The following is a 114,237-nucleotide window of genomic DNA, read 5'->3' on the forward strand; positions in this document are numbered from 1 at the left end:
TCAGGCCCTAAACTGGGCTGTCGCTCCGGGGCAACTTGTCTAACTTAGACCCTCTAACCAGTCCCTGTCAAATCGAGGAAACACCCAGTTTCAGGCGCAAAACAGCGACCAAAACCACGGAACTCAACCAAGCAGAAACAGCAAGAAGGACTTACAATCCTAGCCCAACAACCGAGAACGTGAAACACGAACCGTGAAGCTGATATAGCTAGAAGATGGTCCCACATGAGGCCGGGAAGCACTGCGGCTTTCCGCACCTTTGGGGTACGTATAGATACATTACGGCCAGACCACCCACCCGTCAAAACGCCCCCCACCCGGGCGTGTCGCACCGGTCCGCACCCAACTCCCCATACCTAGCTCGGAAGCCGGGCCCACCCTACGGAACCGGGCCCACGATAGAACATGGGCCCAGCGTCCGGGCCCGGGCCCGGACGCAATGCCGTGCTCGGTATCCACCCGCCCCAACGGGCCCTCGTCATTCACTCACACACCGGGCCCACCCGGTGAAGGCGGGCCCCGGTTATCGGCTGGGCCCGGGTTCCAGGCCCGGAACGTAAGTGAGGCGGAATTGGAACTGCGGATGTCGGGGGCTTGCGGGAGACTGGGGACGTGAGCCGATCATCGAAGACGACGCAGCAGCATCCGCTTGAGCATCGCGCTTGGATTCTGCGTCTCGGGTTTCGGCGAAGCCTGCTGCGGCCGGAGGACACCGAGCGCAGCGAGCGCGTCACCTACATCGAGTTGTTTTTCGACCTCATTTTCGTCTTTGCTCTGACTCAACTCTCGCGCTATCTGTATGCCAACCAGTCCTGGGTAGGTGCACTGGAGTCGATCATTCTCGTGCTCGCCCTGTGGTGGCTGTGGGTGTATACGACCTGGGTGACAAACTGGCTCGATCCGGCCAGGCTGCCGGTGCGCGGTGTCGTCATCGGCCTCTCCCTCGTGGGTCTCGTCATCAGTACCTCGATCTACGATTCCTTCGGTGACCAGGGGCTGATCTTCGCCATCGCGTATGTGGCCTTGCAACTCGGGCGCACGGTGTTCATGGTTCTGGCCCTCGCCCGGCACGATCCGGCCCTGCACGCGACCTTTTTGCGCATTCTGCTGTGGCTGTCGGCAGCCGGCGCCTTCTGGATCGTCGGGGCGCTGCTGCCGCTGACCTATCGCCTGCCGGCCTGGCTCATCGCCCTCGCCATCGAGTACGGGTCCGCGAGCCTCGGGTTTCGCGTTCCCGGGCTGAAAGCACCCGGTGTCGACGACTGGGATGTCTCCGGCCCGCATATTGCCGAGCGCAGCGCCCTGTTCGTGATCATCGCGATCGGCGAGTCCTTTTTGGTGACCGGGTTTGCATTTGTCGACCAGGAGGTATCCGCTTTGGGGATTGCCGGTCTGTTTCTCGCCTTTGTGAACGGCGTGGCCATGTGGTGGCTCTATTTCGATCACGGAGAGCGTGCCGGGAGCAAGGCAATCGCCGCGTCGAGCGAGCCGGGCCGCATCGCTCGACTCGCCTATACCTACGTGCACGCGATCGTCATCGCCGGAATCGTGCTGACCTCGGTCGCGGACAAATCAGTGCTCGAGCATCCGGAGGATGTCATGACGCTTCCGGTGGCCGTCACGCTGGTCGGTGGGCCGCTGTTCTACCTCGTCGGGCTGCTGCTGTTTCGCTGGATCGTCGCGCGCACCGTGCTCATCTCGCACGTCGTCGGAATTGCCGTGCTCGCCGTGGCCGGTGCGGCCGCCGCCCTCGTGACTCCGCTCGGGCTGGGCGTCGCGACCTCGGTCATTCTGGTTGCCGTGGCGGCGTGGGAGACGATCGCGCGCGTTCGCGCCGGCACCACAGACGACGACGCCGGTTGAATCACGCTAGTGCTGAGCGGATGCCGGGCCCACCTTACGAACGCGGGCCCAGTTTGTAAGCTGGGCTCAGGTTCCGGCCCCGGGCCCCGGACGAACTGGGGGGGCAGGTGGGGCCGTTGGCCTCTAGTGCTCTCCTGGCGCGGCCGAGATACTGAGATGAGCGACATTGCTGAATTTGATTGGAAGGCATTCATGGGCTCTCTTACCTATGACCGAGTCATCGTGGAGATCGACGACCGCACCCTGGCACACCTGCAATTGGTGATCGTTCAGAAGCTGCGCCGCGGCGAGAGCTTTCTGCTGTCCTGGCGCGATTCCGCTGAGGTGGGGTCCGGGCGCAGTTCGATCTGGCTCAATCCCGCTATTCCGCTCTACTTCAAGTTTGTGGGAGGTAGGGCGGCCACCCTCAACCGCCAGTGGATCGAAGACCTGAGCCGTTCGGCCAACAGCGCCCAGGGACTGGTCATAGTGAGCGAGGACGACTCCATGCCGGCCGCTCCTCTGTCGCCGCGACCCAGGACCACCGTCAACGCCCGGGCGTCCACGCGCGGAACCACCGTGCCCCTGCCCGTGTAGCGAGCGGGCTCGATCACGACCGAGGGGCGCGCCCGACCGCGGACCGAGCTCACGACTGCGGGCCCGCGCTCGATGCGCGGGCCCGCCCGAATTCCCTGGTGGAAGTTAGTGCTTGGCAACCAGGGTGAGCACGTCGTAGGACGCCACCAGCTCGTCGTTCTGGTTGGTCAGCACGGCATCCCAGCGCACCTCGCCATAGTCGTCGGTCTCGCGCGGAGTGATCTGCTTCGCGGTGAGCGCGACGCGGATGCTGTCGCCGGGCGAAACCGGCGTGACAAAGCGCAGGTTCTCGAGGCCGGAGTTCGCGAGTACCGGTCCGGGGGCCGGATCGACGAACAGGCCGGCGGCCCAAGAGACGAGCAGGTAGCCGTGGGCCACCCGGCCAGGGAAGAACGGGTTCGCTGCGGCGGCCGCTTCGTCCATGTGGGCGTAGAAGGTGTCTCCGGTGAACTGGGCGAAGGTTTCGATGTCGTCGAGGGTCACCGTGCGCGAGGCCGACACGATCTGATCGCCAATCACGAGCTCGGCCAGGCTCTTTCGAAACGGATGCGTGGAGCCGGCTCGCGCAGTCGCCCCCTGGTGCCAGATTCCGGTGATCGCCGTGAGCATCTCGGGTGAGCCCTGAATGGCGGTGCGCTGCATGTGGTGCAGCACCGCGCGGATGCCGCCGAGCTCTTCGCCGCCGCCGGCCCGGCCTGGGCCGCCGTGCACGAGCTGCGGCACCGGCGAACCGTGCCCGGTAGAGGTGCGGGCGTCGTCACGGTCGAGCACGAGTACCCGACCGTTGAAGGCCGAGATGCCGGTCATCAGGGCGACGGCCACTGACGGGTCGTGCGTGGCGATGCTGGTCACGAGCGATCCGCCGCCGCGCCGAACGAGGGCGATGGCCTCATCGATGGTGTCGTAGCCGAGCACGCTGGAGACCGGGCCAAAGGCCTCGACCTCGTGCACGGCGGCGGCCGACGCATCGTCGAAGCGCAGCAGCAGCGGCTCGACGAAAGCGCCGTCGGGAGCAAACCCGGTCGTGCCGTCCGCGTGCAGAACGGCGGGGGCATCCGTTTGGCCGACGACCAGCTTGCCGCCTGCCTCCTGCAGGCGAGCGACCTGCTTGAGCACCTCGAGGCGCTGGGCAGTGGAGGCGAGCGGTCCCATGGTCACGCCCTGGGCGCGCGGGTCTCCGAGCACGATGCGTTCGCTGATCCGTGCGTGCACGGCCGCGACCACGTCGTCCATCACCGCGCGCGGCACGATCACGCGGCGGATGGCGGTGCACTTCTGGCCGGCCTTGACCGTCATTTCGGTGACGACCTGCTTGACGAACGCGTCGAATTCGGGGGTGCCCTTGGCCGCATCCGTTCCGAGGACGGAGGCGTTGATCGAGTCGGTCTCGTTGGTGAAGCGCACTCCCCCGGTCTGCACGGAGTCGCTCGCGCGCAGCTTCTCGGCGGTAGAGGCCGATCCGGTGAAGGCGACGAGGTCGCCGAGGCGCACGTCGTCGAACAGGGTCGGCACGCTGCCGGAGACGAGCTGCAGCGAGCCTTCCGGCAGCAGGCCGGATTCGGCGAGGATGCGCACGAAGGCCTCGGCAAGGTAGCCGGAGGGGGTCGCGGGCTTGACCAGGGTCGGCACGCCGGCCAGGAATGCCGGCGCGAACTTCTCCAGGGCACCCCAGACCGGAAAGTTGAAGGCGTTGATCTGCACGGCCACGCCGGGCAGGCGGGAGTAAATATGGCGGGCGATGAAGGAGCCGTCCTTGGAGAGCGGCTCGACCGGTCCGTCGACGTAGACACGGGCGTTGGGCAGTTCACGGCGGCCCTTGGAGGAGTAGCTGAACAGCACGCCGATTCCGCCGTCGATGTCGACCCAGGAGTCGACCTTGGTGGCGCCGGTGCGGCTGGAGAGCGCGTAGAGCTCCTGCTTGCGCTGGGTCAGCAGCAGCGCCATCTGCTTGAGCAGCACGGCACGCTGGTGAAACGTGAGCTCCCCGAGCGATTTTTGGCCGACCGTGCGCGCGTATTCGAGCGCGGCGGCCAGATCGAGGCCGTGGGTGCTGACGCGGGTGACGACCTCGCCGGTCGAGGCGTCACAGACGTCGGTACCGGTCGAGGCATCGGTCGGGGTCCACCAGGCGCCCTGAACGTAGCTGGGCAGAATGGTCGTCATGGGCGCCTCCTTGGCGGTGGGATGGGGTGCGTTTTCGAGGATGGGTCGCGTTGTCGGAATGGCGGTCTCGGCAAGCTCGGCCAACGGATTGGGTGCGTTTTCGAGATTGCCTTGCGTGGTCCGGGCGGGCATCAGGCCTCGTCCCAGCGGTAGAAGCCCTGGCCGGACTTGCGGCCGAGCTTGCCCTCGGCGACGAGCCGGCGCAGCAGCGCCGGCGGTTCGAAGCGGGCGCCGAGCTGTTTGTGCAGGTATTCGGCGATTCCGAGCCGCACGTCGAGCCCGACCAGGTCGGTCAGTTTCAACGGTCCAACCGGATGCTTGTAGCCGAGCATCATGGCGGCGTCGATATCCGAGGCGCTCGCGACCCCCTCTTCGAGCATGCGGATGGCCTCGAGTCCGAGGGCCACTCCGAGCCGGGAGGAGGCGAATCCGGGGGCATCGCTGACGGTGATCGGAGTCTTGCCGAGGGCGGAGACCCAGCTTTGGGCATCCGCTACCAATTCAGCCGAGGTCGCGCTGCCGGTGACCAGTTCGACCAAGTTCGAGGCGGGAACCGGGTTGAAGAAGTGCAGGCCGAGAAAGCGGGCCGGACGTTTCAGCTCATAGGCGAGGTCGTCGATCGATATCGAGGAGGTGTTGCTGGCGAGCGCTGCGTCATCGGGAAGCTCTGCTTCGACCCTTTGCAGGGCGTCGACCTTCAGCGCGCGTATCTCGGGGACGGCCTCCACGACAAGTTCCCGGTCGCTGAACAGACCGAAGTCGGCGCCGACGGCGAGGCGGGCCTCGAGTTCGGGACGGGTTTCGCCGGTGGCCCCGCGGGCAATGCTCGCGTCGACGGCGCGCAGCACACGCTCGCGCGCGGCATCCGCTTCGATGTCGTTGCGTTCAACCAATACCACGCGGGCACCGGCCAGCAGGAAGGCGTGGGCAATGCCGGCGCCCATGCGCCCGCCGCCGAGCACGCCAACCCGGTCGGGCACGCCGTATTCGCCGCGATCACCGAGTTCCAGGTCAGAAACAGACATCAGACATCCTCCACAGTGACGATTACGGCGGTCGTGCCTTTCGACACTAGACCCGCTCCAGAATGAGGGCCGAGCCCTGGCCGACGCCGATGCACATCGTGGCGAGGCCATGCCCGGCATTTTCCCGTTCCATGCGGGCCAGCAGGGTCACGACCAGGCGCGCTCCGCTCGATCCCAGCGGATGCCCGAGCGCGATCGCCCCGCCATCCCGGTTGACGATCTCCTCATCGAGGCCGAGGCGACGGATGCAGGCGATGGACTGGGTGGCGAAGGCTTCGTTGAGCTCGATCGCCCCGAGGTCGGCGATGTCGAGGCCGCTGCGCTCGAGGGCACGCTGGGTGGCGACGACCGGGCCGAGGCCCATGATCTCGGGGGCCAGGCCGACGCTCGCGCCGACGACGACGCGGGCGCGCGGCGTCAGGCCGTACTTTTTCACGGCCTCACCGCTCGCGACCAGAATCGCCGAGGAGCCGTCGTTGAGCGAGCTCGCGTTGCCGGCCGTGACGACGGAGCCGCCCGCGACGATGGGGCGCAGGGCGGCGAGGCCCTCGAGGGTGGTGTCCCGGCGCAGGCCCTCATCGACGAGTACCTCGCCTTTTTGGGTGGGCACGCCGACGATTTCGTCAACGAAGTGGCCCGCATCGATCGCGGCAGCGGCGCGCTGATGGCTGCGGAGGGCGAAGGCATCCGCTTCTAAGCGGGTAATGCCGTCGAGCCGGGCGACCTCCTCGGCCGTCTCCGACATGGAGAAGGTGGCCTTGTCGCGGGCGGCGAGTTTGGGGTTGACGAACCGCCAGCCGATGGAGGTGTCGAACTGGGCGCCGGGCTTGGCCCAGGGGCGCTCGGGCTTGGCCTGAACCCAGGGTGCGCGGGTCATTGATTCGACGCCGCCGGCGATCATGAGATCGGCGTCGCCGGCGCGGATCGCCTGGGCGGCCATCGTGATGGCGGACATTCCGGAGGCGCAGAGCCGGTTGACGGTAATTCCGGGCACGTGGTCGGGCAGCCCGGCGAGCAGCCCTGCCATGCGGGCGACGTTGCGGTTATCTTCGCCGGCCTGGGTGGCGGCGCCGAAGATGATCTCCTCGATCAGGCCGGGGTCGATGTCGGCGCGGCGTACGACCTCGCCGACGACGAGCGCGGCGAGGTCGTCGGGACGAACCGTGGCCAGCGCTCCGCCGTAGCGGCCTACGGGGGTGCGTGCTCCTCCAACGAGGTAGGCCTCGGCCATATTCTCTCCTGACGACGGTGTCTGCGTGTGGCTGCGGGTGCCTGCGGGAACGATCGCGAACTTACCGATCGTTCGGAAAGTAATTCTGGCAGACGCGGCCGGGTTCGCACAACCCACTGGGCGCCGGGCGCGAAAAAGGGGCACCCGCCGTTGGCGAGTGCCCCTTTTAGTTCAAACGGATGCTAGATGTTGGCGAGTTCGCGTACAGCCGCGTCACCGGGGGTGGCGGAGGTGTAGCTCGCGTCAATCTCGGCACGGTCGAGCAACTCGTCCATGCGGCGCTTGCGCTGCTTGGGGATGAGCGTCACGACGGTTCCGGTCTTGCCCGCGCGGCCGGTCCGGCCGGCACGGTGCAGGTACGTCTTGTACTCGTCGGGGGCGTCGGCCTGGATGACCAGGTCGATGTCGTCGACGTGGATTCCGCGAGCAGCGACATCCGTTGCGACGAGCACGTTGACCCGGCCACTCGTGAGCATCTGCAGGTTACGGGTACGACGGGCCTGGTTGAGGTCACCGTGCAGGCTGGTGGCCTTGACTCCGGCGTCTTCGAGCTGGTCGGCGAGCTGCTCAGCGTAGGCCCGGGTGCGGCTGAAGATGAGCGTCTTGCCCTCACGGTTGACGAGCTCTTCGATGATGCGGCTCTTGTCGCGGTGTTCGATGACGAGCACGCGGTGGTCGATCGTGGAGGACGCCTGGTCTTCGCCGGCGACCTCGTGCACGGCCGGGTTGGTCAGGAATTCCTTGACCAGCGAGGCAACGCCCTTGTCGAGGGTGGCGGAGAAGAGCAACTTCTGGCCGCCGGCCTTGGTCTGACGCAGGATGCGCTGTACGGGCTCGAGGAATCCGAGGTCGCACATGTAGTCGGCCTCGTCGAGCACGGTGATAACGACTTCGCTCAGGTCAAGGCGACCCTGGTCGATGAGGTCTTCGATGCGTCCGGCGGTGCCAACGATGATGTCGACGCCGCGCTGGAGGGCGCTCACCTGACGGTACTGCGGAACTCCGCCGTAGATCTGGGTGGTGAAGAGGCCGACGCTGCGGGCGATGGGCTGCACGGTGCGGTCAATCTGCAGCGCGAGCTCACGGGTCGGGGCCAGGATGAGCGCGCGCGGCTTGCGGGCGTGCTTGCGGTCCTTGGCGCCGTTGTTCTCCATGAGCTTTTCAACCAGGGGAGCAGCGAAGGCGATGGTCTTGCCGGATCCGGTCTTGCCACGGCCGAGCACATCGCGACCGGCGAGAACGTCGGGGATGGTCGCGGCCTGGATCGGGAACGGGGCCGGAGCGCCGAGGGTGGCGAGCTCGCGAACGATGTTCTCGCCGAGGCCGAGATCGCCGAAGGTTACGCCGACAACGTCGGACGCGGTCGTTGCAATGGCTTCGAGACGCTCGAGGACGACGTCTTCGCCACCGGCGAAGGTGGGCTTGACGCCCTCTTCGCTGCGCTTCGGGTAGAACTTGCTGTCGCCGTCGCTGGGACGGTCGTTACCGAAGTCGCGACGGGGCGGGCGGTCATCGTTGGAGCGGCGCGGGGCGCGGTCTTCGAAGCTGCGCGGGGCGCGGTCTCCGTAGGACGGACGCTCGGTGCGGGGAGCGCTGTTGCGGTCACCGTAGGAGGGACGTTCGGTACGAGCCGGACGGTCGTTGTTGTAGGCGGGACGGTCGGTACGCGGAGCACGGTCACCGTAGGACGGACGCTCGGTACGGGGAGCGCTGTTGCGGTCACCATAGGACGGGCGGTCGTTGTTGTAGGCCGGACGGTCGGTGCGCGGAGCACGGTCACCGTAGGACGGACGCTCGGTACGGGGAGCGCTGTTGCGGTCACCATAGGACGGGCGGTCGTTGTTGTAGGCCGGACGGTCGGTACGCGGAGCACGGTCACCATAGGACGGACGCTCCGTACGGGGAGCGCTGTTGCGGTCACCATACGACGGACGGTCGTTGTTGTAGGCCGGACGATCGGTGCGCGGCGCGCGGTCACCATAGGAGGGACGCTCGGTGCGAGCCGGACGGTCGTTGTTGTAGGCCGGGCGCTCGTTGCGCTCGGTGTTGGTGCGGCCGCCGTTTTCGGGGCGAACGGAACGCGAGCCGTAGGCCGGACGTTCGCTCGAGGGACGCTCGTTCGAGCGCGCGGCGCGCTCGTCTGCATTCCAGCGCTGCTTCTTGGGGGCACCCTCGTCAGCGCGGTATCCGCGGTGTCCGGGGCTCTTACTGCCGGCGTTGTTGGAACCGCCGTGGCCCGATCCGCCCTTGGAGGCGTACTTGGGATCGAAGTTCTTACCGCCACGACCGACGGTGGAGTTGTGCGAATTGCCTTGAGGCATAAAGATATCTCTGGGTTGTGTTCAGTACATGGCAGAACAACATCGCACACGCGACGTAACTGAGAACCCGAGCAATCTGTGGTCGGGGCCGTTCACATACAGTGATTTTTCACCAGCGGATTACTGGGAAACCGGCCCAACTTGACTTACAAACCCATCCGCGCACAGCGCGGTGTCAAGAGCCGACCTATAAACGTTACCCTATGCCTCCTGAAAAGTCACGCAAATGGGTACACATTGCCTCGCTCTATTCTGAGGACATGACCATTTCGATCAGTATCGAGCCGCCGCGTCAGGCCGACGTTGAGGCGCTGTTGGCGGCCGGCACCGTCTTCGCGCACTCCCTCTACCCGGAGGAGAACAGCTTTCTGCTCAGCACCGACCAGCTCGAACGCCCGGGCGTTGCCGTCTACGTGGCCAGGAACGAAGACGGCGCAGCCTGCGGCATGGCCGCCCTGGTTCCACTCGGCTCCGATCTGACTGCCGAGCTGAAGCGACTGTTCGTTTACGACGAGGTTCGGGGGCGCGGCATAGCCGGCCTCCTGCTCGACCGCATCGAAGCGGATGCCGCTGGCCGCGGCATCCGCTCTCTCGCCTTGGAAACCGGCCCACTACAACACGCGGCGATGGCGCTGTACCGCGGTCGCGGCTACGAACAGATCGATTTGTTCGGCCAGTACGTCGGCGAAGAGTTCAGCGTCTGCTTCGCCAAGAGCCTGTAACTCAGGCGGCGCTTTCGAGCACCCAGGCGGGGAACGGGTCGGCCAGGGTGTTCCAGAACATGGGTCCGGCGAGAAATTCAGCGTCGGTGAGCAGGCAGGCATCGAGGTTGGCGCTGAGCAGACGGGCGTTGAGGTCACGTCCGAAGAAGGCGATCTCCTGGCCTAGCGGGGAATCCGGGTCATGGCTCTGCATGCCGGTCGGTTCGAAGGTGATCGTGGGGCCGGCACTGCTCCACGAGCCGACCGTCGACGGCCGAGTGGCGAGGCGAAACAGGCCACGGGAACGCAGGATCTCACCCGACTCCTCGGCGCGGTCACGAAAGAATTCGGCCAGGCGCAGCGGATGGAACGGGCGCACGTCACGGTAGACGACGCAGATCAGCCCCTGCGGACTGCGTGAGAGCAGGGCGTCACCGTTGAGCTGGCGTACCCAGCCGGGACTGCGTTGCAGCCAGGCGAACATGTCCCGGCGCGGCACCGGCCAGCCCTCGGCGCTGCCGCGGCCGTGTTCGGCAAACACGACGTGACTGGCCGGGTTGAGCAGGCGCACGAAGTCCCGAATATCGGCAGCGTCGCGGGCGTGCACGAGGTCGGTCTTATTGATCACGACGATGCTGGCCCACTCGACCTGCTCGATCAATACGTCACCGACGGTGCGGTCGGGATCGTCGTGGGTATCGGAGAAGTTGACGTCGTGTTCTTCCGGGACCGGCGCGAGGGCTTCGCTGCGCAGGTCGGCCCAGAATCGCCCGGCATCGAGCACGGTGATGAGGTCACCGAGCCGCACCGCATGCCCATTCGCCATTCGCTCCGGCGAGTCGCCGGTTTCAACGAGGGAACTGGCAATTTCCAGCGGGCCCACGGCGGTTGGCGCTTCGACGAAGACATCAATGGCGCATGCCTCCCCCCGGCCGCCCGGCACCGCGTCGGCAACCTCGGTGAGCACCGTGCGCAGGGCATCGGACACGGAGGTGGTCAGGGCGAATGGCTGCCGCCCGAGGGTCAGGGCCACCGAGGATTTACCGGCGCCGGCCAGGCCGCTCACCACATTCACCCGAAGATACGTTTCTGTCTGCATGCCTGTTACTCTAAGTGATATTCGTTCTCAATAAGCAATGGAGAAATAAATGAAGGTACGCAATTCCCTCAAGGCGCTCAAGAAGGTTCCGGGATCGCAAATCGTGCGGCGCCGCGGTCGAACCTTTGTGATCAACAAGCTCAACCCCCGCGCGAAGGCCCGCCAGGGCTAGCCCGTCGCAGCACCTGCGGGCGGAACCGGGCTCGTGGCACTCGTTGTAGACCGAGGCACCAAATGGAACGAGTGCCCGCATCTCTAAAAAGTGCCGCGAGGCGCGGCGTGAGGCGCGGCGTGAGGCGCGGCGTGAGGCGCGGCGTGAGGCGTTAGCGCGGGCGGCCACCGATGCGGCGGGACAGCTCGGCGGCCGTCGCCGCCACGGTTGCAGCGAGCGCCGGCCAGTCGTCGTCCGGGAAGCGGTCGTGCGCAAAGGTCACCGCGATCGCGGCGGCGGGCCATCCCGCATGATCGCGTACGGCGAGCGCGACCGAGGCGATGCCCGGCGTGATTTCGCCATTTTCGGTGGCGTAGGTATCGGTTCGCACTCGATCGAGTACCGCCCGCAACTCAAGCCGGGAGCGCGGGCCCCGGCCGTCGCGCTGCTCGAGCGCGGCCTGGCTGGGGTACAGAGCGCGCAATTGGGCCGCCGGAAGCGCCGCCAGCAGGGCGCGACCGCTCGCAGTGAGGTGCGCTGGCAGCCGCACGCCGACGTCGGAAACGAGCGAGGGGCGGTGCGCGGCGCGCTCTTCGACCAGGTAGATCACGTCGCGGCCGTGCAGCACCACGAGGTGCGCACTCTCCCCCAGCCGGTCGACAAGCTGGGCAATCAACGGGCGACCGAGCCGGGAGAGTGGCTCCTGGCGGCTGAATCCCGTGCTCAGCTCGAAGGCGGCGATGCCGAGTCCGTAGCGGTGTTCCTCGGGCAGGTGCACGACGAATCCCTGCGCCACGAGCACATCGAGCAGCTGGTAGACGGTCGAGCGCGGCAATCCAAGAGCGCTGGCCACGGCGGCCGCCGGTGTCGGTCCGCGCTGCGCAGCGAGGTGGGTCAGCACGCGCAGCGTGCTTTCGGCGGCCGGAACCTTCGATGCGGTCGCCATGGCGTTCCTCTCGCGTCCTCGCCGAGCGGCTGCCACTTCGAGTCGAAGAAAATGCTGCCGCGTTCGTTCAGGACGATTACCTCTGTCCGGTATGCCGGACACGAAGCAGCCTAGCGCCCTATCGTCTGGGGCCCTGGGGGTGTCGAATCGAACCATGACCCTCACGACCACACCTCAGACTTCCGCATCCGCGCACGACCAGAGCGGGGCATCCGTTATCGCAGCCACCGTTGTCGTCGGAACCGGCGCCCTTTCCTTCGCCGACGTGATCGCCGTCGCGAGGCACAATGCGCGCGTCAGCCTCGATCCGGCCAGCCTCCAGCAAGTGGCAGCGACCCGCACCATCATCGATGCCCTCGCGGCTGACACCGAACCGCACTACGGGATCTCGACCGGTTTCGGCGCCCTCGCGACGACGTTCATCACCTCCGACCGGCGCGCGCAGCTGCAGGCGAGCCTGGTGCGCTCGCACGCCGCCGGCAGCGGCCCCGAAGTGGAACGCGAGGTCGTACGCGCCCTCATGCTGCTGCGGCTTTCGACGCTGATGACCGGGCGAACCGGCGTGCGCCCGGCCACCGCCGAGACCTACGCGGCCGTGCTCAACGCGCAAATAACCCCGGTCGTGCACGAATACGGCTCGCTCGGCTGCTCCGGCGACCTCGCGCCGCTCGCCCACTGCGCGCTCGTCGTGATGGGCGAGGGGCAGGCGCGCGATGCCAGCGGCGCCCTGCTCGGCGGCGGTGACGCCCTCGCCACAGCCGGCATCAGGCCGGTCGTGCTCGCCGAAAAAGAGGGCCTCGCCCTGATCAACGGCACCGACGGCATGCTCGGCATGCTCGTGCTCGCCCTCGACGACCTGGCCCGCCTGCTCGTGACCGCCGACATCGCCGCGGCGATGAGTGTCGAGGCTCTGCTCGGAACGGATGCTGTCTTCGCGGCGGATCTGCAGCAACTGCGGCCCCAGCTCGGCCAGGCCGACAGCGCCGCCAACCTGCGCCGACTGCTGCAGGGCTCCCCGCTCGTCGCGAGCCACGCCGGCCCCGAGGATCCCTCGGTGCAAGACGCCTACTCGTTGCGTTGCGCCCCGCAGGTGCACGGCGCCGCACGTGACACCGCCACCCACGCCGCCCTCGTGGCCGGCCGCGAGCTGGACAGCGCCATCGACAACCCGGTTGTCACGGTCGACGGCCGAGTTATGTCGAACGGCAACTTTCACGGCGCCCCGCTCGGCTACGTGCTCGATTTTCTCGCCATTGCCGCAGCGGATGTCGCGAGCATGAGTGAGCGACGCACCGACCGTCACCTCGATGGGAGCCGCAGCAAGGGCCTGCCGCGGTTCCTCGCGCACGAGGTAGGCGTGGACTCCGGGCTCATGATCGCCCAATACACAGCGGCCGGGATCGTGTCGGAGCTCAAGCGGCTGGCGGTGCCGGCATCCGTTGATTCGATTCCCTCGTCGGCGATGCAGGAAGACCACGTCTCGATGGGCTGGCATGCGGCCCGCAAGCTGCGCCGTTCGCTCGACGGGCTCGGCCGGGTGCTCGCGATCGAGATCATGACGGCGGCGCGCTCGCTCGATCTGCGGGCACCGCTTGAGCCGGGCGCCGCGAGCGGCGCGGTACGCGACCTCGTGCGCACCGTGGCCGCCGGGCCCGGCCACGATCGCTTTCTCTCCCCCGAAATTGAGGGAGTGGTGGCGCTCGTGGCTTCGGGTGCAGTGCGCGCGGCAGCGGAATGCGAAGCGCCCGAGCTGGTCTAGTGCGAACCGCACCTTATAGGCACCTTGGACTGCTCGTTTGACCCGTTGTGAGCGTGGGGCTGGCGTGCCATACTGTCGCCACGCCAGCCCGCCCGCGTTAGTCCATACCCGAATGGATCAGGTTTGCCGATGTTGTTAGCCCCAAGTCACGGTCCCGCTGCGCTTCTCCTGCGAGCACGGCAGTGGGCCGCGACACATCGGGGGCCAAGCGGCCCGCTGGCGATCATTATCGTGACCGCGCTGCTCCTCTTCGGCGCCCCGATCGCGGCGAGCGCCGGTGAACTTCCAGCCGGTTCGACCGACACGTCCACGCCGACCGTGAGCGCGAACCCGGAACCGAGCGCTGAACCGACCGCCGAACCAACCGCCGAACCAACCAGCGAACCAACCAGCAGCCCGACGCCCACGCCGACGGCAGAACCGACCGCGGAGCCCACTCCCGAGCCCACGACCGAAGCGACCCCCGAACCGACGCCGACGCCAGAACCCACGACTGAGCCAACCCCGGAGCCCACGGTCGAACTGACCCCAGAACCGACCCCAGAACCGACCGTCGAGCCGACCCCGGAACCCACGGTCGAACCGACCCCAGAACCGGACAACGAACCAGTTCCCGAGCCGACAGACGGACCGATCCCGCCCGTTGTCGATCTACCCGATCTACCCAAGGTAGCGCCGACTCCCAGTGACACTGGCCTCGAGGCGCAGGCGGCAGCCCAGGCAGCGGCCGCAGTCGTTCGCGCGACAGCCGCAACCGCCCTCGCCGAGAGTCAGGCGGCCGCCATGCTGGCGGCCGCGCAGCGCGCATCCGCTCAACAAGACTCGACACAAAGAGCCGCGGCCTTGGCCCTGGCGCTCACCCGGTCACAGTCAACGGAGGCGGTGCGGGCCACCGCCCAGCGTACGCTCGAGTCGACGCAGGCGAGTCAGACGCTCGCGCGCGGTCGCTCCGCACTGGTGCACCGGCTCGCCGTGGAAGCCACGCAGCAAGCCGCCGACTCCAAACGAAGCTTTGCCGTGCTCGCGCGCAAACTAGCGCAGCAGCAATCCGGCGCTGTCGTGACCGAGGTCTTCCTCGGCGGCAATTCCCTCGGCAACGTGCTCGACCAGCTCAGCACACTCGACCAGCTGGATCATGTCACCGACAATATCGAGACGATTCAGGCCCGCGCCGAGGCCGACGAAGCCCGAGCGCAGCGGCTGAACGAGCAAGATGCCGAGACTCGTGCTGCCGCGAGCAGCCTGTCGGTCGACGCAAGCCGGGCCGCGCTCGACGCTGCCCAAAACGACGTCGAAGCTGCCGGCCTGGCCCTGGTCGACGCCGCAGCTCAGGCCGCGAGTGCCGCTGCCAGCCTGGCCGGACTTGACCTGCGTCCGATCACTCCAACCGACTACGGCCAGCTGAGCGATCAGGGCTGGGCAAATCCAGCTAGCGGCCCCACAACGGATGTCTACGGGCCCAGGCCGGTCCGCCCCCTCCCCGGGGTGGGCGCGTTCCACTACGGCACCGACATTGGAGCGGGTTGCCTGGCACCGGTCTTCGCGGCCACCACCGGCACTGTGCGCGCCGCCGGAGCGGTCGGCAGCTACGGCAACTGGATACTGATCGACCACGGCGAAGGCATACAGACCGGTTACGCCCATTTGGCCGACGATGAGACCCTGGTCAATGTCGGCGATCGGGTCGGCGCCGGCCAACAGATCGGACGGGTCGGCAGCACCGGCCTGTCCACCGGCTGTCACACCCACGTCGAGGTTCGGGTTGACGGCGTCAGGATCGACCCCCAGCCGTTCTTCCTCAACCGCGGAATCATCCTCGGCCGCTGAGCCCCACAGGGACCGGTGGCCGACGTGGGCGCCGAGCGGCATTTAGACTGAATTCTCGTGACTCGTCGTGTGATTCAACTGCTGATTGGCCTGTTCCTCTACGGAATCGGCATCGCGTTGATCGTGCGCGCCGCCATCGGCGTCGCCCCGTGGGATGTTCTCGCCCAGGGCATCGACAACCACACGCACCTCGGCTTCGGGCTGATCACGATTCTGCTGAGCGGTGTCGTACTCCTGCTCTGGATCCCCATCCGCCAGAAGCCCGGTGCCGGCACTCTGCTCAACGCGCTGCTCGTTGGCCCGTCAGCCGATGTTGGACTGTGGCTCATTCCGGCCGACCTCGACCTCTGGGCCCGCATCCTCCTGTTCGCCGCGGGACTCCTGCTGATCGCCGTCGCCACCGGCCTCTATATCGGGGCACACTTCGGCCCCGGCCCGCGCGACGGCCTGATGACCGGGCTGCACCAGCGCACCGGCTGGAAAATCTGGATCGTGCGCACCGGCATCGAGGTGATGGTGCTCGGCATCGGCTGGGTGCTCGGCGGCAACGTAGGAATCGGCACCGTGCTGTTCGCCGTCTTGATCGGCCCCCTCTGCCAGCGCACGATCCCCTTCTTCGCAGTCCGCCGCCCCGCGGCCGTCTCGCCGGTGCCTGATCCTGATGCCGAGCGCGTTGCCGGGTAGCTACTGCGCGGTGCGTTAAGCCCTCTTGTCGGTGCCGAGAGGTAGCGTTCAACGCATGGCAACATAGCGAGAAATTGAAGCGGATGCTCCGCAGTTCGCAGCGCGGGTACGCTCACGATTCGACGCGGGCACCAACAAGACAATGGCCTCCCTGCGCCGGAATGGTGCCCCGCGGATCAGCGGCACCGAGCTCGTGATCAACAACGGGCGCATCACCCTGGGCATGATGCCCCATTCGCTCAAGCTGCACGATGTGCTGCGGGACCCGCGGGTGGCCATCCACTCGCCAACCCTCGAGCCGCCAGTCGGGCAGCCGTCGGAGTGGGCCGGCGACGCGAAACTGGCCGGGGTGCTGGTGGTGACCGATCCGGAACCGACCGATCCGCCGGATACATCCAGTTTCGAGCTGCACGTACACGAGGTCGTGCTCACCTACATCGACTCCGACAACACGCATCTGGTCATTGAATCGTGGCACGAGGGCCGGGGGTGGGAGCGAATCAGCCGACTGTAGGCCCGCAGAACTGGGTGATCGTGCCCTCAAGAATCTCGGCGAGCGCGCGCACCGACTGCGCGTCGACCCATTCCGTGTCGGCGTGCAGGCCTTCACCTTCGGCACCGAACACCACACACGGGATACCGGCTTCGAGAATAAGTCCGGCGTCGGTCCAGAACGGTTCGCCGCGCGTTTTCGCCGGGTGGCCGAGCACCCGCTCGGCATTGCCACTGAGCGCGCGCAGGATCGGCCAGTGCGGCTCGGCCTCAAAGGCAGCCCGCGCCACCAGCCGGGTCAGCTCAAACCGAAACTGCGGCTCCGTGCGCGCCAGCTCGGTGAACAGTGCCCGCAGCTCGGACTCGACGCGCTCCGGGGACTCGCCGGGCAGCATCCGTCGTTCCAGGGTGAGCACGCAGCGGGCCGCGACCGTGGCGGCATCGTCACCACCGACAATCTTCGACACCCGCACGGCACCGTGGCCGAGTGTGGCATGCGCCGGGGCCGAGTTCAGCTGCTGCCGCAGCTCGTCGAGGGCACGCAGCGCGAGCCCGGCATGCCAGATGGCATCCACGCCGAGCTCCGGCTGCGATCCGTGCGCGGCCAGGCCGGTCAGGCAGAGCTCGAACCAGGCGAATCCGCGGTGCGCTGTGGTCAGTTCCAGGCTGCTCGGCTCGATCACTAGGGCGGCATCGGCGCTCAATGTGCGCAGCACCTCTTCCGTTCCGATGCTGCCGAATTCTTCGTCGGCGACCAGCGTCACGATCACATCCCCGGCCAGCCCGACAGCGGATGCCCGCGCTGCCGCCACGAGGATGGCCGCGAGCCCGCTCTTGGTGTCGACGGCCCCACGCCCGTACACCCGGCCGGCGCGAAGGTCGCCGCTGAACGGATCGCCCGCGTAGGTGGCGACGCCGACCGTGTCGAGGTGGGCGTTGAGCATGAGCGAGCGTCCGCCGCCGGTGCCGCGTTTAATGCCGACGACCGAGGGCCGCCCGGGAACCTGCTCGAGCAGGGTGACCTGAAAATCCTGCTCGAGCAGCCATTCACTGCACCAGATTGCGATCTGGGCTTCACCCGCCGCCCCGGGAACCAGGTCAGGATTGACCGAATCGATGCGCACGAGGTGCTGCAAGATCGCGACCGGGTCGCTGGGAAAACGCTTCATCCCTCGAATCTAGGCCCTCCCCGCGAGAGCGGGAAAATCGCTGCCTCCGGGGTGCCGAAGCAGCACTTTTTCCGCTCTCGTTAAATTGGGAGGTGCTCTGGGTAGGGTGCAGCATGGGTACTAGACCGCGGTGGGGGCTGATTCCGGCGGCGCTGGTGAGCGCATCCGCTGTGCTGCTGTTTGCGCTGCGGATGCCGGTGGCCGGCTATGGCGTGCTGGCGGCGGCCCTGGCGCTCGCGTTCCTGATCAATCGGGCGCTGTTTCGCGATCTGCTGCTGATTGCCGTTGGGCTGGGGATCATCAGCACCATCTCGGTTGAGGCGAACATCAGCTACCCGAATATCGCCCTGATGGGCACGGTGCTCAGCCTGTCGGTGCTCGTGCCGTATCTGCTCTCGCGGTACTACTTCAAGGACCACGCGATCCGGTTTCCGATTCGCACCGGGCAACGCTGGACCCGGCTCGAACGCGCCTACCTGCCACTCGTAGTGCTGCTCGGGTACCTGATTCTGCCGAGCTACTTCATCGGAAGCGGCGCGTACCAGAATTGGCCAGCGGTGACCGCTCCCGATGAGATTGCCCGACTGTTCGTGGGCGTGGGCTTCGTGGGGATCTGGGACGAACTCTTCTTCATCTGCGTCGCCTTCACCTTGCTGCGGCGGCACTTTGCCGATTGGCAGGCCAATATTTTGCAGGCCGTGATCTTCGCGTCGTTCCTCTGGGAGCTCGGCTACCAGGCCTGGGGGCCGCTGCTGACCGTGCCGTTCGCGCTGCTGCAGGGCTACACCTTTGCCCGCACTCGCTCGCTCACCTACGTGGTCTGCGTGCACCTTCTATTCGACGTCGTGGTGTTCGCCGTGCTGGTACACGCCCACAATCGCCAGTGGCTGGATATTTTTCTGTACTGATTGCAACTTTCAGGAACGCGATATATCGTGTCTTTCAACACACGCGATATAACGCGAGTTCACTCTCCTGAAAGGACAACCCAGTGTCATTGGAAAAATGGCTGGTCACCCCCGGGCAGACCAAAATCATCGATGTCGAATTGGTGCGGAAGCTCAAGGTCAGTCTGATCGGCGGCACGGTCGACATCATCGGCCACGACGAACCCGGCGCCCGCATTGAAGTGCACGGCGTCACCGGCAAAGACCTGAAGATCTCGATGGACGGCGACCGCCTCGAAATCGACCACCCCCAGTTGCGCTGGGATAACTTTCTCGAGGTGTTCGCCTCGTTCCGCGGCACCGCCCGCGCCGAGGTGAGCGTACTGGTCCCGCGCGACGTCGCCCTGCGCTTCGGTGTCGTCTCGGCGGATGCCCTCGTGTCCGGACTGCGCAATGACGCCAAACTCAGCACCGTCTCCGGCGATGTCGTAATCGATGACGTCGAGGGTGACCTCGAACTCAATGCGGTTAACGGCGAGATCTCGGTGCGCAACCACGTCGGAGCACTGGCCGTGCACACCGTATCGGGCGATATCACGGCGAGCGGCAGCATCCGTCGTTTCACGCTCGACGGGGTTGCGAGCAACGTGTTTCTCGACCTCGCGGGCACACCAGACCAGATCGTGACGAACTCGGTCAGCGGCAACCTCACGGTGCGGCTCGAGCCGGGCGTTGCCGCGCGGTACCACCTCAACACCCTCTCCGGAACGCTGCAGCTCGACGACCAGACCGTGCGCACCGCGTTCGGCAAGGGCTACGAAGGCTCCACCGGCACCCTGGACGGCAGCTGGCTCGACCTGCGTGGTAATTCGGTGTCCGGCGATATCTCGGTCGTGCGGCGGGAGAGCGGCGGCAGCGCGCCGGGCGGTGCAGCGTCGACGAGTGCAGCGTCGATGAGTGCAGCATCAGCTCCGGCAGCATCCAGTCAAGCGGATGCCGCAGCGCCCGCCGCGGCCGACATTACCCAGGCAGACCCGGCATGAGCGCCATGTTCGCCCACGGGAGCCTGCGCCTCTACCTACTGAGCCTGCTCGCGGAGCGGCCCCGGCACGGCTACGAGCTGATTCAGGCGCTCAGTGACCGATTCGGCGGAACCTACAGCCCCAGCGCTGGAACGATCTACCCGCGCCTGGCCAAACTCGAGGCAGAGGGCCTGGTCACCAAGCAGGCCGACGGCCGCAAGACCGTCTACGAGATCACCGATACCGGTCGCGCTGAGCTGCTCGCCCGCGACGGAGAACTCGGCGCGATCGAAGACGAGGTGACCGACTCGGTGCGGCGCCTCGCCGACCAGGTGCGCAGCGGCGTCAACTCCGCCATGAAGTCCCTGCGCGCCGACCTGGCCTCCGCGGCCCGGCAGGCCCGCGACGCAGGGTCACCGGCTTCGCGCGGCTACGACGGCACGCCCGAGTCCTGGGATGCCCCGGATGCACCAACGGCGGCCGAGGCGCCATCGTCGACCAGCGACGAGACATCCGCTCGCCTGGATTCACGTCTCGCCCTGCACGAAGCCGGCATGGTGCTCAACGAGTTCCGGCAGCAGCTGCGCACAGACCTGCGCACGCAAGCGGCCCGCTCGGTTATTCCGCCCGACACGGTGCCCACGCTGCGACGCCAGCTCGCCGACGTGCGCGCGAACATCCTCGCCACGCTGCACCCGTAGGCTCCGCTTTTCGAGACCGCCAGCGCGAGTCGGTGGTGGTCTCGAAAAGCTCGACCAGCGGATGATTGTGCCGCCCAGGCCGCCCACCCGCATCCGCTTAAAAAAGCCACCCGATTTGACAGGGGCCAGCTTAGGTGTAATGTCGTCCCTCGTGACACCCGAGGCGAACGCCCCAGTACCGGAAAGCCGATCACCCAAGCGGTGGATCATCGGCGATCCGCTCCCCACCGAGCAGTTGGACGGCCAGCTGCTACCCAAGCACCTCGCTCTTCCCATTTTTGCCAGCGACCCACTGTCGAGCGTGGCCTACGCGCCGCAAGAGCTCCTGATGATTCTGACCCTCGGCGGGCTCGCCTTTTTGAGCTTCGCGCCGTGGGTCGCTGCCGTCGTCGTCATGCTTCTCATCGTTGTCGTAGCGTCGTATCGCCAGCTGATCAAGGCCTACCCATCTGGCGGCGGCGACTACGAGGTCGCCCACAAGAATCTGGGCGAAAAGGCTGGCCTGGTCGTCGCATCCGCTTTGCTCGTGGACTATGTGATGACCGTGGTCGTCTCGGTGGCCAGCGGCGTGGACAACATCATCTCCGCCATTCCAGCTCTCGCCCCGCTCCGCGTGGAGCTCGCGGTGATCTTCATCATTCTGCTCGCGGCGGTGAACCTCCGCGGCGTGCGCGAGTCGAGCAATGCCTTCGCTATTCCGACCTACCTCTTCATCGGCAGCGTGCTGCTGATGATCGTCGTCGGCCTCGTTCGGGCGCTGATGGGCGACGCCCCCGTCGCCGAGTCGGCCGGGTACGACGTGCAGGGCGAGAACCTCGCGCAGGCCGCGTTCATTCTGCTGCTGCTACGCTCCTTCGCAAGCGGATGCTCCGCCCTCACCGGCGTCGAAGCGATCGCCAACGGGGTACCGGCGTTCAAACACCCCAAGGTCAAGAACGCCCAGCGCACCCTGACGCTCATGGGTGGCATTGCCATCGTGTTGTTCGTCGGATTGACCGCCCTCGCGCTGATCTCCAAGGTGCACTACGCCGAGGCTCCCTGCGACCTGATCGGCTGGGCCGAGTGCGCCACTGCGCCCCAGCGCAGCCTCATCGCGCAGGTCGCCGCTGCCACGTTCGGCAACTTCTCGATCATGTTCTTCGTGCTGCAGGCAGCGACAGCAGCGGTGCTGTTGCTGGCCGCCAACACCGCGTTTAATGGCTTTCCACTGCTCGGCTCCGTGCTCGCACGCGACAAGTACGCACCGAAGTCGCTCAGTACCCGCGGCGACCGCCTGATCTACTCCAACGGCGTCGTGCTCCTGGCCCTGGCCGCCTGCGTGATCATGGTGGTTTACCGGGCCAACCTGACCGTGCTGATTCAGCTCTACATTATCGGCGTCTTCGTGTCATTTACGCTCGGCCAAACCGGCATGGTGCGGCACTGGCTGAAACTGCTCAAGAAGAATCCGCCAAACCGCGGGTCGATCATTCTGAGCCTGTCGATCAACGGTTTCGGCGCGGCGCTGACCGGTGTCGTGCTCATCGTTGTCACCATCACCAAGTTCACCCACGGCGCCTGGCTCGTGTTCGTGATGATGCCGGTGCTGTTCTTTCTCATGATGGGCGTCAACCGGTATTACCGAGACGTGGCCAAGGAGATCGAGGTCGACCCCGTCACGACGTTCGGTTCGCAGGGCGATCATGCCATCGTGCTGGTCGGCAAGATGCAGAAACCGGTGCTCAAGGCACTCGACTACGCGATCGCCGCCCGCCACGTGAGCCTCGAAGCCGTGCACGTCTCGATCGACACAGCCGAGACCAAGGAACTCAAACGCGCCTGGGTGAAGCAGAACATTCAGGTGCCGCTGCGCATCGTCGCCTCACCGTATCGCGACATCAGCTGGCCGCTGATCAGCTACATTCGGGGTCGCCGCGACGATCACGGCTCCGAGGTCATCACCGTGTACACGCCCATCTACATCGTCGGCCACTGGTGGGAGAACCTGCTGCACAACCACAAGGCCCGCCGACTGCGTCAGAAGCTGATGATGGTGCACGGCGTCACGATCGCCCTCGTGCCCTGGCTGCTCGACTCGTCTGAGCTCATCTATGGTCGCCGCTCGCGGCCGATCCCCGGCCAGGATCGACGCGGTGAGCCGGTGCGATCCCGCCCGGTGTCGCGCCGTCCGCTCGCACCGCCCACCGGAGCCCCCGACGCGGCGACGAAGTTGAGCCCGGTCGTTGTGCCGTCGCAGTCTCGGCCGACGGCATCGCGTCGCCGGAAGCGCAAGTAGCGGCTGGCCAGCGCCCGGGACCAGCCAGCCAGCGGCATCCGCTCGCCATGATTTGCGCGACCAGGCCGGGCCGGAGAACCGATCCGCTATCCATTCTTACGGTCTGACCGGCCCGTTTGATCTTTGAGCAGCGTCAGTGGGCGGCAAGGCCCGTCATGCTAAACTAAACTCTAGTTTTTACACATTCCGTTCGGCAAATCCCGAGTGTCTCGCGACTCGCTCGGCCTGGCATCGTAAGGGGGTCACGCATGGGGCGCGGCCGTCAAAAAGCAAAGCACACCAAGGTAGCTCGGGAGCTGAAGTACTTCAGCCCGGATACCAACTACAACGCGCTCGAACGCGAGTTGACCGGGCATCCGTCCGATCCTCGCCTCGACGAAGACCTCGCCAAGTGGCCGGAGTATGAAGCGGACAAGGCCAAGAAGGCCACCGGTGGTGACACCGTTGATTCCGCTGACGATGACGACGACGATCCGGATGACGACGACCGTTACGTCGACCACTACGCCACCGAAGACGAGAAGAAGCGCGCCTAACGCCGCCAGCAACCTCGGTCGCGATGCCTGGTGTATCGCGCGCTTCTTGGGGTACACGCGGTTCGTGCTGCCATTTGTGGCCCGCGCGCTCGGCATGCCACGCGCGCGATCACCACGAGGCACCCCGTGCAACAACCGGCCACGCCGCTCTTGGCGCGCACGGACGCGCGTGCAGCGACCGGCCGTGCTGCTGCCGCCCCGCGAGCCCCCGGGGCCCCCGGGCAACAAGCCACCGGGTGAGTGCCCCTGAGGAGGCGGGAACCCTAGTTCGCGTAGGCGCCGACGAGACGCACGGCGCCGCCGTTGACGCCCTTGGCGCCCTGTTCGAACCCGGTCAGGTCGTGCTCGGCGCGCGAGACGCGGCCGGTGACCCAGGCGGGAATACCGCTCCGAGCCAGCCGTGCGATGACCGATGAAGCGGATGCCGCATCCACGACCGCGAACATGCCGACTCCGAGGTTCCAGGTTCCTTCAGCGCTTTCGAGCGTTGACCCGGCCATGTCGCCGAGCACCCGGAACACGGGGGCGGGCGACCAGGTAGACCGGTCAACCTCGACCCAGGAGCCAACGGGCAGCACCCGAGCGAGGTTGGCGGCGATGCCACCGCCGGTGACATGGCTGAGTGAGTGGATGGCACCGGCCAGCTCTGGGTCGCCGAGCACGTCGCGCAGCGGGCCGGTGTACAGTCGGGTCGGTTCGAGCAGAACTTCGCCGACTACGCCGCCGAGTTCGGCGGAGGTATCGGTGTAGCCGATGCCGCGCTGAGCCAGAATGTGGCGCACGAGCGAGTAGCCGTTGGAGTGCAGGCCGCTCGAGGCCATGGCGATGACGACATCACCGGAGAGAACCTTCTCGGCGCCGAGCACCTGGTCGGCTTCGACCACGCCGGTGGCCGCGCCGGCCACGTCATAGTCGTCCGGGCCGAGCAGGCCCGGGTGTTCGGCGGTTTCGCCGCCGACGAGGGCCGTTCCGGTCTCGGAGCAGGCGCGGGCGATTCCGGCGACGATCGAGGCGATGCGCTCGGGCACGACCTTGCCGCAGGCAATGTAGTCGGTCATGAACAGCGGGCGGGCGCCGACCACGATGATGTCATCAACGACCATGCCGACGAGGTCCTGGCCGATGGTGTCGTGCTTGTCGATGGCCTGCGCGATGGCGACCTTGGTGCCGACGCCATCCGTTGAGGTGGCCAGCAGCGGCTGCCGAAACTTGGTGAGGAAAGACACGTCGAACAGTCCGGCGAAGCCGCCGACCCCGCCCCAGACCTCGGGGCCGTGGGTCTTCGATACGGCGGACTTCATGAGCTCGACCGCAAGGTCACCGGCTCGGGTATCGACTCCGGCCGCTGCATAAGACGCGTTGGAGATACTGGACGAGTTGTTGCTCATTCTGGTCTTCCCGGATCACCGAACGGTACCTGGCCCAGGCGGGCGAGGGCTTCTTCTTGTCGTGCGGCGGGTGCCAGCACGGCTTCCAGATCGGAATCGGGACCCGGGTCACATCCGTTTGATGCGGCCGGACGCTCGAGCAGGTTCTTGCCGAGGTGTTGCGATTCGGGCAGCGCGATCGGGTACACGCCGGTGAAGCAGGCGGTGCAGAGACGCTCCCGCGGCTGCTCGGTGGCTTCGATCATGCCGTCTTCGGAGAGGTAGCCGAGCGAGTCGGCGCCGATCGACTGGCGCACCTCGTCGACCTCGAGGCCGGTCGCGATGAGCTCGGCACGACTGGCAAAGTCGATGCCGTAGAAGCACGGCCAGGTGATCGGCGGGCTTGAGATGCGCACGTGCACCTCGGCGGCGCCGGCCTCCCGCAGCATGCTCACGAGCGCGCGCTGGGTGTTGCCGCGCACGATTGAGTCGTCGACCACGATGAGGCGCTTGCCCTTGATCACGTTCTTGAGCGGGTTCAATTTCAAACGGATGCCGCGCTGCCGGATGGTTTGCGACGGCGCGATAAAGGTGCGCCCGACGTAGGAATTCTTCACGAGACCCTGACCGAACGGAATGCCGGACGCCTGCGCGTAGCCGATGGCTGCCGGAGTGCCGGATTCCGGCGTGGGGATCACGAGATCGGCTTCGACCGGGTACTCCGCCGCGAGCTTGCGACCCATTTCGACCCGTGCCTCGTGCACGCCACGACCAGCGATCGTGGTGTCGGGGCGGGCGAGGTAGACGTACTCGAAGACGCAGCCCTTGGGGTCGGCCTTGGCGAACCGCTGGGTGCGCAGCCCGTTCTCGTCGATCGTGATGAGCTCGCCGGGCTCGACCTCGCGCACGAAGCTCGCGCCGACAATGTCGAGGGCTGCGGTTTCGGAGGCGACGACCCAGCCGCGTTCGAGGCGGCCGAGCACGAGCGGGCGAACGCCCTGGGGATCGCGAGCGGCGTAGAGGGTGGTTTCGTCCATGAACACGAGGCAGTAGGCCCCACGCAGCCGCGGCAGCACCTCGAGCGCCGTGGCCTCGAGGGTGTGGTCGAGGTCGCCGGTGAGCAGGGCGGTGATCACTGCGGTGTCGGTGGTGTTGCCCCTGGCCAGCTCACCGTCGACCTTGGGGTAGCGTTCACGCACGAGTTCGAGCAGCTCAGCCGTGTTGGTGAGGTTGCCGTTGTGGCCGAGGGCCACCGTTCCGCTCGAGGTGCGGCCGAGGGTTGGCTGGGCGTTCTGCCAGCTCGAGGACCCGGTCGTGGAATAGCGGGTGTGCCCGACGGCGATGTGCCCGAGCAGGGTGCTCAGCGAGGCTTCATTGAAGACCTGCGAGACCAATCCCATGTCTTTGTAGATGAGGATCTTACTGCCGTCACTCGTGGCAATTCCGGCCGATTCCTGGCCGCGGTGCTGCAGGGCGTAGAGGCCGAAGTAGCTGAGTTTGGCCACCTCTTCGCCGGGAGCCCAGACCCCGAAGACCCCACAAGCGTCTTGTGGGCCCTTCTCGTTGGGAAGAAGATCGTGATTTAACAGTCCGTCGCCACCGGGCAAGCCGCAGCCTCTTTACTTCTCGTTGAACGTGGGGAATTCGTCATCGGGGGTGCCGGAGCCAGGCTCAGCGGCACGCAATTCGCTTGTGGTACTGACACCGTTCGTGCCCAGTCTATCCGCGACGACCGACATCTTGGAGCGGCCAATGATTCGGTCGATCACGAGGGCCACCACCGCGCCGAGCGCAGTGCCGATGGCGACCCCGCCGAGCAGCAGAAAGCCGAAGATTTGCATCCGTTCGTACTCCTCGGTCTCCGGGAAGGAGACGGTGAGAATGAGCGCGACCAGCACCCCTACGATGGCGCCGAGCAACATGAAATTGCGGTACCGCGGGGCCCGGTGCAGGGTCACGGTCGCCTCGGCGCGCACGATCTCGTTCTCGGCCGACGGGTTCTGGGGCTGCTCAGAAGAACTCACGCCTCTATTGTCCCATGAGCGGATGCGAGACTGACTCTATGAACTCGATTGCGGTACTCGGAAGCGCCAACATGGACCTCGTCGTGCGGCAGTCGCGCCTGCCCCGACCAGGCGAGACGATTTTCGGGGCTGGCTTCAGCACGGTTCCCGGTGGAAAAGGACTCAACCAGGCGGTCGCCGCGGCCCGGTTGGGCGGGGCCGTGAACTTTCTGGGAGCTGTGGGAGCGGATGCCTACGGGAGCGAGCTGCGCGCGCTGATGCTGGCCGAGGGCATCCGTGCTGATGGCCTCGCGACAGCGGATGCCCCCACTGGCACCGCCCACATCTCCGTCGTGGACAGTGGCGAGAACTCGATCGTGGTGGTGTCGGGCGCGAACGCCGCGGTCACGACGCTGAGCGAGGTGCAGCGGGCGGCGATCGCGGAGTCGGCGTTTCTGGTGATGCAGTGCGAGCTGCCGATCTCCGTACTGGTCGAGGGGATCGCCGCGGCCCACGCCGCCGGAGTGTTCACCGTGCTGACCCCGGCGCCGGTCATGCCGCTGCCCGAGGGGTTTCTCGCCTCGGTCGACCTCGTGGTTCCCAACCAGATCGAGGCCGCCGAACTCACCGGGGAAAGCGACCCGGTGCGAGCCGCCGAGGTACTCAGCGCTGACCAGACCTGGGCGATCGTGACGCTGGGTTCGGAAGGTTCGGTCGTCGCCTATGACGGCGAGGTCCTCGGACTCGCCCCGGCCCGGCCCGTGACGGCCGTCGATACGACCGCGGCCGGCGACACCTTCGTCGGGGCGCTCGTGGCGCGCCTGGCGGCGGGATACGTCCGTGGCACGGCCGTGACGCCGGACGAGATGGTCGAGGCCGTGCGTTTCGCGACCGTCGCGTCGTCGATCGCGGTGACCAGGGCGGGGGCGACCTCGTCGATGCCTACCCGCGACGAAGTAGAGGCAATCCTCGTGTAGCACGTTCGCGAAAGCGCACAAACGCCCGTTTGGCAACGAGACCTGAACCTCGCCCAGGGGCCAAGATGGCATCTCGCGCCATCAAGGCGCGCCGCTAGTGCAGGGGCAGCACGGGCACGTGGCCGGTCAGGTCGGCGCGGGCCCCGGAGGCGTGGATGGCCCCCGACGCGACACCATCGGCGAAGGCGAGGGTGCCGGTGGCGAGGCCAAGCCAGGTGGCGACATCCATTTCGACCACATTGGGCGGCGTGCCACGGGTGTGCCGGGGGCCCTCGATGCACTGCGTGGCGCCAAATGGCGGCACGCGCACCTCGAGGGTGTTTCCTTCGGCCTGTTCGGCCAGCAGTTGCAGGGTGTAGCGCACCGCTTGGGCGCGGATATCCCGGCTCGCGGCGCGGCCGCCCTCAAGCGCTGCCCGCACGGCCGCCCGGCCGGCTCCGTCGTCGATGCGTGCTCGTGCCATGGCTCCAGTCTGCCGGATCAGGCGGCGGGCGTGTACTCCACGATGGCGAGAACGATGTTCGGGCGAACCTGGCGGAGATCCAATTGGTGCTCTGGGTGAGCGCGATGATGCGCGCGTCCGCGTATGGAATCAGCGCGCGGTGCAACGCCTCGATGGCGGCTTCCCACCGGTAGCCGGGCACGCTGACGGGGACAAGAGTCCGGGATCAGGGGCATGCCCATATCCCAGTGCCGTGGCGGGGCCGAGGCATCGGGTAGCCTGAAACGGTGAAAATTCTGGTCCTTGGTTCCGGTGCCCGCGAGCACGCCATCATCACCGCGCTGCTCCGTGAGGAGCCGCGGCCCAGCGTCGAGTGCGCCCCCGGCAACGCCGGAATCGCGGCCCAGGTGCCGGTTGTCGCTCTCGATCCGAACGACCCGGTCACCGTGACCGACTATGCGGTGCTGCACAGCATCGAGCTCGTCGTGATCGGTCCGGAGGCTCCGCTTGTGGCCGGTGTCGCCGACGCCCTGCGCGCCCGCGGCATCGCCGTGTTTGGGCCGGACAAAGCCGCCGCAGCCCTCGAAGGCAGCAAAACCTTCGCCAAACGCATCATGGATGCGGCCGGCGTTCCCACCGGCCGTGCCGTGCGTGCCGGCACCCTGGCCGAGGCCGAAACCGCCCTCGACGAGTTCGGCGCCCCCTACGTGGTCAAGGCTGATGGCCTCGCCGCGGGCAAGGGCGTGCTGGTCACCACTGACCGCGACGCCGCGATCAGTCACGCGACCTTCTGGCTCGAACACGGCAGCGTTTTGATCGAAGAATTTCTCGATGGCCAGGAGATTTCGCTCTTTCTGCTCAGCGACGGCGAGAACGTGCTGCCGCTCTCCCCCGCTCAGGACTACAAGCGCGCCCTGGACAACGACGCCGGCCCCAACACCGGCGGCATGGGCGCGTACTCCCCGCTGCCCTGGCTTGACGCCCAGTTCGGCAGCGAGAACGCGTTCGTCGACGAGATCATCGAAACCGTCGCGCTGCCGACCGTGCGCCAGCTCTCGGCCGAGGGCACCCCGTTCGTCGGCCTGCTCTACTGCGGCCTTATTTTGACGGATGCCGGCATTCGCGTCATCGAATTCAACGCGCGTTTCGGGGATCCAGAGACTCAGGTCGTGCTACCGCGCCTGGTCACGCCGCTCTCCGGGCTGCTGTTCGCCGCGGCGACCGGCCTGCTCGGCGGGCTGCCCCGGCCGGTTTTTTCGGCCGACGTGGCTGTCACCGTCGTTCTCGCGAGCGAAAATTACCCCCAAGAACCGCTCGTCGAGCGCGAAATCACCGGGCTCGACGCCGCCCTGGCCGTGGACGGCGTCACGATCGCGCACGCCGCGACCCGGCTCGACGGAGGCACCCTGGTATCAACCGGTGGCCGGGTGCTCAGCGTTGTCGCCGTCGGGGCCTCCTTCGCCGAGGCTCGCGCCCGCGCCTACGCGGCTCTCGGGCACGTGTCCCTGGCCGGCGCGCACTTTCGCACGGATATTGCTGCCCGGGTCGTCTGAGTCCCCGCGCCGATGCCGTCCCCACTCGCGCCGTGCATAACTCCTGCAATTTGCTGACGGGCGCCAGAACTTCCCCGTCTTTGCGGGGGCACCGCCCGCCGAGCAGATTTTCTGCAGGAGTTGTGTGCACTGGAGATGCGGGAGAATGAACGGGTGAGCCAATCTGAGCACGAGTCCCCCGCATCCGCTGCCGCCGTCCTTGACGGGTGGACGCTCGTCTACTCGGGCAAGGTGCGCGACCTCTACGTTGAATCAAGCGGTATCGAGACAGCGGATGCCGCCCCCTCCCTCGAGACAGCCTCACGTGTGCTCGTGGTCGCCAGCGACCGGGTGAGCGCCTTCGACCACGTGCTAGAGCCCGGCATCCCGGGCAAGGGCGAACTGCTGACCACCCTGAGCCTGTGGTGGTTCGACCGGTTGCGCGACGTTCCCAACCACCTCGTCGCCGACCATGAATTGGTCGGCAACTCGGTGCGCGAGCTGATTCCCGCCGCCGTGGCCGGTCGAGCCATGCTCTGCCGAACCCTCGACATGTACCCGATCGAGTGCGTCGTGCGCGGCTACCTCACCGGCAGCGGCTGGAAGGAATACCTCCAGTCTCAGTCGGTGTGTGGCATTGCGCTGCCGGCCGGCCTGCAGAACGGCGACCGACTGCCCGAACCCATCTACACTCCGGCGTGGAAGGCCCCGATGGGTCAGCACGACGAGAACATCTCCTTCGAGCGCACGGTCGAGCTCGTCGGCGCGCAGGTCGCCGCCGAGCTGCGTGACCTGTCGCTCGCCCTGTTCGCTACCGCCAGCGCGATCGCGGAACAGGCCGGCGTCATTCTCGCCGACACCAAGTTCGAGTTCGGCGCCGACCGGCAGACCGGGGTGACCGTGCTCGCCGACGAGGTGTTCACGAGCGACTCCAGTCGGTACTGGGACGCCGAAGCCTGGAAGACGGGCACCACGCCGGAGACCCGGATGGCGAGCTTCGACAAGCAGATCGTGCGCAACTGGCTCGCCGCGCACTGGGACGGCGCCGGCACCCCGCCGGTACTGCCGAACGAAATCGTCGAGCAGACCGCGGCCCGCTACCGCGAGCTGCTCGAGCGCCTGTCACTGGCCTGACCCGTCGCGGCGCTGAGGCGTCTGTCGGCGCACGACGCCCTGCGCGCCGCAACCGGCGTGGAAGCAGTCGGCGCAGCAGCAGTCGAGCCGGCCCGCAGTCGGCCCGCAGTCGGGGGGAGCATAACTGCGCGGATCGCGGAATAGCCCGGGCGACGCCTAAGTTGTGCCTGCTGTGACCCTAACTGCGAAAGATCTGCTGGCCGCCGACACCGGAATGGGCGCCGTGACCCTGCGCGTGGGCAGCCTCGACGCCATGATCGCGTACTACCGCGACATCGTGACCCTCGACCTCATCAGCCAGGACGGCCCCGTCGCCGTGCTCGGCCGCGGTCCTGTTCCGCTCGTCATTTTGCAGCACGCCCCCGAGCTCAGGGCCGCCGAACCACGCTCGGCCGGGCTGTACCACACGGCCATTCTGTTCGACACGCAGGCCGACCTCGCCGCTGCGGTGTACTCGATCGGCACGAAATCCCCCGAAACGTTCACCGGCAGCGCGGATCACCTGGTCAGCCAGGCCTTCTACTTCACCGACCCGGAGGGCAACGGCATCGAGTTGTACTGGGACCGCGATCGCACACTGTGGAGCTGGACCCACGGCCAGGTCGAAATGGCCTCGCTCTACCTCGATCCGAACGCATTCATTTCGGAGCATATGTCGGAGCGGCCGAGCACGGGACACGCGATCGTCGGCCACGTGCACCTCTCGGTTGGCGATGTCGCCAGTGCCCGCGAGTTCTACGTGAACCGACTCGGCTTCGAGGCGACCGCGAACTTCGGCCCCTCCGCCCTGTTCGTCTCGGCCGGCGGCTACCACCACCACATGGCCATGAACACCTGGGAGAGCTCGGGCAGCGGCAAGCGCCGCCTGGCCCTCGGTCTGGGCGAGGTCAGCATTATCGTGCCCAGCACTGACGACGTGGGTGCCCTCAACGAGCGCCTGGACCACTACAACGTCGACACCCGTCACGACGGGCAGACCCTCCGCTTCGACGACCCCTGGGCCAACCTCATCCACGTGCGCGCGGCGGATATCGCTGAAACTCCAGGTGCCCCCGCATCCGCCACGGACCCCGTCGCCACGCCGTAACTTCCCGGAGAGCAACGAGCGGCGCTTCCGGTGAAGTTCAGCGGGCGGCGCGGGCCGCCCGCCGGGTGAGGCCGTGCACGGTCGCCTGGTAGTCCTTCACGTTGAGCGGGCGACCGGGCAGCTTCGGCCGGGGCACATCCGCCGCACGCAGGCCGTCGAGCACGATCGACAGCTGACGCCGCCACTGACCGGCGTAGCCGTCGCCGAGACTGCCGAGCGATCCGACCATCGTGACGAGCACGGCGAGATCGACCGCGTCGACGTCGCGGCGCAGGGTGCCGTCCTTCTTCGCACGAGCGACCAGGCTTGCGATGAAGCCGTCGAACTCGGCGGCCGGCCGTGCCGACGGGTCGAGCTGGGCCATGCGCCGCAGTATCGGCGGCAGCGACGGGTCAGCGACCAGCCATTCGGCGACCCGCTCGGTGTAGACGACGAGCGCGTCCCACGGTGTGGGCGCGGCCTCGATTTCGCCGCGCACCGCGTGTAACTCCGCCAAGGCCAGGTCGTAGAGGGTGCGCACCAGATCGTCTCTGGTCGCAAAATTGCGGTACAGGGTAGCCACGCCGACCTCGGCCTGGCGGGCGATCTCTTCGAGCGATGCGTCGACGCCGTGCTGCGCGATCAGAGCGCGCGCGCTGATGATGAGACGGTCGCGGTTCAGCCGGGCGTCGCGGCGACGCGGCGGCGTGCTTCGCTCGGCAGCCGAGGCAACCGGTACGCCATCCTGGGGCTTTCGGGTCGGCGAGGTCATGCGGTCCAGTCTAGAACTTCGCCCTGTGCGCTTCGCCCCCGGTGTTGCGCCCGCCGCCGCAACGTGCGCACAATTTGAACAAGCCGAACGGAACCCATGACCCTCAAAAACAACACCCGCGAGTTCGACCCCGAGATCGTCACCGATTTTCGAGAGAAGATGAGCTATGGGACCTACCTTGACCTTCCCGTTCTGCTCGCTGCGCAGAATCCGGTCAGCGTTCCGGAACACCACGATGAGCTGTTGTTCATTATTCAGCACCAGACCACCGAACTGTGGCTCAAGCTCATGCTGCATGAGCTTCGCGCAGCCATCGAAGCGCTGCGCCAGGATCAACTCGCGCCGGCCCTCAAAGGCGTTGCCCGGGTCAAACACATCCAGCGCACACTGACCGAGCAGTGGTCGGTGCTCGCCACCCTCACCCCGACTGAATACGCGCAGTTTCGGCACTTTCTCGGTAATTCGAGCGGGTTTCAGTCGTACCAGTACCGTGCGGTCGAATTCGCCCTGGGCAACAAGAACCGCCGCATGCTGACGGTCTTTGAAGCGGATGCCCCGGCTCACGCCCTGCTGACCGACATGCTCGAGGCGCCGAGCCTGTACGACGAATTTCTCCGTTACCTGCACCGCGCGGGCTTCGACATTCCGGCCGCCATCCGGGGCCGCGACGTCACCGAGGCCTGGACGTTTCACCCCGAACTCGTACATACTTTTCGCGGAATATACGAGAACGCGTCCCAGAATTGGGCCGCCTACGAGGCCTGCGAAGAACTGGTCGACCTTGAAGACAACTTTCAGCTCTGGCGCTTTCGCCACTTGAAGACCGTGCAGCGCATTATCGGTATGAAGCACGGCACCGGCGGTTCGAGCGGCGCGGCCTTTCTGCAAAAGGCCCTCGAGCTCACGTTCTTTCCGGAGCTGTTCGCGGTGCGCACGGAGATCGGAGCGTGACCGGCCAGTCCGTTCATGGGCACTTTCTGCACGGGCGGGGCGCGGTCTATCGGGGCTTTCTCGACGCCCACGTGCACCTGGCCCTGATTGATCCGGGCCAGCTGGTCGACGGCGGCATCGCCCGAGTGATCGACCTCGGCGGCTGGCTGCCGAACGGCAAACGCGAAGACATGCCAGATGTGGCATATGCCTACCAATTCCTCACGGCGCCGGGCGGCTACCCGCGCCAGGCTGGTTGGGCCGAACCCGGTTGGTGCCGGGAGATTGCAACAGCCGCGGATGCTGCGGCGGCGGTCGATTTACAGGCCGCGGCGGGGGCATCCGTTTTGAAGGTCACGCTGAATGCCGTGGCCGGTCCGGTGTTGAATGCCGAGGCACTGACCGCGGCGGTCGATCGGGCCCACGAATGCGGGCTGCCGGTCGTGGCGCACGCCGAGGGCGCCGGGCAGGCCGATCGGGCCTTCGCCGCGGGAGTCGATGCGTTCGCGCACACGCCGTTTTCGGAGCGCCTCGCCGACGATCTGGTGACGGCGATGGCGGCCAGCATGACCTGGATCAGCACCCTGGACATTCACGGCTGGGGCTCAGCCACCGACGAATTCGACGTTGCCAGTGACAATCTGAGTCGATTTCATTCCGCAGGCGGGCGAGTGCTGTACGGCACCGACCTCGGCAACGGGCCGCTCCCGCTCGGCATCAACCGTCGCGAGATCAGCGCCCTGCTCGGCGCCGGGCTGACCCCCGACGACGTGTTGGACGCCCTGTGCCCGCGCTTACCGCTCGGTCTGGCCCTCGCTGACACGCGGGTGACCTTCATTCCCGGCGAGCGCCCACGCGATCCAGACGAATTCACCGAGTGGCTCGGCAGCGCCCGCGCCCTCACCCACTCAGAACTCGAGGTACTCGAATGACGCCCACCCTTGCCGGAGCAACCGGCCTGGACGCCCAACTCACCTTTGCGCGCCGAATGGACCGCATCGACGGCCTGGCGCACTACCGCGGCCGTTTTCTCGGCACCGACGCCGACCCCGAGACCGCCAACCCCCGTTCTTATCTCGACGGCAACTCGCTCGGCCGCCCACTGCGGGCGAGCGCCGAACGCATCGCCGACTTTCTGCAGCAGGACTGGGGTACGCGACTCATTCGCGGCTGGGACGAGCAGTGGATGGAGTTGCCCCTGCAGATCGGCGACGACCTCGGCCGGGCTTGCCTCGGCGCGGCCGCCGGGCAGGTGTTCGTCGGCGACTCGACGACCGTACTGCTCTACAAACTTGCCCGCGCCGCGGTGGATTCACGTCCCAACCGCACCGAAATCGTGCTTGACAGCGACAACTTTCCCACCGACCGCTACATTCTCGAGGGCATCGCGCGGGAGCGTGGCCTCACGCTGCGCTGGATCGACTCCGATCCGGAGGGTGGCGTCACGGCCGAACAGGTGCGCCAGGTCGTAGGGTCACAGACCTCGCTGGTGCTGCTCAGCCACGTCGCCTACCGTTCCGGTTACCTCGCCGACATGAGGGCGATCACCGCCATCGCCCACGAACACGACGCCCTCGTGCTCTGGGACCTGAGCCATTCGGTCGGCTCGGTTCCGGTGCAGCTCGACCTCTGCGACGTCGACCTCGCGGTCGGCTGCTCCTACAAGTATCTGAGTGGCGGGCCCGGCGCGCCGGCCTTCGGGTACGTCAAGAGTGACCTGCAGGATGTGCTGACCCAGCCAATTCAGGGCTGGATGGGAACGCAGGACATCTTTGAAATGGGGCCGGGGTATCGGCCGGCCACCGGCATCCGTCGATTCATGAGCGGAACGCCCGCCGTGCTGGGCATGCTCGCGATGCAGGACACGATTGCCATGCTCGACGAGGCGACGATCGAATCGGTGCGCGCGAAGTCGGTGGCGCTGACCGAGTTCGCGATCACCCTCGTCGACGAGTGGCTCGCGCCGATGGGCGTCACCGTGGCATCGCCGCGGGAACAGACGCATCGCGGCGGGCACGTGACGATCAACCATCCGCTCATGCGTCAGGTGACCAAGATTCTGTGGGATAACGATGTGATTCCCGACTTTCGCGCCCCAAACGGGCTGCGGCTCGGGTTGGCTCCGCTCAGCACGAGCTTCGTCGAGACCTACGACGGCGTGGCCGCCGTACGCGACGTGCTGCGCGGCATTCTGCTCGGCCAAAGCGGGCTGAGCCAGTAGACCGGCGGGCCCGGTCGGGCTCGACCTGTAGAATTGTAGCGATTTGCCACGACTAATAGCCCCAGACTGTATGCGGAGTGCCCTGTGCCAACGATCGTCGTCGAAGTAATGCCCAAGGCTGAGTTGCTTGACCCCCAGGGCAAGGCCGTCGCCGGCGCCCTCGGTCGCCTCGGTCAGACCCAATCAGCGCTGGCCAACGTCACCGGCGTGCGCGTCGGCAAGCGCTTCGAGATTTCCCTCGACGGTGAAGCGGATGCCACGACCCTCGCCGCCGTGCGCGAGCTCGCCGACACCGTGCTCTCCAACTCCGTGATCGAGGATGTCGTCGGCATCCACGTGCAGGACGCCCCCTCGTCAGCGGTCGCCTGATGCGGATCGGCGTCGTCACCTTTCCCGGCTCGCTCGATGATCGTGACGCTGCGCGCGCGATTCGTCTCGCCGGCGCCGACGCTGTAGCCCTCTGGCACGGCGACCACGACCTGCACGGCGTCGACGCCATCGTGCTGCCCGGCGGATTCAGCTACGGCGATTACCTGCGGGCCGGCGCCATCGCAAGCCTTTCGCCGATCATGACCGAGGTCATCGACGCGGCCAACAAGGGCATGCCGGTGCTGGGAATCTGCAACGGATTCCAGATGCTCACCGAGGCCCACCTGCTCGACGGCGGACTTATTCGCAACGACAAGGGCCGCTTCATCTGCCGGGACCAGGGCTTGCGCATCGAGAACAACGCGAGCGACTGGACCAACGGTTTCGAAGCCAACGCCGAAATCGTCATTCCGCTCAAGAACGGCGAGGGCTCGTTCATGGCCTCGGCCGAGACCCTCAAAATGCTCGAGGGTGAAAGCCGAATCGTAGCTCGCTACCTCGGAAACCCGAACGGGTCACTGAACGACATTGCCGGCGTGACCAACGCCCGCGGCAACGTCGTCGGCCTCATGCCACACCCCGAGCACGCCGTCGAGGCCGGCTTCGGGCCCGACACCGACGCGGCGATGGCCAGCGGTATTGACGGCCTCACGTTCTTCACCTCGGTCATCGCGCGGACGCTCGTCGGCGCGTAGCCGCGCTGCGTCGGTTCGGCCAGATAGCCGCGCCCGCGCTCGCCTCATCACGTCCGGGCGCGGCATCCGCTTGGCGAGGCATCCGCTTGGCGAGCCGGGCAGCTAGCCGTTGGCGGCGATGGCGGCGACCGCGGCCAGGGCGAGGCCCATGCCGGCGACCTGCCAGCCGCCGACCCGTTCCTTGAGTACGAGCACCGCGAGCAACACGGTCACGGCCGGGTAGAGCGCCACGAGTACCGACACCAGCGACAGCAGGCCACCCTGCAGCGCGTAGAGCAGCGCGATCGTGGCAATGACGTCGAGCGTCGCCACGACTACGGCGAGGCCGAGAATCGCCAGCGGCGGCCTGCCCAACTGCCGGGTTCCAGTCGCCACCGCGATGACGATAACGGATGCCACGGTGCGCGCCACCACCAGCGGCCACAGCCCGGTGCCGACCTCAATCTCGTTGGTGAAGATAAAACTCAAGGCGAAGCAGACGCCGGATCCCACCGTAAACCAGGCCACCCGGCGGGTGAACCGCGGAGCATTGGCCCCGGAGACGGTGTGGTCTTCGACCCCCTTCGGCTCGCGGCTCACCATGATCACCGCGACGATCGCCAGCGCAATTCCGGCGTAGGAGATGCCCGAGGGCCGCTCCCCGATCAGCACTCCCACAATGACCGGAATTCCGGCGACGATCACGGCGGTAAGCGGCGACACCACGCTCATCGGCCCCTCGGCGAGGGCGATGTAGAACCACCACATGGCCAGGGCCATCACCACGCCGGACGCCGCGCCGAACAGCATCGACCGCCAGGAGAACTCGCCGCCGACGAACGCGGCAGAGACGGCGATAATCAGGGCCGAGATCGGATACGACAGGAGGACGACCCGGAGTGCGGCCACCCGGCGGGACGCGATGCCGCCGAGAAAGTCGCTCATACCATAGGCCGCGGCCGAAACGAGGGCGAGCACGACCCCGATCATGCCGCAGCCGGGCGGTTAGGGCGGGGCGAAAGCGTGCGCATGGGTTCACCGTAGCAGCGGCCGGGTACGGCGATGCGCATCCACTTGTAGCGCCCGAACTTGCTGACCAGCCAGCCGGTACCGATCGAGCTGATCGGCAGCGCGGCCATCATCGGGATCATCAGGAACCCGGCCTCGGTTGCGCCACTGCAAATTTCTAGTTATGCATGTTTCTTGGCGAACGCTCAGGCGTGCCCGCCGGGGGTTGTTCAGCTGCGGCTGCGACGATGGGAATGCCCCTCCCCTGCCCTGAGTTGAAAGTCACCATGACCCCGCGCCTGCTGTTTCGTTCCGTCGCCATTGCCGAAGCCATTACCTGGGCGCTGCTGCTCACCGGGATGTTCCTGAAATATGTCCTGCAGGTCGGGGAGCTCGGGGTGCAGATCGGCGGGTTCCTGCACGGCCTCGTTTTCATCGCCTTCGGCCTGACGGCCGGGTTCGTCGGCGTCAACCAGCACTGGGGCCCGAAGCTCACCGCGATCGCCATGGTCACCGCGATCGTTCCGTTCGTCACGATCTCCCTCGACCGCGGGCTGGAGAAGAAGGGTCTGCTGGACGGCGATTGGCGCCGTACTCGCACCGATGATCCCCGCGATCAGACCGGGGTGAGCGCCCTGCTCCGCTGGGTGCTGGCCCGCCCGGTGCTGCTCGTGACAGCCATGGCGGTCGCCCTGATGTCGATCATGGCAACGCTGCTCACGCTCGGCCCGCCCGGCGGCGCCAGCTAGCCTCCCCCTCAATACGGATTCAATGGGGACGAGGCCCGTTCACAGCGATGGAGCGAAACGGCGGGGCAGGTCAGCCTAGAGTAGCGGGCTGCTGCGGGGTGATTCCGACGCGGGGGTAGCGGGTGGTGGCGGCGAGCAAGAGGGCAGAATCCGCTTTCACGAGGGGAAACGTCGTCCCCACCAGTGCCGAAAACGGATGCCGATGCCAGCCGCCGCTCAGATAGGTCACCGCCTGCTGCAGATCGGCCGGCGTGTAGTTGTGCACACCGCGCAGCGTAATCAGGCGGCGCACCATCGACTCCGGGTCGAGCAGCACCGGCTCCCCCGGCGAAACGCTCCCGACCAGCACGACGACTCCGCCGATGCCGATCAGATCGATGACGGTTTGCACCGCCGTTTGGGCACCGCTCAGTTCCAGCGCGATCGTCGGCTCGGCCGCACCGGCATCCTGCAGCGCGGCGAGAACGCTCGCCACCCCGGTCGGCGACTCGCCGGGCGCACTCGGGTCTGCAACGGCGGCCGCTCCGAAAGCCAGCGCGAGCTGGCGCCGCGCAGCATCCGGGTCGCTCACGACCACGCGGGCACCGGCATCCGTCGCCATGGCGCAGGCCGTCAACCCGAGCATCCCCGCACCGGTTACCAGCACCGTGGCTCCGGCCAGCGGCACCAAAGCGGATGCCGCAGCCAGCGCGGCGACGACCGTCGCGGTCGCGCAGGAGGCCGGCGCGAGCACCGACGCCGGAACCTGCTCGTCCACCACCACGATCGCCGTGCCGGCATGCACCTGGACGTGGGTGGCGAAGCCGCCGCTGAGTTCCCAGCCCCGCTGCATCCGTTCGTGGCCGTAGGTGGCCAGCTCGAGGCATTTCTGCGGGACTCCGCGGCGGCAACGGGGGCACGTTCCACAGCTCACGGTGACCGACCACACCACGCGCTGCCCCACCCGCAGAGGTATTCCATTTGCGGCATATGCCGGGTCGCCGGTCGCGACGATGCGACCGACCTGCTCGTGGCCGAGCACGAGCGGCTTCGCGGCCGGGCGGTGCCCCAGCGCCGTGTGCACGTCGGAGCCGCAGACGGTCGCCAACTCGACCTCGACCAGCACGTCGCCGGGACGCAGCAGCACTCCCGGCACCGCCACGCACTCCAGCGGCAGGCCTGCTCCCAACCAGACCATCGCCTCGGCGGTGCGCGGCAGCACGATCTCGCGGCCGAGCCGGTAGCCGCTCACCGGCAGTCCATCCCCGGCAGCGGTCGCCAGCATCCCGTCCGTCGACGGTGGCCTCGAGTGCGGGTCCGTTTTCGACATGACTACTCGATCGTTTCCTCACGCAGGCCGAGCAGCTCGGCGAGGTCGGCCACGCTGTCAATGACCACGTCAGCTCCGGCATCCTCCAGGGTCTCGGTGTCATGGGTACCGGTGCGCACGCCGACCACGAGTCCAGCGCCCGCACTCAGCCCGGAGAGCATGTCGCTGGCGGTGTCTCCCACGACGACCATCGCCGCGACGCTGGACGTACCGGTGCGTAATAAGGCGGTGAGCGGCAGGTCAGGATAGGGGCGGCCGCGACCGGCTTCGGCCGGGCACAGGCTCACATCGATCAGATCGCTCCAGCCCAGGGCGTCAATCAGCGTGTCCTGGGTCGCGCGGGAGAAACCGGTGACCAGGGCAATTTTCAGGCCGTTGTCGCGCAGCTCCTGAAACAGGTCGGACGTACCATCGATCGCGCTCACCCCGACCCGCTCGACGAGTTCACCGTAGGCGGTTTCAAAGGCTTCCGTGGCTGCCAGGGCATCCTCTTCGGAGTCGGTCAGTTCGCGAAAGACATCCAGCTTGGACTGGCCCATGGTTTCACGCACAAAGGCGACGGCCTCTTCCAACGCGTCGGCGGTGTCGGCGATGCCGCTGCGTTGCGCTGCCAGCACAAACGCCCGCTCGACGAGTCCGTTGTCGCTCACTGTGGTTCCGGCCATGTCGAAAACGACGAGTTCAACCTCGACGTCGTCCGGTTCGAAATCATCGAGGTCGAGGTCGAGGTCTGAGTCCAGGTCGGGAGAGAGCGGTGCGGTACTCATGAAATGCCTTTCAGAGAGGTGATCGCAGACAGTGGAAATGACGTGCTCGCCGAGACCGGTCGTCACACCGATTCCGATCGTGGCCGATGCCAGCGCGGCCAGGACGTTCTGCAACGCTAGGCAGACCACGCCAACAGCCAAGGCGACCCGGGTAACCGGCAGGTGAACGCGCCATGGCAATTGGGCTCCGTGACACCCGGTCACCGCGCCACCTGCCGGCGAACGCGCCAGCTACACCTGGCGCCGAGATCGACACTTTCGTGACATGCACAGTTTCGCGCCAGCCCCGAGCGGTACGGTGAACCGCCGCACCCGATCAAAGGAGATCCCCGTGTTCACGAGCCCCTACGCTCCGGTCGAGATTCCCAACCTGAGCATTTTCGATTTTCTGTTCGGCGATTTGACCGAGGCCGAGCTCGAGCGCACCGCGGTGATCGACGGGGCCACGGGCGAGGCACTCAGCTATCGCACCCTGGTCGACCAGATCACCCGAGTGGCTGGCTCTCTCGCCGCCCAGGGCGTCGGTCCCGGCACGGTCATCGGCCTGCTCTGCCCCAACACACCAGAGTTCACCGCCGTCTTCCACGGTATTCTGCGCGCCGGCGCCACGGTCACCACCATCAATTCGCTCTACACCCCTGACGACATCCAGCGTCAGCTGGCCGACTCCGGCGCGACCTGGCTTGTGACCGTCTCGCCACTGCTGCCCGGCGCCAAGGCTGCAGCCCACGCCGCTGGCATTCCCGACGAGCACATCGTGGTGATCGACGGCGAGCCGGGGCATCCGTCGCTGGCTGATTTGCTGGCAGCGGATGCCGCAGCGCCGGTCGTGACCATCGTCCCGGCCACGCACGTGGCCGTTTTGCCGTACTCCTCGGGCACGACAGCGGCGCCGAAGGGCGTCATGCTCAGCCACCGCAACCTGGTCGCGAACGTGCAGCAAGCGCGGGACCTGATCGGCGTCGTGCCCGAAGACAGGGTGCTCGCACTGCTGCCGTTCTACCACATCTACGGAATGACGGTTCTGCTCAACCTCGCCTTCAAACAGCGGGCCGCCCTCGTCACGATGGCGAAGTTCGACTTCGTCGAATTTCTACGAATGATTCAGGATCATCGCTGCAGCTACGTGTTCATCGCGCCGCCGATTGCGGTCGCCGTGGCGAAGCATCCGCTCGTCGAAAGCTACGACCTGTCGAGCGTGCACACGATCCTCTCCGGCGCTGCACCGCTCGACGGCACCCTCGCCGCGGCCGTCGCCGCCCGGCTGGACTGCCGCATTCTGCAGGGCTACGGTATGACCGAGGTCAGCCCGGTGAGCCACCTGATTCCGATCGACGCGCCGCACCTGTCGCGCGCCTCGGTCGGGGTGACCGTGCCGAACATGGACTGCAAGCTCATGTCGACCGAAACCGGCGAGGAGATCGAGGTGCCCGCAGCGGGGGTGAGTGAGCCTGGCGAGTTGCTCGTGCGCGGCCCCAACGTGATGCTCGGCTATCTGAACAACGAGCAGGCCACCCGCGAGACCATCGACACCGACGGTTTTTTGCACACCGGCGACATCGCCACGGTGAGTGCGCTCGGCGAGGTGACCATCGTCGACCGCAGCAAGGAGCTGATCAAGTACAAGGGCTACCAGATCGCGCCGGCCGAGCTCGAGGCGCTGCTGCTCACCCATCCGCGCATCAAGGATGCGGCCGTGATCGGGGTAGCGGATGCCGACGGCCAGGAAATTCCCAAGGCCTTCGTCGTCACCGTGGCTGAGTCGGCGGTCACGGCCGAGGAGGTCATGGCCTTTGTCAGCGAGCGGGTAGCCCCGCACAAGAAGGTGCGCGCGGTCGAGTTCATCGAGCTGATTCCGAAGTCGGCCTCCGGCAAGATTCTGCGTAAGGACCTTCGCGCGCGGGAGCGTGCCGCGATGCTTCAGTAGGACGACGCCCCGGCGGTGAAGATGGATGCGGCGGCCTGAGCGGCCGGGCCCCTGTTCGGTCACAGCGATCCCCGACCTCTCGGCCACCCGGCGGGAGCCGGCGAGGTGCAAACCCTCGCCGGTGAATCCACACGATGCCTGTCGGTGCCGGGCCGAAGTGGATAGTGTGAATTGTGGCTTCCCGACTTCCCGCACGGGTGTGGCTTCCCGCCGACACCGCCCTGTGGACAACCTGTCATATCGTGTCCGATGTGGTGAAGAAGCGACCGATAAAATCGCACATCCAAACGCTGTTTCCGTTGTCGCCCGGCGTGACGGCGCTGACCATGGGCGGGCTCCTCGTCGACGCGTTCTACGCCGCCGGAGACGGTTCGTACGCACAATCCAGGTCCTTCGCCTTTGGAACAGGCCTGTTTGGCCTCGCTCTCGCAGCCGGCACTCTGGCGGTGAGAGCCGCCGGCAACTCGAATGCGCGCAACCGTGCGGCAGCGGATGCCCAAATGGCGTGGCGCCCACTGTTTGGCGGAACCATCTTCGTCACCACACATGGCTTCTACCTGCAGACGAGGGAGGGGCTATTTGAGTGGACCTGGGACTCCATCGACCTCATGCAGCTGGTCGGCTACAACTGCCTGATCTTGCAGGGCCGGTCGAGCACTGGACCGATTACGTGGCGCGTCAACTCGGAGTGGGCGGAGCTCGTGTTTGCGCTCTGGGCTCTCGCGCGGCATCCGTCTCACCCGCAATTGCAGGACGGCTCATGGCTGCCGGCCAACTGGCTCGAATGGGCAACTCATCAGGGCTATCGACCGCACCTGGACCGGCCCCAAATCAGCGGCTAATGAGCGTCAGCGGTTGGCCGCTGATGCGCGAGGGAGCGTGCCTTTAGACATGCGGGCAGGTCAATTCGCGCTGACGGGAATGCCACCCATCAGCACCGTCATCAGCAGGATCACCCAGAGCGCCGGGAGCACCGACACCACGTTCAGCACCAGCGCCACGATCGCCAGGCGCTTGGGACGATTCTTCATCGCGATGGCGACGACGGCCGCGGCTGCGCCGATCGTCAGAATGGGGACGTAGATGGCGTAGAGCGACAGCGGCCCGACAATGAACATGAACTCGGAGCCGGTCCGGATCGGCTGGGCGAACCCGATCGCGGTGGAAATGAATATGGTCAAGGCTCCGGCGATCCAGAACCAGAACGCCATCAGCGCGACGATGCTGCGACGATGCTGCGACGAGGCGCTCTCTCGGCGACCTCAGCTGGAATGACGGGTGGATCGGCACTGCTCATGATTTCCCCTTAAACCGGGAATGGTCACATCCCCTCCCGCCAGCCTAGAGTCCCGCCAGATTCGGTCCCTCCCGCAAAACAGGTCAGCGCTCGAGCCTCGGGGCGGTGCCGGCGAGATTCACGACGGCCTGTATCGCGGCGTGGTCCGACGGCCAGTCGCCCTCAAAATGCGTCACGTTAATGGCAGCCTTCAGCACGGTGGCGCTGGGCGTGACGAGGAGCCAGTCGATGCGTTTGAGATTGCGCCGCGGAAGGCGGTAGTTCAGAAACGTTCCCCACTCTTCGGTGAGGCGTTCTTCTGCTGTTTTCCAGGTATCCAGCAGCAGGCCCTGACCGGTGATCCGGTCAAAGGGGGCGGTATTCGCATCCGTGTTGAAATCGCCGGTCACGATAGTGGGCAGCATCGATGCAGCCACGATTCGTCGAACCGCGTCGGCGGATCTCAGCCGCGAGGTGCGGGAGCGGTGGTCAAAGTGAGTGTTCACGACCTGAAAATCGATGCCGGTGGCGATATCGTGAAAGAGCGCGTCGACGACGACCCGCGGAGTGTGATTACCCCACGAGGTGGATCCCGGCTGCGTCGGTGTGTCGGAGAGGGCCGTCTGCTTCCACTCAAGCACGCTCAGTCGACGGGAATCGTAAAAGATCGGACAGCCTTCCCCGCCCTTGTTGGATTCTCGGCCATAACCGATCGAGCGGTAACGGTCGCCAAGCGCGTGACGCACAAAGTTTGCCTGGTCGAACAGTGCTTCCTGCACACCGATCAGCGCGGGCTGTTCCGCCGCGAGCAGGCGTTTCAGCAGGGGCCGGCGGCGCACCCACCGATCGGGGCTGCGCGCGTTGAGATGCGGCAGGCGTCGACGGATGTTGAAACTCATGACATGCAGATCCGGCGCGGCGACGGGGCCGACGAGTGCGCTGTCTGTCATTGAGGCAGTCTATGGTCGCGCTCGGCGTGGCATTCCACAAAGCCGCAACCGACGCTATCGATGGCCACTGGAGGAGTAAGTTTCTCCCCCAAAACGGGGGTCAGACCGGTTGCGATTTTCCCGGCACTGATGGTCATTCAGCAACGTTCCGCACCCGTCGATGAGGCGGTCTTCTGCGGGATCCCTGGCATCCAGCATCGGCGCGTAAAGAGAGCTGCCGCTCGTCTCCCAGGAGACACGATGGCGAGCTTTGACTATCGCGACGGACATCAGCCGTGACACACTGCGATAGTACGAATGTTCTGCACATGTTCACCCGACGTAAACAAACGACGGTCGCATGTGCACACAGCACATACTGACTCAGCGTTGCGTCGGCGATCCTGACACGCGCTTTCACTGCAGAAAGACAAGCTCTTGATCAAGTACTTGATACGTCGCTTCGCCGGCTGGATGCTCATGATCGTGGTCGCGACGACTTTGACTTACTTCTTGGCCTGGGGATTTCTTGACCCGCGCAACAACTACGTTGGACGTCGCCCACCCCTGTCAGAGGACCAGATAGTCCAACTGCTCCAACCGCGAAACCTCAGCGATACCGTTCCGCTCCTGGAGCGTTGGTGGAGCTGGTTCTCCGGCATCATCTTCCGCTGGGATTGGGGAGTAAGCCCGGTCGGCCAGTCGGTGAATGATCAAGTGGCCTATCGCATGTGGGTGAGCGCAGAGCTCGTACTCGGCGCCACGATACTCGCCACCGTCTTGGGGATTGCTCTCGGCGTGTACACCGCGTCCAGACAGTACAAGATTGCCGACCGCATCGGTCAGGCCACCTCGATCGTCACGATGAACATCAATATCGTCGTGGCGGCTCTCGGAATCGTGCTCCTGGCGATCGGTTTCAACAACATGGTGGGAACGACGGTGTTCTTCGTCACCGGCTCGGCGAGTCCGGATGTTACGGGATTCTTCCCCATTACCATTGACGCCCTGCAGCATCTTATTTTGCCGACCGTCGCACTCGTGATCATTGGCTATGCCGGCACCCATTTCCTTCAGCGTTCACTGCTGCTCGACAATATCAACGCCGACTACGTGCGCACCGCCCGCGCCAAGGGCCTGACGAAGGCGCAGGCCATTCGCAAGCACGCGCTGCGCACCTCGCTCATTCCGGTCGCAACACAGGTGGCGTTCACAATCCCCACCGTTTTCATGGGTGCGATCCTCACCGAGTCGATTTTCGGATGGAATGGCATGGGCCGCTACTTTCTCGAAACCATTTCAAAGAATGACATCCATGGAACCGTCGCGATTGCCGCGTTTGGCGCGGTTCTGACCGCGATCGGAGCGCTGCTCGCCGACATCGCCGTCGTTGTTCTCGATCCGAGAGTGCGGGTGAGCTGAGATGCCCAGGAATTCAATCCAACCGGCCGTCGGACCAGAGACCACTGCTATTCGGCTACCCCGAAAACGGATGTCGAAGTGGGAGCTCTACTCCAGGCGTTTTCGGCGCAATCGTCCGGCGGTCGCGGGCCTGGTGATCTTCGCCGTTCTCGTGCTGTTCGCGCTCGTTGCTCCCCTGCTTGCGCGCTACGACCACATTGAGCTCGATTTTCTCAATATCGGTGAGCCGCCGAGCGGCGAACACTGGTTTGGCACCACGAGCGCGGGCAACGACACCTTCGCCCAGGTGGCAATCGGCCTGCAACGCTCACTCATGATTGCCGTCGCAGTCTCGGTGGGAACCACGGTGATTTCTGCAGTGGTTGGCACCGCGGCCGCATACTTCAGCGGCATGTTCGAGCGGCTCACACTGCTGCTCATTCATTTCCTGATGGTCGTGCCCACATTCCTGCTTCTGGCAATGTTCTCCAACGACTCCGGCGGAGACTGGCGCATTATTTCGCTCATCATGATTCTCATCGGGTGGTTCTTCCCCGCTCGGGTGATCTGGACGATGGCTCTCTCACTGCGTGAACGAGAGTATGTGCACGCCGCCCGCTACATGGGCGTGCCGGGTATGAAGATCGTGCTGCGCCACCTGCTGCCCAACATCGGTTCGCTTCTGGTGATCAACTTCACTCTTGGTGTGGTTGCCGCGGTGATGATCGAGACCGGTCTGTCGTTCCTCGGCTTCGGTGTCAAGATCCCTGATGTCTCGCTCGGCTCACTGATTGGCTCCGGGGCAAACACCATCACCAGCGCACCGTGGTTGTTCTATTTTCCAGCCGCCGCGCTCACGCTACTCACGGTCTCGATGGCCCTCGTCGCTGACGGCCTGAGGGACGCGCTCGACCCGACTTCGGCCGCTGGAGGGCGAGCATGACCAACCCACTCCTTTCTGTTCGCGACCTCAAGGTCAGTTTCCCCTCGGAGACGGGCACGGTCGACGCCGTACGCGGCATCTCGTTCGACCTCAAGGCGGGTCGCACACTCGGCGTTGTCGGCGAGTCCGGTTCGGGCAAGTCGGTCACGTCGCTGGCGATCATGGGGCTGCTGGACGAGAACGTCAGGGTCTCTGGCTCAATCACTTTCGACGGCCAGGAGCTACTGGGCAAATCTGACAAGCAGCTCTCCGCGATCCGGGGCAATGGTTTGGCGATGATCTTTCAAGACCCGCTGTCGTCGCTCACCCCGGTCTTCAGCATTGGTGACCAGCTTATTGAGGCGCTCACCGTTCATCGCAAGCTCTCGAAGCGTGCAGCGTGGGCTCGTGCCGTCGAACTGCTCGAGACCGTTGGGCTTCCCAATCCCGAACGGCGCATGAAGTCCTTCCCCCACGAGTTCTCTGGCGGGATGCGCCAACGAGTGGTGATTGCGATCGCGATGGCCAACAAGCCGAAACTTATCATCGCCGACGAGCCGACAACCGCCCTCGATGTGACGATCCAGGCCCAGATTCTCGACCTGATCGCCAAAGCCCAGAGCGAGACCGGTGCCGCCGTCATCATGATCACTCACGACATGGGGGTCGTCGCCAAAACCGCGGACGATGTGCTGGTGATGTATGCGGGCAGGCCGGTCGAGAAGGCCCCCGTGCACGAGCTCTTCCACCGCACGCGCATGCCGTACTCCATTGGTCTCCTTGGCGCGATCCCCCGGGTCGACAAGGCCGAAAAACAGCCCCTTGTACCGGTCAAGGGAAACCCGCCGCTGCTGATCAATCTTCCGGATGCGTGCCCCTTTGCGGCGCGCTGTCCGATCGTTATCGATGCCTGTCATTCGCGCGAACCTGACCTCGTGGCCGTTGGCAACGACGAGGCGGGCGAACACCACGCTGCGTGCATCCGTTCACACGAAATTACCGACGGTGGCCTCATCGATGGGCACCCAGTGTTTCCCGTGCCAGATATCCCCGAGCGCGCTCTGGCGGGCGTGCCCCGTGAGGATCGGCCGGTGACACTCGAAGTACGCAATTTAACCAAGACCTTTCCCCTGATGAAGGGGGCCTTCCTGAAACGCAAGGTTGGGGAGGTCCATGCAATCCGTGGAATATCGTTTGACATCCGTGAGGGCGAGACGATGGCGATCGTCGGCGAATCGGGTTGCGGCAAGACCACGACGCTGCTGCAAATCATGGATCTGGTCGAACAGGTCGATGGCGACATCCTCCTCGGCGGGACCAGCGTCGCCGATGTGCGTCGCGGTCACGCCGAGCGCACCCTGCGGCGTGACATCCAGATCGTGTTTCAAGACCCGATGGGCGCCCTCGACCCGCGCATGACGGTGGCCGATATCATCGCCGAGCCGTTACGTGCGATCGGAACCAAGAAAGCTGAGGGCGAAAGCCGGGTCGATGAGCTGATGGACCTGGTCGGCCTCGACCCAACGCACAGCAACCGTTTTCCGTCCGCGTTCTCGGGAGGCCAACGCCAACGCATCGGTATCGCCCGAGCCCTGGCTACCAACCCCAAGATTGTGGTGCTTGATGAACCCGTCTCGGCTCTCGATGTTTCCATCCAGGCTGGCGTGATCAACCTGCTCGATGAGCTCAAGGCCAAGCTGGGCCTGTCCTACCTCTTCGTCGCGCACGACCTCTCCGTCGTTCGACACATCGCTGATCGCGTGGCCGTCATGTATCTGGGCGCTTTCGTTGAGCATGGCAGCGTCGACGAGATCTTCGAGAACCCCCAGCATCCCTATACGCAGGCTTTGCTCTCGGCGATTCCTATCCCGGATCCGGACATCGAGCGCACCCGCGAACGCATCGTGCTCAGCGGTGACCTGGCAAGCGCCACCGATCACATTGGGGGCTGCTCGTTCGCCAACAGGTGCCAGCTCTTCAAGGTTCTGCCACCAGAGAAGCAGGCACGTTGTCTTGGCGAAGTGCCGCCGTTGACCGGGTTAGAGAACACCCATCGCAACGCATGCCATTTCAGATAAAGCGTCTCAGCTCAGTGAGCGTTGACACCGTTCGGGTGTCACGGTTCCTGGCCGGAGTTGATTTTCCCATATCCAGCCCCACACAGTAAGGAACGGTATGAATCAGCACAGAAAGCTCCTTGGAATTATCGCACTGGGCGGTGTTCTCACCCTCGGTATCAGCGGTTGCACCGCGGCAGGTGACCCCGGTGACGATGGCGGAGGCACCATTGCAGTCTCGTCCGCTGATTACAATCCCCAACCACGCGAAAACCTCCAGGAGGGTGGCGAAGTGGTCTTCCCGATCACGGAGATCACCCCGCAGATGAACCCGTCCAATGGCGACGCGAGCGCGGACACCTCACGCCTCGCGTCGTGGTACACGCCACAGATTCTGCTCATGGAAGAAGACGGCACGCCCTACAAGAACGATGCCTACCTCGACGACTGGGAATTCGGCACCGCGGACGGCAAGACCTTCGTCAACTTCACCATCAACGACGACGCAGTCTGGAACGATGGCGCACCCATCGACTGGAAGGCGTTCGAAGCAACCTGGATCGCGAACCGCTCCTACGAAGAGGGCTACAGCCCCAATGCCACTGACGGTTACAAGGAGATCGAGTCGGTCACCAAGGGCGAAACAGATAAGCAGGCCGTCGTCACCTTCAAAGGTGAATTTGCGTGGCCTCAGATGCTCTTCACCACTGTGCTCAACCCCAAGGTGAACACGCCCGAAATCTTCAACGAGGGCTACATTGACGAACCGCACGCTGAGTGGGGCGCCGGGCCGTACAAACTCAGCAACTTCGACATCAACGGCGGAACCGTGGTGTTTGAGCCAAACGAAAATTGGTGGGGCGAGAAGCCGCTGCTCGACAAGGTGACCTTTCGTCAGCTGGACCGCGCAGCATCCATCAACGCCTTCAAAAACGGCGAGATCGATATGGCCAGCACCAACACCAAGGACCGCCTCGAGCAGGTCAAGGATATGGATGGGGTCGTGACGCACCGGGCTCAGCAGACGGCCAACACGCTACTGCAGGTTGACTCCGACAAGCCACAGTTCCAGGACATCAATGTTCGTAAGGCATTCTTCATGGCTGTTGACGTGGAGCAGCAGAAGAAGGTCGTCTGGAACGGTCTGAACTACGAAGAGGATCCCGCTGGTTCGTTCACGCTGTACGCCTTCCAGCCCGACTACGTCAACGCGCTTGACGAGGCCGGCTACAAGTTTGACCTCGAAGGCGCAAAGGGTCTGCTTGACGAGGCCGGCTGGACCGCGGGCGAGGACGGAATTCGCGCGAAGGATGGCGTCGCCCTCGCGTTGACCTACCCCATATTCAGCGACGACCCCGTGCAGGAGGCTGCCGCCAAGGCTTTGCAGCAGCAGCTGAAGGCCGCCGGTTTTGCTGTCACCATCGACACGCGGTCGCCTCAGGACTTCTCGACCGACTACTCCACGAAGAACTGGGACATATTTTCGCTTCGCTTCACTGCCTCTGACCCCTTCGGTGCGGCATGGTTCTGCCAGATCTACTGCTCCGACAGTGGGCTCAACCTCTCCGGAACGGGAACTCCCGAGATCGACGCGAAGATTCACGACCAGCTTGAGTCGATCTCCGACCCCAAGGAGCAGACGGTCCAGGCGATGAAGCTCGAAGCCGAGATCCTCGCCGAGACCTGGGGCATCTTCCCGATGTATAACGGACCAGAAATTTGGACTGTCAAGGAAGGCCTCGCAAATCTCACTCCCGAGCCCTACGTTGGCTTGGACCTCTTCGGCGTGCAGCCCGTCGAGAACATGGGTTGGGAGAAGTAGGGACTGACCTTCTGAACCCAACAGGGCGGGTCGGGTGCTGCGGCATCCGACCTGCCCGTTTTTCGTTGGGGGCAGAGCTGAGCCGAGTAGTCCTCCCTGCGGGCCGAAGGCACCCGATTCCCGTCTGCCGCACCATGCCGATATCGGCATAACGGGGCGACCGGTAGACTGACCGGGTCAAGCATCCGCTATATCGGGGAGAATTCCACACGTGACCGCTGTTTCCAATACCTCTTCCCGCGGCGTCGCCGACACCGTTTCCAACGCCATTGCGACGCCGGAGAAGGAGCAGCCCTACGGCGCGCTCGGGCTCAAGGCCGATGAGTACGCGAAGATTCGCGAAATTCTGGGCCGCCGCCCAACGAGTGGCGAGCTCGCCATGTACTCGGTGATGTGGAGCGAGCACTGCTCCTATAAAAGCTCGAAGATGTACCTGCGCCAGTTCGGCGACAAGGTCACCCCCGCCATGAAGAAGAACCTCATGGTCGGCATGGGCGAGAACGCCGGCGTGCTCGACGTCGGCGAAGGCTGGGCGGTCACCTTCAAGATCGAATCGCACAACCACCCCTCCTACATTGAGCCGTTCCAGGGCGCCGCGACCGGCGTCGGCGGCATCGTGCGCGACATCATCTCGATGGGCGCCCGCCCGGTCGCCGTGATGGACGCCCTCCGCTTCGGCGATATCAACGATCCAGACACAGCCCGTGTCGTGCACGGCGTCGTCAGCGGCATCAGCTTCTACGGTAACTGCCTCGGCCTGCCCAACATCGGCGGCGAAACGGTGTTCGACCGGGTCTACCAGGGCAACCCGCTGGTCAACGCGCTCTCGGTCGGCGTGCTGCGCCACGAAGACCTGCACCTCGCCAACGCCCGCGGCGTCGGCAATCAGGTCGTATTGTTCGGAGCCCGCACCGGCGGCGACGGCATCGGCGGGGCATCCATTCTCGCCTCGGACACGTTCAGCGCCGGCGGACCGACCAAGCGCCCCGCGGTGCAGGTCGGCGACCCGTTCGCCGAGAAGGTACTCATCGAGTGCTGCCTCGAACTGTTCGCGGGCAAGCTCGTCGAGGGTATTCAGGACCTCGGCGCGGCCGGCATCAGCTGCGCCACTTCTGAGCTCGCCTCGAACGGTGACGGCGGCATGTTCATCGAACTCGAGAAGGTTCTGCTGCGCGACCCGACGCTCACCGCCGAAGAGATTCTGATGAGCGAGAGTCAGGAACGCATGATGGCGATCGTCACTCCCGAGAAGCTCGCGGGTTTTCTCGCCGTCACGAAGAAGTGGGACGTTGAGACCAGCGTGCTCGGCGAGGTCACCGACACCGGCCGACTGATCATCAACTGGCACGGCGAAGAAATCGTCAACGTGCTGCCGCGCACCGTGGCCGTCGACGGCCCGGTCTACGAGCGCCCGCTCGCCTACCCCACCTGGATCGACGCCCTACAGGCCGACACCGCCTCCGTGCTGCCTCGTGCACTCGACGGCGAGACCCTGCGCGAGCAGTTCCTCGACCTGCTCGGCTCGCCCAACCTGGCCGACCCGAGCTGGATCACCGACCAGTACGACCACTACGTGCAGGGCAACACGGCGCTATCCTTTCCCGACGACGGCGGCATGATCCGCGTCGACGAAGAGTCGGGCCTCGGCTTCGCGATCGCCACCGACGCGAACGGCCGCTACTGCCAGCTCGACCCGTACCGCGGCGCGCAGCTCGCTCTCGCCGAGGCGTACCGCAATGTCGCCGCGACCGGCGCCGTTCCGGCCGGGGTCAGCGACTGCCTCAACTTCGGCTCGCCCGAGAACCCCGAGGTCATGTGGCAGTTCCGTGAGGCCGTCACGGCCCTCGCCGACGGATGCCTCGAGCTGGAGATTCCTGTCACCGGCGGCAATGTCTCGTTCTACAACCAGACCGGCGACCAGCCGATCCACCCGACGCCGGTCGTGGCCGTGCTCGGCGTGATCGACGACGTCGCCCGCCGCATCCCCAGCGGCTGGCAGGACGACGGCCACAACATCTACCTGCTCGGCGAGACCCGCCTCGAGCTGGACGGCTCGGCCTGGGCCGGAGTGGTGCACGACCACCTCGGTGGTCGTCCGCCGGTCGTGGATCTAGGCCGCGAGAAGGCCCTCGCCGGTCTGCTGCACGCCGCGTCGAAGGAAGCCCTGATCGACAGCGCGCACGACCTCAGTGAGGGCGGGCTCGCCCAGGCCCTCGCCGAAGCCGTGATGCGCTTCGGGGTGGGCGCACGGGTCTGGCTGGGTGACATCTGCGGGCGCGACGGGGTGGACGCATCCACTGCCCTGTTCTCGGAGTCAGCCGGTCGCGTCATCGTCAGCGTGCCGCGCGAAGACGACGTGAAGTTTCTCGGGCTGTGTGCCGGCCGCTACATTCCGGTGCTGCGCATCGGTGTGACGGACAATACCCTGCACGCCCTGGAGGTGCAGGACGTCTTCGCCGCGACTCTCTCGGAGATGCGCAATCGTCACCAATCCCGTCTCCCCGCCGCCTTCGCCTAGCTAGCTCGCGAGAGCGCAAAAAGTGCCCGATTGAGAGGTTCAATCGGGCACTTTTTGCGCTCTCGCGAACCTTGCCAGGGGCTTGGGGTGTGGATAACTCTTGGGACTCGTTGAAGTTGGGTCACACTGTGGGCATGAATCGGTCTCACAGACTTCCACCGGACTTTGACGGTCGTCCATTCAGCACGGCCGAGGGCAGTGGCGCCGGCCTAACCAAGAAGCGGATGCGGGCGTCCGACTTGGCGCGTCCCTATCCGGCCACGCGCACCCCGCGTGGAAAGAACAACTCGGTAGACCTGCTCATCCACACCTACGCCCACCGCATGTCCGAATCAGACTTTTTCAGCCATGTGACTGCTGCTCGCGTGCACGGGCTCCCACTGCCCTACGCCGTCGAACGCACCCAAACCATTCATGTCTCAACCGAAGCACCCGCGCTGCGCGACCGGGTACGCGGGGTTCGCGGCCACCACGTCGCCCCCCAGACAGTCACCGTGGTTGACGTTCAGGGCCTGCACGTCACGAGCGCGGTCGACACCTGGTGTCAGCTGTCCACCATGCTTGGACTCGACGACTTGATCCGGATCGGCGACGCACTCATGCGCCGCAAGCATCCGTTCGCAACGACGCGCGACTTGCTCACCGCCGTTCGTCGCTATTCGGGACACCGGGGCGTGAAACTCCTGCGCGAGGCGCTAATTTGGATTCGACCGGGCGTCGACTCACCCCGCGAGACCGACCTGCGGCTGCTGATCGTGCGGTCCGGCCTGCCCGAGCCCGAGGTCAATGGCCTGATTCTGGGCCGCACCGGCGTGAAACTTGCCACCGGAGACCTGGTCTTTCGCCGGTACCGTGTTCTGCTCGAGTACGACGGCGGGCAGCATCGCACCGACGAGAACCAGTACCACTGGGACGTTGACCGCCTCGACGCGCTCATGGAGGAGACCTGGCGGGTCATCCGCATCAACAAATCCCACCTCCACAATCCGTCCGAGGTGATCCGCAGGGTGACGGTGGCGCTCATGGCCGGCGGCTGGCGGCCGTGAGCCGAGAGCGCAAAAAGTGCCCGATTGAGAGGTTCAATCGGGCACTTTTTGCGCTCTCGCGAGGAAGGCGAGTCGCTATTCGCGGCCGGCGGAGACCCACTGGGGGTTGAATGACCGGCCGGCGACGACGCGGTCGGCGAGCGCGTCCAGGCGCTCGACGTGCGCAGCATCGAGACGGATGCCCGCGGCCGCCAGGTTCTCGTCCACGCGCTCAATAAACCTTGAGCCGGGGATGGGCGACACGGCAACCCCAAGAGCGCGACCCTTGTCATAAATCCACGCGAGCGCCACCTGAGCCGGTGACACCCCGGCCTCACGAGCCACCGCCAGCACCTCGTCAAGCACTGGCTGGTTGGCGGCGAGAGCCTCAGGGGCGAACCGGGGAAACTTGTGGCGACCGTCGCCGTCGGTGAGCGAGGCACGGTCGAAGAGTCCGGTGAGCCATTGGCGCCCGAGCGGCGAGTACGGAACGAACCCGACTCCCAGCTCGATCGCCGTCGGAATAACGTGCCGCTCGACGTCCCGGCTGATAATGCTCCACTCAGACTGCACCGCAGCGATCGGGTGCACGGCCACCGCGCGCCGCAGCTCATCACCGGTCGGTTCGGACAAGCCGATGTGGCGAATCTTTCCCGCCTGAACCAGCTCGGCGAGTGCACCGACGGTTTCTTCGATCGGCACTTCGGGGTCGACCCGGTGCTGGTAATAGAGGTCGAGGTGGTCGGTGCCGAGGCAGGCGAGACTCAGGTCGATCTGCTCGAACACGTAGGCACGGTCACCGCGGATGCCCCGCGCTCCAATACCGCCACCAGAGAGGATGCCGAACTTACTCGCCAGCTGAACCTCATCGCGCCGGGTGGCGATCAAGCGCGCGATGATCTGCTCGCTCAACCCGTTGCCGTAGACGTTGGCCGTGTCGATGAAGGTGAGGCCGGAGTCAACAGCATGCGTCACCGTGCGCAGGGCGTCATCGGGGTCGATGGGTCCGTAGACCGGAGTGAGCGACATACCTCCGTATCCCTGCAGGCTGACAGTGAGGCCGTCGCCCAGTGTGACTGCGGTCAGGGTGGCGGGAGTTGTACTCATTTGGTCAGGATAGCGGCGTGGCGACACGATGCCACGCGTATTACGTCACGCGAGAGCGCAAAAAGTGCCCGATTGGACCTCTCAATCGGGCACTTTTTGCGCTTTCGCGAGAGGGATTAGACGAAGGGTGCACCGATGAGGGTTTCGGCTCGCTCCCAGAGACGCGCCGCCACGGCACGGTCGCGGGAGGTGCGGGTGGCGGGCTGACGCACGGGGCGGCCACGGGTGAGCAGGCGCGGGCCGAAGTAGTCGCCACCGTGGGCATCCGGGTCGATTGCAGCACGCACGGTCGACCAGGCGCCGTGGTGCTTGCCCTGCGCGCCGACCACGGTTTGCGCACCGTCGATCACCCGTTTGATCCGCGAGACGCTATTGACACCGGGAATGGTCGGAGTCAGCCCCGAAATGGAATATCCCGGATGTGCCACCAGGGATTGCACCATGCCGGCGCCGGTCGCCCGTAGCCTCCGGTCAAGTTCGAACCCGAACACCTGCATGGCGATCTTGGATTGCGCGTACGCCTTCCACCCGTTATACGTGGTGGCGAGCTGCAGATCATCGAGGGACGAGTCCATAAGTCGGGAAATCAGCGACCCGAGCGACACCACCCGGCTGCCGGGCGTGCGGCGCAAGGCCGTAAGGGTGCCGGCGGTGAGCGCAAAGTGGCCCAGAAAGTTCGTCGCGAAGATGAGCTCGTTGCCGTCGAGGCTCACCTGCCGGTCGGCAGACGGGTGCACGATTCCGGCGTTCAGAATCAGACCGTCGAGACGCGGCAGAGCACGCAGGGTCTCGCTGACCTCGCGCACCGACTGCAGGTCTGATACATCCAGCTGCAGCACAGAAACGGATGCCCCGGGCGCGCGATCGCGGATGGCCGCCGCCGCGGCATCCGCTTTCAGGGTGTTGCGGCAGGCCAGAATGACGTGCGCGCCAGCCCCAGCGAGTTGCTCACTGGTGAAATAGCCCAGGCCCGCGTTGGCGCCGGTGACCACGAAGGTCTTGCCGCTCTGGTCGGGGAGGGAGCGCGGATCCCAGCTCACGTTGCTGACCACACGGTTCCCACAGCGCGGCGCCGAACGATCACGACGCCCGGCTCGGTGCATGCGCGGTCGGCGGGTGCGGCACCGGGTGCGTCGCAGTGGGCACAGCAGTCTTAGCGGGCACAGCAGTCTTAGCAGTCACAGTCGCCGACCCAGCCGGACGCCCGGCCGCAGCCCCAGCGGCCCGTCCCACCACGACCGGCTCGCCGCCGGCGATCTTCACGTGGTGGTGGATCACTTCGGCGATGATGAAATTGAGGAACTTCTCGGCGAAGGCCGGGTCGAGGTGCGCTTCTTCGGCGAGCCCGCGCAGGCGATCGATCTGCATGAGCTCACGCGCCGGGTCGGCGGCCGGCAACCCGTGGGCAGCCTTCAGACGCCCGACCTGCTGGGTGAATTTGAACCGCTCGGCCAGCAGATGAATGAGCGCGGCGTCGATATTATCGATGCTCTCGCGAATGCTGTGCAGCTGGTCGATCGCAGCCGCGTCGGCTTCTGGGGGTAGTTCCTCGTGTACGGCCATGGTTTTACGATAATGCATGCTGCCCGCGTCAAACGGATGCCGCCGCCTCCCGGCCCCGCACCCCGAACCCCCCGAGCCGCAACCGTTTCTGCGTGAGCAGGATGCCCATGAGCACCAGCAGCGCCCCGGTCGGTTCGTGCCAGGAGAACGTTTCGGTCAGCACGAGCACCCCTAGAATAACGCCGACGACGGGTGTCACGTAGGTCACCGTGGACGCGTTGGTCGGGCCCCACGCGCGCAGCACGTTGATGTTCCAGATGTAGGTGACTCCGGTGCCGAGGGCACCCAAAGCCAGCAGACACAGCACGATCGGCAGCGTCAATTGCACCGGGCTCCAGGCCAGCACGGGAGTCAGCAGCAACATAATGCCGCCGCCGATGCCGATATTGAGAAAGGCGAAGGTGCTGCCGGCGATTGGCCGGCCGCTCAGAAAACGACGCGTGTAGCCATAGGTGAAGCCGTAGCTGACGGCCGCGCCGAGGCAGGCGAGCTGACCCCAGAAGTCGCCGGTGAGCGAGGAATATTGCCACGGACCGATGATCACGACGACGCCGAAAATGCCGAGCATTACCCCGGCCACCTGGGCGCGCGCGAGCTTCTCCACCCGAAACGCCAGCGTCGCCAGGAGCGCCGTCATGATCGGAGTGACCGCGTTGTAGATGCTCGCCAGGCTCGACGAGACGTACTGTTCGGCCCAGGCGAAGAGCAGGTGCGGAATCACGCATCCGGTGATCGCAATGACCAGAAAGTGCAGCCAGACCACGCCTTCGCGCGGCAGCACCGGCCCGTTGTTCACCCGCGGCCGGTTCACGAGCACGATCAGGCCGAGGGTGAGTCCGCCGAGCACGAGTCTGGACCAAGCGACCTGACCGAAGCTGACCCCGTCGAGCGCGATCTTGATGAACAGAAAGCTGGAGCCCCAGATCAGCCCCATACCGAGAAATTGCAGGGTGACGAGGGTCTTGCTGGCGGCAGGCTGTGGGGGCACGGTCCGAGCCTATAGTGGGCGTCGGCGCACCAGCGCCCCGCCGAGCTCAACGTCTGAAAAGCGCCGAAGAATGGCAGCAGATGCCGCACCCGGCCGGCGGGAATTCCCGCCAATCGGGGATCAACCGCCGCACAATTCGGCGATTTTCAGCGCGCCGAGCACCTCGTGGAGGGCACGAACGCCCCGGCCACTACTGCGAGGTATCGGCCCCGGCATTTCGTTCCGCGTCAAAGCCGGCCGCCGCACGGGTCGAACCCGGCGCGGCTCCGGGCGCCGCCCCCGGCAGATCCGGCGTGCTCCCGCCGTTCACGCCGCTGCGCACGCCGCTCTGCGGGCCACCGCCGCTGATCGTGCCGCCCGGCCCGGCCTTGCGCAGGCTCCGATAGGACACGAACCGGGACTCGAATGCGGAGAGGCGGGCCTCGAGTCCGGCGCGAACGGCCGGCCACTCATCGGCGAGGATCGAGTAGACCGCGCTGTCGCGCCAGGTGCCGTCGGCGCGGGGGCGATCCCGGCGGAGGATGCCTTCAAAGGTGGCTCCGATACCGAGGATGGCGGCGCGGGAACGCTCGTTGATGGCATCCGCTTGAATTTTGACCCGGCCGAAACCATTGTCGAAGGCGGTGCCGAGCACGAGCAGCTTGGTCTCCGCGTTGACGGCGGTGCCCCAGACGCGGGGGTCGTACGCGGTCCAGCCGAGGTGAATCGACTCGTTGACGACATCGATGTCGCCGAGGGTCGTGGTGCCGACGACGTCGCCGTCGTGCGCGCCGCCGAGCAGGCGCACCACGTAGGGCAGACTCTCCCACTGAAAGTAGGTGTCGGCCCATTGGATAAACCCGTCCACGTCCCGGTGCAACGCTGCCGGGCCACCGCCGAAGCCGGCGGCGAACACCTCGGGGCGAGCGATGGCGCGGTGCAGGTCGGGCAGCACCGCGCTGCCGAGCGGTTGCAGTTGCACAAAACGACCGGTCAGGGTCACGGAATGGGGTCTCAGGGCGCTCACCCGCCCAGTGTGGCAGGTCAACCCCGAAACGGGTAGCGGCTTTAGTCGATCAAGTCGTGCCGCACCACGATGGCTTCACGGCCCGGGCCGACGCCGATCGCCGATATGCGCGATCCGCTCATGGCTTCGAGCGCGAGCACGTAGTTCTGCGCGGCTTGCGGCAGCTCCTCGAACGTGCGCACACCGGTGATGTCCTCGGTCCAACCGGGAAAGTTCTCGTAGATCGGCACGGCGTGGTGAAAGTCGCTCTGCGAGACGGGCACCTCGTCGACGCGCACGCCGTCGACCGAGTAGGCCACGCAGACCGGAATCTCGGCCAGGCCGGTGAGCACGTCGAGCTTGGTGAGCACGAAGTCGGTGACACCGTTGATGCGGGCGGTGTACCGGGCGATCGGGGCGTCGTACCAGCCGCAGCGACGCGGACGACCGGTCGTGGTGCCGAACTCGAAACCGTTGGCGCGCAGGTACTCGCCGGACTCGTCGAACAGCTCGGTCGGGAACGGCCCGCTGCCGACGCGGGTCGTGTAGGCCTTGACCACGGCGATGACGCGGTCGATGCGGTTGGGTGCGATACCGGAACCGGTCACCGCGCCGCCCGAGGTGGCGTTCGACGACGTGACGAAGGGGTAGGTGCCGTGGTCGACGTCGAGCATGGTGGCCTGGCCCCCCTCGAACAAGACGGTCTTGCCGGCCATCAGCGCCTGGTGCAGCAGCAACGCGGTGTCGGTGACCATCGGGCGCAGTCGTTCGGCGTAACCGAGCAGCTCGGTGACGATCTCCTCGGCCTCGATGGCGCGACGGTTGTACACCTTGACCAGCATGTGGTTCTTCTGGTCCAGGGCGCCCTCGACCTTCTGGCGCAAAATGTTCTCGTCGAACAGGTCCTGCACGCGGATGCCGACGCGGTTGATCTTGTCGGCGTACGCCGGGCCGATGCCGCGCCCGGTGGTGCCGATCTGGCGTTTTCCGAGAAAACGCTCGGTGACCTTGTCGAGGGTGCGGTGGTACGCCGTGATGACGTGCGCGTTCAGGCTGACCTTGAGCCGGGAGACGTCGACACCGCGCTCCATCAGCGCGTCGAGCTCTTCGAACAGCACCTCGACGTCGACGACCACGCCGTTCGCGATGACCGGGGTCACTCCGGGGCTCAGGATGCCCGACGGCAGCAGGTGCAGCGCATACTTCTCCTCACCGATGACAACGGTGTGTCCGGCGTTGTTGCCGCCGTTGAACTTGACGACATAGTCGACCCGGCTACCGAGCAGGTCGGTGGCCTTGCCCTTGCCCTCGTCGCCCCACTGGGCTCCGATGAGTACGATCGCGGGCATTTAGTCTTCTCCTCGAATAACAAAGGCTTCGGTCGGCGGCGCCGGGTCGAAGCCGGGGCTGCCGGTGTAACGGGCTCCAATGATGTCAATGGCGCTCGCATCGGCATCCGTCAAAAAAGCGGTGAGACGGATGACCTCGTCGGCCTCACCGATCTCTTCGGCACCGCGGCGCAGCGCGAACAGGGCGCGAAGCACCCCGCGGTTGGGTTCGTGGCGCCACGGAATGGGGCCGTGGCCGCGCCAGCCGGCCTTGCGCAGGGCGTCGAGTCCGCGGTGATAACCGACCCGAGCATAGGCGTACGACTCGAGCACACGACCCTCGGAATGGGTGGCATCGGCCAGCTCAGCCCAGGCCAGCGGCGACGTCGGGTGCACCTGCACCACAGCGGCGATCTCGCTCCACGCGGTTCGGCGAAGGGCCTCGAGCACCTCCGGTTCCGCGGGAAGAAGGGTCTCGGGCTCTGAAATCAAATTGTCGCCGGTCACACTGAATCCTACCAAGACCGCAGGCCGCCGCTTTCGGTGCGCTGCCACCCCTGTCTCGTGACCGCGCCCCATGTCTCGCGCCCGACATCTCGTGACCGCGCCCGATATCGGTGGGCGCTACGTACGGTTGCCGTAGCGAGCACCCACATCGGGCGCGCTCATGCACGCCAGACTGCTGAACGGATGGGCCAGGCTACGCTGGGCTCTGCTGCCGGGCGGCGACGCGCCAGCCACCGTTGACGAACAGATAGGTGGTCGACATGTTCAGTTCGGCCACCACCTCACCGCGCCGGGCAATTGCCTTGTAGACGACGACACCGGCGTGCTCGCCGAGGCGAATGATGGCGGGCTCGTGAATGCCGTAGCTCTCCCACGGCGCCGCCTGATCAAAGTAGGCGGTGACCTGGTCGCGCGTGATGACAGCGCCCGGCACGATCATCAACCCGTCGTCGGTCATTTCGCGCTGGTAGTAGGCGCCGCCCGTACCGCCCAGAATGGCCTCCCATCCGGCGTTTTCTTCGTGCAGCAGGCGGGCGGGTAGATCGTCAGTGATCGCAGTCATACCGTCACGCTAGCCCCAAACCGTCACCGAATGAAGGAAAAATCAGAACCGGTGCTGAACCACCCAGGAATGCATGGTGACGGCCGCGGCGGCCGAGGCGTTGATCGAGCGGGTCGACCCGAACTGGCTGATTTCGACGACGGATTCCGCGGCGGCAATGGCCTGCTCCGACAGTCCGGGGCCCTCCTGGCCGAACAGAAGCACGCAGCGCTCTGGGAAGCTGAAGGTCTCGATAATGACGCTTCCTGGCACGTTGTCGATCGCGATCACCGGCAGCGCCTCTGCGGCACACCACTCTACGAACGCGGCGACATCCGTGTGGTGCAGCACGTGCTGGTAGCGGTCGGTAACCATGGCACCGCGCTTGTTCCAGCGTTTGCGCCCGATAATGTGCACGGTGTCGGCGCCGAACGCGTTAGCGCTGCGCACGATCGAACCGATGTTCATGTCGTGCTGCCAGTTTTCAATCGCCACGTGAAACGGATGCCGGTGCTCATCCAGGTCAGCCACAATCGCGGCCATATTCCAGTAGCGATACCGGTCGATCACGTTGCGGGTGTCGCCGTGCTCGAGCAGCTCGGCGTCGTACCGGTCTTCGCTCGGCCACTCCCCCGGCCACGGGCCGACCCCGTAGGTGGAGCGTTCGGGGGAAGAGCTGTCGACGGCGAAGGTGGGGGCGTCTGGTTCGATCACTGCTTAACCGTAACCCGCCGGCCGAACCCAGATTCGGGCTTTCGGTGTGCCTAAATTTCGGCTAGGGTTTCGGCATGTCTCAAACGGATGCCCCCGCTCCCGATCGCGTGCTCGCCCAGGCTCCCACCACGGTCGCCTCCAGCCGCCTGCTGTGGCTGCTCGGACCGGCCCTCGTCGCCGGGGTCGCCTACCTCGACCCGGGCAATGTCGCAAGCAATATGACCGCCGGAGCCCGTTACGGCTATCTGCTGGTCTGGGTGGTCGTGGCCGGCAACGTGATGGCCTGGCTCATCCAGTACCTCTCGGCCAAGCTTGGGATCGTCACCGGGCAGAGCCTCCCCGAGATTCTCGGGGTGCGCATGAAACGGCCCACCGCGCGGCGGCTCTATTGGATTCAGGCCGAACTCGTCGCCATGGCCACCGACCTCGCCGAGATCATCGGCGGCGCCGTCGCCCTCAACCTGCTGTTCAACCTGCCGCTGATCTGGGGTGGCGTGATCACCGGAACCATCTCGATGATCGTGCTCATGGTGCACTCGCGGCGGGGGCCGAGAATTTTTGAACGCGTCATCATCACGCTCATGCTCATTATCACCGTCGGTTTCACGGCCGGCGTCTTCGTCTCCCCACCCGATGCCGGCGGCGTTCTCGACGGTCTGGTTCCGCGCTTCGAGGGCAGCAACTCGGTGCTGCTCGCCGCGTCCATTCTCGGCGCGACGATCATGCCGCACGCCATCTATGCGCACTCCTCGCTCACCCGCGACCGATTCCCGGAATGGCAGGGCGTGGTCGCGACCCGCCGCCTGCTCTGGGCCACGAAATGGGACGTCACGATCGCCATGGCCATCGCCGGAACGGTGAATCTGGCGATTCTGCTGCTCGCAGCATCCGCTTTGCAGGGTGTGGACGGAACCGACACGCTCGAGGGAGCCTATGCGGCGCTGAAGGACACGCTTGGACCGATCGTCGCGACGCTGTTTGCGGTGGGATTGCTCGCGTCGGGGCTCGCCTCAACCTCGGTCGGCGCCTATGCCGGGGCCGAGATTATGCACGGCCTGCTGCACGTGCGCATTCCGCTGCTGTTGCGACGGCTGGTCACGCTGATTCCGGCTCTGCTCATTCTGGGCGTCGGATTCGACCCCACCCAGGCGCTCGTGCTCAGCCAGGTGGTGCTCTCGTTCGGCATTCCGTTCGCGCTGATTCCGCTGGTCTGGCTGACGGCGCAGCGCGGCCTGCTCGGCACGTTCACCAACCGCTGGTTCACGACCGCCGCCGGTGTGGTGTGCGCGCTGGCGCTGGTCGCCCTCAACGTGCTGCTGCTCGTACTCGTCTTCACCGGAGCCTGAGTTCACCAGAGCGTGAGCGGTTACCCTTAAAACGATATGACCTACACGACCGGCGCCGCCGAGGACTACCTCAAGACCATCTACTCCCACACTGAGTGGCAGAGCGACCTGATCACCCCGTCGGCGCTGGCCGTGCGACTGGGGGTGGCGCCGTCATCCGTTACCGAAATGGTGAAGAAGCTCGCCGCGAGCGGGCTGATCACCCACGTTCCGTACGGGCCGCTGGCGCTGACGAATGCCGGCCGGCTACGAGCGACCGCGGTCGTTCGCCGGCATCGCCTGATCGAAACCTGGCTGGTCGGCGAAATGGGCTACGACTGGGACCAGGTGCACGACGAAGCCGAAATTCTCGAGCACTCCATCTCGGATCGACTGCTCGAAGCGATCAACGCCCGGCTCGGGTTTCCAGCGCACGATCCGCACGGCGATCCCATTCCGGCCGCCGACGGCTCCGTCGTGCGGGAGCCGTCGGCGCTGCTGGCCGAGGCCGCGGTCGGGCACGCCGGAGTCGTGCTGCGCATCAGCGACCGCGACCCCGCAGTGCTGCGCGAACTCGCAGCTGACCTGATCGGACCAGGCACCGCATTCACCCTCGCGGCGCCGTTGACCATCGTGTTAGCGGATGGCCAGAGCCGGCTGATCACGCCAGCTGCTGCCGCGTCCATCTGGGTCACCGCCTGAGGCACTAGCCAGCTTTCGGCAGTTTCGGCCGTCGTGCCGGCACGGGCGATTTCGGGTGGGGCCACAGCATCCGCTTTATTGCCTGAGATGTAACCGAGGCGAAACCTCGCGCAGCTAGGCTGAGAGTCGACATGAAGGAGCGCCCGATGGCACGACGCGACGAAATCGAATGCTGGCTCACCGACATGGACGGTGTGCTCGTGCACGAGAATGAGGCCCTCCCCGGGGCCTCCGAACTGCTGCAGCAGTGGACGGATTCTGGCACCCCGTTTCTGGTGCTCACCAATAACTCCATTTTCACGCCGCGTGACCTGAGCGCCCGGCTGCGTTCGAGCGGGCTGAACGTGCCGGAGGACCGCATCTGGACCTCGGCGCTCGCGACGGCAGACTTTCTTAAATCGCAGATGCCTGGTGGCACGGCGTTCGTGATCGGCGAGGCCGGAATCACCACTGCCCTGCACGAGGCCGGCTTTATAATGACCGAAACCGCTCCCGACTATGTCGTGGTTGGTGAGACGCGCAACTATTCGTTCGAGGCCATCACCAAGGCGATTCGGCTAATTCTGGGCGGCGCACGGTTCATCGCGACGAATCCGGATGCCACCGGACCGAGCAAAGACGGCCCGATGCCAGCGACCGGGGCAATTGCGGCGCTTATCACCAAGGCCACCGGTATGGAACCCTATGTCGTCGGCAAGCCCAACCCCATGATGTTCCGTTCCGCGATGAACAAGATCGGCGCGCACTCCGAGAACACCGGCATGATCGGCGACCGGATGGACACCGACATTGTCGCCGGCATCGAGGCTGGTCTGCACACGATTCTCGTAATGACCGGCATCAGCGACGAGGCCGAGATCAACCGGTACCCGTTCCGGCCAGACGAGATCGTGGCCGGTGTGCACGAGCTGCTCGTGACCGAACTGATCGAGAGCGACGAACTCTAGCCCACCTCTCCCCAGACGGGTGATCAAGCGGATGCTCCCCATCTTTCGGGCTACAGGCGGGAGCAGCCCTCGCCCGCTCCAAGAAGGCCCCTGGCACAGGTGAAAAAATCCGGTGCCAATCACAACGTCGAGCTCGCCCTCATCGCCACCATGGCCGACCTGGCTCGCACCCACAAGCGGCTGCTGCAAGACAGCTACTACGCCGGCGATTCTCTGCGGCTAACTCAAGTGTCGGTGCTCAGCGCCCCGACATTCAAGCCGCGCTCGAAAAGATCGTCAAGAAATGGTCGGGCGTGCGCAGGCGCAACTCAAGCCCGGCCAGCGCGAAGGTTCGTGGGCGCTGCGACTGGCAAAAACGCCTCTTCGTGGCATGGCAGCAACGTCAGGTTTGTCCCAGTAACCTGACGAACGTCTTTGCTGTGGCCAGTTTTTCGCCTAGAAGACGGGAGCGAATTTCGGCTAATATGTGAGCATGCAAACCGTGTCGGTCAGTGAAGCGAAAGACAAACTCTCTGCGCTCGTCGAAAGCGTCGAAGCAACCCATGACGCTGTCGTCATCACACGCCACGGCAAACCGGCTGCCATTCTGCTGTCGCCGGATGACTTCGAGTCGCTCACAGAAACGCTGAGCTGGCTGGCCGACCCCCATCACCACACCGAAGTCGACGAAGCGGAAGCCGACATCGCGGCAGGCCGCACTCTCAGCCTTGACGAAGTGCGCGCCCAGCTGGCACGCCGATAGTGACCGCCCCCGGGCCCTTCGATGTGCGGCTGACCGGCCCCGCCGTGCGCGCCCTCGGTCGACTACCGCCCAAGCTGGCCGATGCTGTACTCCGATTCTGCGACGGCCCCCTGGCGGATAACCCGTTGCGAGTGACCAAGCCGCTCGGCGCCGAACTCGCCGACATGCGCAGCGGCTACGTCGGCATTGCCTATCGCGTTCTCGTCAGAATCGACGAAGAGACCCGAATCGTCAACGTACTCCGCATCGCGCACCGTGCCGACGTGTACGGCATCCGCTCGTAGCCACGCTCCGCGCCGCGCTAATCTAGACGCCGGGGCCGGCTCCCATGATGCTCATGCTGATCGGCTCAGCCGAGGCCCGGCTGGCGAAGCAGTAGAAGTTGCGTGGACCGTCGGTCCACTGGTCTTCGGTGATCGGATAGCTGCCCTGCATCTGCAGGTTCGGGTAGGCGCCGGCGGCGTTCAGGTCCAGAATTCCGGGGCTCGTGCACAGCAGATTGATCTGCGCGGCCAGTGCGGCTTCGCCTGGAAAGGCCGTGGTCGCGTCGCCGCCGAAGTCGCCGCGGAACACCAGCTGCCCCGTATGCGAAGCTGCGCAATCGACGACCGTGAAGTCTTCTTCCCACGGCGAGACGTAGGGTTCGAGGCATTCCCCGCCGAACAGGGTGTTCCACTCGTGCACGCCGGCCGGCTGTACCGCGGTAATCTCCGGCGTCGGAGTCGGCGTGGGAGTTGGTGTCGGTGTGGACGAAGCGGATTGAGTGGGCGCCGCCACCGGAACCGGGCTCGCAACGAGCCGTTGGCCCAGATAGAACAGTCCAGCGAGAACGATGGCCGCGAGCAGTCCGACGGCGGTCCAGACCAGGCCGGCCTGGCGGGCACCGCCGGTACCCCGCCGGGAGCGGTGGCGGCTCGGCGGCTCGGTAGCTGTCGGCGCCGCGATCGGGGTCGCGGTGCCGGCGATGACGGTCGTGGCGGCCGCAGCACCGCTGGCCTCAGACTCGGTGGCACCGAACGTGCCCGGTGCAGTCAGCAGCTCGGTCGGCTGATCGCCGACGTCCTCACCGGACTGAGAGCGGATGCTCGCCGCCGGGCCCTGCGGACCAGCATCCGTTTCAGAACTGGGCAGGTCGACGGTCGCTGCGGGGACTTCGGGGGCGACGGGCGCCGGCTCGACGGCGGCAACCGGTTCGGCCTGTGCCTCAGCGGCGCGGTGGCCTCTTCGCCCGAGCGCATCCGAAACTGGCGCGACCGGAACAATGGGAGCGGCGGCATCCGCATCGTCAGCATCGGACGCCGCCAGCGAATCGGCACCGGATTCCGCACCCGACGCGCCGACGGGCTTGCCGAGCTGCGACGCGAGCCAGTCGATTCCGAGCTCGTCGTCGTCTGGCGCCACTAGTTCAGCCCCAGGTCCTCAAGGGAGATCGCAGCGAAATAGGAGTAGCCGGCGGCTTCGATCACTTCACGGGCACCGGTGTTGCGGTCGACCACCACGGCGACGCCAGCGATCTCGGCACCGATCTTGAGCAGGGCTTCGATGGCGGCGAGGGGCGACCCCCCGGTCGTCGAGGTGTCTTCGAGCACGATCACGCGCTTGCCGGCGAGTTCGGGGCCTTCGACCTGGCGGCCCCGTCCGTGGTCCTTCGGCTCCTTGCGCACGACGAACGCGTCGTAGTTGGCGCCACGGGCCACGCCCTGGTGCATGACGGCGGCGGCGATCGGGTCGGCGCCCATGGTCATGCCGCCGACGGCGACGACGTCGGGAACGTCCTGAATCAGGTCGAGCATGACCTGCCCGATGAGCGGGGCGACCCGATGGTCAAGGCTCACCCGGCGCATGTCCACGTAGTACGTAGCCTTCTTGCCGCTCGTGAGAACGAAGTCGCCGTGAAAAACGGCCTCGGCCGAGATGAAGTCGATGAGTTTCTGCCGCGTATCAGTCACGCTCGCCAGTTTAGAGCATGGCTCACAGCCCCCAAGAGACAAGGCGGGGCGGGGTTTCGTGCGGGGTTGCGAGTTTTGAGCGAGGAGCAGGTGACCCTGCCACCGCCGATCCCCATGAAGGAGTGCACAAGCGCAGCCAGTGAGGACGCAGATGGCTCGGTTTCGAAATCGGCCCTGCGAGGGGCGGATGCTCGCGCCAACCCCTCAACCTCACGCGAGAGCGGTAAGTGAAGAGACGAGGCGGTGGGAGTTAGAAGGCGCGCACGAGATTGCGACGCTCGATCTGACGGTAGCCATCGCGGCGAACCTCAACGACGAGGGCGGCGATGGAGACAACGGCAACGGACAGGAGTGCGATGAGGATGAACACGAGGTGCCTTTCAGAGGAGATGGAGTGGCCCGGCACGGAGGCGACATTGCTCGTGTATGACTCTTTTAGTAGACCACCAGCAACCGTGCAGCACAATCGCTTTATGTTGCATGAACTGTTTAGGCTAACTACATGGACGTGCAACGACTCGAACTACTCCGCGAACTCGCCGACCGCGGCAGCGTCACAGCGGTCGCCCTGGCCACCCACCGCACCCCCTCGGCGGTCTCCCAACAGCTCAAGGTGCTCGAACGCGAAGCCGGTCTGCCGCTCACCCAGCGTCAGGGTCGCGGCCTCGTGCTTACCGACGCCGGCCGTGCCCTCGCCCGCAGCGCAACGGATGTCGCGGTGTCACTCGCGAAGGCGACCGCCCTCTGGGACGAATTTCGGAACCTCGCCACCGGCGAAGTCAGCCTCGTCACCTTTCCCACCGCCGGCCAGATGCTGCTGCCCGGCGTGATCAAGCACCTGAGGCCAGGCCTCGTGCTCAATTGCGCCGATGAAGACCCCGAACTGAGCGACTTTCCCGCGTTCACGGCAGAGTACGACATCGTGCTGGCCCACTCGATGAGTGGGCAGCTTTCCTGGGCCGGCCGCGGCCTGAAAGTGGTGCCGCTGATGACCGAGCCGCTGGATGTGGGGCTGCCGGTGGGGCATCCGCTTGAAGATCGCGCCTGGGTGCGTCCGAGCGACCTGATCGGCGAGACCTGGATCGGCGTGACCGACGGCTACCCGTTCGAGCGCATTCTGCACGCGATCGAGCAGGAGGCGGGCGCGCGGCTGTCGATGTCGCAGCGGTTCGCCGACCTCGCCCTGATCGAATCGTTCGTGATCGCCGGGCTCGGCATCGCGCTGGTGCCGCGTTACACCTCCGGCGGCGGCCAGCCCGGCCGCCTCGTGCTGAAGCCCCTGCGCGGAATCGAATCCGAGCGCCAAATCGTGGCCCTCATGCGCCCCGACCGGGCCGAGCGCCTGGCCGTGCGCACCGTAATAGAAGCCCTGCAATCCGAAGCCGCGAGGGTGCAGCAGTCCCACACCGCCCACTAGGCCGCCGAGAGCGCAAAAAGTGCCCGATTGGAGGTTCCAATCGGGCACTTTTTGCGCTCTCGCGGGGAGGAACTAGTGGTTCTGGGGGAAGCCGAGGTTGATGCCGCCGTGGCTCGGGTCGAGCCAGCGGCTCGTTACCGCCTTCTCTCTCGTGAAGAAGTTGACTCCGGCGGGGCCGTAGGCCTTCGCGTCGCCGAACAGTGAGTTCTTCCAGCCGCCGAAGGAGTGGTACGCCACCGGAACCGGAATCGGCACGTTGATGCCGACCATGCCGACCTGCACCTCGTTCTGGAACCGACGAGCGGCCCCGCCGTCGTTGGTGAAGATCGCGGTGCCGTTGCCGTACTGGCTCGCGTTGATGAGGTCGAGGCCCTCCTGGTAGCTGGCGACGCGCACGATCGACAGGACCGGTCCGAAGATCTCGTCGAGGTACACGGCCGAGTCCACGCTGACCTTGTCGAACAGGGTCGGGCCGAGCCAGAAGCCGTCGGCGTCTCCATCAACCTCGATGTCGCGACCGTCGATGACGACGTCGGCACCGTCCGCCGTGGCGATGTCGATGTAGCCGGCAACCTTGTCGCGGTGCACCTTGGTGATCAGCGGGCCCATGTCGCAGCCGCGCGTGCCGTCACCGACCGTGAGGCCCTTGACGCGCTCGGCGATCTTCGCGATGAGCTCATCGGCGACGGGCTCGACGGCCACAATGACGCTGATGGCCATGCAGCGCTCACCGGCGGATCCGAACCCGGCGTTGACGCCGGCATCCGCTGCCAGGTCGAGGTCGGCATCCGGCAGCACGAGCATGTGGTTTTTGGCGCCACCGAGGGACTGCACGCGCTTGCCGTGCTTGGCGGCCTGCTCATAGATGTAGCGGGCGATCGGGGTGGAGCCGACGAAGGAGATCGCCTGCACGTCGGGGTGCACGAGCAGTGCGTCGACGGCTTCCTTGTCGCCGTGCACGACGTTGAGCACACCGGCGGGCAGGCCGGCCTCGGTGAACAGCTCGGCCAGCCAGTTCGACGCACTGGGGTCTTTCTCACTCGGCTTGAGCACGACGGTGTTACCGGCCGCGATGGCGATCGGGAAGTACCAGAGCGGCACCATCGCCGGAAAGTTGAACGGGCTGATAATGCCGACCACGCCGAGCGGCTGGCGCAGCGTGTAGACGTCGACGCCGGTCGAGACGTTCTCGGAGTATTCACCCTTGGAGAGGTGCGGCATGCCGAGCGCGAATTCGACGACCTCGAGGCCGCGAATGATCTCACCGAGCGCATCGGAGGTGACCTTGCCGTGTTCGGCCGTGAGAATTTCGGCCAGGTCGCCCTTTCGCGCGTTCAGCAGTTCGCGGAAATTGAACATGATGGTCTGGCGGCGAGCCTGGCTCATGTCGCGCCAGGCCGGGTAGGCGGCCTGGGCGACCGCGACGGCAGCGTCGAGGTCGGCCGTGCTCGCGAGCAATACGTTCTTGGCGACTTTACCGGTGGCCGGGTTGTAAACCGGCGCGGTGCGGGTGGAGGTGCCGGCGGCAGCTGCGCCGTCGATGTAGTGCTGAATGGTGGGGGTGTCGGTCATGGTGAAACGTCCTTCAGGGTTGAATTCGGTTAGGAAAGCAGGTCGAGGCTGAGCACCTCGTCGTAGATGGCGAGCGCCTCGGCAACTTCACCGTCGGTGACGACGCAGGGCGGCACGACGTGGATGCGGTTCTCCATAAGGAAAGGCAGCAGGCCGCGCCCGAGCAGCTCGGCTTTCACGCGGGCCATGACGGCGCCGCTCACCGGCTCGCGAGTTGCCGGGTCGGCGACGAGTTCGAGCGCCCAGAACACGCCGACCCCGCGCACCTCGCCAATAATCGGGTGCTTGGCCTGCAGGGCTTTCAGCCCAGGCTCGAGCACGTCGCTGCCGATGCGGGCCGCGTTCTCGACGATTCCCTCGGCCTCCATCGCGTCGAGCGCACCGACGATCGACGCCATGGCGAGCGGATGCCCGCTGTAGGTGAGTCCGCCGGGAAAGACCGTCTCGTCGAAGGTTGCCGCGATGGCATCGGAGATGATCACGCCGCCGGTCGGTACATAGCCGGAGTTGACGCCCTTGGCGAAGGTGATCAGGTCGGGCACGACGTCATAGGCCTGAAAAGCGAACCAGTGGCCCGTGCGCCCGAAGCCGCACATGACCTCGTCGAGGATCAGCATGATGCCGTACTTGTCGCAGAGCGCGCGTACCCCGGGCAGGTAGCCGACCGGCGGCATCATGATTCCGGCGGTGCCGGGAATCGACTCGAGCAGAATAGCGGCAACCGAGGCCACGCCCTCGCCCTGGATGACACGTTCGAGGTGGTGCAGCGCGCGGGCGCATTCCTCCTCTTCGCTGCTCGCCCAGAATTCGCTGCGGTAGAGGAACGGTCCGAAGAAGTGCACGTGGCCGCGCGCGTACTCGTTGGGAATGCGGCGCCAGTCGCCGGTGGCGACCACGGCCGCCCCGGTGTTGCCGTGATACGACTTATAGAGGGAGAGCACCTTGTCGCGACCCGTGTGCAGGCGGGCCATGCGCATGGCGTTTTCATTCGCATCCGCTCCCCCGTTGGTGAAGAAGACCTTGTTGAACCCGGCCGGGGCGCGATCGGTGATGCGCTGGGCTGCTTCGCCGCGGGCCAGGTTCGCCGTCGACGGCGCAATGGTGGTCAGCAGAGCGGCCTGCTCGGTGATGGCTTTCACGACAGACGGATGCTGGTGGCCGATATTCACGTTGACCAACTGACTCGAAAAGTCAAGATAGCTGCGACCATCGTGGTCCCAGACGCGGCAGCCGAGCCCGCCGGCGATGACGAGCGGCTTCAGCGCCGCCTGCGCCGACCAGGAATGGAACACGTGGGCTCGATCGAGTTCGCTGGTGCGCGCATTGAGACTCGGCGCCGAGTCGATGGATACGGGGGAAACGGTGTGTGTACTGGTATCAGTCACGGATATCGCTGGCTTTCTATGTGGTGGTGGTGGTGGTGGTGGTGGTTGTAACGGTAAATTTCTGGAGGCCGGGCGACTCGCGCCGCCCGGCCGTTGTGCAGTAATTCGGGCAGTGTTAGTTGCCGCCCTCGTTGAGGGTGACCTCGGTGGGCGTCCAATCGGTGCCCATCACGTCGACGCCCTCGGCTTTCAGCTCGTCGAGTGCTTTCGTCACGTACTCGTTCGAGTACGCCGTGGCGGGCGGCTCGGCCGTGATGATGGTGGCGCCGGTCTCGTTCTTGGTATTCAGGGCGATGTCGACGGTGTTGGCCCAGGCCGCGTCGTCGATCATTCCCACGCCAGCGGTCGACGGGAAGATCAGTTTGCTGACCTCGTTGGTCATCCACAGCTGATGGCTCTCACCGAGGGTCGATCCGGCTGCCGTGACGATACCGGCGGCCTCTGCCGGGTTGTTGGCGGCGTAGATCCAGCCCTTGATCGATGCCTTGATGAATTTCACCGTGTTGTCGGCGTAGTCCGCGTCGCTCTCAAGCTTGTCGGCGTTGGCCCAGATGGAGTCCTGGAGCATCGCGGTGCCCTCGTCGTTCCAGTCGATCACGTTGAGTTCGTCGGGCTGAAAGAGCTCGCCGGTGTCGGGGTTCACGGTTTCCAGAACCTGGGCGTACTCGTTGTAGGTCATGGCCTGGGCCGCGTCGATGTCGCCGGCCAGGAACCCGGTCATGTCGAAGGCCTGCTGAATGAGGTTGATGTCGCCGAGCTCGACGTCGCTCTTCTGCATGCCGGCGAAGAGTTCCCACTCGTTGCCGTAGCCCCAGCTGCCGACGTTCTTGCCCGTGAGGTCGGCCGCCGTGGTGATGTTCTTGTCCTTGAAGGAGATCTGGGTGGTGGCACTGCGCTCAAAGATTTGAGCCACATCGGTGATATTGGCGCCCTGCTCGATCGAACCGAGCACCTTGGGCACCCAGGAGATGGCGTAGTCGGCGTCGCCGGCGGCGAGCACGTCTTGCGGAACGATGTCGGCGCCACCCTCGTCGATGGTCACGTCCAGGCCTTCATCCTCGTAATAGCCCTGATCGAGGGCGGCGTAGTAGCCGGCGAACTGGGCCTGCGCGAACCACTGCAATTGGAGGGTGATCGGGGTGAGGTCGCCACTCTCCTCACTCGAACTGGGCGTGGTGGGGCCGCTGCATCCGCTGAGCACCAGGGCACCAGGGCACCGACTGCCGCGAGTGAACCGAGTGTGCCAAGCCATTTGATGCGATGTTTCATGACTGCCTCCTAGATTGCTGGTGCTGTGGTTGGTTCTGGGGTAATCGATTAGCCGCCGGATCGACGGGTCACGAGCTTCTCCACGGCGAGAGCTGCGCAATAAAAGAGGAGTCCGAGAATGATCGAGCCGAGCACATAGGCCCAGGCCAGCCCATAGTTGCTGCTCGACGCGGCCGAGGTGATCGACTTGCCGAGGCCGCCGACCGGTCCGCCGAAGTATTCGGCGATGAGGGCGCTGATCACGGCGAGCGACGAGGCAATGCGCAGTCCGGTGAAGACGAAGGGCAGCGCGGTCGGCAGGGTGACCACCCGCGTCGCCTGCCAGCTCGATGCCGCATAGGCGCGCATCAGGTCGCGGTGCACCGGTCGCACCTGACGCAGCCCCTTGAGGGTGTTGAAGTAGACCGGCACGAACACGGCGAGCGCCGCGACAAGCTGCCTTGCGGTCTCGGCCCCGGCGCCGAACATCGTGTACAGCACCGGGGCGAGCGCCACGATCGGCACCACCGAGAGTGCGGCGACGACCGGCGCTGCCATCTCGTCGAACACGCGCGTGAGCGCTGAGATGATGGCCAGGAGGATGCCGAGGACGGCCCCGATCAGCAGCCCGATCAGGGAATTGCGGCCGGTGATGAGCATGCCGTCTGCCACGTTCGGCAGGTTTGCGGCGAATTCGGCGCCGATGGCGAACGGCGCGGGCAGAATGAACGCCTTAATGGCCAGCCCGGTGACGAGGCCCTGCCACAGCAGAATCACGGCCACCCCGAACACGATCGGGGCGAGCACGGTCTGAAGCACGGTGTTGTGGGCACGGCGCGGCTGGGTCGTTCTCATCGGGTCTCGACTCCGCGGGCACCGGTCGGAGCAGGCTCGTCGCCGTGCAGCAGCTCGCGTACCTCGCTGAGCGAGTGAAAGAAGCCCTCGTCTTCGCGCAGGTCTTCACCCCGGCCAGCCATGTCGCCGAGCCCGACACTGACAATCGAGCGGATGCGTCCGGGGCGCGGCGACATGACCACCACCCGATTGGACAGGAACACCGCCTCGGGAATGGAGTGCGTGACAAACACGACGGCCGCTTTCGTCTCGGCGCAGATGCGCACGAGTTCGTTCTGCATGCGCTCGCGGGTCATCTCGTCGAGGGCGCCGAACGGTTCGTCCATGAGCAGCAGACTCGGGCTTTCGGCGAGCGAGCGGGCGATCGCGACGCGCTGCTGCATACCGCCGGAGAGCTGGTCGGGATAGTGACTCGCGAAGTCGGACAGCCCGACCAGGGCGATCAGTTCGGCCGCACGCTGACGCCGGGCCGCCCGGCCCACTCCATGCAACTCGAGCGGCAGCTCGATATTACCGGCCACGGTGCGCCAGGGCAGTAGGCCGGCCTGCTGAAAGGCAATACCGTAGTCCTGGTCGACGCGGGCCTGCCGCGCCGGCTTGCCGAACACCTCGATGCTGCCGCTCGTGGGCACGTCGAGGTCGGCGACGAGCCTCAGCAACGTGCTCTTGCCGCATCCGCTCGGCCCGATCAGGGAAACGAATTCGCCGGGCGCGACCGTGAGGCTCACGTCGTCGAGGGCGGTGACGCCCGGGCCCTTGCGGGCGGCGAAAATGCGGCTGACGCCACGTATGTCAACAGCCGGCACATTAATAGCAGGCGTAGTCATGTCGGTCATACCGCTGTTGGTCATATCGTGGCCTCTCCCCTGCGAAAACGACGAAGGAACAGGCCGATCAGACCCACAAAACCTGCGGCGACCAGGCCGACCAGGATCGATCCGAAGATGGGTGCCCAGGGCTTTCCTGGGTCGTTGCCGGCCGCACCGGCGTATTCCACGATGAGTCGGCCGATACCGCCGCGCAGCCCGATCGACACCTCCGCGACGACACTGCCGATGACCGCGCTGACCGCGGCCAGGCGCAGGGCCGGCAGCAGATAGCCGACGCTGGCCGGCAGGCGCAGTCGCCAGAGGGTCTTCCACCAGCCCGCCGCGTAGCAGTGCATGAGGTCGACGTGATTGGCGTCGGGCGAGCCGAGGCCGCGCAGGGCGCCGATCGACACCGGAAAGAACGCGAGGTAGGAGGCGATCAGGGCCACCGACATCCAGCTCTCCCAGGTGAACTCGCCGAACTGGATCTGCGCGCCCCAGCGCCGAACCAGCGGGGCGATCGCGATCAGTGGCACGGTCTGGCTCAAAATGATCCACGGCAAAATCGCCGACTCGGCCAGCCGAAACCGCTGCATGAGCAGCGCGAGCGCCAGGCCGACGGCCACGCCGACCAACCAGCCAACGGCCGCGATGCCGAGGGTGAACAGCGACCCGTGCAGCACCGCCTGCCACAGCGGCAGAGCGGATGCCGCGCCGGTCACCGGATCGAGGACTCGCTCGAACATCACCCAGAGGTGGGGCATGGCGAGATCGCTCGTACGCGGCAGGACCGTGACGCCGCCGAGGATCACGCCGTCAGCCGGGCCGAAGGTCTTGTAGAGCTCCCAGATCAGGGCGAGCAGCGCGAGTCCGGCCAGGCCGAACAGGCTCCCGCGCAGGCGCGGGTGCACGACCGCCCGGCGGCGGGGTACGCGCAGCTTAGGTACTCCAAGCGCGCCGCGTGTGAGCGGGGCGGTCTGCTCGCTGGTGGCCGGCATCCGCTTGGCTATTTTGTGGCCATGATGGAATCGGTCATGGCCGGAATCACGGTTTCGCCGTAGACGCGCATCGTTTCTTCCTTGTTGTCGTGCTGCAGATAGCTGGCGAACTGGTCGACGCCGAGGTCTTTGAGTGCCTCGAGCTTCTCGATGTGGTCTTTCGCGGTGCCGAGCAGGCAGAATCGGTCGACGATCTCGTCGGGCACGAACGCGGCGTGCTCGTTGCCCGCCTTGCCGTGCTGGTTGTAGTCGTAGCCCTCACGGTTTTTGATGTAGTCGGTGAGGGCCGCAGGAACGTTGGAATCGGTGCCGTACTTGGCCACGATGTCGGCCACGTGGTTGCCGACCATTCCGCCAAACCAGCGGCACTGGTTGCGCATGTGTTCCCAGTCCGAACCGACATAGGCGGGGGCGGCGACGCAGAACTTGATCGCCATCGGGTCGCGCCCGGCGTTGGAGGCTGCGGTGCGCACGCTCTCGATCATCCACTGGGCGACGTCGAGGTCGGCCATCTGCAGAATGAAGCCGTCGCCGACCTCGCCGGCGAGTTTGAGCGCGAGCGGACCATAGGCGGCGACCCAGACCTCCAGGCTCGATCCGCGGCTCCACGGAAACTGCACCGTGGCGCCGTTGTATTCGACCGGGCGGGAGTTGGCAAGCTCCCGAATGACATGGATCGACTCACGCAGGGTCTTCAGCGTGGTCGGCGCGCCGTTGGTGGTGCGCACGGCCGAGTCGCCGCGCCCGATGCCGCAGATGGTGCGGTTGCCGTACATCTCGTTGAGAGTTGCATAAGTGGATGCCGTGACCGTCCAGTCACGAGTCGCCGGGTTGGTGACCATGGGGCCGACGATGATCTTGCTAGTCTCGGCCAGGATACGGCTGTAGATCACATAGGGTTCCTGCCAGAGCAGATGCGAGTCGAAGGTCCAGACGTGGCTGTACCCGTGTGCCTCGGCTAGTTTGGCCAGTTGCACGGTGCGCGCCGACGGCGGGTTGGTCTGTAGTACTGCTCCGAAATCCATGTCTTCCCCCTTAAATCAGATACTGGCTCAGGCCACGCTTGATGTAGCGGCCGTCACCCTTGGTGCCGAGGTAGGCGAAGTCGTCGACGACGACCTTGCCGCGGGAGATGACGGTGTCGACGTGGCCGTCGATCTCGTAGCCCTCCCAGGCGGAGTAGTCCATGTTCATATGGTGAGTCTTATCGACACCAATCGAGGTGTGCCCGTTCGGGTCGTAGATGACCACATCGCCGTCAGCGCCGGGCTGAATCACGCCCTTCTGGCCGTACATGCCGAACATGCGCGCCGGGGTGGTGGAGCAGACCTCGACCCAGCGTTCGAGTGAGATTTTGCCGTCGACCACGCCCTGGTAGATCAGGTCCATGCGGTGTTCGACCGAGCCGATGCCGTTGGGAATTTTAGAGAAGTCGGTCAGGCCCATGTCCTTCTGACCCTTCATGCAGAACGGGCAGTGGTCGGTGGAGACCATCTGGATGTCGTTCGTGGCGAGGCTCTGCCACATGTGGTGCTGGTGACCCTCGGCCTTGGCGCGCAGCGGCGTCGAGCACACCCATTTCGCGCCCTCAAACCCGGGAGCACCGAGATTGTCCTCGAGCGAGAGGTACAGGTATTGCGGGCAGGTTTCGCCGAAGACGTTCTGGCCGTTGTCCCTGGCCTGAGCGATCTGGTCTACGGCTTGCTTGGCAGACACGTGCACTATATAGAGAGGGGCACCGGTGAGGTTGGCGAGCATGATCGCCCGGTGCGTGGCTTCTTCTTCGGCCTGCCAGGGCCGGGTGAGGCCGTGGTACAGCGGGCTGGTGTTGCCGGCGGCGACGGCCTGCTGGACGAGCAGGTCGATGACGCTGCCGTTTTCGGCGTGCATCATGATCATGCTGCCGTTGGTGGCCGCGCGCTGCATGGCCTTGACAATCTGACCGTCGTCGCTGAGGAACACGCCCTTGTAAGCCATGAACAGTTTGAAGCTCGAGACGCCCTCGTCGACGAGTTCGTCCATCGCGGTGAGTGAGCTGTCTTGCACGTCACTGAGGATCTGATGAAAGCCGTAGTCGATGGCGCACTGGCCGGCAGCCTTCTGCTGCCAGGCGGCGTAGCGCTCGAGCACGTCCTCGCCGGCGTACTGCACGACGAAGTCGACGATGCTCGTGGTGCCGCCCCAGGCGGCGGCGCGGGTTCCGGTTTCGAAGGTGTCGCTGGCCTGGGTGCCGCCGAACGGCATCTCCATGTGGGTGTGGGCGTCGATGCCGCCGGGAATGACGTACTTGCCGCCGGCGTCGATGACGCGGTCGACATTGCCCGCCACATCGAAGCCGAGCAGGTTCGAGCCGGGCGCGAGCACGGCAGCGATTTTCTCCCCGTCGATCAGCACATCGGCGAGTCCTCGGCCCGTGGCATTGACCACGGTGCCGTTCTTGATCAAAGTCTTCATGGCATCCTCTTCGCTCAAAAGTGTCAGGGATAGCGGATTCTGCCGACCGGGTCCGTCGGCAGCATCCGCAGTGCTGATTTAACTGCGCCGTGCGCTTTAAGGGGCGACGAGGGGCTCGTAGGAGTCGGGGCGACGGTCGCGGTAGAACTGCCAGTCGCGGCGCACCTCGCGAATGACGCCGAGGTCGAGGTCACGCACGACGATCTCCTCGGTGTCGGTCGAGGCCCGCTCGCCCACGTAGTTGCCCTTGGGATCAACGAAGTACGAGCTGCCGTAAAACGTCACGGCCTCGTCGCCAAACTCGGCCTCTTCGTTGCCGATGCGGTTGTTCGCGCCGACGTAGTACTGGTTGGCGACCGCGGCGGCTGGCTGCTCGAGCTCCCACAGCCGGTTGGACAGCCCCGGCTTGGTCGCCGAGGGATTGAACACGATCTCGGCGCCGTTCAGGCCGAGCGCGCGCCAGCCCTCCGGAAAGTGGCGGTCGTAGCAAATATAGACGCCGATCTTGCCGTACCTGGTGTCGAAAACCGGGTAGTCGGTGTTGCCGGGGCGAAAGTAAAATTTTTCCCAGAACTGGGGCAGGTGCGGAATGTGGTGCTTGCGGTACTTGCCGAGATAGGTTCCGTCGGCATCGATGACCGCGGCGGTGTTGTAGAGCACGCCGGGCTGTTCTTCTTCGTACATCGGAACGACGATGACCATGTTGTACTCGCTCGCAAGCTTTTGAAACCGCTCGACGATGGGGCCGGGAACGGGCTGAGCGTAGTCGTAGTATTTGGCGTCCTGCACGATGCCGAAGTAGGGGCCGTGAAACAGTTCCTGAAAGCAGATCACCTGAACGCCCTGGGCGGCCGCGGTGCGCACGAATCCCTCGTGCTTCTGAATCATGGATTCTTCATCACCGGTCCAGGTGGCCTGAGTGATCGCCGTTCGAACGATGTTTCTGGTGTCGGAGGTGGTGCCGTTACTCATGCTGTGCCTTCCACTTGCTTCGTTAGCCAATGACCGTAACGAACCGCGCTGTTCGTATTGTTATTATTTGACGTAAACATTTCAAATGTGTTTCTCTGTGTATCGCACGCATTAATCATCCTGTCGGCCAACGCACCCAGGGGCAAGGGCAATGCAGAACTTTATCGACGAAATTGAGCAGCGCACCCCCGCGGGGATCGCCGCGGCCATCGGGCGACTGATCGCCTCCGGTCGCCTCGCACCGGGCGACCGCCTGCCCACCGTGCGACTGCTGGCCGGCGAGCTCGGCGTGAGCCCCGCGACCGTCAGCCACGCTTGGCAGGCGCTCTCCGCGGTCGGCCTGATCGTGTCGCGTGGTCGCGGCGGCACCTTCGTTCAGGATGCCGCGCCCAGGTGGTTGCCGGCCCGCAGCCAGTCCATGATCGGCGCGGTCGGTCCGGCCCGCCTCGACCTCTCCCGCGGCACGCCAGACCCGCGGTTGTTGCCGGCGCTGGGGCCGGCGCTCTCCCGGGTAGCGCAGCGCGCGGAAACGCCGAGCTATCAGGATCTGCCCATTATTCCGGAGCTGCTCGAGGTACTGCGGACTTCGTGGCCGTACCCGGTGGAGACGATCACCATCGTCGACGGTGCCCTCGACGCCATCTCGCGCAGCCTCGATGCGGTCGCTCGCTTCGGCGACCGGGTGATCGTGGAGAACCCATCGTTCCCGCCGTTCTTCGACCTGCTCGACCAGCTCGGCCTGGAACGGCTGCCGGTGGCCGTCGACGAGCACGGCATCATTCCGGCCGACTTCGCCGAAGCCCTCAAGCTCGGTCCGGCCGTCGTGCTCCTGCAGCCGCGCGCGCACAATCCCACCGGCGCGTCGATGACCGTGCAGCGGGCCGAGGAACTCGCCCACCTGCTGCGCACAACGGCGGCCAGCGCCGACACCATCGTGATCGAAGACGACCACTCCGCCGAGATCAGCATCGCCCCCGACGTGAGTCTCGGCGTCTGGCTACCCGAACGAACCCTGCACGTGCGCAGCTTTTCGAAGTCGCACGGCCCCGACCTCCGCATGGCCGCCCTCGGCGGTCCGGCCGCATTGATCGACCCGATCGTGTCCCGCAGGATGCTCGGCCCGGGGTGGACCAGCCGCATGCTGCAGACAATTTTGCACGACCTGCTCACCAACGGCGAGAGCATGGCGCAGATCAGCGAGGCCCGGCGCATCTACTTCGCCCGGCAGCGTGCCCTCGCCGATGCCCTGGGCGAGTTCGGCCTCGACGTGATGCAGGCCGACGGTATCAACACCTGGCTGCCGGTGCAAAACGAACGGGACGCCATGGTGCGCCTGGCCGCCTCCGGCATTCGGGTGGCCGGCGGCTCGCCGTTTCTCGCAACCCCGTACCTTTCCAGCACCGGCGGTCCCGCGTTCATTCGCGTGACCGCCGGGGCCCTGCCCGACGATATTCGGCCGGTGGCCGAGGCCCTGGCCGCGGCGGCGCATCCGCTTGATTCGGCCGTGCACGAGGTCGGGGCGCGCTGGGCGTAGCGGGCTTCGGCCAGTGCGCGGATCAGCCCAGCTGGCGCAGCCGGGGGGCCAGGTCGCGCTCGAACAGGTCGAGGAAGCGCTTCTGGTCATGGCCGGGGGCATGGAAGACCAGGTGGTTGAGGCCCGCGTCGAGGTAGGGCTTGATCAGGGCGACGGCCTCATCGGGGTCGGACGCCACGATCCAGCGCTTGGCGACCTGTTCGATCGGCAGGGCGTCGGCGGCGGCTTCCATCTCCATCGGGTCTTGGATGGAGTGCTTCTGCTCGGGAGTGAGGGACAGTGGCGCCCAGAACCTGGTGTTCTCGAGCGCGGTGTCCCGGTCGGTGTCGTAGGAGATCTTGATCTCGATCATGCGATCAATGTCGTCCTGCGGGCGCCCGACCTTCTCGAGGCCCTCAGCCACGGCCGGCAGCAGCTTGTCGGTGTAGAGCTCCATGCCCTTGCCTGAGGTGCAGATGAAGCCGTCGCCGGCGCGGCCGGCGTAACGGGCCACGACGGGGCCGCCGGCCGCGATGTAGACCGGCACCGGGGCATCCGGAACGTCGTACAGGGTCGCACCGACCGTGTTGTAGTACTCCCCCTCGAAGTCGGTTCGTTCGCCCGTCCAGAGCTGGCGCATGAGGTCGACGGCCTCGCGCAGGCGGGCGAAGCGCTCCTTGAACTCGGGCCACTCACCCTGGTAACCGGTGGCGATCTCATTGAGGGCTTCGCCGGTTCCGACGCCGAGCATGATGCGCCCGGGGTACAGGCAACCCATGGTGGCGAAGGCCTGGGCGATCACGGCCGGGTTGTAGCGAAAGGTGGGGGTCATCACCGACGTGCCGATCTGCACCCGCTTCGTGCGCTCGCCGACCGCGGCCATCCAGGCCATGGCGTACGGCGCGTGCCCGCCCTCGTGCCGCCAGGGCTGAAAGTGGTCGCTCACGGTCACGCTGTCGAGCCCGTGTTCCTCGGCCATGACACCGAGTTCGACCAATTCTCGCGGTGCGAACTGCTCCGCCGACGCCTTCAGTCCCAGCTTCAACATGCGCTCTCCCTCGTCGAGTTACTCAGCCTGTTCAGCCTATGCCCTGTTTTTTCTGCGCCCCTGATACGGTGTTCACTACCACCGATTAGATTTTATTGGTTGAGCTTGCCTCGATTTGGGCAGCAGGTCGCTGGACAGTCCAGTTTCCCGCGCCCAAATTTTGTGAGGTCCCGCATGCTCCGTCGTTCCCGTTTTCTGTTCATCGGCGTCGGCATCAACGCCGCCCTGCTGCTCAGCGGATGCGCCGCCACGGCGACGCCCGCCGCCACTCCGGGATCGTCCCCCGCTTCGTCAACAGCTGCCCGCGCGGGCTACCCCATCACGGCTGACAACTGCGGCACCAGCGTCACCGTCGCAGCCGCCCCCGAACGGATCGTGTCGATCAAGTCCTCGGCCACCGAACTGCTGCTCGCCCTTGGACTCGGCGACCGCATCGTCGGCTCAGCCTTTCTCGACGGCCCCCTACCTGATTCGCTCGCGGCAGCCGGCGCCGACCTCAACGTGATCAGCGACTTTCTGCCCGGACAGGAGGCGGTGCTTGGCCTGAACCCCGACTTCATCTACGGCGGGTGGGAATCCAACTTCAGCGCCGACGGCGTGGGCGAGCGCCCCGCCCTCGAGGCTCTCGGCGTGGGAACCTACGTCTCGCCGGCCGCCTGCAAGGGCGACTCCATGCCGAACCCGCTCACCTTCGACACGGTTTTCGCCGAAATCGACGAGGCCGGTGCCATCTTCGGCGCAACGGATGCCGCAGCCAAGCTGGTCAGCGGCCTGCAGTCCGACCTCGCCGCCCTCAAGCCGACCGCGACCGACACCACGGCCTTGTGGTACTCAAGCGGAACCACGACCCCCTATGTCGGTGCCGGTATCGGCTCACCCGAGATGATCATGGACGCCGCCGGGCTCACCAACATCTTCGCCGACGTGAGCGACACCTGGACCTCGGCGGGCTGGGAATCGATCATCGAGGCCAACCCGAGCGTCATCGTGCTCGTCGACGCCACCTGGAACACCGCCGCGTCGAAGATCGCCCACCTGGAGTCCGACCCGGCCACGCAGGTGCTCGACGCCGTCAAGAACCAGCGCTACATCATCCTGCCGTTCGCCGCGACCGAGGCCGGCATCCGCAACGTCGAAGCGACGGCGTCCACGATCTCGCAGCTAGCCGCGCTCGACGAGTGACCCGCAGTAAGTACCTCGGGTGGCTGGTCGCGGCAGCCGCTCTGCTCGTGCTCGGGTGCGCGGTCGCCGTGACCATCGGGCCGGCAGCGGTGAGCCTCGCCCAGGTGGCGGGCAGCATCGGCGCGCACCTCGGTCTGCCCGTCGAGCCGGTACCGCTACTCATCGACTCGATCGTCTGGCAGCTGCGGCTCCCCCGGGTGCTCACGGCCGCGCTGGTCGGCGCGGGCCTCGCCCTGAGCGGCGCGGTGATGCAGAGCGTGACGCGCAACCCCCTCGCCGACCCGTACCTGCTCGGGTTGTCGAGCGGGGCATCCGTCGGAGCGGTGTGCGTGGTCATTCTCGGCATCGGATTTGCCCTGCCGGCCGCAGCGTTTGCCGGGGCATTGCTGGCCCTAATGGCGACGCTCAGCATCGCCAAGGTCGGCGGAACGATCACCCCGGTGCGGGCCGTGCTTGCCGGCCTGGCCATCGCCCAGCTCGCCGGTGCCCTCACCTCGTTCATCATCTTCTGGGCGGCCAAGGGCGACTCCTACCGCGAGATCCTCAACTGGCTGCTCGGCTCGGTGGCCGGTGCCACCTGGCAGAGCGTAATGATCGCGGCGACAGCCGTTTTGGTCGTGGGCACCGGCATTGTCCTGTCGGCGACCCGGCTCGACGCGTTCGCCTTCGGTGACACGTCGGCGGCCAGCCTCGGCATCAACGTCAATCGCACCCGCTGGGCCCTGCTCGGTTCGGTCGCTCTGCTCACCGGGGCCATGGTGGCCGTGAGCGGGTCCATCGGGTTCGTCGGGCTCATTCTGCCGCACCTGGTGCGCGGCATCAGCGGCCCGGGTCACCGCCGCCTGCTCCCGCTCGTCGCGGTCTGCGGGGCGCTGTTCCTGGTGATCGCCGATACCCTCGCGCGCACCGTGTTCGACCCGCGCGAGCTGCCGGTGGGCATCATCACCGCGTTCATCGGCGTACCGGTGTTCATTTTGCTGATCAAGAGAAAGAAGTCGAAGCTGTGGGCGTAGAACTCGATCGGTTGTCGTTCAGCATCGACGGCACCAGCATTTTGCGGGACGTTTCGGCGTCACTGCCCACCGGCAGCGTCACCGGCCTGCTCGGGCCGAACGGCGCCGGCAAGTCCACCCTGCTTCGCCTGATCGCGGGTATCGACACAGCGGATGCCGGCACCGCCTCCCTCGACGACGTCGCCATCGGCTCCCTTCCGCGGCGCGAGGCGGCCCGGCGGATCGCGCTGCTCGAGCAGAACGCCGCCCCGAGTGTGGAATTGACCGTGCTCGAGGTTGTGCTGCTGGGGCGCATTCCCCACCGCACCAAACTCATGGGCTCGTTCAGCGGCGCGGAGGATCGCACTGTCGCTCTGGACGCCCTCGAACTGGTCGGCGCGGGAACTCTAGCCGATCGGTCGTGGCACGCTCTGAGCGGTGGGCAGCAGCAGCGCGTGCAGATCGCCCGGGCCATGGCGCAGCAACCGAGCCTGCTTCTGCTCGACGAACCGACCAACCACCTCGACGTGAGTGCCCAGCTATCGTTGCTCGGGCAGGTGCGCGAGCTGGGCGTGACGGCGATCATGGCCCTGCACGATCTCAACCTCGCCGCGGCCTACTGCGACCACATCCTGCTGCTCGATGGCGGCCTGCTGGTAGCCTCCGGCACGCCCGCTGCGGTGCTCACCCCCGAGATCATCGGCGCCGCCTACGGCGTGGACTGCTACATTCTCGAGCATCCTCGCGGCGGTCATCCGGTCATCGTCTATGCGGCTGCTTCGGTGTCGGCATGAGCGGCGGCGGCATGAGCGGCGGCGGCATGACGAGCCTGAAGCGCGTAACCGTTCTGGCCGGCGGTGTCGGCGGTGCCCGCTTCACCCGCGGCATGTTGGCGCAGCTCGCGGTGGAAGCTCCCGACGCCACCGTGACGGTGATTGTGAACACGGGCGACGACATGTGGCTGGACGGGCTGCGCATCTGCCCCGACCTTGACACGGTCATGTACACGCTCGGTGACGGCATCAACGCGGAGCAGGGCTGGGGCCGCCCCGACGAGACCCGGAGGACCTCCGCCGAGATCGCGGCCTACGGTCGCGGCTGGTCCTGGTTCACCCTCGGCGATCTCGATCTGGCCACCCACATCGTGCGCACCGATCTGCTGCGCAGCGGTTCTACGCTCTCTGAGGCGACGGAATTTCTCTGCCGCCGCTGGCAGCCCGGGGTGCGGCTGCTGCCGATGAGTGATCAGCCCGTGGAAACCCACGTATGCCTCGCCGAGAATATAGATGAGCACTCCGTGGGCGACTATATCCACTTCGAAGAATGGTGGGTTCGCTACCGGGCGAAGGTGCCGATCACCGGGTTCGAGCAGCGGGGACTCGCTGACGCGGTCGCCGCGCCGGGGGTGCTCGAAGCCATCACCGAGGCCGACCTCGTCGTGCTGCCGCCATCGAATCCGGTCGTGTCGGTCGGCACGATCCTGGCCGTTCCGGGCATACGTGCTGCGCTGCGGTCGACCGCGGCCCGCGTGGTCGGAGTCTCTCCGATTGTCGGCGGCGCGGCGGTGCGCGGAATGGCCGACGCCTGCCTCCGCACGATCGGGGTCGAGACCAGTGCACTCGCGGTCGGGCTTCACTACGGTGCCCGCAGCCGGGGCGGCATCCTCGACGGCTGGCTCATCGACGAAACGGATGCCGTGGCCCTGCCCGCTCTCGCGGCCGCCGGCATCCGCTCGGCCGCTGTGCCGCTGTGGATGACCGACCTGCCCGCCACGACCGCGATGGCGGCCGCCGCCCTGACGCTGTGGCCCGGAGCCAGGAGCTAGACCAGTTCGCTCGTGTGCGGCCCGAGCCCCAGCGCCCGGGCGGTGTCGAGGTCGGCTGCGGTGTCGACGTCGCGTCGCAGCGACGAGCTCGGCGGCAAGTCCAGCACGACGTGCCCGTCGCCCTCGTGCGCGGCGCGGGAGCCGAGACCGAACCGCGGAGTGAACCTGTAGCCGGCCCGCGCGAGCAGCGTCGTTGTTCCCACGCCTTCCGCATCGGCCACCATCGAGAGCGGGTGCGTGGCCGCGAGCGCGAACGCCGTTTCTACATCGGCCACGTGCAGGGCCGGCAGATCTCCGGTCACAACGGCCAGATTCGCGTCGGGGCACGCGAACCGGGCCGCCTCGGCACCCTGCTCGATCGCGGCGTTCAATCGGTCCTGCCCCGCGTCCGGGCCCGGCGCCTCCGGCACGATGACCGCGCCGAGTGCGGCCAGCGCCACGCCGAGCCGTGCACTCGCGGTCACCACGAACACGCGCTCCACAGCGGATGCCGCCACCAGCGCCGCTACCGTGTCCAACGCGAACGCATCGGCGAGCGCCGCCCGTCCGGCCCCGGCCCCGAGGCGGCTCTTCGCCCCGGAGGTTCCCTTCACCGGGACGACCACCACCCACCGAGTCTGATCCACGGTAAACACGCTATCAGCGCTCCGCCGGCAAACCCGCGCAACCCGGCACGCGGTAGCCTCAGGGGCCGAGTAGCCAACATCCGTACGTTCGAATGAACGGCCCCGGAGGTCCCCTGTCACAGTCGCTCACCGCACAGGCTCGCGCGCTTCCCCTGGCGATCGTCACCTATCTGGAGCGCAGCGCGAGCGCCAAGCCCACCTCCGCTCGAGCGACCTTTGTCGAAAACGCTGTCGTCGTCGACGACGGCAAGACGTACACCGGCGAGCCGGCCATCACGGCCTGGCTGGCCGGCAGCGCCGCCGAGTTCGAATACACGACCACCCTGCTGCGCACCGAGAAGGACGAGGCGGCAACGACCGTCATCAACCGCATCGAGGGCAACTTTCCCGGCCGCAGCGTCGACCTCAGCTACCGCTTCGAGCTCGCCGCCGAGACCGGCCTGATCCAGAACCTCACGATCTCGATCTAGCTTTTCTCGGCTGCTGCAGCCAACCCGGCGGCGAACCCCTCGCGATACCCTTCGGCGCGGGCCTCGGCGGTGCCGAGCCTAAACATGTCGGTGTCGCTCGGGCGCTGTAACGCCCGGGCGCCGACGGCATCGAGGTCGCCGACGAGCCGGCCGAGTCCGCGCAGCACGGCGACCGGGTTGCCGCTGGTCTTGCCCTTGACCAGATCGGCGGCTCCGGCGATCTCGTCGGCGACCGCCGCGACGGTGACGTCGAGGCGGCGACCCGAGACATCCGTTGTGCCGCGCAGGTCGTCGAGTACCGCAAGCCCCGCCGCACCGATGGCGATGTCGGTCTGGCCCTCGCGCCACGGGCGCCCGGCAGTATCGGTGATCAGCACGCCGAGCCGCAGGCCGGTGCGCTCGCGAAGGGCTGTGCAGAGCGCGCGAGCGGAGGCATCCGGATCGACCGGCAGCAGCAGCACGACGCCCGCGGGCGCGTTGCTGGTGTCGACGCCGGCCGCCGCCATCACGAGTCCCTGCCGGTTCTCGACGATGCGGGTGACTCCACCCGGGTAGGCGCGTGAGGCCACGATCCGCACGGTCTCGTCGGTGATCGCCTGTTCGCGGTCGGCCGCTGGCACAGCCCGCCCCTCGGCCTTCGAAACGATCTTGCTGGTCACCGCCACAATATCGCCATCAATCAGGCGGGACCGTGCGGCCTCCGCGATTAGGGCGGCGAGGTCGTCACCGGCCGTGATCTCACCAAACCCACCGAGGGTGAACACCTTCAGGCCGAACAGTTCCATTGCCCCCACTTCCGCCGCGGCCGCGTCGGGCCAGGCGTCGTGCGGCATCAGCGCACCAGCTTCGGCAGAACGGATGCGCCGAAGACGTCGATCCACTGCTTCTGGTTGCGGCCGACGTTGTGCAGGTAGATGCGATCGAAGCCGAGGTCGACGAATTTCTGGATGTATTTGCGGTGCTCGTCGGGGTCGGCCGAGATGACCATGCGGCCCTCGAAGTCCTCCGGACGCACCATTTTGGCCAGCTGCTCGAACTCGAACGGCGATCGAATATCGCTCTTCGGAAACTTCATGCCGCCGTTCGGCCACTCGTGCAGGGCATTGGTCATGGCCTCTTCGTCGGTTTCGGCCCAGCTCATGTGCAGTTGCAGCACCTTGGGCATGGTCGACGGGTCTTTGCCGGCCTCGCGGGCGCCGCCGTCGAACTTGCCGAACAGCATCGCGATCTTCTCCAGCGGGGCGCCGACCGTGATCAGGCCGTCCGCCAGCCGACCGGCGCGTTTGGCGGTGACCGGGCCGGCCGTGGCTACCAGAATCTCCGGGGCAACGTCCGGCATGGTCCACAGCCGGGTGGATTCAAGCTTGAAGAATTGCCCGGAGTGCTTGACGTCCTTGTCGGCCAGGGATCCGGCGAACAGCTTGGAGATGATCTCGATGGCCTCGAACATGCGGTTGATGCGCTCCGGGGCTTCGGGCCAGTAGCCGCCCACAATGTGCTCGTTCAGCGCTTCACCGCTGCCGAGTCCCAGCCAATGCCGACCCGGGTGCATCGAGGCCAGCGTCGCGGAAGCCTGCGCGACCATGGCCGGGTGCCAGCGAAAGGTGGGCGCCGTCACGCCGGGTCCGAAGTCGCCGGTGGTGCGCTCGGCGATCGAAGCGAGCACGCTCCAGACGAAGCTCGACTGACCCTGCGCTGGAACCCAGGGCTGAAAGTGGTCGGCCGCCATCACGCCGGTGAAACCGTGCTGCTCCGCGTAGGCCGACAGTGCGACCGCCTCGGCCGGTGCAAACTGCTCCAACATGGCCGCGTAGCCAATCCGCAACTCCGTCAAAATACCCTTTCCGCCCATAACCGTGTATCTGTGTCCATTCAATCGCAACACGGTCGCGGCTGCGTTCGATACCGCGGAAGGCGGCATCCGCTTGGCCGGGCGGCACGCTGGCCCTTATAGGCTGGAGGCATGCGCATCGCCACCTGGAACGTCAATTCCGTTCGTGCCCGCTCCGGACGAATCGTCGACTGGATGGAACGCGAAGACATCGACGTTCTCGCCATGCAGGAGATCAAGTGCAAGCCCGAGCAGTTTCCCTCGCAGGTGTTCGAGGACGCCGGCTACGACCTCGCCATTCACGGTTTGAGCCAGTGGAATGGCGTGGCGTTTGCCAGCCGCGAGCCGATGACGGATGTCGTCACCAGTTTTCCGAATATGCCCGGCTTCCTGAAGGGTGCGGTCGGTCCAGACCAGCCGCTCGAGGCGCGCGCGCTCGGCGTGACCGTGAACGACCTGCGCCTGTGGAGCCTGTACGTGCCGAACGGGCGTGCGCTCGGCGACCCGCACTACGACTACAAGCTGGCCTGGCTGAAGGCCCTCGAGGCCCACGCGGTCGCGGAGCTCGAGGCCCATCCCACGCTCGCGCTGGCCATGATGGGCGACTGGAACGTCGCGCCCCGCGACGAAGACGCCGGCGACCCGACACTGGTTCCCGGTCTCTCCACGCACATTTCGCCGCCGGAACGCGCGGCGTTCGAGGCCTTCCAGGCAGCCGGCCTGACCGACGTCGTGCGCCCGATCGTGCCGGAGGGCTTCACCTACTGGGACTACAAGCAGCTGCGGTTTCCGCGCAACGAGGGCATGCGCATCGACTTCATCCTCGGCTCGCCCGCCTTCGCCGATCTGGTAACGGATGCCAGCATCCACCGCAATGAACGCAAGGGCGACGCCCCGAGCGACCACGTTCCGGTGCTCGTCGACCTCGATCTGGGCGGCGACGATGACGACCGCCCGATGATCTTCTAACAGAAAGATGCGTTAACGACAGCTGCCCCCGGCTTTTCGGCCGGGGGCAGCTGTCGTTGCAGTAAAACGTACAGTGCGAGGTGCCGGTGGTTAGACCGAAACCTTCTTGGGAGCCTGGTACTTCGGGTGTGCCTGTTCTGCGGCCAGTTCGAATTCGGCATCGATCGCGGCGTTCGGCTTGTACGTGGCGAGGGAGACCACGACGGCCACGATCATGCTGGCCGCGAAGCCGGGCACGATCTCATACAGGGTGTCGCCGAGGGCGGAGTTACCCCAAACGAACACGACGACGGCACCGGTGACCATGGAGGCCAGGGTGCCCCAGGTGGAGAGCTTCTTCCAGTACAGCGAGAGGATGACCACCGGGCCGAAGGCGGCACCGAAGCCGGCCCAGGCGAAACCGACCAGGTCGAGAATGGTCGAGTTCTGCTGCAGCGCGATCAGTGCGGCGATGACGGCCACGACGAGCACGCCGATACGGCCGAGCATGACCAGCTGCTTGGGCGCGGCATCCTTGCCCACAATCTTGTAGAGGTCTTCAACGAGCGCCGACGACGAGACGATGAGCTGCGAGGAGATGGTGCTCATGATCGCGGCAAGCACGGCGGCGAGCACGAGACCCGCGATGAAGGGGTGGAACAGGGTCTGCGAGAGAATGAGGAACACAGTCTCCGGGTTTGCGAGATCCAGGTCGGGGTTCTGCTGGAAGTACGCGATACCGATCAGGGCGGTCGCAATAGCACCGAGGGCGGTGAGGATCATCCAGCCGATGCCGATGCGGCGACCAGCCTTGGCGTCCTGCGGGGTGCGCATGGCCATGAAACGCACGATGATGTGCGGCTGGCCGACGTAACCGAGGCCCCAGGCGGCAGCCGAGATGACACCGAGCACGGATCCGCCGGCGGTCAAAGACAGCAGGTCGGGGTTGACTTCGCGGATGGAGTCGAGGGTTGCGACGACTCCGCCGGTGGCGTTCAGCGCTACGAGGGGAACAGCGATCAGCGCGGCGAGCATGAGGATGCCCTGGGCAACGTCGGTGAGGGTAGCACCGAGAAAGCCGCCGAACAGGGTGTACAGCAGGGTGACGCCGCCGACGATCAGCATGCCGGTGACGAACGTGGAGCCGAAGGACTCCTCGAAGAACACTCCTCCGGCAACCATGCCGGAGGAGACGTAGAACGTGAAGAACACCAGGATGATCACGCCGGAGACCACGCGCAGCAGGCGCGACGTGTCTTTCAGTCGGTTCTCGAAGAAGCTCGGGATGGTGATCGAGTTCTTCGATACGAAGGTGTAGGAGCGCAGCCGCGGTGCCACGAACTTCCAGTTCAGCCAGGCACCGATGGTGAGGCCGATGGCGATCCAGGCCTCAACGAGGCCGGACACGTAGATGGCTCCGGGGAGACCGAGCAACAGCCAGCCGGACATGTCCGAAGCACCCGCGCTCAGGGCCGCTGTGCCCGGCTTGAGTCCTCGGCCGGCGAGCATGTAGTCGTCAAGGTCTTTGGTCTGACGAAAGGCAAAGTAGCCGATGGCAACCATGCCTGCGAGATATAAAACGATTGCAATGAGTTGAAATGTTTGATCCGTCAATGGGATTCCTTTGTTGGGATGCCCGACGTACTGGACGTGATTACTCGAGGTGCGAGCAAGCTCAAAGCGCCAGTCTCGCAGAAATATGGGCATGACGCCATCTTTAACCGCCCATTCGCCCCCGTAACCGTTTGATAACGGAGGGCTTACCCCCTGACCGCGGTCGCCCTGAACGTGCCCACAATGACCGCACGAGGCGTCCACTCCTTCCCCTCCTCGGCCAAATTGGATACAGTATCCAAATGACCGGGATTATTGATGAGGCGCGCACGACGGGGCCGCTGGACGGCATCCGTATTGCGGATTTTTCTCGCGTGCTCGCCGGGCCATTTGCCACCATGATGCTGGCCGATTTCGGCGCCGATGTGATCAAAATCGAGCACCCGCTCGGCGATGACACCCGCGCCTGGGTGCCGCCGGTCGACCCGAACGGCATTGGTAGCTATTTCGCGAGCGTCAACCGCAATAAACGCTCTGTGGTCTGCGATTTACGTACCGAGAACGGCCTGGCTGAAGCGCGCGCCCTCGCGCTGAGCGCCGACGTCGTGATCGAAAACTTTCGCCCGGGCGTCATGGAGCAGTACGGCCTCGACTACGCCAGTTTGACCGCGGAGCGCCCCGAGCTCGTCTACTGCTCGATCACCGGATTCGGCCGCGCCGGCGGCGCGGCGCTCCCCGGCTACGACCTGCTCGTGCAGGCGGTCGGCGGGCTGATGAGCGTGACCGGCTCGGCCGCCGAAGAACCGAGCAAGGTCGGGGTCGCCCTCGTCGATGTACTGACCGGGCAGAACGCGGTCGTCGGCATTCTCGCCGCACTGCGCTCGCGCGAGCAGACCGGTCTGGGCCAGCGAGTCGAGGTGAATCTGCTCTCGTCCTTACTCGCCGGGCTGGTCAACCAGGCCTCGAGCACCCTCGCCACCGGGGTCGCCCCGCAGCGCCTTGGCAACGCTCACCCGAGCATCGCGCCCTATGAAACATTTCGAACCCTGGACGACCCGATCGCGATCGCGGTCGGCACCGACAAGCAGTTCAGCGCGCTCGTACAGGTGCTCGACCGCCCCGAGCTGGCACGCGACCACCGGTTCGGCTGCAACGCCGACCGCCTCGCCCATCGCGCGGTGCTCAAAGAGCTGCTCGAAGCGCGGCTCGCCACACGTCCGGCCACGGAATGGACCGCACTGCTGGCGACCGCGCGCGTGCCGGCCGGCAAGGTGAATTCGATCGCCGAGGCGCTCGAACTGGCCACCGAACTCGGCCTCGCCCCGGTCGTGCCAGTGACCGATTCGAACCGCTCGCGGGTGAGCCAGCAGATCGCCAACCCGATCAGCCTCTCCGCGACCCCCGCACGATACCGGCGCCCGCCGCCACTGCTCGGGGAACACAATGGTGCGACCTTTTTCTGACCATAAGCATCCGCTCTACTGAAGGAAGACGACTCATGACCACCCTCATTGACACCGATCTGACCGACGCCGCCGACCTCGTGGGCATCGATTCCCTGCTGACCGAGACCGAGATCACCCTGCGCAATGCGGTGCGGGCCTTCGTCAACACCACGATCAAACCGAACATCGCCGGGTGGTACGAGAACGCGGTCTTTCCGCTCGAGATCATTCCGCAGCTGGCCAGGCTCGGCCTGCTCGGCATGCACCTCACAGGCTACGGCTGCCCCGGGCGCAGCTCGGTCGAGTACGGCCTCGCTGCGCTCGAGCTCGAGGCCGGCGATTCTGGGCTGCGCACCTTCGTGAGCGTGCAGGGGTCACTCGCGATGAGCGCGATCCACAAGCACGGCTCCGAGGAGCAGAAAAACGAGTGGCTGCCGCGCATGGCCGCCGGTTCGGTGATCGGCTGCTTCGGGCTGACCGAGCCTTCGGCCGGCTCCGACCCGGCGAGCATGACCACTTTCGCGCGCCGCGACGGCACCGATTGGATTCTCAACGGCATCAAGCGCTGGATTGGCCTGGCCTCGATCGCACAGGTCGCCATCATCTGGGCGATGACGGATGACGGAATCCGCGGCTTCGTCGTCCCCACCGATACCCCCGGATTCGTCGCCACGCCGATCGAGCAAAAGCTCTCGATGCGAGCCTCGATTCAGTGCGAGATTGAATTGACCGAGCTGCGCCTGCCCGACTCGGCGATGCTGCCCAAGGCGCGCGGTCTGCGCGGCCCGTTCGAGTGCCTGAACGAGGCCCGCTACGGCATCGTCTGGGGCGTCATGGGGGCGGCCCGCGACAGCTACCTTACGGCGCTGGCCTTCTCGCAGGAGCGGATGCAGTTCGGCAAGCCGCTCGCCGGCTACCAGCTGACCCAGCAAAAGCTCGTCAACATGGCGCTCGAAATCAACAAGGGCACGCTGCTCGCCCTGCAGCTCGGCCGGCTCAAGGACGCCGGCACGCTCGCTCCGCACCAGATCTCGGTCGGCAAGCTCAACAACTGCCGCGAAGCCATCACCATTTGCCGGGAGGCCCGCGCCATGCTCGGCGGCAACGGCATCACCCTGGACTATTCCCCGATGCGCCACGCCAACAACCTCGAAAGCGTGCGCACCTACGAGGGCACCGACGAGGTACACACCCTCATTCTCGGCCAGCACATCACCGGCATCCCGGCCTTTCGCTAGAGTTTTGACAGTGTCTTCTCCCAATCCGACCCAGCGCCCGCCGACCGTTCCGGCATTCGTGCTCGCTGAGTTGCGGCGCCTGATCGCCGTCGGTGAGTTTGTTCCCGGGCAGCCACTGCGACAGGAGGATCTGGCCGAACGCCTCGGCGTCAGCCGGGTTCCAGTGCGGGAGGCCCTCAACACGCTCGAAACCGAGGGGCACGTCGTGCACGAGCCGCATCGCGGCTACCGGGTGACCGAGCTCTCGCTCGCCGACCTGCTCGAAGTGTACCGACTGCGGCAGCTGCTCGAGGCGGAGGCGGTGCGCGCCACGATCGCGCGCGGCGGCGAACACGTGCTCACCGCACTGCGCGCCACCGCCGTCGAGGTGGAGCGGGCTAATGCGGCCGGCGACCTGCTCGCCATGAACGAGGCCAACCGGCGGTTTCACTTCGTACTCGTGACGTCATCCGGGCTCCCCCGGCTGGAACGCATTCTGCGTGCCCTCTGGGATTCGACCGAAGCCTACCGCCGGCTCTACTACGAGCAGGCGGGCAACCGGGCCTTGGTCGAGCACGAGCATGCCGCCATCGTCGACGCCTTCGCCGCCGGGGACACCGAGCTCGTCATCGGCCTGCTCGATGAGCATCGAGGCCACGCCACGACCGCCCTCGGCGCGCTGCTGGCCTGAGCTGCCAGGCCAGCGGATGCCGGTCAGACGACGCGGAACGCGAGCTCGCCGATCCCGTCGATTCCGGCGGTGACCTCTTCACCGGGCTCAATGCGGCCGACACCGGCGGGAGTCCCAGTGAAAATCAGGTCACCCGGACGCAGCGTGACGAAGCGGGACAGCGCGGCAATCACGTTGGGGACGGGCCAGATTTGGTCGGCGAGGTCCCCGTCCTGGCGGGTGTCACCGTCGACGTCGAGCCAAATGCGGGCCGCGGCCGGATGACCGATCGTGGCCGCGGCGACGAGCGGCGAGCACGGTCCGGAAAAGTCGAAGCCCTTGGAGAGGTCCCACGGGCGACGCGCGGCCTTGGCTGCGTCCTGCAGATCGCGGCGGGTGAGGTCGACGCCGGCGGCGTAGCCGAAGACGTGGCCGAGGGCATCCACTGCCGCGATGTCGGCGCCGCCAACGCCGATTGCGACGACGAGTTCCATCTCGAAGTGTAGGTTGTCGGTCTCGGGCGGGTAGGGAACCTCGTGGACAGAAACGCCGCGAGCGGGAATGCCCTCGGTCACGGCGAACACGGCGTCGGCCGGTTTGGCGAAGAAGAAGGGCGGCTCCCGATCGGGGTCATTGCCCATTTCTCGCGCATGGTCGGCGTAGTTGCGCCCGACGCAGTAGACCCGGTTCAGGTAGAACCGGTCGGCCGAGTCACTGATCGGCAGGCTGGTGGGTTTCGGCGGGGAGAACGGGGCCGGCAAGCCGGTCTCGGGGGTGCTGAGCGACATTTTCATCCTTTCGAGGGCAAAATCATTTGGTGCCCCTGCATATCTGCGGAGAACTTCACGGTCACGCGCGAACGCACCGTGCGGTGACCCAGTGATTTCGGGGGATGTGAGCAAAATCTCCGCAGTTCTGCCGGCACTCAGGCAAGGAGGGCCGCGATCACGAGCAGGGCGGGCATGGACAGGATCGTGGTGAGCAACACGGTGTCGCGGGTGACGACCATGGCCCGGTCGTAGCGCGAGGCGAAGTTGAAGATGTTCTGCGCGGTCGGCAGCGCCGACACGGCGACGACGGCGAACAATTCGGCACCGGCGAGGTCGAACACGAAGTGCCCGAACAGGTACGCGACGATCGGCATGAGCGCGACCTTGATCACGGTCGCGGCGACGACCTGTTTGCGCCCGGTTCCGGCCTTCAGCAGGCGCTGGCCGTGCAGCGACATGCCAAACGACAGCAGCACCAGGGGAATGGCGGCGCCGCCGATCAGCTCGAACGGGGCGAGCACGGGTTTGGGCAGCGTGATGCCCAGCATCGCCACGAGCACACCGGCGAGCGAGGCGATAATCATCGGGTTGCGAATGGGCTGAGTCACGATCGACCGAAACGACGCTCGGCCCTGGGTGGCGAGGTCGAGAATGGCCAGAATGGTCGGGGCCAGAATGACCAGCTGCAGCAGCAGCACGGGAGCCACGTACTGCGCGCTGCCGAGCACGTAGATGGCTACCGGAAGCCCGATATTGTTTGCGTTGACGTACGTCGCGGTCGATGCGCCGAGCACCGTCTCGGCCAGGGGTCGACGAAAAAACAAGCGGGCGGCGATGACATAGACGACGACACCGACCACGATGGTGCAGACAATGGCGAGCAGAAATTCAGAGAACAGCACGGTGACATCCGCGTGCGAGAGCACCGTGAACAGCAGCGCCGGAGTCGCCACGAAGAAGGCCATCCGATTGAGCACCCGGCCGGTGCCGACACCGACGATGCCGAACCGTTCGACAAAGTACCCGATCAGGATCACAAATCCGATAATCGAAAACCCGACCAGTACACCGCCCATTATGTTGAGCCTAGGGGTTTCGGACCGCGCACCAGGTCAAAACAGCCTCTACCGATTTTAGCCATCGCACGAGCCCGGTCTTTCGGGCGCACCGGACGTGGCGCTACGCTCGGGGCATGCCCAGACTCGATGTTCCCGGCGCTTCGCTCTACTACGAAACACTGGGCGACCCCGAATCTCCCGCCCTGCTGTTGCTGCACGCCGGCATTGCGACCCTGCGCATGTGGGATCCGCAGGTCGCGGCTCTCGCGGCGCACCACTTCGTCATTCGCTTTGATGCCCGCGGTTTCGGCCAGACGACGACCGAGAATGTGGAATTCTCCAATCGAGCGGATGCCGCGGCGCTGCTCGATCATCTCGGCGTCGCTCGGGCCACCCTCATCGGCTGCTCACGCGGTGGCACGATTGCGATCGACCTGGCCGTGACCAGTCCCGAGCGGGTGGCGGGCCTGGTCACGATCGGCTCCGGCCCCAGCGGATTTCCCGAGGTGGAGCTCACCGAGCGGGAAGACGCCCTGTTCGACAAGCTCGATGCGGCCTTCACCGCCCGCCAGTGGCCCCGGCTGGCCCGGCTTGAGGTCACCCTGTGGGCGGTCGGGCCGACCCGTAAGCCGGCCGACGTCGACCCGGCCTTTCTCGCCCTGGCGCAAGAACTCAACCTGCGCAACGTCATCCACGCTACGGAGGCACCGATCTCGATTCCGCTTGAGCCGCCCGCGCTCGACCGGGTCAGCGACATCGATGTTCCGGCGCTCGTCACCGTGGGCGAGCTCGACGTCACCTCAGCGCTGGCCCATTATGAATTTCTGCTGGAGATGCTGCCGCAATCAAGCGGATGCACGTTCCGCGGCACCGCGCACCTGCCGAGCGTGGAGCATCCGCTGGAATTTCAGCGTGTGCTGATCAGCTGGCTGGCGACTAACAGCCTCTGATCGGCTCGTCTCCTCCCCCGCACGGAGTGGGGAGAGGGTCGGGTTCCGCAGACAGCTCGCGCAGGGCGACGGAGGTCTCGACAGGGTCGACCGACGGAGAGGCAGTTCAGGAGACCTCAAGGCACAGGCACAGGCACAGAAAGGCTGGGGCCCCGGTCCGTCAAGGTGGTCACCTTCCTGCTGGAAGAGTGCCGACGAGGGGAGTACGAGTGCCCCAGCCACAAAAACAGCACTCATCTTCGCGGGAAATGCAAGATTAATTTCGCATTATTTTCGGCGCTGACGCGACCGGTTCCGGGCGCTAGGAGCGACGCGATCCGAGGCTCTCCAGCAGGCGTTCCTCGGCGTCGTGGCCCGGCGCGATTCCAGCCGGAATGCGCAGGTAGAAGAACACGCCGCCGACCCACCAGAGGGCGAACAACACCCAGGGTTCGAACGACAACGCGGCCGGCATGCCGGGCATATACAGGCTGAGCAGGGCCAGGCAGAGCGCGGCTGCGGCAACGCCGATCACGACTCCGCCGTTGCCCTTGCCGCCCACGCGCAGCGGGCGGTCCATCTTCGGTTCGCGGCGGCGCAGCACCACAAAGGCCACGGCAACCAGAATGTAGGCGATGACGATGCTCGGGGCTCCGGAATCCACGAGCCATCCGAGCATCTGCGTTCCGAAGAACGGCGCCATGAACGACAGAACGCCGACGAAGATGAGCGAGTTGGTCGGCGTGCGAAATTTCGGGTGCAGCTTGCCGAACCAGGCCGGCAGCATGCCGGAGCGCGCCATCGAGAACATCAGGCGTGATGCCCCGAGCAGCAGCGAGTTCCACGAGGTGAGGATTCCGGCGATTCCGCCGGCGATGAGCACCTTGGCCATGACGTCGCTGCCGAAGAGCGCGCCCATGGCATCCGCTGTGGCGATATCGGTTTGGCCAATGGCCGCCGCCGACATGGACGATGACGTGGTGAGCACGATCATGACGTACCAAATGGTCGCGAGAATAACGGCAACCACAACGAGCCGGCCGATCTGGCGCGGCGCAACGTTGACCTCTTCGGCCGATTGCGGAATGACGTCGAAGCCGACGAACAGGAAGGGCACGACGACGAGCACGGCGAAGAATCCGCCCATGCCGCCGGTGAAGAACGGTTCCATATTCACCGTGGAGCCGCCGGTGAACGAGCCCAGCACGAGCATCACACCGACTATCAGCAGAAACAGCACCACAAAGGTCTGCACGACCCCGGCCAGTTTCACACCCCGGATGTTGATCCCCGTGATCACGACGGCCGCCACGGCTCCGACCAGCGCCCAGGTCAGATAGACCTGCTCGCCAGCTATCTGCCAGAGCGGGATCTGGCTCAGGTTAGGAAAGAGATACCCGGCCGTGCGCGGTAGGGCGACGGCCTCGAAGGCGACGATGGTGACGTAGCCGCCGGTGATCGCCCACGATCCGACGAACGACCAGCGCGGCCCCATGGCCCGCAGTAGAAAGTTGTGTTCGCCGCCGGCCTTGGGCATTGCCGCGGTGAGTTCGGCGTAGGTGAGGCCGACGATGCTCATGATGATGCCGCCGGCGATCATGGCTGTGACGGCGCCCATCGTGCCGGCGTCGTTGATCCAGCCGCCGGTCAGCACGACCCAGCCGAAACCGATCATGGCTCCGAAGCCGAGGGCGAGTGCGTCTCTGTTGCCGAGCACTCTGAGCAAAGACGGTGCGTGGTAGCGATGGTGTCCCCGTTTGTTTCGGCTCGTACTCAACATTGAGTGACGCCGGATGGTGCGCCGCCGGCGTTGGTCTACCTTGAGTCTGCCACTTTCCCGGCGGTCGGGGGCCGCTACCCGCGACCGACCCACCGATCCATCGAGCGGTACACGCCGAAGACGCGACCGGCGACGGTGTCCCAGGCTGCCAGCGGCAGCACGCCGCGCAGCACCTTCGACAGGCTGACCGTCCAGGGCAACAGCAGCTGCGGCTTGCCGGCGAGCATGGCCCGCCAGACCCGATCGACGACATATTCCGGGGTCATCAGCGGGGTGAGCAGCGGCCCGCGGGCGCCCTCGAACATGCCGGTATCGATGTAGCTCGGGCAGACCGTGGTGACCTTGACCTGACCGTGGCCCTGCTGCACGAGCTCGAGCCGCAGCGAATCGCTCCAACCGATCAGGGCGGCCTTCGAAGCTGCATACACGCTCATGCGCGGGGTGCTGAGGGTGCCGGCGGCCGACGCGATATTTACGATGCGTGACTCACGCCATCCGCTCGCAATCATGGCCGGGAGAAACTCTCGGGTGATGTACATCGGGGCGAGCGCGTTGATCTGCATGGTGGGGCGGGTGTCTGCGCCGTTATCGTGCTCCCAGAAATATTTGCCACGCACGATTCCGGCGTTGTTGATGACGACGTCGGGGTTGCCGATCTCGGTGCGCACGCGCTGTGCGGTCTGCGCGATGGCGCCGAGATCGGCGATATCCACGACGTACGGCGCGATCCGGGTGAGCCCGTTGGAGCGTTCCGTCAGGATGGCAGCAGTTTGGGCGAGCGCAGCACCGTCGCGGTCCCAGAGGATGACGGCTTTGGCCCCCTCGGCAACACAGCGTTCGGCATACAGGCGGCCCATGCCGCTGGCTGCTCCGGTTATCAGCACGTGGGCTCCGGCGACGGTTCGACTCATACCCCCATCATGCCGTCTGCAGCAGTACTACGCTCGATCTAGCAACAGGAGGAGGCGCGGATGGACTTTCAAACCCTCGCGATCATCTCCGTGGTCGCGTTGCTCGGGCCACTCCTGGCAATGCCGCGCCGTTGGAATATCCCGGTCGTCATTGGCCAGCTCGCCGCCGGCGTTATCGTCGGTCAAACCGGCTTCGGCCTCATCGAGGCCGCCGACCCCACGCTGACCCTGTTAGCGGATGTCGGATTCGCGTTGATCATGTTCGTGGCCGGCACGCACGTGCCGGTTCGTACCGGCGCGATTCGCGCGGCGCTCTCGGCGGGCCTGGTGCGGGCGATTCTCGTCACGGTCTCGGCGATCGCCCTCGGCGTGGCCATCGCGATAATGTTCGGAACGAATCACGCACCTCTTTATATAGTGCTGCTGGCTTCCTCGTCGGCCGCGCTCGTGCTGCCGCTCATCCACTCCCTGGGGCTGCGCGGGCGCTCGATGCTCGAACTCACGGCACAGGTTGCGATCGCGGACATCGCGGCCATCGTGGCGCTGCCCCTGGCCATCGACCCGCCGAATGCGGGCCGCGCGGCGCTCGGCGCCGCCCTGATCGCAGCGTTGGCCGTGGCCGTGTACCTCTTGTTGTCCCGTTTGGAACGCAACGGCTCCCGCGCACGGCTGCACAAGCTCTCGGCGAACCGCAAGTTCGCCCTCGAGCTGCGCATCCAACTGGCCATTCTGTTTGCCCTCTCGGCGGTGGCCGTGTTCAGCCATGTCTCGGTCATGCTCGCCGGTTTCGCGTTCGGGCTCGCCGTCGCAGCGGTCGGCGAACCGCGCCGCCTCGCCCGCCAGCTCTTCGCCCTCGCCGACGGATTCTTCGGCCCGCTGTTCTTCGTCTGGCTCGGCGCTTCGCTCGCGCTGCGCGACCTGACCGACCACCCGCAGATGATTGCCCTCGGCCTGACACTGGGCCTGGCGACCCTGCTGACCCACGCGACCACCCGGGTGCTGGGCCTGCCCCTGTCATTCGGGCTGCTGTCGGCGGCCCAGCTCGGTATACCGATCGCGGCCGCGACGATCGGTACCCATCTGCACGTGCTCGCCCCCGGGGAGGCGGCGGCGCTGCTGCTCGGCGCACTCGTGACCATCGCGGTGACCGCGGCGGCGAGCGGATGGGCGCGGCCGCGCGCAGCATCCGCTGCCGAAAAGACGGTCGGTTAGACGAACATCAGCACGATGCCGGTCACGCCGGCGAGCACGCCGATGCCGAGCAAGACCAGGCCGATCAGGCGCAGGCCCTTACCGTCGAGTTCGGGGTCGTGTGTGCGGCAACGCTCGGGATGGCGGTTGCGAAACCACACGCGCACATCGTCGCCGGGCACCAGGTGGTGCGTCTCGTGGGTGTCGGCCGGGCATTCGTGGACATCGCCGTCGCCATCAAACCAGCGGATGACCGTGGCCGGCCCCGACGCGGCGATCACCGCGGTCGTGCGGGTCCAGCGGCCACTGATGCCGCGCACGGACAGGCCGACAATGTAGAGCAGCGCTCCGATGATGAGGCCGACGAGGGTGAGGATCTCGCTCATAATGCCGGCGAAGTCGAGAGCGTGCACTGTCACCGCCGTCCGTTTGTTGTTGTCGTCCTGGCTCCAGAGTAACGTTTGACGCCCCGACCAGGCGGCAGTCTAGGCATGAAACCATGCGATTCGGACTGTTTGTACCCCCGGGCTGGCGACACGATCTGGTCGGAATCGAACCCGCCGAGCAGTGGGCAACCATGAGCGGCCTGGCCACCCACGCCGATGTCATCTCGGGTGGACGCATCGAACCGGTCGTAGCCCTGGGCCACACCAGCCTCCATGCCACTTTCGGCCATGCCGTCGCGGGCATCCTGGCCGTGAGAAATAGGCCTGCTGCGCGCGCTTGTCCCGGTTGCGCCGGCTAGTTGGGAAGGCCGGCGCCGTCTACCGTGTCTTGGTGATCACGGATCGTCGCGGCGGTCTGCATAACGTGAGCCATCATGCACACCGCTGCCCGGTCGCCGTCGTGGTCGCGCAGCGCCTCGTAAATCTGGCGGTGCTGGTCCCACGAGCCGGCGGCCCGCGTCACGACGACCTGGTAGAAATACCAGCGAATTCGTCGTTGCAGCACCCCCAGCATTCGGGCAATCACCGAGTTGTCGGCGGCCTCCACGACAATATTATGAAACCGGTCGTTGAGCTCCAGCAGGTGCTTAGCGTCCTGGGCCGCGATCGCCGCATCACCATGCCCCAGCAGCTCCTGAAGCCGAGCTAAATCGACGTCTGAAATATTTTCGGCGGCCAACCGTGCGCAGTCGCTTTCCAACAGTGAGCGGGCGTGGAAAACCTCCTGCACTTCCTTGTCACTGGGAGCGTGCACGAAGGCACCCTTCTTGCCCGGCCGATGTTCGACGAAGCCGTCGTGCACGAGTCGTTGAATGGCCTCACGCACCGGGTTTCGGCTCACCCCCAGCTGCTTGGCGACTTCGTCTTCGCGCAGGTGGGAACCCGGTGCGATGACACCGTCGACAATGGATTCTTCCAACACCTCGTAAACCCGTTCGCCCAGGGTTTGCGCAGCTTTCAGTAAGCCGAGAGTGCGCAACTCATCCCCTTTCGACTCCAAGACGTCCCACACTTCAGCTATTCCTCTTCGACCATTCCTGCGTGGCGGAGCGCCATCTGCCGCCGTCCGGCGCGCACAACATTTGTTGATTATGCCGCAGTTCTCGGGGCGCCTCGTTCAGTGCCCCGTGCGACTAGCGCCCGACGGCGTAGCCCTGGTTGCCCCGAGGGTTGGCGGCAGCCTTGAGCCAGCCGCCATCGCGCGCCACAGCGCTCACTCGCCCTTCGGACCACGGCTCACCGACCACGACGACGTGACCGCGATCCCGCAGCTCGTCAAGCACGGCCGAATCAAACCGACTCTCCAGATAGACCTCGGCTGGATGCGCATCCCGCGGGAAGAAGGAGTTGGGCATGTGCGTGGAGTGAAAACCGGGGGCATCGATACCCTCCTGCAGATTCATATCGCCGTGCACGAGGTTCAGGAAGTAGTTCAACGACCATTGATCCTGCGCGTCGCCGCCCGGGGTTCCGAACGCGAGCCAGGGCTTGCCGTCGCGCAGGGCGAAGGACGGCGTCAGCGTGGTTCGTGGGCGAGCGCTCGGGCGCAGGGAGTTCGGCAGACCTTCCTGGAGCCAGAACATTTGAGCGCGGGTGCTGAGGCAGAAGCCCAACGCGGGGATCGTTGGGGATGATTGCATCCAGCCGCCACTGGGCGTGGCCGAGATCATCATCCCGTTGGCATCGACCACGTCGACGTGGCAGGTGTCCCCCCGGGTCTCCCCCGATTTGGCGATCGTCGGCTCGCCGGACCCGATCAAATTCTCATAGCCGGCTGGAGATGCCGGGTAATGCGGCAGTCGTGCCTGGGCGCCGCCGGGGTTGCCGGGGCGGAGTTCCACGGAGGCCGTGTCGGTGATCAGCAGGCGACGCTGCGCGTTGTATTCCGGGCTGAGCAGAGCCGCCATGGGCACGTCGGTGAAATTCGGGTCGCCGTACCAGGCCTCGCGATCGGCAAAGGCGAGTTTGCAACTCTCCAGGATGGTGTGCACCCAGTCAGCGGAGCCGGGTCCCATCGCGGTCAGATCGAAGCCTTCGAGCAGCGCCAGTTGCTGCAGAAAGACGGGTCCCTGCCCCCAGGGGCCCGTCTTGCAGACGGTGTAGTTGTGATACTCGTAGGTGAGCGGCTGTTCCACCGTGGGCTCCCACCGGGCCAGGTCCTCGGCGGTCAACAGCCCCCGATGACGCTCCCCCGAGGTATCCATCACCTCGTTGTCTGCGCAGAATTCACCGATGGCTTCGGCGACAAAACCGCGGTACCAGCAGTCCCTGGCCGCGCGGATTTGCGCTTCTCGCGACCCGCCGTCAGCTTCGGACTCCGCGACTATCCGGCGCAGGGTCGCGGCCAGCACAGGATTTCGGAAACAGCTTCCGGTCGCGGGCACCTGTCCGCCCGGCAGCCAGGTCGCCGCCGAGGTGGGCCACTCGGTCGTGAACAGTTCCTGCATCGTTTCGATGGCAGCGGATACCCGTTTGAGCAGCGGATGCCCCTCCTCGGCATAGTGGATGGCCGGTTCGAGCACCTGGCGCAGCGTCATGGTGCCGTGCAGTTCCAAGAGCAGCGTCCACGCCCCAAAGGCACCCGGCACGACCGCGGGCAGCAGGCCCGTCCCTGGCATCACGTCCAGGCCCAACCCGGTCACGGCCTCGATCGTTGCCGCAGCCGGCGACACGCCCTGGCCGCAAATGGTGGATACCTGCTGGTCGATTTCCGACCAGACCAAAATCGGAACCTCGCCACCGGGTCCGTTGAGGTGAGGCTCAACAATTTGCAGCACGAAGCCGGTGGCTACCGCGGCATCGGCGGCATTGCCGCCGCGCTCGAGGATGCTCATTCCGGTGGCCGAGGCGATCCAGTGGGTGGAGGCCACCATACCGACGTTTCCGACGAGTTCAGGACGGGTGGTAAACAAGATTCGTGTCTCCTTGGCTGATGCGCGATGCGCCATTTTCTCCGGTGACGAGGTGGCAGGCGCTCTGGTGTTCGAGGCTCGTTACGCCGAGCAGACGCGGCACCTCGGTTCGGCAGCGATCAATCGCAACCGGGCAACGGGCGTGGAACGGGCATCCACTTATTACTTCGGTTGGACTCGGCAGATGGAAGGAGTGAAATAGTTCGTCTATTGTCTGGATACTGTATACGGTATAGAGACAGATCGTCTATGAATAGGACAATAACCATGGAAATTGAGATAGGGCTACTCAATGGCACGATTATCTTCGTGGCGGGGATCGTGGCCGGAATCATCAATGTGGTGGCCGGCGCGGGAACGCTGATCACCTTTCCGACCCTGCTCGCCCTCGGCATCCCCCCGATCACCGCCAATGTGTCGAACACCGTTGGCCTGGTACCGGCCTCCGTCACCGGCGCCTACGGCTACCGACGAGAGCTGCAGGGACAGTGGCGCGCGGTCGGGCTCATGGCCGTCTTCTCCGCCGTTGGTGGGATCGTCGGCGGCATTCTGCTGCTGGTTCTGCCGGCATCCGCCTTCTCCATTGTCGTTCCGTACCTGCTGCTTCTTGCCGGTCTGCTCGCCGCCATTCAGCCGCGCGTCGCGCGATTCGTGCGACGCAAATCTGACGTTGCGCATGCCGATACCCGCCCGGTGACGATTGGTCTTATCCTCGGCGTGCTGGCGACGGGCGTGTACGGCGGCTATTTCGGGGCAGCCCAGGGCGTTGTCCTTCTGGCCCTGCTGGGTATCCTCTGGTCAACCGATATGCACCGGGCCAATGGCGCCAAGAACGTTCTGGCCGGTGTCGCCAACGTCGTGTCGGCGGTGATCTTCATCTCCAGCGGCACGGTCGACTGGATGATTGCCGTCCTGATCGGCGTCGGCTCGGCCCTCGGCGGCTGGCTCGGCGCCAGAATCGGGCGGCGCCTGCCGGCTCCCGTGCTGCGCACGATTCTCGTGATCGTTGCGCTGACGGCCGCGGTCGTGCTGCTGGTCACCTGATCACTTCGGTCAGGCAATCTGACACACTGGGTGCAATGAGTCTCAGCGACAATGAGGTGCCGGCCTGGTGGCGGGGGCTCGGCCTGCCCGGGCTGGTCGACCTGCACACCCACTTTCTCCCCGAGCGGATGCTGCGGCGCGTCTGGGCCCACTTCGACGAGATCGAGCCGCTCATCGGCCACCCGTGGCCGATTCGGTACCGCGAGGACCAGGAGTCGCGGCTCGCGACGATTCGCCGGCTCGGCGTGCGGCGCTTCACCGCGCTGTCCTATGCGCATCGTGCCGGGATGGCGGCTTCCCTGACCGATTTCTCACTCGATCTCGCGAAAGAGCATGCCGACTGCGTTCCGAGCGCCACGTTCTACCCGGAGGAGGGCGTGCTCGACCAGGTGCAGTCCGCCCTCGACCGCGGCGCACGAGTGTTTAAAATTCACGCGCAGGTCGGGGCTTTTGATCTCCGCGAACCGATCCTCGACCCGGTTTGGGGGCTGCTCGCCGACGCCGCGATTCCGGTCGTGATCCATGTCGGCAGCGGGCCGGTTGCTCGGCCGGGGATCACCGGGCCGGACGCGCTTGCCGGAGTGTTGGTCCGGCATCCGCTACTCACGGCGGTCGTCGCGCATCTGGGCGCCCCGGAATACGGCGAGTTTCTCGACCTGGCCGAGCGGTATCCCTGGGTGCACCTTGACACCACGATGGTGTTCACCGACTTTTTCGAGCAGTTCGCGCCGTTTGACCCCGCCCTGCTCTCGCGGCTGGCGGACCTGCCCGACCGGGTGGTGCTCGGCAGCGATTTTCCCAACATTCCGTACCCGTATGCGCACCAGCTGGAGGTGCTCGAACGCCTGCGCGACCGGGAGCCGCGACTCGACGACGACTGGCTACGCGCGGTCTGCTGGTACAACGGGCTACGCCTGATCGGCGAATAGAAGCGTGCCGGACCGACTCACAGCGGTCCTGCCCTAACGCGTACGCGTTCGACCCGGTGTTCGCGAAGGCCTCTGGCCGGCAGGGCATCGACTCTGGTTCCGAGCAGGTCGCCCCGCTCGTGTTCCAAGCGAGCCAACGCGAACAGTCCCGTTCCTGGCGCTATTCGTCCTCGGTCAGCGGCAGAGTGGCGCGCCGCCTGACGACCGCGCGCAGCACCGGCATCTTCAAGCCGATGAAGACGTCACCTTCGCCATATTGGCCGGGACCGGTTTGAAAGAACCGGGCAACCCGGACCTCCAGCGCAAAAAGAGCCGAAACCGGCGATTCTTGGCGCCCAACCCGGCCCGGAGTCATGGTTCGTTGCGAGAACTAGCAAGAAAACGCCGCTCTGCGCCCGATATTCTGAAGGAGCACGCCCGCCGCAACCGCGGCACTCACGCGAATCGGAGGTTCCCATGTCGATATCTGTTGAAAAAACACACGTAGCTAACGCTCTGGTCGGAGAGCCCGAGGTTCTCGAAGACGGCGTCGATCTCGCCCAGCATCCGTCCTGGCGCGACCTCAAGGCCGCGGCGACCTCGCTACAGGGCCTGCAGTCGCAGGACGGTTCGATTGCCGACGCCGCGCGGCATGCGGATGCTGACGTCTCCGTTTCGCGCATCACCGCAGCGATCACCGACCTCGCGCCGCGCTTCACACACGATTCCAGCTATCTCGAAGCCCTGATCGTGGACTTTGACCGCTGGGCCGCTGAGGGATTCGGCGTGCCCGACTTCTACGATTCCCTGATGGCTTTTCAGCCGCAGCAGCACCGCATCAACGGGCTGCGCCACCTCGTGGTATTCCCGATGTACACGCAGAACGGCAGCGCCAACCGGCTCGTCGAGGCCGTGCTGATCGAGGTCATCTGGCCGGAATTCATCGGCGAACTTGAGGCCGGCTATACGAACAAACTGTTCGTGCCAATTCGTTTTCTCGATTTCACGCCTGGCTACGACACCAACTCGGCCGTACTCTTTCCCGAGACGGTCGCGATGCGCGAGATTCCGACGTTTACCTGGGGGGCGATTTTCGCCGACCGTGAAGCCGCCCGTTTTCGCCGGGTCGTGCGCGCGGCCGCTGAGATCACTCGGCTCGAGCTGCCGTCCGAGGCTACCGCGCTGCTCGACGACCAGCACCTCACCGAAGAGACCTTCGTGATGTGGGATCTCATCCACGACCGCACGCACATGCGCGGCGACCTGCCGTTCGACCCGTTCATGATCAAGCAGCGCATGCCGTTCTTCCTGTATTCACTCGAAGAACTGCGCTGCGACCTGACCGCCTTTCGCGAGTCGGTCACGATCGAGCGCAGCGAGCTGGCCAGCCCGGAGGCGCGTCGGCACGCGAAACTGGTGCAGTACGCGGTCATCTTCGACCGCATCTTTCGGTTCGCCATCACCGGCAACCGGGTGCGCAACTATGACGGCCTCGGCGGCCAGCTATTGTTCGCCTGGATGCACCAGCACGGTGTTCTGCACTGGACCGACACCCGCCTCACCTTCGATTGGGACGCCGTTCCCGAGGTGGTCATCGCACTCGGAGCGCAGGTCGACGAGCTGTACTGGGCGTCGATCGACCGACCGAAGAAGGCGCACTGGCTCGCGGCCTACGAGATGATCTCGAAGACCCTCACTCCGAATCCGGCGTCGACCTGGGCCCGCGGCCTGCCGCTCGAGGTGCTCGCCGGCGCCCCGAAGGGCTACACCGACCAGGTTCTCGACGACGAATTTCCGCTGTCGATGTTCTTCGAAGCGCTGGAAAAGAAGATGCGCACGGTCATCGACTCGACGGCCGGTATCACCGCCAGCGCGGTCGACTGATGGGTGCCAGTCTGGCCGTCGCTGGCCGAACCGTGCTCATCGCCGGGGCGACCAGCACGGCCGGCCTGGCCGTCGCCTCGTCACTAGCGGATGCCGGCGCGCGCGTCGTCGCCGTCGGCTCCAATCTCGCCCGCCTCCAGTCCGTGCTCGCGGTCGCGCCCGAGGCCGCGCTCTACGAGTGCGACCTCACTGACTTTGCCGCCGTGACCGCGCTGGCCGGCGCGATCGGCCCGATCGACGGGCTGATTCACCTCGTGGGCGGCTGGCGCGGCGGCGGCGGTCTGGCCGGTCAGACCGACGAGGATTGGGAATTTCTGCACTCGCACGTGGTTACCACGCTGCGCAACACCACCCGGGCGTTCAACGCCGACCTGCTGGCCGCGTCGGCCGGGCGGCTCGCCATTGTGTCGAGCGTGTCGGTAGACCGACCGACCGCTGGCGGCGCGAATTATGCGGCCGCGAAGTCCGCGGCCGAAACGTGGGTACGCGCGATCGGAGCGGGGTTTGCGAAAGCCGGGGACACCGCCGCGGCTGCGATCTTCGTCGTCCGTTCGCTCGACGGGCTCGAAACGGAGCTGGCTACCCGGGTGACGGGTTTGTGGGAGGAAGCGGCGGCATCCGTCAATAACAGTCGGGTCCTGCTCAAGGCCGACACCGAAACCTAATGCTGTGAAACACAGGCCGCGCTGCCGAAACCGGCGCACGCGCCGGCCGGTGGATGTGTCGCGCCGGCCCCCCGCGCTACCGTGAAGTCACGCACAACGAAGGGGCGGGCATGCTCGACATTCGGGGAGTCACCAAGAGCTACGGCACCCGGCAGGTGCTCAGTGACGTGAGTTTCACCGTCGGGGACGGCCGCATGACCGGCTTCGTCGGCGCGAACGGCGCCGGCAAAACCACCACAATGCGCATCATTCTCGGTGTGTTGTCGCCCGACTCGGGCACCGTGCTCATCGACGGGGTTCCGGTTACGGCGAGTGATCGCCGCCGGTTCGGCTACATGCCCGAGGAGCGTGGCCTCTACCCGAAAATGAAGGTCGCCGGGCAACTCGTCTACCTGGCGCGTCTGCACGGGCTGTCACCGGCATCCGCTCGCCGCAACACGACCAATCTGCTGGAGCAGCTCGGCCTCGGCGAACGGGCCGGCGACACCGTCGAGTCACTGTCGCTCGGCAACCAACAGCGCGCCCAGATCGCCGCCGCACTCGTGCACGACCCCGAGTTTCTCGTGCTCGACGAGCCATTCTCCGGCCTTGACCCGCTCGCCGTCGACGTGGTCATGAGCGTTCTCGCGGGTTACGCGGCGCAGGGCGCGCCCGTGCTGTTCTCGTCGCACCAGCTTGACATCGTCGAACGGCTCTGCAACGACCTCGTCATCATCGCCGAGGGTGAAATTCGCGCCACCGGCTCCGGCGAGGCCTTGCGCGACCAACACAGTCGCCCCCGGTTTGAGATTCGTACCGCGGGCGACATCAGCTGGATCCGTTCGCAGCCCGGCATCGCCGTCGTCGACTTCGACGGCGATTACGCCGAATTCGAGGCAGCAACGGATGCCGCCAGCCAGGCGGTCCTGCAGCACGCGATCACGCTCGGCGCCGTTCACACTTTCAGCCAGCAGAGACCCAGTCTCGCCACCATCTTCAAGGAGGTCATCGCATGAGCAACGCCACCCGCCCGGTGCACACCGCGCCCACCTTCGCCCAGAGTGTCTGGCTGGTTTCCAACCGCGAGATCGCGGCGCGGCTGCGCAGCAAATCGTTTCTGATCGCGACCGGCATTTTGCTGCTCATCTCGATGGGCTCCGTCATCGTCGGCAGCATTATGAGCCAGAACACCAGCCTGACCAAGGTCGCCGTGGTCGGCACCGCGATCAGCGTCGTCGAGCAGACGCAAGCCTTCGACATCGTGGAAGCATCCAGTGCCGAAGACGCCGAGGCGCTCGTGCGCGATGGCACGGTCGATGCGGCCGTTGTGCCGTCGACGAATCCCGATTCCTTGCTCGGCATCACCGTGATCGCGCTCGATTCGGCGCCGGGCGAGGTTCTCGGCGCGCTCAGCGTGAACCCCGAACTTGCGATTCTCGAACCGGCCGAGCAGGACGGTTTTCTTGCGTACCTCGTGGCGATCGGCTTTGGAATCATCTTTCTCATGTCCGCGACAACCTTTGGCGCCACGATCGCGCAGAGCGTCGTCGAAGAGAAGCAGACCCGCATCGTGGAGATTCTCCTGTCAACGATTTCGGTGCGGGCCCTGCTCGCCGGAAAGGTGCTCGGCAACAGCCTGATGGCGTTCGCGCAGATCGTCTCGATCGGCTTGTTGGTCTCGATCGGTCTGGCGGTGACCGGGCAACGGGTGCTGCTGGCCGACGTCGGCCCGGCGATCGTATGGTTCGCCGTGTTCTTCGCGTTTGGCTTCGTGCTGCTGGCCGCCCTCTACGCGGCCACGGCATCGATGGTGTCCCGGCAGGAAGACGTGGGATCAGCGACCTCGCCGGTGTTGTTCCTCGTCATGATCCCGTATTTCATGGTGGTTTTCTTCAACGACAACCCGCTCGTGCTGGCGATCATGTCGTACGTGCCGTTCTCAGCGCCGGTCGGGATGCCGGTGCGCATCTTCCTGGGCCAGGCCGAATGGTGGGAGCCGGTGCTCTCGCTCGTCGTGCTCGCCCTGTCGACGATGGTGGTGATTCTGATCGGGTCGCGCATCTACTCGAACGCGCTGCTGCGTATGGGCTCCCGCGTCTCCCTGCGCGAGGCTCTGCACAAGTAGCGGCATCCACTTCGTGCAGACGGCCAGACGAATGCGGGAGGATGGAGGGGTGACCCAACTCCATGATCTTTCGTCCCGCGGTTTCGCCTCCGACAATTACTCCGGCATTCATCCGGAGATTCTGGAGGCGATGACCCGGGCCAATGGCGCCCACCAGGTCGCCTACGGTGAAGACGTCTACACGGCCCGGCTACAAGAGGTCTTCGTCGAACAGTTCGGCGCTGGCGTTGAAGCGTTCCCCGTTTTCAATGGCACCGGCGCCAACGTCACCGGGCTGCAGTCGATGCTGCCACGCTGGGGCGCCGTGATCTGCTCGGCCACCGCGCACATTCACACTGACGAGGGCGGCGCCCCCGAACATGTCGGCGGCTTCAAGCTGCTGCCCGTCGTGACCCCCGACGGCAAGCTGACCCCGGAGCTGATCGACCAGGAGGCCTGGGGCTGGGGCGATGAGCACCGCGCCCAGCCGCTCGTCGTGTCGATCACCCAGACCACCGAGCTCGGCACCGCGTACACCGTCGACGAGGTGCGCGCCATCGCCGATCACGCCCACTCCACGGGCATGACGCTGCACATGGACGGCGCCCGCATCTCCAACGCCGCCGCCAGCCTGGGCGTGCCGCTGCGCGCCTTCACCCGCGACGCCGGCGTCGACGTGCTCAGCTTCGGCGGCACCAAGAACGGCATGATGCTCGGTGAGTGCATCGTGGTACTGAACCCATCGGCATCCACTGGTCTGAAATTTCTGCGCAAGTCCAACATGCAGCTCTCCAGCAAGATGCGGTTCGTCTCGGCGCAGCTCATCGCGCTGCTCGACGGCGACCTGTGGCTGCGCAACGCCAGCCACGCCAATGCCATGGCGGCTCGGCTGCGCGGCGCGCTCGAGACCGAACTCGCCCAGGGAACCATCACCGGCCTCAACTTCAGCCAGGCCACCCAGGCCAACGCCATCTTCGCCACCCTGCCCGACGGTGTCGCCGACCGGCTGCGCGAATCCTTTCGCTTCTACGACTGGGATGCGTCCAAGAACGAGGTGCGCTGGATGTGCGGCTTCGACACGACCGAAGACGACATCGACCAGTTCATCGCCGCCATCACCCGAGAACTGTCATGACCTTCAAGGATCAGCCCTGGCTCGCCTCTTACGCGCCCGGCGTGCCCGGCACCATCGACGAGACCACCGAAACCCTCACCGAGATGATCGAGGCCTCGGTCGAGACCTTCGCGTCGAACATTGCCTTGGATTTCTTCGGCGCCACGACCACCTTTGAGCAGCTCGGTGAGCAGATCTCCCGAGCCGCCAACGGCCTGCGCAAGCTCGGCGTGAGCCCGGGTGACCGAGTGGCCCTCGTGCTGCCGAACTGCCCTCAGCACGTCGTGGCGTTCTACGCGGTGCTGCGCCTCGGCGCCATCGTGGTTGAGCACAATCCGCTCTACACCGACCGCGAGCTGCGCCACCAGTTTGAAGACCACGGCGCCAAGGTCGCGATCGTCTGGGACAAGGTCTACGACGCCGTCCGTGCTTTTCCCAGAGATATGGGCATAACGGATGTCGTCACCATCGACCTCACGCGCGCCATGCCGTTCTCGAAACGGCTGGCCCTCAAGCTGCCGATCAGGAAGGCCCGGGACGCTCGCGCCTCCCTCACCGCCGGGCCCGGAAAGGGCGCGATCAGCTGGGACTCCCTCGTCGGAACCCGCAAGCTGCATGCCTCGCATCAGCGCCCACTGCTCGGGGACACCGCCGTTTTGCAGTACACGAGCGGCACGACCGGCACCCCCAAGGGCGCCATTCTGAGTCACTACAACCTGCGCGCCAACGCCGCCCAGGGCTCCGCCTGGGTGGCGGGCCTGCGGCCCGGCGAGGAAACCGTGTACGGCGTGCTGCCCATGTTCCACGCCTACGGCCTCACGCTGTGCCTCACCTTTGCGATGAGCATCGGTGCCCGCCTCGTGCTGTTTCCCAAGTTCGACGAGAAGCTCGTGCTCGACGCCACCAAGCACGCACCGCCCACCTTCCTGCCGGCGGTGCCGCCGATCTACGACCGCCTGGTCACGGCCGCTGCGAAGAAGAAGGTGAGTCTCGCCGGCATCCGTTTTGCTATTTCTGGTGCCATGAACCTGCCGGTGTCGATTGTGGAGCGCTGGGAGAGCGCGACCGGCGGGCTGTTGGTCGAGGGCTACGGCATGACCGAGGCGTCGCCGATCGTGGCCGGCAACCCGATCGGCCCGAGCCGCCGCCCCGGAACGGTCGGCGTGCCGTTTCCGAGCACCGACATTCGCGTGGTCGACCCGGAGGACCCGACGGTTGAGCGCGGCTTCGAGGAGGAGGGCGAGCTGCTCGTGCGCGGTCCGCAGGTGTTCTCGGGCTATTGGGGCCGCCCGAGCGAGACCGCCCAGGTGCTGCTGCCCGGCGGCTGGCTGCGCACCGGCGATATCGTGCGGGTCTCCGCCGACGGCTTCATCACCGTCGTCGACCGGATGAAGGAACTCATCATCACCGGCGGATTCAACGTGTCGCCGTCTGAGGTCGAAGAAGCCCTGCTCTCGCACCCCGACATCGTCGATGCTGCCGCGGTCG

General features: G+C 65.9%; 108 protein-coding genes and 2 pseudogenes (1 of these 110 only partly in view). 59 read left to right on the plus strand and 51 right to left on the minus strand.

The genetic code is table 11. The annotated features are described in order from the left end of the window. The first annotated feature begins 612 nt into the window (after positions 1-612). Together E3T46_RS01975 and E3T46_RS01980 are read left to right on the plus strand one after the other, a co-directional pair. On the plus strand, positions 613-1,863 hold the full coding sequence (locus E3T46_RS01975) for a low temperature requirement protein A (protein WP_166790152.1): 1,251 nt from the start codon (positions 613-615) through the stop codon (positions 1,861-1,863). 156 nt (positions 1,864-2,019) lie between these two features. Further along, a complete protein-coding gene (locus E3T46_RS01980; RefSeq protein ID WP_347232598.1) occupies positions 2,020-2,439 on the plus strand; it encodes an ATP-dependent DNA ligase in 420 nt (139 codons plus the stop codon). Positions 2,440-2,544: 105 nt separating this feature from the next. Here E3T46_RS01980 and paaZ read toward each other — a convergent pair whose 3' ends face one another. The 4 genes from paaZ to E3T46_RS02000 form a co-directional block, all read right to left on the minus strand. Continuing rightward, positions 2,545-4,602, minus strand: a complete 2,058-nt coding sequence (paaZ, locus tag E3T46_RS01985; RefSeq protein WP_134577268.1) for a phenylacetic acid degradation bifunctional protein PaaZ — start codon at positions 4,600-4,602, stop codon at positions 2,545-2,547. Between the two features lie 131 nt (positions 4,603-4,733). Continuing rightward, entirely contained in the window at positions 4,734-5,627 is an 894-nt protein-coding gene (locus E3T46_RS01990; RefSeq protein WP_134577269.1) for a 3-hydroxyacyl-CoA dehydrogenase family protein, read from the minus strand. A 46-nt stretch (positions 5,628-5,673) separates the two neighbouring features. Continuing rightward, the gene (locus E3T46_RS01995) at positions 5,674-6,858 is read right to left on the minus strand and encodes an acetyl-CoA C-acyltransferase (protein ID WP_134577270.1); all 1,185 of its coding nucleotides are present in this window, start codon (positions 6,856-6,858) and stop codon (positions 5,674-5,676) included. Between the two features lie 182 nt (positions 6,859-7,040). After that, complete coding sequence (locus tag E3T46_RS02000; protein WP_134577271.1) at positions 7,041-9,179, minus strand: DEAD/DEAH box helicase; 2,139 nt, start codon at positions 9,177-9,179, stop codon at positions 7,041-7,043. A 260-nt stretch (positions 9,180-9,439) separates the two neighbouring features. Here E3T46_RS02000 and E3T46_RS02005 point away from each other — a divergent pair, with 260 nt between their 5' ends. Beyond that, entirely contained in the window at positions 9,440-9,901 is a 462-nt protein-coding gene (locus E3T46_RS02005; protein WP_134577272.1) for a GNAT family N-acetyltransferase, read from the plus strand. A gap of 1 nt (position 9,902) precedes the next feature. Here E3T46_RS02005 and E3T46_RS02010 read toward each other — a convergent pair whose 3' ends face one another. Then, positions 9,903-10,979 (minus strand): GTP-binding protein, encoded by a 1,077-nt coding sequence (locus E3T46_RS02010; protein ID WP_134577273.1) that lies wholly within the window; start codon positions 10,977-10,979, stop codon positions 9,903-9,905. A gap of 49 nt (positions 10,980-11,028) precedes the next feature. Between E3T46_RS02010 and ykgO the strand changes: the two genes are divergently transcribed. Beyond that, positions 11,029-11,151 carry a type B 50S ribosomal protein L36 gene (ykgO, locus tag E3T46_RS02015; protein ID WP_035839829.1) on the plus strand — a complete coding sequence of 41 codons (123 nt, stop codon included), beginning with the start codon at positions 11,029-11,031 and terminating at the stop codon, positions 11,149-11,151. A gap of 151 nt (positions 11,152-11,302) precedes the next feature. On the opposite strand, the gene E3T46_RS02020 is transcribed toward ykgO, so the two are convergent. Beyond that, positions 11,303-12,076, minus strand: a complete 774-nt coding sequence (locus tag E3T46_RS02020; protein WP_134577274.1) for an IclR family transcriptional regulator — start codon at positions 12,074-12,076, stop codon at positions 11,303-11,305. Positions 12,077-12,230: 154 nt separating this feature from the next. Between E3T46_RS02020 and hutH the strand changes: the two genes are divergently transcribed. From hutH to E3T46_RS02040, 4 genes are all read left to right on the plus strand, one after another. After that, on the plus strand, positions 12,231-13,835 hold the full coding sequence (gene hutH / locus E3T46_RS02025) for a histidine ammonia-lyase (RefSeq protein WP_134577275.1): 1,605 nt from the start codon (positions 12,231-12,233) through the stop codon (positions 13,833-13,835). A gap of 231 nt (positions 13,836-14,066) precedes the next feature. Next, a complete protein-coding gene (locus E3T46_RS02030) occupies positions 14,067-15,662 on the plus strand; it encodes a peptidoglycan DD-metalloendopeptidase family protein (protein WP_134577276.1) in 1,596 nt (531 codons plus the stop codon). Positions 15,663-15,719: 57 nt separating this feature from the next. Beyond that, the gene (locus E3T46_RS02035; RefSeq protein ID WP_134443051.1) at positions 15,720-16,346 is read left to right on the plus strand and encodes a hypothetical protein; all 627 of its coding nucleotides are present in this window, start codon (positions 15,720-15,722) and stop codon (positions 16,344-16,346) included. Between the two features lie 142 nt (positions 16,347-16,488). Further along, on the plus strand, positions 16,489-16,860 hold the full coding sequence (locus E3T46_RS02040) for a pyridoxamine 5-phosphate oxidase (RefSeq protein ID WP_198419091.1): 372 nt from the start codon (positions 16,489-16,491) through the stop codon (positions 16,858-16,860). Here the strand turns inward: E3T46_RS02040 and E3T46_RS02045 are convergent. Then, positions 16,847-18,007, minus strand: a complete 1,161-nt coding sequence (locus E3T46_RS02045; RefSeq protein WP_134577277.1) for a M20/M25/M40 family metallo-hydrolase — start codon at positions 18,005-18,007, stop codon at positions 16,847-16,849. The genes E3T46_RS02040 and E3T46_RS02045 overlap by 14 nt on opposite strands. A gap of 113 nt (positions 18,008-18,120) precedes the next feature. On the opposite strand from E3T46_RS02045, the gene E3T46_RS02050 reads away from it, so the two are divergent. From E3T46_RS02050 to E3T46_RS02070, 5 genes are all read left to right on the plus strand, one after another. Continuing rightward, positions 18,121-18,915 (plus strand): CPBP family intramembrane glutamic endopeptidase, encoded by a 795-nt coding sequence (locus E3T46_RS02050; protein ID WP_134577278.1) that lies wholly within the window; start codon positions 18,121-18,123, stop codon positions 18,913-18,915. 83 nt (positions 18,916-18,998) lie between these two features. Continuing rightward, on the plus strand, positions 18,999-19,937 hold the full coding sequence (locus E3T46_RS02055; protein WP_241980409.1) for a DUF4097 family beta strand repeat-containing protein: 939 nt from the start codon (positions 18,999-19,001) through the stop codon (positions 19,935-19,937). Continuing rightward, positions 19,934-20,617: a PadR family transcriptional regulator gene (locus tag E3T46_RS02060; RefSeq protein ID WP_134577279.1), complete on the plus strand. Its 684-nt coding sequence runs from the start codon at positions 19,934-19,936 to the stop codon at positions 20,615-20,617. Before E3T46_RS02055 ends, E3T46_RS02060 begins: the two co-directional genes overlap by 4 nt. Positions 20,618-20,756: 139 nt before the next feature. Further along, positions 20,757-22,892, plus strand: a complete 2,136-nt coding sequence (locus E3T46_RS02065) for an APC family permease (protein WP_134577280.1) — start codon at positions 20,757-20,759, stop codon at positions 22,890-22,892. Between the two features lie 248 nt (positions 22,893-23,140). Further along, entirely contained in the window at positions 23,141-23,428 is a 288-nt protein-coding gene (locus tag E3T46_RS02070; protein ID WP_092447876.1) for a DUF3073 domain-containing protein, read from the plus strand. Between the two features lie 263 nt (positions 23,429-23,691). Here the strand turns inward: E3T46_RS02070 and purM are convergent, their stop codons facing one another. Genes purM through E3T46_RS18150 form a run of 3 tightly spaced genes read right to left on the minus strand, consistent with a single transcriptional unit; the run spans position 23,692 to position 26,819 of the window. Further along, complete coding sequence (gene purM / locus E3T46_RS02075) at positions 23,692-24,816, minus strand: phosphoribosylformylglycinamidine cyclo-ligase (RefSeq protein WP_134577281.1); 1,125 nt, start codon at positions 24,814-24,816, stop codon at positions 23,692-23,694. Beyond that, positions 24,813-26,402: an amidophosphoribosyltransferase gene (purF, locus tag E3T46_RS02080; RefSeq protein WP_134443043.1), complete on the minus strand. Its 1,590-nt coding sequence runs from the start codon at positions 26,400-26,402 to the stop codon at positions 24,813-24,815. Before purF ends, purM begins: the two co-directional genes overlap by 4 nt. 12 nt (positions 26,403-26,414) lie before the next feature. Beyond that, positions 26,415-26,819: a hypothetical protein gene (locus E3T46_RS18150; protein ID WP_174844343.1), complete on the minus strand. Its 405-nt coding sequence runs from the start codon at positions 26,817-26,819 to the stop codon at positions 26,415-26,417. Positions 26,820-26,857: 38 nt separating this feature from the next. On the opposite strand from E3T46_RS18150, the gene E3T46_RS02090 reads away from it, so the two are divergent. Continuing rightward, positions 26,858-27,775, plus strand: a complete 918-nt coding sequence (locus E3T46_RS02090) for a ribokinase (RefSeq protein WP_134577282.1) — start codon at positions 26,858-26,860, stop codon at positions 27,773-27,775. 94 nt (positions 27,776-27,869) lie between these two features. Here the strand turns inward: E3T46_RS02090 and E3T46_RS02095 are convergent, their stop codons facing one another. Continuing rightward, entirely contained in the window at positions 27,870-28,238 is a 369-nt protein-coding gene (locus E3T46_RS02095) for a sterol carrier family protein (protein WP_134443041.1), read from the minus strand. A gap of 266 nt (positions 28,239-28,504) precedes the next feature. On the opposite strand from E3T46_RS02095, the gene purD reads away from it, so the two are divergent. The 3 genes from purD (at position 28,505) to E3T46_RS02110 (ending at position 31,970) form a co-directional block, all read left to right on the plus strand. Further along, positions 28,505-29,770: a phosphoribosylamine--glycine ligase gene (purD, locus tag E3T46_RS02100; RefSeq protein WP_134577283.1), complete on the plus strand. Its 1,266-nt coding sequence runs from the start codon at positions 28,505-28,507 to the stop codon at positions 29,768-29,770. Positions 29,771-29,923: 153 nt separating this feature from the next. Next, on the plus strand, positions 29,924-30,883 hold the full coding sequence (locus E3T46_RS02105) for a phosphoribosylaminoimidazolesuccinocarboxamide synthase (RefSeq protein ID WP_241980410.1): 960 nt from the start codon (positions 29,924-29,926) through the stop codon (positions 30,881-30,883). A gap of 214 nt (positions 30,884-31,097) precedes the next feature. After that, positions 31,098-31,970: a VOC family protein gene (locus E3T46_RS02110; protein ID WP_134577426.1), complete on the plus strand. Its 873-nt coding sequence runs from the start codon at positions 31,098-31,100 to the stop codon at positions 31,968-31,970. A 37-nt stretch (positions 31,971-32,007) separates the two neighbouring features. Here the strand turns inward: E3T46_RS02110 and E3T46_RS02115 are convergent, their stop codons facing one another. Then, positions 32,008-32,721, minus strand: coding sequence for a TetR/AcrR family transcriptional regulator (locus tag E3T46_RS02115; RefSeq protein WP_134577285.1), 714 nt, complete (start codon positions 32,719-32,721; stop codon positions 32,008-32,010). A gap of 96 nt (positions 32,722-32,817) precedes the next feature. Between E3T46_RS02115 and kynA the strand changes: the two genes are divergently transcribed. The 5 genes from kynA to purQ all read left to right on the plus strand — a co-directional run bounded on the left by kynA (position 32,818) and on the right by purQ (position 36,936). Then, positions 32,818-33,672, plus strand: coding sequence for a tryptophan 2,3-dioxygenase (gene kynA / locus E3T46_RS02120; protein ID WP_134577286.1), 855 nt, complete (start codon positions 32,818-32,820; stop codon positions 33,670-33,672). Next, positions 33,669-34,583, plus strand: a complete 915-nt coding sequence (locus tag E3T46_RS02125) for an amidohydrolase (protein ID WP_134577287.1) — start codon at positions 33,669-33,671, stop codon at positions 34,581-34,583. Before kynA ends, E3T46_RS02125 begins: the two co-directional genes overlap by 4 nt. After that, positions 34,580-35,872, plus strand: a complete 1,293-nt coding sequence (locus E3T46_RS02130) for an aminotransferase class V-fold PLP-dependent enzyme (protein WP_104131798.1) — start codon at positions 34,580-34,582, stop codon at positions 35,870-35,872. The genes E3T46_RS02125 and E3T46_RS02130 overlap by 4 nt, the downstream gene beginning before the upstream one ends. Before the next feature lie 84 nt (positions 35,873-35,956). Next, positions 35,957-36,241 carry a phosphoribosylformylglycinamidine synthase subunit PurS gene (locus E3T46_RS02135; RefSeq protein WP_134443034.1) on the plus strand — a complete coding sequence of 95 codons (285 nt, stop codon included), beginning with the start codon at positions 35,957-35,959 and terminating at the stop codon, positions 36,239-36,241. Beyond that, a complete protein-coding gene (gene purQ / locus E3T46_RS02140; protein ID WP_134577288.1) occupies positions 36,241-36,936 on the plus strand; it encodes a phosphoribosylformylglycinamidine synthase subunit PurQ in 696 nt (231 codons plus the stop codon). Before E3T46_RS02135 ends, purQ begins: the two co-directional genes overlap by 1 nt. A 102-nt stretch (positions 36,937-37,038) precedes the next feature. Here purQ and E3T46_RS02145 read toward each other — a convergent pair whose 3' ends face one another. Together E3T46_RS02145 and E3T46_RS18155 are read right to left on the minus strand one after the other, a co-directional pair. Further along, on the minus strand, positions 37,039-37,905 hold the full coding sequence (locus E3T46_RS02145) for an EamA family transporter (RefSeq protein ID WP_134577289.1): 867 nt from the start codon (positions 37,903-37,905) through the stop codon (positions 37,039-37,041). After that, a complete protein-coding gene (locus E3T46_RS18155) occupies positions 37,902-38,066 on the minus strand; it encodes a hypothetical protein (RefSeq protein ID WP_174845365.1) in 165 nt (54 codons plus the stop codon). Before E3T46_RS18155 ends, E3T46_RS02145 begins: the two co-directional genes overlap by 4 nt. Positions 38,067-38,210: 144 nt before the next feature. On the opposite strand from E3T46_RS18155, the gene E3T46_RS02150 reads away from it, so the two are divergent. Beyond that, positions 38,211-38,672 carry a DUF3817 domain-containing protein gene (locus E3T46_RS02150; RefSeq protein WP_134577290.1) on the plus strand — a complete coding sequence of 154 codons (462 nt, stop codon included), beginning with the start codon at positions 38,211-38,213 and terminating at the stop codon, positions 38,670-38,672. Between the two features lie 70 nt (positions 38,673-38,742). Here the strand turns inward: E3T46_RS02150 and E3T46_RS02155 are convergent, their stop codons facing one another. Together E3T46_RS02155 and E3T46_RS02160 are read right to left on the minus strand one after the other, a co-directional pair. After that, positions 38,743-39,981 (minus strand): alcohol dehydrogenase catalytic domain-containing protein, encoded by a 1,239-nt coding sequence (locus E3T46_RS02155; RefSeq protein ID WP_241980411.1) that lies wholly within the window; start codon positions 39,979-39,981, stop codon positions 38,743-38,745. A 2-nt stretch (positions 39,982-39,983) separates the two neighbouring features. Continuing rightward, the gene (locus E3T46_RS02160; protein ID WP_134577291.1) at positions 39,984-40,748 is read right to left on the minus strand and encodes a phosphonatase-like hydrolase; all 765 of its coding nucleotides are present in this window, start codon (positions 40,746-40,748) and stop codon (positions 39,984-39,986) included. A 331-nt stretch (positions 40,749-41,079) separates the two neighbouring features. On the opposite strand from E3T46_RS02160, the gene E3T46_RS02165 reads away from it, so the two are divergent. Further along, complete coding sequence (locus E3T46_RS02165) at positions 41,080-42,675, plus strand: AMP-binding protein (RefSeq protein ID WP_198419093.1); 1,596 nt, start codon at positions 41,080-41,082, stop codon at positions 42,673-42,675. Positions 42,676-42,848: 173 nt separating this feature from the next. Beyond that, positions 42,849-43,517 (plus strand): hypothetical protein, encoded by a 669-nt coding sequence (locus E3T46_RS02170; protein ID WP_134577293.1) that lies wholly within the window; start codon positions 42,849-42,851, stop codon positions 43,515-43,517. Positions 43,518-43,577: 60 nt separating this feature from the next. Here E3T46_RS02170 and E3T46_RS02175 read toward each other — a convergent pair whose 3' ends face one another. Beyond that, positions 43,578-43,886, minus strand: a complete 309-nt coding sequence (locus tag E3T46_RS02175) for a hypothetical protein (protein ID WP_134577294.1) — start codon at positions 43,884-43,886, stop codon at positions 43,578-43,580. 169 nt (positions 43,887-44,055) lie between these two features. After that, complete coding sequence (locus E3T46_RS02180) at positions 44,056-44,901, minus strand: endonuclease/exonuclease/phosphatase family protein (RefSeq protein WP_134577295.1); 846 nt, start codon at positions 44,899-44,901, stop codon at positions 44,056-44,058. Between the two features lie 417 nt (positions 44,902-45,318). Here E3T46_RS02180 and E3T46_RS02185 point away from each other — a divergent pair, with 417 nt between their 5' ends. The 6 genes from E3T46_RS02185 (at position 45,319) to E3T46_RS02210 (ending at position 54,646) form a co-directional block, all read left to right on the plus strand. Then, the gene (locus E3T46_RS02185; protein ID WP_134577296.1) at positions 45,319-46,302 is read left to right on the plus strand and encodes an ABC transporter permease; all 984 of its coding nucleotides are present in this window, start codon (positions 45,319-45,321) and stop codon (positions 46,300-46,302) included. A 70-nt stretch (positions 46,303-46,372) separates the two neighbouring features. Further along, positions 46,373-47,224 carry an ABC transporter permease gene (locus E3T46_RS02190; RefSeq protein ID WP_134577297.1) on the plus strand — a complete coding sequence of 284 codons (852 nt, stop codon included), beginning with the start codon at positions 46,373-46,375 and terminating at the stop codon, positions 47,222-47,224. Beyond that, positions 47,221-49,281 carry an ABC transporter ATP-binding protein gene (locus E3T46_RS02195; protein WP_134577298.1) on the plus strand — a complete coding sequence of 687 codons (2,061 nt, stop codon included), beginning with the start codon at positions 47,221-47,223 and terminating at the stop codon, positions 49,279-49,281. Before E3T46_RS02190 ends, E3T46_RS02195 begins: the two co-directional genes overlap by 4 nt. A 97-nt stretch (positions 49,282-49,378) precedes the next feature. Further along, a complete protein-coding gene (locus E3T46_RS02200; RefSeq protein WP_134577299.1) occupies positions 49,379-51,082 on the plus strand; it encodes an ABC transporter family substrate-binding protein in 1,704 nt (567 codons plus the stop codon). Between the two features lie 211 nt (positions 51,083-51,293). Next, positions 51,294-53,600 carry a phosphoribosylformylglycinamidine synthase subunit PurL gene (gene purL, locus E3T46_RS02205; RefSeq protein WP_134577300.1) on the plus strand — a complete coding sequence of 769 codons (2,307 nt, stop codon included), beginning with the start codon at positions 51,294-51,296 and terminating at the stop codon, positions 53,598-53,600. Between the two features lie 134 nt (positions 53,601-53,734). Beyond that, a complete protein-coding gene (locus tag E3T46_RS02210; RefSeq protein WP_134577301.1) occupies positions 53,735-54,646 on the plus strand; it encodes a DUF559 domain-containing protein in 912 nt (303 codons plus the stop codon). Positions 54,647-54,721: 75 nt separating this feature from the next. Here E3T46_RS02210 and E3T46_RS02215 read toward each other — a convergent pair whose 3' ends face one another. From E3T46_RS02215 to E3T46_RS02255, 9 genes and pseudogenes are all read right to left on the minus strand, one after another. After that, on the minus strand, positions 54,722-55,732 hold the full coding sequence (locus E3T46_RS02215; RefSeq protein ID WP_134577302.1) for an aldo/keto reductase: 1,011 nt from the start codon (positions 55,730-55,732) through the stop codon (positions 54,722-54,724). 116 nt (positions 55,733-55,848) lie between these two features. Beyond that, entirely contained in the window at positions 55,849-56,784 is a 936-nt protein-coding gene (locus E3T46_RS02220) for an SDR family NAD(P)-dependent oxidoreductase (RefSeq protein ID WP_241980412.1), read from the minus strand. Between the two features lie 199 nt (positions 56,785-56,983). Next, positions 56,984-57,295, minus strand: a pseudogene (locus E3T46_RS18325) (chorismate mutase); the annotation flags it as partial. Between the two features lie 28 nt (positions 57,296-57,323). After that, positions 57,324-58,283 (minus strand): DMT family transporter, encoded by a 960-nt coding sequence (locus E3T46_RS02230; RefSeq protein ID WP_347232599.1) that lies wholly within the window; start codon positions 58,281-58,283, stop codon positions 57,324-57,326. Positions 58,284-58,473: 190 nt separating this feature from the next. Further along, the gene (locus E3T46_RS02235; protein WP_134577304.1) at positions 58,474-59,289 is read right to left on the minus strand and encodes a GNAT family protein; all 816 of its coding nucleotides are present in this window, start codon (positions 59,287-59,289) and stop codon (positions 58,474-58,476) included. A gap of 41 nt (positions 59,290-59,330) precedes the next feature. Then, complete coding sequence (locus E3T46_RS02240; protein ID WP_134577305.1) at positions 59,331-60,617, minus strand: adenylosuccinate synthase; 1,287 nt, start codon at positions 60,615-60,617, stop codon at positions 59,331-59,333. Then, positions 60,618-61,103, minus strand: a complete 486-nt coding sequence (locus E3T46_RS02245) for a DUF3151 domain-containing protein (protein ID WP_092447899.1) — start codon at positions 61,101-61,103, stop codon at positions 60,618-60,620. Positions 61,104-61,296: 193 nt separating this feature from the next. Continuing rightward, complete coding sequence (locus E3T46_RS02250; RefSeq protein WP_104135897.1) at positions 61,297-61,665, minus strand: nuclear transport factor 2 family protein; 369 nt, start codon at positions 61,663-61,665, stop codon at positions 61,297-61,299. Positions 61,666-61,707: 42 nt separating this feature from the next. Beyond that, positions 61,708-62,358, minus strand: a complete 651-nt coding sequence (locus E3T46_RS02255; RefSeq protein WP_134577307.1) for an RNA methyltransferase — start codon at positions 62,356-62,358, stop codon at positions 61,708-61,710. Between the two features lie 74 nt (positions 62,359-62,432). On the opposite strand from E3T46_RS02255, the gene E3T46_RS02260 reads away from it, so the two are divergent. The 5 genes from E3T46_RS02260 (at position 62,433) to E3T46_RS02280 (ending at position 66,358) form a co-directional block, all read left to right on the plus strand. Then, on the plus strand, positions 62,433-63,704 hold the full coding sequence (locus tag E3T46_RS02260; protein ID WP_134577308.1) for an Nramp family divalent metal transporter: 1,272 nt from the start codon (positions 62,433-62,435) through the stop codon (positions 63,702-63,704). Between the two features lie 36 nt (positions 63,705-63,740). Continuing rightward, positions 63,741-64,385, plus strand: coding sequence for a metal-dependent transcriptional regulator (locus E3T46_RS02265; protein ID WP_134577309.1), 645 nt, complete (start codon positions 63,741-63,743; stop codon positions 64,383-64,385). A 146-nt stretch (positions 64,386-64,531) separates the two neighbouring features. Continuing rightward, entirely contained in the window at positions 64,532-65,332 is an 801-nt protein-coding gene (locus tag E3T46_RS02270; protein ID WP_104131812.1) for an HAD-IIA family hydrolase, read from the plus strand. A 472-nt stretch (positions 65,333-65,804) separates the two neighbouring features. Continuing rightward, positions 65,805-66,074, plus strand: a complete 270-nt coding sequence (locus E3T46_RS02275; RefSeq protein WP_134577310.1) for a type II toxin-antitoxin system Phd/YefM family antitoxin — start codon at positions 65,805-65,807, stop codon at positions 66,072-66,074. Then, positions 66,074-66,358, plus strand: a complete 285-nt coding sequence (locus tag E3T46_RS02280) for a type II toxin-antitoxin system RelE/ParE family toxin (protein ID WP_198419095.1) — start codon at positions 66,074-66,076, stop codon at positions 66,356-66,358. Before E3T46_RS02275 ends, E3T46_RS02280 begins: the two co-directional genes overlap by 1 nt. Before the next feature lie 22 nt (positions 66,359-66,380). Here E3T46_RS02280 and E3T46_RS02285 read toward each other — a convergent pair whose 3' ends face one another. After that, positions 66,381-67,475 carry a hypothetical protein gene (locus tag E3T46_RS02285; RefSeq protein WP_134577311.1) on the minus strand — a complete coding sequence of 365 codons (1,095 nt, stop codon included), beginning with the start codon at positions 67,473-67,475 and terminating at the stop codon, positions 66,381-66,383. Continuing rightward, positions 67,475-68,023 carry an orotate phosphoribosyltransferase gene (gene pyrE / locus E3T46_RS02290; protein ID WP_134442208.1) on the minus strand — a complete coding sequence of 183 codons (549 nt, stop codon included), beginning with the start codon at positions 68,021-68,023 and terminating at the stop codon, positions 67,475-67,477. Before pyrE ends, E3T46_RS02285 begins: the two co-directional genes overlap by 1 nt. 502 nt (positions 68,024-68,525) lie before the next feature. Here pyrE and E3T46_RS02295 point away from each other — a divergent pair. Next, positions 68,526-69,440, plus strand: coding sequence for a LysR family transcriptional regulator (locus E3T46_RS02295; protein WP_092447907.1), 915 nt, complete (start codon positions 68,526-68,528; stop codon positions 69,438-69,440). 72 nt (positions 69,441-69,512) lie between these two features. On the opposite strand, the gene E3T46_RS02300 is transcribed toward E3T46_RS02295, so the two are convergent. The 9 genes from E3T46_RS02300 to E3T46_RS02340 all read right to left on the minus strand — a co-directional run bounded on the left by E3T46_RS02300 (position 69,513) and on the right by E3T46_RS02340 (position 79,733). Then, positions 69,513-71,012 carry a CoA-acylating methylmalonate-semialdehyde dehydrogenase gene (locus E3T46_RS02300; RefSeq protein WP_134442212.1) on the minus strand — a complete coding sequence of 500 codons (1,500 nt, stop codon included), beginning with the start codon at positions 71,010-71,012 and terminating at the stop codon, positions 69,513-69,515. Between the two features lie 29 nt (positions 71,013-71,041). After that, a complete protein-coding gene (locus tag E3T46_RS02305) occupies positions 71,042-72,358 on the minus strand; it encodes an aspartate aminotransferase family protein (protein WP_134577431.1) in 1,317 nt (438 codons plus the stop codon). A 154-nt stretch (positions 72,359-72,512) separates the two neighbouring features. Next, the gene (locus tag E3T46_RS02310) at positions 72,513-73,649 is read right to left on the minus strand and encodes an ABC transporter substrate-binding protein (RefSeq protein ID WP_134577312.1); all 1,137 of its coding nucleotides are present in this window, start codon (positions 73,647-73,649) and stop codon (positions 72,513-72,515) included. A gap of 65 nt (positions 73,650-73,714) precedes the next feature. After that, positions 73,715-74,500, minus strand: a complete 786-nt coding sequence (locus E3T46_RS02315) for an ABC transporter permease (protein ID WP_134577313.1) — start codon at positions 74,498-74,500, stop codon at positions 73,715-73,717. After that, positions 74,497-75,351: an ABC transporter ATP-binding protein gene (locus E3T46_RS02320; protein WP_134442217.1), complete on the minus strand. Its 855-nt coding sequence runs from the start codon at positions 75,349-75,351 to the stop codon at positions 74,497-74,499. Before E3T46_RS02320 ends, E3T46_RS02315 begins: the two co-directional genes overlap by 4 nt. Beyond that, positions 75,348-76,307: an ABC transporter permease subunit gene (locus E3T46_RS02325; protein WP_134442219.1), complete on the minus strand. Its 960-nt coding sequence runs from the start codon at positions 76,305-76,307 to the stop codon at positions 75,348-75,350. Before E3T46_RS02325 ends, E3T46_RS02320 begins: the two co-directional genes overlap by 4 nt. Positions 76,308-76,315: 8 nt before the next feature. Next, the gene (locus E3T46_RS02330) at positions 76,316-77,332 is read right to left on the minus strand and encodes a TIGR03842 family LLM class F420-dependent oxidoreductase (protein WP_134473372.1); all 1,017 of its coding nucleotides are present in this window, start codon (positions 77,330-77,332) and stop codon (positions 76,316-76,318) included. A gap of 10 nt (positions 77,333-77,342) precedes the next feature. Further along, entirely contained in the window at positions 77,343-78,761 is a 1,419-nt protein-coding gene (hydA, locus tag E3T46_RS02335; protein ID WP_134577314.1) for a dihydropyrimidinase, read from the minus strand. A gap of 96 nt (positions 78,762-78,857) precedes the next feature. Next, positions 78,858-79,733: a nitrilase-related carbon-nitrogen hydrolase gene (locus E3T46_RS02340; RefSeq protein ID WP_134473374.1), complete on the minus strand. Its 876-nt coding sequence runs from the start codon at positions 79,731-79,733 to the stop codon at positions 78,858-78,860. A gap of 151 nt (positions 79,734-79,884) precedes the next feature. Between E3T46_RS02340 and E3T46_RS02345 the strand changes: the two genes are divergently transcribed. Continuing rightward, on the plus strand, positions 79,885-81,267 hold the full coding sequence (locus tag E3T46_RS02345; protein WP_134577315.1) for an aminotransferase class I/II-fold pyridoxal phosphate-dependent enzyme: 1,383 nt from the start codon (positions 79,885-79,887) through the stop codon (positions 81,265-81,267). A gap of 22 nt (positions 81,268-81,289) precedes the next feature. On the opposite strand, the gene fgd is transcribed toward E3T46_RS02345, so the two are convergent. Beyond that, positions 81,290-82,294 carry a glucose-6-phosphate dehydrogenase (coenzyme-F420) gene (fgd, locus tag E3T46_RS02350; protein WP_134577316.1) on the minus strand — a complete coding sequence of 335 codons (1,005 nt, stop codon included), beginning with the start codon at positions 82,292-82,294 and terminating at the stop codon, positions 81,290-81,292. A gap of 174 nt (positions 82,295-82,468) precedes the next feature. Between fgd and E3T46_RS02355 the strand changes: the two genes are divergently transcribed. The 4 genes from E3T46_RS02355 to cofD are packed head-to-tail and all read left to right on the plus strand — an operon-like array spanning position 82,469 to position 86,293. Continuing rightward, the gene (locus E3T46_RS02355; RefSeq protein ID WP_134577317.1) at positions 82,469-83,476 is read left to right on the plus strand and encodes a putative F420-0 ABC transporter substrate-binding protein; all 1,008 of its coding nucleotides are present in this window, start codon (positions 82,469-82,471) and stop codon (positions 83,474-83,476) included. Continuing rightward, positions 83,473-84,489: a putative F420-0 ABC transporter permease subunit gene (locus E3T46_RS02360; protein ID WP_134442289.1), complete on the plus strand. Its 1,017-nt coding sequence runs from the start codon at positions 83,473-83,475 to the stop codon at positions 84,487-84,489. Before E3T46_RS02355 ends, E3T46_RS02360 begins: the two co-directional genes overlap by 4 nt. Further along, entirely contained in the window at positions 84,480-85,262 is a 783-nt protein-coding gene (locus tag E3T46_RS02365) for an ABC transporter ATP-binding protein (protein ID WP_134577318.1), read from the plus strand. Before E3T46_RS02360 ends, E3T46_RS02365 begins: the two co-directional genes overlap by 10 nt. After that, positions 85,259-86,293: a 2-phospho-L-lactate transferase gene (gene cofD / locus E3T46_RS02370; RefSeq protein ID WP_241980413.1), complete on the plus strand. Its 1,035-nt coding sequence runs from the start codon at positions 85,259-85,261 to the stop codon at positions 86,291-86,293. The genes E3T46_RS02365 and cofD overlap by 4 nt, the downstream gene beginning before the upstream one ends. On the opposite strand, the gene cofC is transcribed toward cofD, so the two are convergent. Then, positions 86,290-86,919: a 2-phospho-L-lactate guanylyltransferase gene (cofC, locus tag E3T46_RS02375; RefSeq protein WP_174845366.1), complete on the minus strand. Its 630-nt coding sequence runs from the start codon at positions 86,917-86,919 to the stop codon at positions 86,290-86,292. The genes cofD and cofC overlap by 4 nt on opposite strands. Before the next feature lie 92 nt (positions 86,920-87,011). Here cofC and E3T46_RS02380 point away from each other — a divergent pair, with 92 nt between their 5' ends. After that, complete coding sequence (locus E3T46_RS02380) at positions 87,012-87,389, plus strand: DUF5110 domain-containing protein (protein ID WP_134442294.1); 378 nt, start codon at positions 87,012-87,014, stop codon at positions 87,387-87,389. Here E3T46_RS02380 and E3T46_RS02385 read toward each other — a convergent pair. Both E3T46_RS02385 and E3T46_RS02390 read right to left on the minus strand, forming a co-directional pair. Beyond that, positions 87,386-88,174, minus strand: a complete 789-nt coding sequence (locus E3T46_RS02385) for a coenzyme F420-0:L-glutamate ligase (RefSeq protein ID WP_134577433.1) — start codon at positions 88,172-88,174, stop codon at positions 87,386-87,388. The two genes, E3T46_RS02380 and E3T46_RS02385, sit on opposite strands and share 4 nt — an antisense overlap. Positions 88,175-88,221: 47 nt before the next feature. Continuing rightward, positions 88,222-89,241 (minus strand): TIGR03557 family F420-dependent LLM class oxidoreductase, encoded by a 1,020-nt coding sequence (locus E3T46_RS02390; RefSeq protein WP_134577320.1) that lies wholly within the window; start codon positions 89,239-89,241, stop codon positions 88,222-88,224. 111 nt (positions 89,242-89,352) lie between these two features. On the opposite strand from E3T46_RS02390, the gene E3T46_RS02395 reads away from it, so the two are divergent. Continuing rightward, entirely contained in the window at positions 89,353-90,189 is an 837-nt protein-coding gene (locus E3T46_RS02395) for an exodeoxyribonuclease III (RefSeq protein ID WP_092447921.1), read from the plus strand. Positions 90,190-90,279: 90 nt separating this feature from the next. On the opposite strand, the gene putP is transcribed toward E3T46_RS02395, so the two are convergent. Next, the gene (gene putP, locus E3T46_RS02400; protein ID WP_134577321.1) at positions 90,280-91,782 is read right to left on the minus strand and encodes a sodium/proline symporter PutP; all 1,503 of its coding nucleotides are present in this window, start codon (positions 91,780-91,782) and stop codon (positions 90,280-90,282) included. 242 nt (positions 91,783-92,024) lie between these two features. Between putP and E3T46_RS02405 the strand changes: the two genes are divergently transcribed. The 3 genes from E3T46_RS02405 to E3T46_RS02415 are packed head-to-tail and all read left to right on the plus strand — an operon-like array spanning position 92,025 to position 95,075. Further along, positions 92,025-93,185 carry a CoA transferase gene (locus E3T46_RS02405; RefSeq protein ID WP_134577322.1) on the plus strand — a complete coding sequence of 387 codons (1,161 nt, stop codon included), beginning with the start codon at positions 92,025-92,027 and terminating at the stop codon, positions 93,183-93,185. A 35-nt stretch (positions 93,186-93,220) separates the two neighbouring features. After that, complete coding sequence (locus E3T46_RS02410; protein ID WP_134577323.1) at positions 93,221-94,405, plus strand: acyl-CoA dehydrogenase family protein; 1,185 nt, start codon at positions 93,221-93,223, stop codon at positions 94,403-94,405. Between the two features lie 10 nt (positions 94,406-94,415). Further along, the gene (locus E3T46_RS02415) at positions 94,416-95,075 is read left to right on the plus strand and encodes a GntR family transcriptional regulator (protein ID WP_134473385.1); all 660 of its coding nucleotides are present in this window, start codon (positions 94,416-94,418) and stop codon (positions 95,073-95,075) included. Positions 95,076-95,098: 23 nt separating this feature from the next. Here E3T46_RS02415 and E3T46_RS02420 read toward each other — a convergent pair whose 3' ends face one another. Together E3T46_RS02420 and E3T46_RS02425 are read right to left on the minus strand one after the other, a co-directional pair. Then, the gene (locus E3T46_RS02420) at positions 95,099-95,842 is read right to left on the minus strand and encodes a fumarylacetoacetate hydrolase family protein (RefSeq protein ID WP_134577324.1); all 744 of its coding nucleotides are present in this window, start codon (positions 95,840-95,842) and stop codon (positions 95,099-95,101) included. 137 nt (positions 95,843-95,979) lie between these two features. Beyond that, complete coding sequence (locus tag E3T46_RS02425; RefSeq protein ID WP_134469513.1) at positions 95,980-96,900, minus strand: AEC family transporter; 921 nt, start codon at positions 96,898-96,900, stop codon at positions 95,980-95,982. A 116-nt stretch (positions 96,901-97,016) separates the two neighbouring features. On the opposite strand from E3T46_RS02425, the gene E3T46_RS02430 reads away from it, so the two are divergent. Next, complete coding sequence (locus tag E3T46_RS02430; RefSeq protein WP_134577325.1) at positions 97,017-97,832, plus strand: alpha/beta hydrolase; 816 nt, start codon at positions 97,017-97,019, stop codon at positions 97,830-97,832. 301 nt (positions 97,833-98,133) lie between these two features. On the opposite strand, the gene E3T46_RS02435 is transcribed toward E3T46_RS02430, so the two are convergent. Together E3T46_RS02435 and E3T46_RS02440 are read right to left on the minus strand one after the other, a co-directional pair. Continuing rightward, entirely contained in the window at positions 98,134-99,591 is a 1,458-nt protein-coding gene (locus tag E3T46_RS02435; RefSeq protein WP_134577326.1) for an APC family permease, read from the minus strand. A gap of 74 nt (positions 99,592-99,665) precedes the next feature. Beyond that, positions 99,666-100,502, minus strand: a complete 837-nt coding sequence (locus E3T46_RS02440) for an SDR family oxidoreductase (RefSeq protein ID WP_134577327.1) — start codon at positions 100,500-100,502, stop codon at positions 99,666-99,668. Positions 100,503-100,562: 60 nt separating this feature from the next. Here E3T46_RS02440 and E3T46_RS02445 point away from each other — a divergent pair, with 60 nt between their 5' ends. After that, positions 100,563-101,714, plus strand: coding sequence for a cation:proton antiporter (locus tag E3T46_RS02445; RefSeq protein WP_134577328.1), 1,152 nt, complete (start codon positions 100,563-100,565; stop codon positions 101,712-101,714). Here E3T46_RS02445 and E3T46_RS02450 read toward each other — a convergent pair. Next, positions 101,711-102,112, minus strand: coding sequence for a DUF3592 domain-containing protein (locus tag E3T46_RS02450; protein WP_233195416.1), 402 nt, complete (start codon positions 102,110-102,112; stop codon positions 101,711-101,713). The two genes, E3T46_RS02445 and E3T46_RS02450, sit on opposite strands and share 4 nt — an antisense overlap. A gap of 80 nt (positions 102,113-102,192) precedes the next feature. On the opposite strand from E3T46_RS02450, the pseudogene E3T46_RS02455 reads away from it, so the two are divergent. Then, positions 102,193-102,297: pseudogene (locus tag E3T46_RS02455) on the plus strand (LLM class F420-dependent oxidoreductase); the annotation flags it as partial. A gap of 137 nt (positions 102,298-102,434) precedes the next feature. On the opposite strand, the gene E3T46_RS02460 reads toward E3T46_RS02455, so the two are convergent. Together E3T46_RS02460 and E3T46_RS02465 are read right to left on the minus strand one after the other, a co-directional pair. Then, positions 102,435-103,118, minus strand: a complete 684-nt coding sequence (locus E3T46_RS02460; RefSeq protein ID WP_134577329.1) for a GntR family transcriptional regulator — start codon at positions 103,116-103,118, stop codon at positions 102,435-102,437. A gap of 154 nt (positions 103,119-103,272) precedes the next feature. Further along, entirely contained in the window at positions 103,273-105,051 is a 1,779-nt protein-coding gene (locus tag E3T46_RS02465; protein WP_347232600.1) for a gamma-glutamyltransferase family protein, read from the minus strand. A gap of 13 nt (positions 105,052-105,064) precedes the next feature. On the opposite strand from E3T46_RS02465, the gene E3T46_RS17730 reads away from it, so the two are divergent. The 3 genes from E3T46_RS17730 (at position 105,065) to E3T46_RS02480 (ending at position 107,024) form a co-directional block, all read left to right on the plus strand. Then, on the plus strand, positions 105,065-105,253 hold the full coding sequence (locus E3T46_RS17730) for a hypothetical protein (RefSeq protein ID WP_166790151.1): 189 nt from the start codon (positions 105,065-105,067) through the stop codon (positions 105,251-105,253). Between the two features lie 65 nt (positions 105,254-105,318). Continuing rightward, on the plus strand, positions 105,319-106,095 hold the full coding sequence (locus E3T46_RS02475; RefSeq protein ID WP_134577331.1) for a sulfite exporter TauE/SafE family protein: 777 nt from the start codon (positions 105,319-105,321) through the stop codon (positions 106,093-106,095). A 35-nt stretch (positions 106,096-106,130) separates the two neighbouring features. Continuing rightward, positions 106,131-107,024, plus strand: coding sequence for an amidohydrolase family protein (locus E3T46_RS02480; protein WP_134577332.1), 894 nt, complete (start codon positions 106,131-106,133; stop codon positions 107,022-107,024). A 160-nt stretch (positions 107,025-107,184) separates the two neighbouring features. On the opposite strand, the gene E3T46_RS18160 is transcribed toward E3T46_RS02480, so the two are convergent. Further along, positions 107,185-107,379, minus strand: coding sequence for a hypothetical protein (locus E3T46_RS18160; protein WP_174845367.1), 195 nt, complete (start codon positions 107,377-107,379; stop codon positions 107,185-107,187). 101 nt (positions 107,380-107,480) lie between these two features. Here E3T46_RS18160 and E3T46_RS02490 point away from each other — a divergent pair, with 101 nt between their 5' ends. From E3T46_RS02490 to E3T46_RS02515, 6 genes are all read left to right on the plus strand, one after another. Next, entirely contained in the window at positions 107,481-108,887 is a 1,407-nt protein-coding gene (locus E3T46_RS02490) for a DUF6421 family protein (RefSeq protein WP_134442322.1), read from the plus strand. Next, positions 108,887-109,552 (plus strand): SDR family NAD(P)-dependent oxidoreductase, encoded by a 666-nt coding sequence (locus E3T46_RS02495; protein ID WP_174845368.1) that lies wholly within the window; start codon positions 108,887-108,889, stop codon positions 109,550-109,552. The genes E3T46_RS02490 and E3T46_RS02495 overlap by 1 nt, the downstream gene beginning before the upstream one ends. A 110-nt stretch (positions 109,553-109,662) precedes the next feature. Continuing rightward, positions 109,663-110,547 (plus strand): ATP-binding cassette domain-containing protein, encoded by an 885-nt coding sequence (locus E3T46_RS02500; RefSeq protein WP_134577333.1) that lies wholly within the window; start codon positions 109,663-109,665, stop codon positions 110,545-110,547. Continuing rightward, the gene (locus tag E3T46_RS02505; protein ID WP_134577334.1) at positions 110,544-111,656 is read left to right on the plus strand and encodes an ABC transporter permease; all 1,113 of its coding nucleotides are present in this window, start codon (positions 110,544-110,546) and stop codon (positions 111,654-111,656) included. Before E3T46_RS02500 ends, E3T46_RS02505 begins: the two co-directional genes overlap by 4 nt. A 49-nt stretch (positions 111,657-111,705) precedes the next feature. Next, on the plus strand, positions 111,706-112,770 hold the full coding sequence (locus E3T46_RS02510; protein ID WP_174845369.1) for a low specificity L-threonine aldolase: 1,065 nt from the start codon (positions 111,706-111,708) through the stop codon (positions 112,768-112,770). Next, a protein-coding gene (locus E3T46_RS02515; RefSeq protein WP_134577336.1) for a long-chain-fatty-acid--CoA ligase crosses the window boundary here: on the plus strand, positions 112,767-114,237 show its 5' portion. The gene runs 215 nt beyond the window's last position; only the first 1,471 of its 1,686 coding nucleotides appear in the window; it begins with the start codon at positions 112,767-112,769; its stop codon lies off the right edge, out of view. Before E3T46_RS02510 ends, E3T46_RS02515 begins: the two co-directional genes overlap by 4 nt.

The organism is Cryobacterium sp. Hh11 (assembly GCF_004404045.1).
Classification (GTDB): domain Bacteria; phylum Actinomycetota; class Actinomycetes; order Actinomycetales; family Microbacteriaceae; genus Cryobacterium; species Cryobacterium levicorallinum.

Bases quoted from the DNA above. Each gene is read 5' to 3' on its own strand.
- E3T46_RS01980 (WP_347232598.1), top strand. From the start codon at position 2,020: ATGAGCGACATTGCTGAATTTGATTGGAAGGCATTCATGGGCTCTCTT.
- E3T46_RS02330 (WP_134473372.1), bottom strand. From the start codon at position 77,332: ATGGATTTCGGAGCAGTACTACAGACCAACCCGCCGTCGGCGCGCACC.
- E3T46_RS02010 (WP_134577273.1), bottom strand. From the start codon at position 10,979: ATGCAGACAGAAACGTATCTTCGGGTGAATGTGGTGAGCGGCCTGGCC.
- E3T46_RS02505 (WP_134577334.1), top strand. From the start codon at position 110,544: ATGAGCAACGCCACCCGCCCGGTGCACACCGCGCCCACCTTCGCCCAG.
- E3T46_RS02180 (WP_134577295.1), bottom strand. From the start codon at position 44,901: ATGACAGACAGCGCACTCGTCGGCCCCGTCGCCGCGCCGGATCTGCAT.
- E3T46_RS02425 (WP_134469513.1), bottom strand. From the start codon at position 96,900: ATGGGCGGTGTACTGGTCGGGTTTTCGATTATCGGATTTGTGATCCTG.
- E3T46_RS02435 (WP_134577326.1), bottom strand. From the start codon at position 99,591: ATGTTGAGTACGAGCCGAAACAAACGGGGACACCATCGCTACCACGCA.
- purQ (WP_134577288.1), top strand. From the start codon at position 36,241: ATGCGGATCGGCGTCGTCACCTTTCCCGGCTCGCTCGATGATCGTGAC.
- E3T46_RS02295 (WP_092447907.1), top strand. From the start codon at position 68,526: ATGGACGTGCAACGACTCGAACTACTCCGCGAACTCGCCGACCGCGGC.
- E3T46_RS02340 (WP_134473374.1), bottom strand. From the start codon at position 79,733: ATGAGTAACGGCACCACCTCCGACACCAGAAACATCGTTCGAACGGCG.
- E3T46_RS02115 (WP_134577285.1), bottom strand. From the start codon at position 32,721: ATGACCTCGCCGACCCGAAAGCCCCAGGATGGCGTACCGGTTGCCTCG.
- E3T46_RS02250 (WP_104135897.1), bottom strand. From the start codon at position 61,665: ATGACTGCGATCACTGACGATCTACCCGCCCGCCTGCTGCACGAAGAA.
- E3T46_RS02000 (WP_134577271.1), bottom strand. From the start codon at position 9,179: ATGCCTCAAGGCAATTCGCACAACTCCACCGTCGGTCGTGGCGGTAAG.
- E3T46_RS02265 (WP_134577309.1), top strand. From the start codon at position 63,741: ATGACCTACACGACCGGCGCCGCCGAGGACTACCTCAAGACCATCTAC.
- E3T46_RS02390 (WP_134577320.1), bottom strand. From the start codon at position 89,241: ATGGGCGGAAAGGGTATTTTGACGGAGTTGCGGATTGGCTACGCGGCC.
- E3T46_RS02475 (WP_134577331.1), top strand. From the start codon at position 105,319: ATGGAAATTGAGATAGGGCTACTCAATGGCACGATTATCTTCGTGGCG.
- E3T46_RS02210 (WP_134577301.1), top strand. From the start codon at position 53,735: ATGAATCGGTCTCACAGACTTCCACCGGACTTTGACGGTCGTCCATTC.
- E3T46_RS02005 (WP_134577272.1), top strand. From the start codon at position 9,440: ATGACCATTTCGATCAGTATCGAGCCGCCGCGTCAGGCCGACGTTGAG.
- E3T46_RS02275 (WP_134577310.1), top strand. From the start codon at position 65,805: ATGCAAACCGTGTCGGTCAGTGAAGCGAAAGACAAACTCTCTGCGCTC.
- E3T46_RS02380 (WP_134442294.1), top strand. From the start codon at position 87,012: ATGAACGGCCCCGGAGGTCCCCTGTCACAGTCGCTCACCGCACAGGCT.
- E3T46_RS02150 (WP_134577290.1), top strand. From the start codon at position 38,211: ATGACCCCGCGCCTGCTGTTTCGTTCCGTCGCCATTGCCGAAGCCATT.
- E3T46_RS02195 (WP_134577298.1), top strand. From the start codon at position 47,221: ATGACCAACCCACTCCTTTCTGTTCGCGACCTCAAGGTCAGTTTCCCC.
- E3T46_RS02020 (WP_134577274.1), bottom strand. From the start codon at position 12,076: ATGGCGACCGCATCGAAGGTTCCGGCCGCCGAAAGCACGCTGCGCGTG.
- E3T46_RS02270 (WP_104131812.1), top strand. From the start codon at position 64,532: ATGGCACGACGCGACGAAATCGAATGCTGGCTCACCGACATGGACGGT.
- E3T46_RS02310 (WP_134577312.1), bottom strand. From the start codon at position 73,649: ATGGCTTGGCACACTCGGTTCACTCGCGGCAGTCGGTGCCCTGGTGCC.
- E3T46_RS02320 (WP_134442217.1), bottom strand. From the start codon at position 75,351: ATGACCAACAGCGGTATGACCGACATGACTACGCCTGCTATTAATGTG.
- E3T46_RS02045 (WP_134577277.1), bottom strand. From the start codon at position 18,007: ATGAAGCGTTTTCCCAGCGACCCGGTCGCGATCTTGCAGCACCTCGTG.
- E3T46_RS02385 (WP_134577433.1), bottom strand. From the start codon at position 88,174: ATGGAACTGTTCGGCCTGAAGGTGTTCACCCTCGGTGGGTTTGGTGAG.
- E3T46_RS02050 (WP_134577278.1), top strand. From the start codon at position 18,121: ATGGGTACTAGACCGCGGTGGGGGCTGATTCCGGCGGCGCTGGTGAGC.
- E3T46_RS02130 (WP_104131798.1), top strand. From the start codon at position 34,580: ATGACGCCCACCCTTGCCGGAGCAACCGGCCTGGACGCCCAACTCACC.
- E3T46_RS01995 (WP_134577270.1), bottom strand. From the start codon at position 6,858: ATGGCCGAGGCCTACCTCGTTGGAGGAGCACGCACCCCCGTAGGCCGC.
- E3T46_RS02200 (WP_134577299.1), top strand. From the start codon at position 49,379: ATGAATCAGCACAGAAAGCTCCTTGGAATTATCGCACTGGGCGGTGTT.
- E3T46_RS02215 (WP_134577302.1), bottom strand. From the start codon at position 55,732: ATGAGTACAACTCCCGCCACCCTGACCGCAGTCACACTGGGCGACGGC.
- E3T46_RS02065 (WP_134577280.1), top strand. From the start codon at position 20,757: ATGTCGTCCCTCGTGACACCCGAGGCGAACGCCCCAGTACCGGAAAGC.
- E3T46_RS02300 (WP_134442212.1), bottom strand. From the start codon at position 71,012: ATGACCGACACCCCCACCATTCAGCACTACATCGACGGCGCAGCTGCC.
- E3T46_RS02490 (WP_134442322.1), top strand. From the start codon at position 107,481: ATGTCGATATCTGTTGAAAAAACACACGTAGCTAACGCTCTGGTCGGA.
- E3T46_RS02155 (WP_241980411.1), bottom strand. From the start codon at position 39,981: ATGTCGAAAACGGACCCGCACTCGAGGCCACCGTCGACGGACGGGATG.
- cofD (WP_241980413.1), top strand. From the start codon at position 85,259: ATGAGCGGCGGCGGCATGAGCGGCGGCGGCATGACGAGCCTGAAGCGC.
- kynA (WP_134577286.1), top strand. From the start codon at position 32,818: ATGACCCTCAAAAACAACACCCGCGAGTTCGACCCCGAGATCGTCACC.
- E3T46_RS02325 (WP_134442219.1), bottom strand. From the start codon at position 76,307: ATGCCGGCCACCAGCGAGCAGACCGCCCCGCTCACACGCGGCGCGCTT.
- E3T46_RS02345 (WP_134577315.1), top strand. From the start codon at position 79,885: ATGCAGAACTTTATCGACGAAATTGAGCAGCGCACCCCCGCGGGGATC.
- E3T46_RS02410 (WP_134577323.1), top strand. From the start codon at position 93,221: ATGACCACCCTCATTGACACCGATCTGACCGACGCCGCCGACCTCGTG.
- E3T46_RS02430 (WP_134577325.1), top strand. From the start codon at position 97,017: ATGCCCAGACTCGATGTTCCCGGCGCTTCGCTCTACTACGAAACACTG.
- E3T46_RS02500 (WP_134577333.1), top strand. From the start codon at position 109,663: ATGCTCGACATTCGGGGAGTCACCAAGAGCTACGGCACCCGGCAGGTG.
- E3T46_RS18160 (WP_174845367.1), bottom strand. From the start codon at position 107,379: ATGACTCCGGGCCGGGTTGGGCGCCAAGAATCGCCGGTTTCGGCTCTT.
- E3T46_RS02405 (WP_134577322.1), top strand. From the start codon at position 92,025: ATGACCGGGATTATTGATGAGGCGCGCACGACGGGGCCGCTGGACGGC.
- E3T46_RS02190 (WP_134577297.1), top strand. From the start codon at position 46,373: ATGTCGAAGTGGGAGCTCTACTCCAGGCGTTTTCGGCGCAATCGTCCG.
- E3T46_RS02070 (WP_092447876.1), top strand. From the start codon at position 23,141: ATGGGGCGCGGCCGTCAAAAAGCAAAGCACACCAAGGTAGCTCGGGAG.
- paaZ (WP_134577268.1), bottom strand. From the start codon at position 4,602: ATGACGACCATTCTGCCCAGCTACGTTCAGGGCGCCTGGTGGACCCCG.
- E3T46_RS02090 (WP_134577282.1), top strand. From the start codon at position 26,858: ATGAACTCGATTGCGGTACTCGGAAGCGCCAACATGGACCTCGTCGTG.
- E3T46_RS01990 (WP_134577269.1), bottom strand. From the start codon at position 5,627: ATGTCTGTTTCTGACCTGGAACTCGGTGATCGCGGCGAATACGGCGTG.
- E3T46_RS02260 (WP_134577308.1), top strand. From the start codon at position 62,433: ATGTCTCAAACGGATGCCCCCGCTCCCGATCGCGTGCTCGCCCAGGCT.
- fgd (WP_134577316.1), bottom strand. From the start codon at position 82,294: ATGTTGAAGCTGGGACTGAAGGCGTCGGCGGAGCAGTTCGCACCGCGA.
- E3T46_RS02240 (WP_134577305.1), bottom strand. From the start codon at position 60,617: ATGCCCGCGATCGTACTCATCGGAGCCCAGTGGGGCGACGAGGGCAAG.
- E3T46_RS02110 (WP_134577426.1), top strand. From the start codon at position 31,098: ATGGGCGCCGTGACCCTGCGCGTGGGCAGCCTCGACGCCATGATCGCG.
- hutH (WP_134577275.1), top strand. From the start codon at position 12,231: ATGACCCTCACGACCACACCTCAGACTTCCGCATCCGCGCACGACCAG.
- E3T46_RS02355 (WP_134577317.1), top strand. From the start codon at position 82,469: ATGCTCCGTCGTTCCCGTTTTCTGTTCATCGGCGTCGGCATCAACGCC.
- E3T46_RS02160 (WP_134577291.1), bottom strand. From the start codon at position 40,748: ATGAGTACCGCACCGCTCTCTCCCGACCTGGACTCAGACCTCGACCTC.
- purM (WP_134577281.1), bottom strand. From the start codon at position 24,816: ATGAGCAACAACTCGTCCAGTATCTCCAACGCGTCTTATGCAGCGGCC.
- hydA (WP_134577314.1), bottom strand. From the start codon at position 78,761: ATGAAGACTTTGATCAAGAACGGCACCGTGGTCAATGCCACGGGCCGA.
- E3T46_RS18155 (WP_174845365.1), bottom strand. From the start codon at position 38,066: ATGATCCCGATGATGGCCGCGCTGCCGATCAGCTCGATCGGTACCGGC.
- E3T46_RS02095 (WP_134443041.1), bottom strand. From the start codon at position 28,238: ATGGCACGAGCACGCATCGACGACGGAGCCGGCCGGGCGGCCGTGCGG.
- ykgO (WP_035839829.1), top strand. From the start codon at position 11,029: ATGAAGGTACGCAATTCCCTCAAGGCGCTCAAGAAGGTTCCGGGATCG.
- E3T46_RS02040 (WP_198419091.1), top strand. From the start codon at position 16,489: ATGGCCTCCCTGCGCCGGAATGGTGCCCCGCGGATCAGCGGCACCGAG.
- E3T46_RS02395 (WP_092447921.1), top strand. From the start codon at position 89,353: ATGCGCATCGCCACCTGGAACGTCAATTCCGTTCGTGCCCGCTCCGGA.
- E3T46_RS02315 (WP_134577313.1), bottom strand. From the start codon at position 74,500: ATGAGAACGACCCAGCCGCGCCGTGCCCACAACACCGTGCTTCAGACC.
- E3T46_RS02145 (WP_134577289.1), bottom strand. From the start codon at position 37,905: ATGATCGGGGTCGTGCTCGCCCTCGTTTCGGCCGCGGCCTATGGTATG.
- E3T46_RS02445 (WP_134577328.1), top strand. From the start codon at position 100,563: ATGGACTTTCAAACCCTCGCGATCATCTCCGTGGTCGCGTTGCTCGGG.
- E3T46_RS02440 (WP_134577327.1), bottom strand. From the start codon at position 100,502: ATGAGTCGAACCGTCGCCGGAGCCCACGTGCTGATAACCGGAGCAGCC.
- E3T46_RS02480 (WP_134577332.1), top strand. From the start codon at position 106,131: ATGAGTCTCAGCGACAATGAGGTGCCGGCCTGGTGGCGGGGGCTCGGC.
- E3T46_RS02495 (WP_174845368.1), top strand. From the start codon at position 108,887: ATGGGTGCCAGTCTGGCCGTCGCTGGCCGAACCGTGCTCATCGCCGGG.
- E3T46_RS02175 (WP_134577294.1), bottom strand. From the start codon at position 43,886: ATGGCGTTCTGGTTCTGGATCGCCGGAGCCTTGACCATATTCATTTCC.
- E3T46_RS02420 (WP_134577324.1), bottom strand. From the start codon at position 95,842: ATGTCGCTCAGCACCCCCGAGACCGGCTTGCCGGCCCCGTTCTCCCCG.
- E3T46_RS02060 (WP_134577279.1), top strand. From the start codon at position 19,934: ATGAGCGCCATGTTCGCCCACGGGAGCCTGCGCCTCTACCTACTGAGC.